The 111451-nt window shown below is 71.4% G+C and carries 113 protein-coding genes (1 of these 113 cut by a window edge); 56 read left to right on the plus strand and 57 right to left on the minus strand.

Translation table 11 applies throughout. The features are described 5' to 3' along the window. The 4 genes from ACWEJ6_RS04870 to ACWEJ6_RS04885 form a co-directional block, all read left to right on the plus strand. Positions 1-702, plus strand: a 702-nt coding sequence (locus ACWEJ6_RS04870) for a protein phosphatase 2C domain-containing protein (protein WP_452421317.1), incomplete at its 5' end; no start/stop codon positions are given. Positions 703-883: 181 nt separating this feature from the next. Continuing rightward, on the plus strand, positions 884-1750 hold the full coding sequence (locus ACWEJ6_RS04875; protein WP_452421319.1) for a terpene synthase family protein: 867 nt from the start codon (positions 884-886) through the stop codon (positions 1748-1750). A gap of 248 nt (positions 1751-1998) precedes the next feature. Continuing rightward, a complete protein-coding gene (locus tag ACWEJ6_RS04880) occupies positions 1999-2592 on the plus strand; it encodes a GTP-binding protein (RefSeq protein ID WP_352326803.1) in 594 nt (197 codons plus the stop codon). A 23-nt stretch (positions 2593-2615) separates the two neighbouring features. Next, positions 2616-3101 carry an Lrp/AsnC family transcriptional regulator gene (locus tag ACWEJ6_RS04885; protein WP_358007428.1) on the plus strand — a complete coding sequence of 162 codons (486 nt, stop codon included), beginning with the start codon at positions 2616-2618 and terminating at the stop codon, positions 3099-3101. Between the two features lie 75 nt (positions 3102-3176). On the opposite strand, the gene ACWEJ6_RS04890 is transcribed toward ACWEJ6_RS04885, so the two are convergent. The 6 genes from ACWEJ6_RS04890 to ACWEJ6_RS04915 all read right to left on the minus strand — a co-directional run bounded on the left by ACWEJ6_RS04890 (position 3177) and on the right by ACWEJ6_RS04915 (position 9834). Next, a complete protein-coding gene (locus ACWEJ6_RS04890) occupies positions 3177-4151 on the minus strand; it encodes an N-acetylglucosamine kinase (RefSeq protein ID WP_452421321.1) in 975 nt (324 codons plus the stop codon). Beyond that, positions 4151-5410 carry a family 4 glycosyl hydrolase gene (locus ACWEJ6_RS04895; protein WP_452421323.1) on the minus strand — a complete coding sequence of 420 codons (1260 nt, stop codon included), beginning with the start codon at positions 5408-5410 and terminating at the stop codon, positions 4151-4153. Before ACWEJ6_RS04895 ends, ACWEJ6_RS04890 begins: the two co-directional genes overlap by 1 nt. After that, positions 5407-6297: a carbohydrate ABC transporter permease gene (locus ACWEJ6_RS04900; protein ID WP_352350803.1), complete on the minus strand. Its 891-nt coding sequence runs from the start codon at positions 6295-6297 to the stop codon at positions 5407-5409. Before ACWEJ6_RS04900 ends, ACWEJ6_RS04895 begins: the two co-directional genes overlap by 4 nt. Continuing rightward, positions 6294-7235: a carbohydrate ABC transporter permease gene (locus tag ACWEJ6_RS04905; protein ID WP_387675424.1), complete on the minus strand. Its 942-nt coding sequence runs from the start codon at positions 7233-7235 to the stop codon at positions 6294-6296. Before ACWEJ6_RS04905 ends, ACWEJ6_RS04900 begins: the two co-directional genes overlap by 4 nt. A 6-nt stretch (positions 7236-7241) precedes the next feature. Next, on the minus strand, positions 7242-8573 hold the full coding sequence (locus tag ACWEJ6_RS04910; protein WP_387675422.1) for an ABC transporter substrate-binding protein: 1332 nt from the start codon (positions 8571-8573) through the stop codon (positions 7242-7244). 64 nt (positions 8574-8637) lie between these two features. Then, positions 8638-9834: an ROK family transcriptional regulator gene (locus ACWEJ6_RS04915; protein ID WP_387675420.1), complete on the minus strand. Its 1197-nt coding sequence runs from the start codon at positions 9832-9834 to the stop codon at positions 8638-8640. A gap of 314 nt (positions 9835-10148) precedes the next feature. On the opposite strand from ACWEJ6_RS04915, the gene ACWEJ6_RS04920 reads away from it, so the two are divergent. From ACWEJ6_RS04920 to ACWEJ6_RS04935, 4 genes are all read left to right on the plus strand, one after another. Next, the gene (locus ACWEJ6_RS04920; protein WP_387675417.1) at positions 10149-12341 is read left to right on the plus strand and encodes a HelD family protein; all 2193 of its coding nucleotides are present in this window, start codon (positions 10149-10151) and stop codon (positions 12339-12341) included. Positions 12342-12860: 519 nt separating this feature from the next. After that, positions 12861-14534, plus strand: coding sequence for an apolipoprotein N-acyltransferase (gene lnt / locus ACWEJ6_RS04925; protein WP_452421326.1), 1674 nt, complete (start codon positions 12861-12863; stop codon positions 14532-14534). Beyond that, positions 14531-15277 carry a polyprenol monophosphomannose synthase gene (locus tag ACWEJ6_RS04930; RefSeq protein WP_358286574.1) on the plus strand — a complete coding sequence of 249 codons (747 nt, stop codon included), beginning with the start codon at positions 14531-14533 and terminating at the stop codon, positions 15275-15277. Before lnt ends, ACWEJ6_RS04930 begins: the two co-directional genes overlap by 4 nt. Before the next feature lie 97 nt (positions 15278-15374). After that, positions 15375-15872, plus strand: coding sequence for an FxsA family protein (locus ACWEJ6_RS04935; RefSeq protein WP_364337293.1), 498 nt, complete (start codon positions 15375-15377; stop codon positions 15870-15872). A 5-nt stretch (positions 15873-15877) separates the two neighbouring features. Here ACWEJ6_RS04935 and ACWEJ6_RS04940 read toward each other — a convergent pair whose 3' ends face one another. The 9 genes from ACWEJ6_RS04940 to ACWEJ6_RS04980 all read right to left on the minus strand — a co-directional run bounded on the left by ACWEJ6_RS04940 (position 15878) and on the right by ACWEJ6_RS04980 (position 25065). Then, positions 15878-16891 carry a DUF2804 domain-containing protein gene (locus ACWEJ6_RS04940; RefSeq protein WP_387675411.1) on the minus strand — a complete coding sequence of 338 codons (1014 nt, stop codon included), beginning with the start codon at positions 16889-16891 and terminating at the stop codon, positions 15878-15880. An 11-nt stretch (positions 16892-16902) separates the two neighbouring features. After that, entirely contained in the window at positions 16903-18306 is a 1404-nt protein-coding gene (locus ACWEJ6_RS04945; RefSeq protein WP_452421329.1) for an NAD-dependent succinate-semialdehyde dehydrogenase, read from the minus strand. Beyond that, entirely contained in the window at positions 18299-18964 is a 666-nt protein-coding gene (locus ACWEJ6_RS04950; RefSeq protein WP_352350783.1) for a GntR family transcriptional regulator, read from the minus strand. The genes ACWEJ6_RS04945 and ACWEJ6_RS04950 overlap by 8 nt, the downstream gene beginning before the upstream one ends. Positions 18965-18978: 14 nt before the next feature. Continuing rightward, positions 18979-20139 (minus strand): mandelate racemase/muconate lactonizing enzyme family protein, encoded by a 1161-nt coding sequence (locus tag ACWEJ6_RS04955; RefSeq protein ID WP_387675406.1) that lies wholly within the window; start codon positions 20137-20139, stop codon positions 18979-18981. Positions 20140-20146: 7 nt separating this feature from the next. Continuing rightward, positions 20147-20965: a carbohydrate ABC transporter permease gene (locus ACWEJ6_RS04960; protein WP_352324937.1), complete on the minus strand. Its 819-nt coding sequence runs from the start codon at positions 20963-20965 to the stop codon at positions 20147-20149. After that, the gene (locus tag ACWEJ6_RS04965) at positions 20959-21843 is read right to left on the minus strand and encodes a carbohydrate ABC transporter permease (RefSeq protein ID WP_452421332.1); all 885 of its coding nucleotides are present in this window, start codon (positions 21841-21843) and stop codon (positions 20959-20961) included. Before ACWEJ6_RS04965 ends, ACWEJ6_RS04960 begins: the two co-directional genes overlap by 7 nt. Continuing rightward, entirely contained in the window at positions 21840-23198 is a 1359-nt protein-coding gene (locus ACWEJ6_RS04970; RefSeq protein WP_387675400.1) for an ABC transporter substrate-binding protein, read from the minus strand. Before ACWEJ6_RS04970 ends, ACWEJ6_RS04965 begins: the two co-directional genes overlap by 4 nt. Before the next feature lie 30 nt (positions 23199-23228). Further along, positions 23229-24353 carry a zinc-binding dehydrogenase gene (locus tag ACWEJ6_RS04975; protein WP_387675397.1) on the minus strand — a complete coding sequence of 375 codons (1125 nt, stop codon included), beginning with the start codon at positions 24351-24353 and terminating at the stop codon, positions 23229-23231. A 76-nt stretch (positions 24354-24429) separates the two neighbouring features. Next, a complete protein-coding gene (locus ACWEJ6_RS04980) occupies positions 24430-25065 on the minus strand; it encodes a TetR/AcrR family transcriptional regulator (RefSeq protein ID WP_387675587.1) in 636 nt (211 codons plus the stop codon). 74 nt (positions 25066-25139) lie between these two features. Between ACWEJ6_RS04980 and ACWEJ6_RS04985 the strand changes: the two genes are divergently transcribed. Genes ACWEJ6_RS04985 through ACWEJ6_RS05000 form a run of 4 tightly spaced genes read left to right on the plus strand, consistent with a single transcriptional unit; the run spans position 25140 to position 30699 of the window. Next, positions 25140-26390, plus strand: a complete 1251-nt coding sequence (locus tag ACWEJ6_RS04985) for an MFS transporter (RefSeq protein ID WP_387675395.1) — start codon at positions 25140-25142, stop codon at positions 26388-26390. 16 nt (positions 26391-26406) lie between these two features. Next, entirely contained in the window at positions 26407-28026 is a 1620-nt protein-coding gene (locus ACWEJ6_RS04990) for an alpha-amylase family glycosyl hydrolase (protein ID WP_452421336.1), read from the plus strand. Next, positions 28023-29729, plus strand: coding sequence for a glycoside hydrolase family 2 protein (locus ACWEJ6_RS04995; protein WP_452421338.1), 1707 nt, complete (start codon positions 28023-28025; stop codon positions 29727-29729). Before ACWEJ6_RS04990 ends, ACWEJ6_RS04995 begins: the two co-directional genes overlap by 4 nt. Next, positions 29716-30699 (plus strand): DUF2804 domain-containing protein, encoded by a 984-nt coding sequence (locus ACWEJ6_RS05000; RefSeq protein WP_387675386.1) that lies wholly within the window; start codon positions 29716-29718, stop codon positions 30697-30699. The genes ACWEJ6_RS04995 and ACWEJ6_RS05000 overlap by 14 nt, the downstream gene beginning before the upstream one ends. 60 nt (positions 30700-30759) lie before the next feature. Here the strand turns inward: ACWEJ6_RS05000 and ACWEJ6_RS05005 are convergent, their stop codons facing one another. From ACWEJ6_RS05005 to ACWEJ6_RS05015, 3 genes are all read right to left on the minus strand, one after another. Next, the gene (locus tag ACWEJ6_RS05005; protein WP_043625492.1) at positions 30760-31104 is read right to left on the minus strand and encodes an RNA polymerase-binding protein RbpA; all 345 of its coding nucleotides are present in this window, start codon (positions 31102-31104) and stop codon (positions 30760-30762) included. Positions 31105-31257: 153 nt separating this feature from the next. Then, the gene (locus tag ACWEJ6_RS05010; protein WP_452421341.1) at positions 31258-31872 is read right to left on the minus strand and encodes a hypothetical protein; all 615 of its coding nucleotides are present in this window, start codon (positions 31870-31872) and stop codon (positions 31258-31260) included. A gap of 113 nt (positions 31873-31985) precedes the next feature. After that, positions 31986-32480, minus strand: coding sequence for a hypothetical protein (locus tag ACWEJ6_RS05015; RefSeq protein ID WP_452421343.1), 495 nt, complete (start codon positions 32478-32480; stop codon positions 31986-31988). 33 nt (positions 32481-32513) lie between these two features. On the opposite strand from ACWEJ6_RS05015, the gene ACWEJ6_RS05020 reads away from it, so the two are divergent. Together ACWEJ6_RS05020 and ACWEJ6_RS05025 are read left to right on the plus strand one after the other, a co-directional pair. Further along, positions 32514-32993, plus strand: a complete 480-nt coding sequence (locus ACWEJ6_RS05020; protein ID WP_352350760.1) for a winged helix-turn-helix transcriptional regulator — start codon at positions 32514-32516, stop codon at positions 32991-32993. A gap of 113 nt (positions 32994-33106) precedes the next feature. Then, positions 33107-33559: a hypothetical protein gene (locus tag ACWEJ6_RS05025; protein WP_452421345.1), complete on the plus strand. Its 453-nt coding sequence runs from the start codon at positions 33107-33109 to the stop codon at positions 33557-33559. Between the two features lie 3 nt (positions 33560-33562). On the opposite strand, the gene ACWEJ6_RS05030 is transcribed toward ACWEJ6_RS05025, so the two are convergent. The 7 genes from ACWEJ6_RS05030 to ACWEJ6_RS05060 all read right to left on the minus strand — a co-directional run bounded on the left by ACWEJ6_RS05030 (position 33563) and on the right by ACWEJ6_RS05060 (position 39991). Then, positions 33563-34996: an MFS transporter gene (locus ACWEJ6_RS05030; RefSeq protein ID WP_452421347.1), complete on the minus strand. Its 1434-nt coding sequence runs from the start codon at positions 34994-34996 to the stop codon at positions 33563-33565. Positions 34997-35143: 147 nt separating this feature from the next. Beyond that, the gene (locus ACWEJ6_RS05035) at positions 35144-35944 is read right to left on the minus strand and encodes a glycerophosphodiester phosphodiesterase (RefSeq protein WP_364337262.1); all 801 of its coding nucleotides are present in this window, start codon (positions 35942-35944) and stop codon (positions 35144-35146) included. A 34-nt stretch (positions 35945-35978) separates the two neighbouring features. Continuing rightward, positions 35979-36518, minus strand: coding sequence for a TrmH family RNA methyltransferase (locus ACWEJ6_RS05040; RefSeq protein ID WP_452421349.1), 540 nt, complete (start codon positions 36516-36518; stop codon positions 35979-35981). After that, positions 36515-37105 (minus strand): class I SAM-dependent methyltransferase, encoded by a 591-nt coding sequence (locus ACWEJ6_RS05045; protein WP_352350751.1) that lies wholly within the window; start codon positions 37103-37105, stop codon positions 36515-36517. The genes ACWEJ6_RS05040 and ACWEJ6_RS05045 overlap by 4 nt, the downstream gene beginning before the upstream one ends. A gap of 11 nt (positions 37106-37116) precedes the next feature. After that, entirely contained in the window at positions 37117-38064 is a 948-nt protein-coding gene (locus tag ACWEJ6_RS05050) for a VWA domain-containing protein (RefSeq protein ID WP_387675369.1), read from the minus strand. Beyond that, positions 38061-38993, minus strand: coding sequence for a DUF58 domain-containing protein (locus ACWEJ6_RS05055; protein ID WP_352350747.1), 933 nt, complete (start codon positions 38991-38993; stop codon positions 38061-38063). The genes ACWEJ6_RS05050 and ACWEJ6_RS05055 overlap by 4 nt, the downstream gene beginning before the upstream one ends. Next, the gene (locus ACWEJ6_RS05060; RefSeq protein WP_364337256.1) at positions 38990-39991 is read right to left on the minus strand and encodes an AAA family ATPase; all 1002 of its coding nucleotides are present in this window, start codon (positions 39989-39991) and stop codon (positions 38990-38992) included. Before ACWEJ6_RS05060 ends, ACWEJ6_RS05055 begins: the two co-directional genes overlap by 4 nt. 55 nt (positions 39992-40046) lie before the next feature. On the opposite strand from ACWEJ6_RS05060, the gene ACWEJ6_RS05065 reads away from it, so the two are divergent. Both ACWEJ6_RS05065 and ACWEJ6_RS05070 read left to right on the plus strand, forming a co-directional pair. Continuing rightward, positions 40047-40808, plus strand: coding sequence for a hypothetical protein (locus ACWEJ6_RS05065; protein ID WP_358286614.1), 762 nt, complete (start codon positions 40047-40049; stop codon positions 40806-40808). A gap of 43 nt (positions 40809-40851) precedes the next feature. After that, entirely contained in the window at positions 40852-41724 is an 873-nt protein-coding gene (locus ACWEJ6_RS05070) for a DUF2268 domain-containing protein (RefSeq protein WP_452421352.1), read from the plus strand. Here the strand turns inward: ACWEJ6_RS05070 and ACWEJ6_RS05075 are convergent. Then, positions 41694-42332, minus strand: a complete 639-nt coding sequence (locus ACWEJ6_RS05075) for a response regulator (RefSeq protein ID WP_452421354.1) — start codon at positions 42330-42332, stop codon at positions 41694-41696. The two genes, ACWEJ6_RS05070 and ACWEJ6_RS05075, sit on opposite strands and share 31 nt — an antisense overlap. 157 nt (positions 42333-42489) lie before the next feature. Next, the gene (locus ACWEJ6_RS05080; protein WP_452421356.1) at positions 42490-43797 is read right to left on the minus strand and encodes a sensor histidine kinase; all 1308 of its coding nucleotides are present in this window, start codon (positions 43795-43797) and stop codon (positions 42490-42492) included. Positions 43798-43941: 144 nt separating this feature from the next. Here ACWEJ6_RS05080 and ACWEJ6_RS05085 point away from each other — a divergent pair, with 144 nt between their 5' ends. Then, a complete protein-coding gene (locus ACWEJ6_RS05085; protein WP_352328091.1) occupies positions 43942-44505 on the plus strand; it encodes a ClpP family protease in 564 nt (187 codons plus the stop codon). A gap of 2 nt (positions 44506-44507) precedes the next feature. Then, entirely contained in the window at positions 44508-45125 is a 618-nt protein-coding gene (locus tag ACWEJ6_RS05090; protein WP_452421358.1) for an ATP-dependent Clp protease proteolytic subunit, read from the plus strand. Between the two features lie 373 nt (positions 45126-45498). Here the strand turns inward: ACWEJ6_RS05090 and ACWEJ6_RS05095 are convergent, their stop codons facing one another. Together ACWEJ6_RS05095 and ACWEJ6_RS05100 are read right to left on the minus strand one after the other, a co-directional pair. Beyond that, positions 45499-45765: a DUF3817 domain-containing protein gene (locus ACWEJ6_RS05095; protein WP_387675354.1), complete on the minus strand. Its 267-nt coding sequence runs from the start codon at positions 45763-45765 to the stop codon at positions 45499-45501. 2 nt (positions 45766-45767) lie between these two features. Continuing rightward, on the minus strand, positions 45768-46247 hold the full coding sequence (locus ACWEJ6_RS05100) for a hypothetical protein (protein ID WP_452421361.1): 480 nt from the start codon (positions 46245-46247) through the stop codon (positions 45768-45770). A 222-nt stretch (positions 46248-46469) separates the two neighbouring features. Here ACWEJ6_RS05100 and ACWEJ6_RS05105 point away from each other — a divergent pair, with 222 nt between their 5' ends. Beyond that, a complete protein-coding gene (locus ACWEJ6_RS05105) occupies positions 46470-46646 on the plus strand; it encodes a hypothetical protein (RefSeq protein ID WP_452421362.1) in 177 nt (58 codons plus the stop codon). 53 nt (positions 46647-46699) lie between these two features. Here the strand turns inward: ACWEJ6_RS05105 and ACWEJ6_RS05110 are convergent, their stop codons facing one another. Continuing rightward, positions 46700-47128, minus strand: a complete 429-nt coding sequence (locus tag ACWEJ6_RS05110; protein ID WP_452421364.1) for a MarR family winged helix-turn-helix transcriptional regulator — start codon at positions 47126-47128, stop codon at positions 46700-46702. Between the two features lie 41 nt (positions 47129-47169). Continuing rightward, positions 47170-47757: a TetR/AcrR family transcriptional regulator gene (locus ACWEJ6_RS05115; protein ID WP_452421366.1), complete on the minus strand. Its 588-nt coding sequence runs from the start codon at positions 47755-47757 to the stop codon at positions 47170-47172. 80 nt (positions 47758-47837) lie between these two features. On the opposite strand from ACWEJ6_RS05115, the gene ACWEJ6_RS05120 reads away from it, so the two are divergent. Both ACWEJ6_RS05120 and ACWEJ6_RS05125 read left to right on the plus strand, forming a co-directional pair. Continuing rightward, positions 47838-48875 (plus strand): FAD-dependent monooxygenase, encoded by a 1038-nt coding sequence (locus ACWEJ6_RS05120; RefSeq protein ID WP_452421368.1) that lies wholly within the window; start codon positions 47838-47840, stop codon positions 48873-48875. 148 nt (positions 48876-49023) lie between these two features. Then, a complete protein-coding gene (locus tag ACWEJ6_RS05125) occupies positions 49024-49785 on the plus strand; it encodes a sulfite exporter TauE/SafE family protein (protein ID WP_452421370.1) in 762 nt (253 codons plus the stop codon). Between the two features lie 32 nt (positions 49786-49817). On the opposite strand, the gene ACWEJ6_RS05130 is transcribed toward ACWEJ6_RS05125, so the two are convergent. Both ACWEJ6_RS05130 and ACWEJ6_RS05135 read right to left on the minus strand, forming a co-directional pair. Beyond that, complete coding sequence (locus ACWEJ6_RS05130) at positions 49818-50939, minus strand: MFS transporter (RefSeq protein WP_452421372.1); 1122 nt, start codon at positions 50937-50939, stop codon at positions 49818-49820. Beyond that, entirely contained in the window at positions 50936-51688 is a 753-nt protein-coding gene (locus ACWEJ6_RS05135) for a DeoR/GlpR family DNA-binding transcription regulator (RefSeq protein ID WP_387675335.1), read from the minus strand. The genes ACWEJ6_RS05130 and ACWEJ6_RS05135 overlap by 4 nt, the downstream gene beginning before the upstream one ends. Before the next feature lie 44 nt (positions 51689-51732). Between ACWEJ6_RS05135 and ACWEJ6_RS05140 the strand changes: the two genes are divergently transcribed. From ACWEJ6_RS05140 to ACWEJ6_RS05150, 3 genes are all read left to right on the plus strand, one after another. Next, on the plus strand, positions 51733-52704 hold the full coding sequence (locus tag ACWEJ6_RS05140) for a helix-turn-helix transcriptional regulator (protein ID WP_387675333.1): 972 nt from the start codon (positions 51733-51735) through the stop codon (positions 52702-52704). Positions 52705-52783: 79 nt separating this feature from the next. After that, positions 52784-53392 carry a LysE family translocator gene (locus ACWEJ6_RS05145; protein WP_452421375.1) on the plus strand — a complete coding sequence of 203 codons (609 nt, stop codon included), beginning with the start codon at positions 52784-52786 and terminating at the stop codon, positions 53390-53392. Between the two features lie 39 nt (positions 53393-53431). Further along, positions 53432-53644 carry a hypothetical protein gene (locus ACWEJ6_RS05150; RefSeq protein WP_352328267.1) on the plus strand — a complete coding sequence of 71 codons (213 nt, stop codon included), beginning with the start codon at positions 53432-53434 and terminating at the stop codon, positions 53642-53644. A gap of 13 nt (positions 53645-53657) precedes the next feature. Here ACWEJ6_RS05150 and ACWEJ6_RS05155 read toward each other — a convergent pair whose 3' ends face one another. Beyond that, positions 53658-54083, minus strand: a complete 426-nt coding sequence (locus ACWEJ6_RS05155) for an SRPBCC domain-containing protein (RefSeq protein ID WP_387675327.1) — start codon at positions 54081-54083, stop codon at positions 53658-53660. Continuing rightward, positions 54080-54415 (minus strand): ArsR/SmtB family transcription factor, encoded by a 336-nt coding sequence (locus tag ACWEJ6_RS05160; protein ID WP_452421981.1) that lies wholly within the window; start codon positions 54413-54415, stop codon positions 54080-54082. Before ACWEJ6_RS05160 ends, ACWEJ6_RS05155 begins: the two co-directional genes overlap by 4 nt. Before the next feature lie 65 nt (positions 54416-54480). Here ACWEJ6_RS05160 and ACWEJ6_RS05165 point away from each other — a divergent pair, with 65 nt between their 5' ends. Together ACWEJ6_RS05165 and ACWEJ6_RS05170 are read left to right on the plus strand one after the other, a co-directional pair. Then, complete coding sequence (locus tag ACWEJ6_RS05165) at positions 54481-54822, plus strand: VOC family protein (protein WP_452421377.1); 342 nt, start codon at positions 54481-54483, stop codon at positions 54820-54822. A gap of 36 nt (positions 54823-54858) precedes the next feature. Further along, a complete protein-coding gene (locus ACWEJ6_RS05170) occupies positions 54859-55437 on the plus strand; it encodes a CGNR zinc finger domain-containing protein (protein ID WP_452421379.1) in 579 nt (192 codons plus the stop codon). A 40-nt stretch (positions 55438-55477) separates the two neighbouring features. Here ACWEJ6_RS05170 and ACWEJ6_RS05175 read toward each other — a convergent pair whose 3' ends face one another. Next, positions 55478-56239, minus strand: a complete 762-nt coding sequence (locus tag ACWEJ6_RS05175; RefSeq protein ID WP_452421381.1) for an SDR family NAD(P)-dependent oxidoreductase — start codon at positions 56237-56239, stop codon at positions 55478-55480. Positions 56240-56378: 139 nt separating this feature from the next. Between ACWEJ6_RS05175 and ACWEJ6_RS05180 the strand changes: the two genes are divergently transcribed. Next, positions 56379-58676 carry a HelD family protein gene (locus tag ACWEJ6_RS05180; RefSeq protein ID WP_452421383.1) on the plus strand — a complete coding sequence of 766 codons (2298 nt, stop codon included), beginning with the start codon at positions 56379-56381 and terminating at the stop codon, positions 58674-58676. Positions 58677-58748: 72 nt separating this feature from the next. Here ACWEJ6_RS05180 and ACWEJ6_RS05185 read toward each other — a convergent pair whose 3' ends face one another. Further along, positions 58749-59201: a MarR family winged helix-turn-helix transcriptional regulator gene (locus tag ACWEJ6_RS05185; RefSeq protein WP_452421385.1), complete on the minus strand. Its 453-nt coding sequence runs from the start codon at positions 59199-59201 to the stop codon at positions 58749-58751. Between the two features lie 97 nt (positions 59202-59298). Between ACWEJ6_RS05185 and ACWEJ6_RS05190 the strand changes: the two genes are divergently transcribed. Continuing rightward, positions 59299-62544 carry an efflux RND transporter permease subunit gene (locus tag ACWEJ6_RS05190; RefSeq protein WP_452421387.1) on the plus strand — a complete coding sequence of 1082 codons (3246 nt, stop codon included), beginning with the start codon at positions 59299-59301 and terminating at the stop codon, positions 62542-62544. Between the two features lie 113 nt (positions 62545-62657). Here the strand turns inward: ACWEJ6_RS05190 and ACWEJ6_RS05195 are convergent, their stop codons facing one another. Then, entirely contained in the window at positions 62658-63113 is a 456-nt protein-coding gene (locus tag ACWEJ6_RS05195; RefSeq protein ID WP_452421389.1) for a hypothetical protein, read from the minus strand. Positions 63114-63485: 372 nt separating this feature from the next. Here ACWEJ6_RS05195 and ACWEJ6_RS05200 point away from each other — a divergent pair, with 372 nt between their 5' ends. From ACWEJ6_RS05200 to ACWEJ6_RS05210, 3 genes are all read left to right on the plus strand, one after another. After that, positions 63486-65009: a DNRLRE domain-containing protein gene (locus tag ACWEJ6_RS05200; protein ID WP_452421391.1), complete on the plus strand. Its 1524-nt coding sequence runs from the start codon at positions 63486-63488 to the stop codon at positions 65007-65009. After that, positions 64951-69249, plus strand: coding sequence for a LamG-like jellyroll fold domain-containing protein (locus ACWEJ6_RS05205; protein ID WP_452421393.1), 4299 nt, complete (start codon positions 64951-64953; stop codon positions 69247-69249). The genes ACWEJ6_RS05200 and ACWEJ6_RS05205 overlap by 59 nt, the downstream gene beginning before the upstream one ends. Before the next feature lie 371 nt (positions 69250-69620). Further along, positions 69621-69995 carry a hypothetical protein gene (locus ACWEJ6_RS05210; RefSeq protein WP_452421395.1) on the plus strand — a complete coding sequence of 125 codons (375 nt, stop codon included), beginning with the start codon at positions 69621-69623 and terminating at the stop codon, positions 69993-69995. 132 nt (positions 69996-70127) lie between these two features. On the opposite strand, the gene ACWEJ6_RS05215 is transcribed toward ACWEJ6_RS05210, so the two are convergent. Beyond that, complete coding sequence (locus tag ACWEJ6_RS05215; protein WP_352350685.1) at positions 70128-70322, minus strand: CsbD family protein; 195 nt, start codon at positions 70320-70322, stop codon at positions 70128-70130. 194 nt (positions 70323-70516) lie between these two features. On the opposite strand from ACWEJ6_RS05215, the gene purB reads away from it, so the two are divergent. Both purB and ACWEJ6_RS05225 read left to right on the plus strand, forming a co-directional pair. Continuing rightward, the gene (purB, locus tag ACWEJ6_RS05220; RefSeq protein ID WP_387675298.1) at positions 70517-71947 is read left to right on the plus strand and encodes an adenylosuccinate lyase; all 1431 of its coding nucleotides are present in this window, start codon (positions 70517-70519) and stop codon (positions 71945-71947) included. Continuing rightward, on the plus strand, positions 71944-72720 hold the full coding sequence (locus ACWEJ6_RS05225) for a GNAT family N-acetyltransferase (RefSeq protein ID WP_452421397.1): 777 nt from the start codon (positions 71944-71946) through the stop codon (positions 72718-72720). The genes purB and ACWEJ6_RS05225 overlap by 4 nt, the downstream gene beginning before the upstream one ends. Before the next feature lie 23 nt (positions 72721-72743). Here the strand turns inward: ACWEJ6_RS05225 and ACWEJ6_RS05230 are convergent, their stop codons facing one another. Beyond that, on the minus strand, positions 72744-73340 hold the full coding sequence (locus ACWEJ6_RS05230; protein WP_452421399.1) for a dihydrofolate reductase family protein: 597 nt from the start codon (positions 73338-73340) through the stop codon (positions 72744-72746). 114 nt (positions 73341-73454) lie between these two features. Here ACWEJ6_RS05230 and ACWEJ6_RS05235 point away from each other — a divergent pair, with 114 nt between their 5' ends. Further along, on the plus strand, positions 73455-74483 hold the full coding sequence (locus tag ACWEJ6_RS05235; RefSeq protein WP_452421401.1) for a DUF4037 domain-containing protein: 1029 nt from the start codon (positions 73455-73457) through the stop codon (positions 74481-74483). A 69-nt stretch (positions 74484-74552) separates the two neighbouring features. Here ACWEJ6_RS05235 and ACWEJ6_RS05240 read toward each other — a convergent pair whose 3' ends face one another. Beyond that, positions 74553-75308: a MerR family transcriptional regulator gene (locus tag ACWEJ6_RS05240; RefSeq protein WP_452421403.1), complete on the minus strand. Its 756-nt coding sequence runs from the start codon at positions 75306-75308 to the stop codon at positions 74553-74555. A 29-nt stretch (positions 75309-75337) separates the two neighbouring features. Between ACWEJ6_RS05240 and ACWEJ6_RS05245 the strand changes: the two genes are divergently transcribed. The 8 genes from ACWEJ6_RS05245 to ACWEJ6_RS05280 all read left to right on the plus strand — a co-directional run bounded on the left by ACWEJ6_RS05245 (position 75338) and on the right by ACWEJ6_RS05280 (position 85070). Continuing rightward, positions 75338-76141 carry a MerR family transcriptional regulator gene (locus ACWEJ6_RS05245; RefSeq protein ID WP_387675284.1) on the plus strand — a complete coding sequence of 268 codons (804 nt, stop codon included), beginning with the start codon at positions 75338-75340 and terminating at the stop codon, positions 76139-76141. A 94-nt stretch (positions 76142-76235) separates the two neighbouring features. Further along, entirely contained in the window at positions 76236-77690 is a 1455-nt protein-coding gene (locus ACWEJ6_RS05250; RefSeq protein WP_452421406.1) for an alpha/beta hydrolase, read from the plus strand. An 84-nt stretch (positions 77691-77774) separates the two neighbouring features. Continuing rightward, complete coding sequence (locus ACWEJ6_RS05255; protein WP_452421408.1) at positions 77775-78476, plus strand: response regulator transcription factor; 702 nt, start codon at positions 77775-77777, stop codon at positions 78474-78476. Then, complete coding sequence (locus tag ACWEJ6_RS05260; RefSeq protein WP_452421410.1) at positions 78473-79936, plus strand: sensor histidine kinase; 1464 nt, start codon at positions 78473-78475, stop codon at positions 79934-79936. The genes ACWEJ6_RS05255 and ACWEJ6_RS05260 overlap by 4 nt, the downstream gene beginning before the upstream one ends. 91 nt (positions 79937-80027) lie before the next feature. Beyond that, positions 80028-80909, plus strand: a complete 882-nt coding sequence (locus ACWEJ6_RS05265) for a VTC domain-containing protein (RefSeq protein ID WP_452421412.1) — start codon at positions 80028-80030, stop codon at positions 80907-80909. Beyond that, positions 80906-81592, plus strand: a complete 687-nt coding sequence (locus ACWEJ6_RS05270) for a DUF4956 domain-containing protein (RefSeq protein ID WP_452421414.1) — start codon at positions 80906-80908, stop codon at positions 81590-81592. The genes ACWEJ6_RS05265 and ACWEJ6_RS05270 overlap by 4 nt, the downstream gene beginning before the upstream one ends. A gap of 9 nt (positions 81593-81601) precedes the next feature. Continuing rightward, positions 81602-83203, plus strand: a complete 1602-nt coding sequence (locus ACWEJ6_RS05275; RefSeq protein WP_452421415.1) for a CotH kinase family protein — start codon at positions 81602-81604, stop codon at positions 83201-83203. A 376-nt stretch (positions 83204-83579) separates the two neighbouring features. Next, a complete protein-coding gene (locus tag ACWEJ6_RS05280; RefSeq protein WP_452421417.1) occupies positions 83580-85070 on the plus strand; it encodes an alpha/beta fold hydrolase in 1491 nt (496 codons plus the stop codon). A 91-nt stretch (positions 85071-85161) separates the two neighbouring features. Here ACWEJ6_RS05280 and ACWEJ6_RS05285 read toward each other — a convergent pair whose 3' ends face one another. Then, positions 85162-87408 carry an ATP-binding cassette domain-containing protein gene (locus ACWEJ6_RS05285; protein ID WP_452421419.1) on the minus strand — a complete coding sequence of 749 codons (2247 nt, stop codon included), beginning with the start codon at positions 87406-87408 and terminating at the stop codon, positions 85162-85164. Between the two features lie 57 nt (positions 87409-87465). Between ACWEJ6_RS05285 and ACWEJ6_RS05290 the strand changes: the two genes are divergently transcribed. Continuing rightward, positions 87466-88407, plus strand: coding sequence for an alpha/beta fold hydrolase (locus ACWEJ6_RS05290; RefSeq protein WP_452421421.1), 942 nt, complete (start codon positions 87466-87468; stop codon positions 88405-88407). On the opposite strand, the gene ACWEJ6_RS05295 is transcribed toward ACWEJ6_RS05290, so the two are convergent. Both ACWEJ6_RS05295 and ACWEJ6_RS05300 read right to left on the minus strand, forming a co-directional pair. Further along, positions 88374-89036, minus strand: coding sequence for a response regulator (locus ACWEJ6_RS05295; protein ID WP_397156709.1), 663 nt, complete (start codon positions 89034-89036; stop codon positions 88374-88376). The two genes, ACWEJ6_RS05290 and ACWEJ6_RS05295, sit on opposite strands and share 34 nt — an antisense overlap. 122 nt (positions 89037-89158) lie before the next feature. Beyond that, on the minus strand, positions 89159-90346 hold the full coding sequence (locus tag ACWEJ6_RS05300) for a sensor histidine kinase (RefSeq protein WP_452421424.1): 1188 nt from the start codon (positions 90344-90346) through the stop codon (positions 89159-89161). Between ACWEJ6_RS05300 and ACWEJ6_RS05305 the strand changes: the two genes are divergently transcribed. The 3 genes from ACWEJ6_RS05305 to ACWEJ6_RS05315 all read left to right on the plus strand — a co-directional run bounded on the left by ACWEJ6_RS05305 (position 90330) and on the right by ACWEJ6_RS05315 (position 92414). Continuing rightward, positions 90330-90662, plus strand: coding sequence for a hypothetical protein (locus tag ACWEJ6_RS05305; RefSeq protein WP_452421426.1), 333 nt, complete (start codon positions 90330-90332; stop codon positions 90660-90662). The two genes, ACWEJ6_RS05300 and ACWEJ6_RS05305, sit on opposite strands and share 17 nt — an antisense overlap. A 167-nt stretch (positions 90663-90829) precedes the next feature. Continuing rightward, the gene (locus ACWEJ6_RS05310; protein WP_452421428.1) at positions 90830-92083 is read left to right on the plus strand and encodes an alpha/beta hydrolase family protein; all 1254 of its coding nucleotides are present in this window, start codon (positions 90830-90832) and stop codon (positions 92081-92083) included. A 79-nt stretch (positions 92084-92162) separates the two neighbouring features. Next, entirely contained in the window at positions 92163-92414 is a 252-nt protein-coding gene (locus tag ACWEJ6_RS05315) for a helix-turn-helix domain-containing protein (RefSeq protein WP_358286695.1), read from the plus strand. A gap of 30 nt (positions 92415-92444) precedes the next feature. Here the strand turns inward: ACWEJ6_RS05315 and ACWEJ6_RS05320 are convergent, their stop codons facing one another. From ACWEJ6_RS05320 to ACWEJ6_RS05335, 4 genes are all read right to left on the minus strand, one after another. Further along, entirely contained in the window at positions 92445-93386 is a 942-nt protein-coding gene (locus ACWEJ6_RS05320) for a dienelactone hydrolase family protein (protein WP_452421430.1), read from the minus strand. Positions 93387-93479: 93 nt separating this feature from the next. Beyond that, the gene (locus tag ACWEJ6_RS05325) at positions 93480-94508 is read right to left on the minus strand and encodes a tyrosine-type recombinase/integrase (protein WP_397156717.1); all 1029 of its coding nucleotides are present in this window, start codon (positions 94506-94508) and stop codon (positions 93480-93482) included. 112 nt (positions 94509-94620) lie between these two features. Then, entirely contained in the window at positions 94621-96150 is a 1530-nt protein-coding gene (locus ACWEJ6_RS05330; RefSeq protein WP_352326032.1) for a helix-turn-helix domain-containing protein, read from the minus strand. Between the two features lie 16 nt (positions 96151-96166). Continuing rightward, positions 96167-97891 (minus strand): enoyl-CoA hydratase-related protein, encoded by a 1725-nt coding sequence (locus tag ACWEJ6_RS05335; protein ID WP_452421433.1) that lies wholly within the window; start codon positions 97889-97891, stop codon positions 96167-96169. Between the two features lie 298 nt (positions 97892-98189). Here ACWEJ6_RS05335 and ACWEJ6_RS05340 point away from each other — a divergent pair, with 298 nt between their 5' ends. Together ACWEJ6_RS05340 and ACWEJ6_RS05345 are read left to right on the plus strand one after the other, a co-directional pair. Beyond that, positions 98190-98564, plus strand: a complete 375-nt coding sequence (locus tag ACWEJ6_RS05340; protein WP_452421435.1) for a nuclear transport factor 2 family protein — start codon at positions 98190-98192, stop codon at positions 98562-98564. Between the two features lie 575 nt (positions 98565-99139). Then, positions 99140-99472 carry a hypothetical protein gene (locus ACWEJ6_RS05345; protein ID WP_452421437.1) on the plus strand — a complete coding sequence of 111 codons (333 nt, stop codon included), beginning with the start codon at positions 99140-99142 and terminating at the stop codon, positions 99470-99472. A gap of 45 nt (positions 99473-99517) precedes the next feature. On the opposite strand, the gene ACWEJ6_RS05350 is transcribed toward ACWEJ6_RS05345, so the two are convergent. Beyond that, positions 99518-100120, minus strand: a complete 603-nt coding sequence (locus tag ACWEJ6_RS05350; protein ID WP_452421439.1) for an SGNH/GDSL hydrolase family protein — start codon at positions 100118-100120, stop codon at positions 99518-99520. A gap of 427 nt (positions 100121-100547) precedes the next feature. On the opposite strand from ACWEJ6_RS05350, the gene ACWEJ6_RS05355 reads away from it, so the two are divergent. Next, positions 100548-100838, plus strand: coding sequence for a hypothetical protein (locus ACWEJ6_RS05355; RefSeq protein ID WP_364335639.1), 291 nt, complete (start codon positions 100548-100550; stop codon positions 100836-100838). 387 nt (positions 100839-101225) lie between these two features. Next, entirely contained in the window at positions 101226-101486 is a 261-nt protein-coding gene (locus ACWEJ6_RS05360; RefSeq protein ID WP_452421983.1) for an STAS domain-containing protein, read from the plus strand. Here ACWEJ6_RS05360 and ACWEJ6_RS05365 read toward each other — a convergent pair. Genes ACWEJ6_RS05365 through ACWEJ6_RS05375 form a run of 3 tightly spaced genes read right to left on the minus strand, consistent with a single transcriptional unit; the run spans position 101474 to position 102700 of the window. After that, positions 101474-101773, minus strand: coding sequence for a DUF952 domain-containing protein (locus ACWEJ6_RS05365; protein ID WP_452421441.1), 300 nt, complete (start codon positions 101771-101773; stop codon positions 101474-101476). The two genes, ACWEJ6_RS05360 and ACWEJ6_RS05365, sit on opposite strands and share 13 nt — an antisense overlap. Continuing rightward, positions 101770-102324 carry a GNAT family N-acetyltransferase gene (locus ACWEJ6_RS05370; protein ID WP_387675221.1) on the minus strand — a complete coding sequence of 185 codons (555 nt, stop codon included), beginning with the start codon at positions 102322-102324 and terminating at the stop codon, positions 101770-101772. The genes ACWEJ6_RS05365 and ACWEJ6_RS05370 overlap by 4 nt, the downstream gene beginning before the upstream one ends. Before the next feature lie 52 nt (positions 102325-102376). Next, positions 102377-102700, minus strand: coding sequence for a DMT family transporter (locus ACWEJ6_RS05375; RefSeq protein WP_358286711.1), 324 nt, complete (start codon positions 102698-102700; stop codon positions 102377-102379). A gap of 72 nt (positions 102701-102772) precedes the next feature. Here ACWEJ6_RS05375 and ACWEJ6_RS05380 point away from each other — a divergent pair, with 72 nt between their 5' ends. Beyond that, positions 102773-103726, plus strand: coding sequence for a radical SAM protein (locus ACWEJ6_RS05380; RefSeq protein WP_387675217.1), 954 nt, complete (start codon positions 102773-102775; stop codon positions 103724-103726). Positions 103727-103735: 9 nt separating this feature from the next. On the opposite strand, the gene ACWEJ6_RS05385 is transcribed toward ACWEJ6_RS05380, so the two are convergent. Together ACWEJ6_RS05385 and ACWEJ6_RS05390 are read right to left on the minus strand one after the other, a co-directional pair. Continuing rightward, on the minus strand, positions 103736-104233 hold the full coding sequence (locus ACWEJ6_RS05385) for a GNAT family N-acetyltransferase (protein WP_452421444.1): 498 nt from the start codon (positions 104231-104233) through the stop codon (positions 103736-103738). An 89-nt stretch (positions 104234-104322) separates the two neighbouring features. After that, on the minus strand, positions 104323-105789 hold the full coding sequence (locus ACWEJ6_RS05390; RefSeq protein ID WP_452421446.1) for an MFS transporter: 1467 nt from the start codon (positions 105787-105789) through the stop codon (positions 104323-104325). 65 nt (positions 105790-105854) lie between these two features. Between ACWEJ6_RS05390 and ACWEJ6_RS05395 the strand changes: the two genes are divergently transcribed. The 3 genes from ACWEJ6_RS05395 (at position 105855) to ACWEJ6_RS05405 (ending at position 108604) form a co-directional block, all read left to right on the plus strand. Then, positions 105855-106829 carry a helix-turn-helix transcriptional regulator gene (locus ACWEJ6_RS05395; protein WP_452421449.1) on the plus strand — a complete coding sequence of 325 codons (975 nt, stop codon included), beginning with the start codon at positions 105855-105857 and terminating at the stop codon, positions 106827-106829. 290 nt (positions 106830-107119) lie between these two features. Next, a complete protein-coding gene (locus tag ACWEJ6_RS05400; RefSeq protein WP_452421451.1) occupies positions 107120-107362 on the plus strand; it encodes a hypothetical protein in 243 nt (80 codons plus the stop codon). Positions 107363-108211: 849 nt separating this feature from the next. Continuing rightward, positions 108212-108604: a hypothetical protein gene (locus ACWEJ6_RS05405; RefSeq protein ID WP_452421453.1), complete on the plus strand. Its 393-nt coding sequence runs from the start codon at positions 108212-108214 to the stop codon at positions 108602-108604. Here the strand turns inward: ACWEJ6_RS05405 and ACWEJ6_RS05410 are convergent. Beyond that, entirely contained in the window at positions 108588-109157 is a 570-nt protein-coding gene (locus tag ACWEJ6_RS05410) for a hypothetical protein (protein WP_452421455.1), read from the minus strand. The two genes, ACWEJ6_RS05405 and ACWEJ6_RS05410, sit on opposite strands and share 17 nt — an antisense overlap. A 39-nt stretch (positions 109158-109196) precedes the next feature. Continuing rightward, a complete protein-coding gene (locus tag ACWEJ6_RS05415) occupies positions 109197-109541 on the minus strand; it encodes a hypothetical protein (protein ID WP_452421457.1) in 345 nt (114 codons plus the stop codon). A gap of 38 nt (positions 109542-109579) precedes the next feature. Here ACWEJ6_RS05415 and ACWEJ6_RS05420 point away from each other — a divergent pair, with 38 nt between their 5' ends. Further along, a complete protein-coding gene (locus ACWEJ6_RS05420) occupies positions 109580-110008 on the plus strand; it encodes a hypothetical protein (RefSeq protein WP_452421459.1) in 429 nt (142 codons plus the stop codon). A 191-nt stretch (positions 110009-110199) separates the two neighbouring features. Here the strand turns inward: ACWEJ6_RS05420 and ACWEJ6_RS05425 are convergent, their stop codons facing one another. Then, the gene (locus ACWEJ6_RS05425) at positions 110200-110646 is read right to left on the minus strand and encodes a tyrosine-type recombinase/integrase (RefSeq protein WP_452421461.1); all 447 of its coding nucleotides are present in this window, start codon (positions 110644-110646) and stop codon (positions 110200-110202) included. A gap of 292 nt (positions 110647-110938) precedes the next feature. On the opposite strand from ACWEJ6_RS05425, the gene ACWEJ6_RS05430 reads away from it, so the two are divergent. Beyond that, positions 110939-111451 carry the 5' portion of a hypothetical protein gene (locus tag ACWEJ6_RS05430; RefSeq protein WP_452421463.1) on the plus strand. It continues 12 nt past the right edge of the window, so only the first 513 of its 525 coding nucleotides appear in the window; its start codon is at positions 110939-110941; its stop codon lies off the right edge, out of view.

The following is a 111451-nucleotide window of genomic DNA, read 5'->3' on the forward strand; positions in this document are numbered from 1 at the left end:
CTAATCAGCGGGCCGCAGGCGTCGCATTCGGGAAAGGCCCGTGACGCTTGCGTACCAACCGTCACGGCGGTTGGATCGAGGCGGCAGCTGGTCGGGCGGCTCGGCGGGGCGCTGGCCGCCGGGCTGGCCGCCGACGGGCGCTCGCCGCTGGCCGACATCCTGGCCGAGGCCATCTCCGTCACCATGGGCGCCCATGCGGGCACGTGCGACCTGGGCGACCCCGACTCGCCGTCCACGACCGTGGCCATGATGCGCCTGGGCGGGGGAGTGGTGGAGTACCTCGTGCTGGGGGACTCCCCGGTGGTGCTCGCGCGGGCCGACGGCGGGGCCGAGGTCATCGGCGACGACCGGGTGGAGCGGCTGCCGGGCGGGCGGCCGTACTCGGCGGAGCTGGTGCGGCGCATGCGCAACGCCGAGGGCGGGTTCTGGGTGGCCTCCACCCGGCCCGAGGCCGCCGGTCAGGCGGTCAGCGGGGTCGCGGAGGCGTCCGGGCTGCTGGGGGCCGGGCTGTTCACCGACGGGGTGACCCGGCTGGTGGAGTGGTACGGCTGGAGCTGGGAGTCCGTGCTGGCCGAGCTGGCCGGCGGGGGGCCGGGGGCGGTGATCTCGGCCGTACGGGGGCTGGAGGTCGAACGCGGGGCGGTGCGCGGCAAACCCCACGACGACGCCACCGCCCTCTGGGCCGCCTTCCCTTCCCCCTGACTTCGCCCCGCTCCCACGTGACGCCGCCTTCCGTCTGACGCTGCCCCTTCGCCGGTTCGCGGGGGTGGGAATGGCTTGATGGGGGTATGTGATCATGAAAAAATTCTTCGGCAGGTGCATTCGTCCGGCCGGCTGTTGGGGGGCGTCGCCATGAGCTGTGTACCGTGCGGGCGGCCCTAGGGTGCCCGGCGAGGAGCTGGAGGAGGCGTACCGGCTCGGCCGCACCTGCGCCCTGGCCGCCGAGTGCGGCAGGGACCTGCGGCGTTGCGCCCAGCTGTACGACGGCCTATTCCCCGGCACCGCCTTCGACACCGAGTTCTACCAGGCCCTGACGCTCGGCACCGCCTTCAGCGCCCCCTGGGCGGGCGCGGGCGGGCTGAAGGCGGTCAACCGCAGCGCCCTGTGGGTGCTGGCCGTCGGCCGTCTGGTCGACCACACCACCACCACCCGCGAGCAGGTCGACCGGCTGACGCGCGAGTGCGTGGAGGTCGCCGGCGGCGCGGTGCCGCGGTCGCCGGTCACCCGCTTCCTGGCCGACCTGCGTGACGAGCTGGCCACCGTCGAGGGGTTCGGGCCGGCGCAGCGGCTCTGGCACGATCAGCTCGCCCGGACGCTGGCCGGCATGGCCAGGGCCTGGGTGTGGCGGGACTCCAGCGCCGTGCCCACCCTGGAGCGCTACCTCGACAACGCCGACAGCCGCGGCTCCTGCTTCGTGGACCTGTCCCACTGGATCTACACCGGCGACGGCTGGACCAGGGGCCACCTGGACGAGCTGCGGACGGTCAGCCGCCAGGTGCAGCGATACCTGCACCTGCTCGGCGACGTCGCCTCCTACCGCAGGGACCTGAGCTGGGGCGACCTGAACGTGCTGGGGCTCGGGGTCACCGGCGGCGAGGTCACCACGGCGATGGCCGGCCTGGCACGCGAGGCGACCGGCCTGATCGAGGCGTTGCGCGGCTGCAGTCCGCGGACGGCCGCCTACCTAGGCCGACGGATCGGCTTCAACGCCGGCTTCACCGGCATTTCGGACCTGGGCCCAGCAACCTAACGATCTCGTCGAATAAGCTGACAAGCCTCTTGACCGCCCGTCGCCCGCCAGGCGATTTATAGGACTACCGACGATAAATCGTGACATTTGGTTCGTTGTAAAAGTTTATGTCTTGAGTGGAAAATGTGGCGTTGCTAGGGTGGCTCGATGCCAGGCACGGTGTACGGCCTTCACCACGCGCCTTGACAGATTTCACTGACCAGGCGCGAAGGCCACGACGTGCGCGGGACCTGTACGGGCGGTGCTGGATGGAATTCGGTCGCGTCGACCGTTGGCGGCTGCCGACCGCGATCAAGATCTTGATCGCCGGCGGATTCGGCGCGGGCAAGACCACCATGGTCGGCGCCGTCTCCGAGACCCGCCCGCTGCGCACGGAAGAGGCGCTCACCCACGTCGGCACGCACGTCGACGACCTGTCGGGCGTCGAGCGCAAGCTCACCACCACCGTCGCGATGGACTTCGGCCGCATCACCATCCGCGACGACTACATGCTCTACCTGTTCGGCACCCCGGGGCAGGAACGTTTCTGGTTCGTGTGGGACGAGCTGGCCATGGGCGCGCTGGGAGCCGTGGTGCTGGCCGACACCCGCCGCCTGGCCGACTGCTTCCCGGCCGTCGACTACTTCGAGAAGCGCGAGCAGCCGTTCATCATCGCGCTCAACTGCTTCGAGGGCACCCGGCCGTTCACCGTCGGCGAGGTGCGCTCGGCCATCGGGCTGGAACCCGACGTGCCCATCGTGCTGTGCGACGCCCGCAGGCGCGACTCCGGCCGCCAGGTGCTCATCACCCTGGTCGAGCACGCGATGAACCGAGGGGTCGCTCCCGTCGGGACCATGTCGTGACCATCACCGGCTACCTTTGACCGATGGAGGAGATCGACCGCCGGATCGTCACGCTGCTCGCCCACGACGGCCGCATGAGTTTCACCGACCTGGCCAGGGAGACCGGGCTCTCCGTCTCCGCGGTCCACCAGCGCGTACGCCGCCTGGAGAAGCGCGGCGTCGTCCGCGGCTACGCCGCCGTCATCGACCACGACGCGATCGGGCTGCCGCTGACCGCGTTCGTGTCGATCAAGCCCATCGACCCCGCCGCGCCCGACGACGCCCCCGTGCGGCTGGCCCATCTGAGCGCCATCGAGGCCTGCCACAGCGTCGCCGGGGACGAGAGCTACATCCTCAAGGTGCGCGTGGCCTCGCCGGTGGCGCTGGAGGACCTGCTGCAGCAGATCCGCGCCTCGGCCAACGTCTCCACCCGCACCACCGTGGTGCTGAGCACGCCCTACGAGCACCGCGCCCCCGTCGTCGCCCCCGACGTCACGCCCGCCGAGCCCGACCAGAACGCCTCCGCCTGAAGCCCACCGGGCGCCGCCCCCTCGCAGGACCGGCGCCCGTACCCGGCAAGCCGGACACGCACCTCGGCGGCCGGGTCAGCGGGTGACCGGGAGCGCGAAGTGGGAGCGCAGCCGGGCCAGCGCGCTCTCCGGAGCGCCCAGGTGCTCCAGCCCCAGCAGCGCCGCCCCCGCCACCGGCGGCAGGTCGGCCACCACGAGCTCGGCCCGCGGCGCCCTGGCCGCGAACGCCGCCTCCAGCAGCGGCGTCAGCAGCGGGTCCCGGGCCGTCAGCATGCCGCCGCCGAGCACCACCTCGACCGGCGTCCCCAGCAGGCCGAGCCGCCGCAGGCACACCTCGGCCATCACGGTCACCTCCTCGGCCTGCCGCTGGACCAGCGACCGGGCGACCGCGTCCCCGGCCGCCGCGACGGCCAGCACGCCGGGGGCCAGCTCGTGCAGCCGGCCTTCGTCCACGCGCCCGAAGTGCAGGTCGAGCACCAGCTCCTCGACGGTGGCCGTGCCGAAGTGGGCCGTGACCAGCTCCGCCAGGGCCGTCGGCGCGCCGCGGCCGTCCTCGGCGCGCACGGCGTGCCACAGCGCCTCCTCGGCCACGCCCTGGCCGCCGCCCCAGTCGCCGCTGATCCGGCCGAGCGAGGGGAAGCGGGCGACCTGCCCGCCGGGTGAGACGCCGACCGCGTTGATGCCCGCGCCGCACACCACCGCGACCCCCCACGGGGCCGACGTGCCGGCCCGCAGCAGCGCGAAGGTGTCGTTGCGGACCACCACGTCGCCGAACCCGCGGGCGGCGAACTCGGCGGCCAGCGCCTCCTCCTCCACCGGGAAGTCGGCCCCGGCCAGGCAGGCCGACACGTGGTGGAACGCCTGGGCCGGCAGGCCGGTGCGGGCCGCCGCCTCGGCCACCACGTCCACGGCCGCCGCCACGCCCGCGCTCTGCGGCTCGAAGGGACCCGCCCGGCCGGTCGCGACCACCTCGCCGTCGTCCGCGACCACCGCGACGTCGGTCTTGCTGTTGCCGCCGTCGACGGCCAGGAGCAGCCGGGGGCCCGCCACTAGCCCACCGTCCAGGGCAGGTGCTCGCGGTTGGCCGCCAGCAGCAGGCCGGTCAGCTCCTCGGCGACGTCGTCCTGGCCGATCAGCGGGTGCGCCAGCAGGGCGTCGCGCACCCGGTCCGCGCCGCCCCGGCGGGCGGCGTCCAGGGCCAGGGTCTCGTACGCCGACACGTGCGCGATCAGCCCCGCGTACAGCGGCTCGACGGGCGGCACCGGCAGCGGCGCGGCGCCGGCGGCGGTGATGGCCGCGGGCACCTCGATGACGGCGTCGTCGTCCAGGAAGGGCAGGGTGCCCTGGTTGCGCACGTTGACGACCTGGGCGTCGCCCCGGTCGCCGAGCAGCGAGGCGATCAGCGCCACCGCCGACTCGGAGTAGAACGCGCCGCCCCGCCGGTCCAGCAGCTCCGGCTTGGTCACCACCGACGGGTCGCCGTACATCTCCAGCAGCCGCGCCTCCATCTCGGCCACCTCGGCGGCCCGGGACGGCTTGTCGCGCTGCTCGCGCACCACCGCGTCGTGGGCGTAGAAGTAACGCAGGTAGTACGACGGGATGACGCCGAGCCGCCGGATCAGCTCCACCCGCAGCCCGAGGGCTTCGGCGATCTCCTCGCCGGCCCGGTCGATGATGTCGGGCAGCACGTCCCGGCCGTCGAGATGGACCGAACGCTCCCAGCTCAGGTGGTTCAGCCCGACGTGCCCCAGCGAGATGCGGCCGGGGTCGACGCCCAGCCCGGCGGCGAAGCGGCGCTGGAAGCCGATCGCGACGTTGCACAGCCCGATGGCCCGGTGGCCGGCGTCGAGCAGCGCCCTGGTGACGATGCCGACCGGGTTGGTGAAGTCGATGATCCAGGCGTCCGGGGCCTGCCGGCGTACGGTCTCGGCCAGCTCCAGCACGACCGGGACCGTGCGCAGCGCCTTGGCCAGGCCGCCCGCGCCGGTCGTCTCCTGGCCCACGCAGCCGCACTCCAGCGGCAGCGTCTCGTCGACGTTCCTGGCCGCCTGCCCGCCCACCCGGAGCTGGAACAGCACGACCTGGGCCCCCGCGACCCCCTCGGCCAGCGAGGAGGTGGCCAGCACGCGCGCCGGATGCCCGGCGTGCGCCAGCATGCGCCGCGACATCCCCGACACCGGCTCAAGACGGGACGGATCCGGATCGATGAGGGCGATCTCCGTCACGGGCAGCTCGTCACGCAGCCGCGCGAACCCGTCGACCAGCTCCGGCGTGTACGTCGAGCCGCCCCCGACCACGGCGAGTTTCAACCCTTCACTCCTGTCAAGGTCACGCCCTCGATGAAGACTTTCTGGGCGAGGAAGAACACGATGATCACCGGGGCGGTCACCAGCAGGGTGGCGGCCATGGTGAGGTTCCACTGGACGCTGTGGAACGCCTTGAACGTGGCCAGGCCGAGCGAGAGCGTCCAGCCCTCCTGCTCGACGCCGGCGTACAGCAGCGGGCCGTAGTAGTCGTTCCAGCAGTAGAAGAACTGGAACAGGGCGACGGCGGCGACCGCCGGACGGGCCATCGGCAGGATGACCCGCACCAGCGTCCTGAAGTCCGAGCAGCCGTCCACCTTCGCCGCGTCGATGTACTCGCGCGGGATGGTGATCAGGAACTGGCGGAGCAGGAAGATCGAGAACGCGTCGCCGAACAACATCGGCAGGATCAGCGGCCACAGGCTGTCGGTCAGCCCCAGCCGGGCCCACACCAGGTAGATCGGCACCGCGATGACCTGCGGCGGCAGCATCATGGCGGTGATCACCAGCAGGAACGCCGCCCGGCGTCCCCGGAAGCGGAAGCGGGCCAGCGCGTAGGCCACCGGGATCGAGGAGGCCAGCGTGAAGACCGTGCCGAGGCCGGCGTACAGCAGCGTGTTGATCCCCCAGCGCAGCAGCTTCGACTTCTCGAACACCACCACGAAGTTGTCGAAGTTCCACGTGCGCGGCCACAGGTCGCCGGTCAGCGCCTGCTCGTCGGTCATCAGCGCGGTCAGCGTCAGGAACACCACCGGCGCCAGGAACATCAGGGCCAGCACGATCGCCGTCGCGTGCGTGGCGATCCACATCAGCGTGCGCCGCCGCCGCGCCCTGACCCCCTGCCGCCGCGCGGGGGCCGCGGGCGGGGCGGGGGCGGTCATGGTCGCGCTCATATCGCCTCCTCGGCCCGGCGGAACTGCCGCAGCAGGATCAACGTGAAGATCATCGACGTGGCGAACAGCAGCAGCGCCAGCACGCACGCGTAGCCCATCGTCCAGTCGCGGAAGCCCGACTGGAAGAGCCACTGAGGCAGCGTCAGCAGCGACTCGTCCGGGTAGCCGGGGGTGAAGGTGGAGCCGGGGGAGTCGGTCGCGCCCGAGGCCACCCGGGAGGCGATCATCGCCTGGGTGAAGTACTGCAGGGCGTAGATGACGTTGGTGACCAGGGCGAACATCAGCACCGGCGCGATCGTCGGCAGCGTCACGCTGCGGAACTGCCGCCAGGCACCGGCGCCGTCGATGGCGGCGGCCTCGTACAGGTGCCGGGGGACGTCCAGCAGCGCCGCCATGAAGATCACGGCGAGCTGGCCGCAGCTCCACAGCGACAGCAGCGTCAGGCTCGGCTTGGACCAGGCCGGGTCGCCGAACCAGTCGGGCCCGTGGATGCCGAACAGGGCCAGGAACTTGTTCCACGGCCCGGTGGCCGGGTTCATCAGGAAGACGAAGGTGATCGTCCCGGCCGCCAGCGGGACCAGCGACGGCAGGTAGAAGATCGTCCGCAGCACGCCGACGCCGGCCTTGAGCCGGACCACGAGCTGCGCCAGGGCCAGGGAGAACAGCACCGTGGCCGGCACCATGATCGCCACCAGCCACAGCGTGTTCTTGGCCGACATCGCGACCCGCGGGTCGTGCAGCAGGTAGGCGTAGTTGTCCAGCCCGATGAACTCCGGCGTGCTGGTCATGTCGTAGCGGTAGAAGGAGAAGTACACCGTGGACAGCAGCGGATAGACGAAGAAGATCGACACTCCGGCGATCCACGGCGACAACCACAGCAGGGCGCGCAGGCCCTCGCCGCGCCGCCTCGGCGGCGCGGCGTGGGGGGAGGAGGCCATCGCCGATCAGCCCCCGGACAGCTTCAGCTTGTCGTCGATCTGCTTGTCCACGCCCTTGAGCCCGGCGTCGAGGTCGGTGACCGCGCCCTTCTCCCACTTGACGACGAAGGTCGCCAGCGCCTCCTGGTTGAACACGCTGTTGACGCTCGGCGGCAGCGTCGAGGTCTTGGGATGGGAGAAGACGTCGAGGAAGGTGGCGAAGTTCGCGTCCTTGGCCAGGTCGGGCGATTCCATCGCGGCCTTGGTTGTGGGCACGTTGCGCAGGGCGTTGGAGAGCGTCACCAGCGAGCTGGTGTCGGTGGTCAGGTACTTGACCAGCTCCCAGGCCTGCTGCGGGTTCTTGGCGCCCTTGGGGACGCCGATGACGGTGCCGGCGGTGAAGCCGCTGCCGTACAGGTCGGGCTTGTCGTCGGCGACCGGCAGGGGAGCGGTGGCGTAGTCGAGCTTCTTGGCGTCGTTGGCGATCATGGCGTTGCGCCATTCGCCGTCCAGCACCATCGCGATCTTGCCCTTGTAGAACGGGTGGTCGGCGCTCCACTCGTCGCCCAGGCTCTTGCGGAACTTCTCCAGCTTGTCGTAGCCGTACCAGTCGATGAGGTCCTTCTGCCAGCGCAGCAGGGCCTTCCACGCCGGGTCGGTGCCGATGGCCGAGGTGCCGTCGGCGTTGTACCAGGTGGCGCCGACCATGGGGGCCAGGTGGCTGGGGCTGTTCTCGTAGTACTGCGTGCTGGGGACGAACCCGGCCACCTTGATGTCGCCGTTCGCGTCCCGCACGGTCAGCTTCTTGGCCAGCTCGGCCAGCTCGGTCAGCGTCTTGGGCGGCTGGTTGCCCTTCATCAGGGCCTTGTTGTAGTAGAGGCCGTACGCGTCGGCCAGCAGCGGCAGCGTGCACTGCCGGCCGCCGAAGCCGGTGTAGGTACGCGCCACCTCGGGCAGCACCGACAGGTCGATGCCGTCCTGCTTGATGACCGGGGTGAGGTCCTGGAACGATCCCGACCTGCACCACTGGGCGACGTTGTCCGTCGTGAACGAGGCCGCCACGTCCGGCGCGTTGCCGCCCCGGATGGCCTGCGTGATCTGGTCGTCCTGGACGCCCTTGGTGGCCTTGACGGTGATCTGCGGGAACTTGGCGTGGAACCCGGCGATGGCCTGCTCGAACGCCTTGACCTCGGCGTCGGTGGAGAATCCGTGCCAGAGCTGGATGGTGGCCGCCGGGAGGGCCGCGGAGGCCGAGCCCGAGGGTCTTGGCTGGGAGCCGAGCGAGGGCCCGGCCTCCCTGCCGGCGGTGCAGGCGGCGAGCGCGAGGATCGCGACGGCCGCCAGGGGGACGAAGCGCACGGGGGGTGCCTCCTACCGCTGGGGGATCATGAAGGGAGGGTGGAACGGGATGGAGAAAGAGGCTCTAGGAAGGGACGGTCGAGCTGAAGACCTCGTCGCGCACGGTGTCCAGGGCCAGGTCGAGCGCGCCGGCCAGCACCGGGTTGCCCTCCACGTGCGACAGCCGCACGACGGGGCGGGGGATGGTGAGGGCGTGCAGCTCGTGCTCGACCAGCTCGCGCAGCGGCTCGCCGCCCGACAGCACGACGCCGCCGGTCAGCACGATCAGGCCGGGGTCGATGACGGAGGTGATGGCCGCCAGGCCCACCGCCAGGCGGGCGGCGATGTCGCGCAGCCCCGCCCTGGCGTCGTCGGCCTTCTGCCCAGAGCCCTCCGACACGCGTACCGCCTTGGCGATGGCCTGGCGGAAGTCGGTGCCGTGCACGCCGTAGGAGCGCAGCAGCCGCAGCACGGCCGGGCCGCCGGTGAGCGCCTGGTAGCCGTGGTTGGCGTAGCGGCCGGCCTCGCGGGCCGTCGGCGCGCCCGGGGTCGGCATGTACCCGACCTCGCCCGCGCCGCCGGTCGCGCCCCTGTGCATGCGCCCGCCGAGCACGATGGCCGAGCCGATGCCCTCGTCGGCCCACAGCAGCACGAAGTCGGAGTGCCCGCGCGCCGCGCCGTGCGCCTGCTCGGCCAGGGCGACGAGGTTGACGTTGTTCTCCACGTCCACGGCCGTGCCGAGACCCGCGCTGAGGGTGGGCACGAGGTCGTCGATCTGCCAGCCGGGCACGTCCTTGGCGGCGGCGTAGCCGAGCCGGCCGGTGGCCGGGTCGATCGCCGCCTGCACGCCGATCACGACCCGGCGCAGCTTGTCCGGCGGGTTCGCGCCGGCCAGCGCCGCGCCCAGCCGGTCGACCAGCTCGCCGCCCGGCCGCCGGGGCGTGGGCAGCGTGTACGAGCCCACGACCGTGCCGGTGATGTCGGCGACGCGGGCCTCGATGCGGTCGGGGGTGACGTCGAGGGCGCCCACGTGGGCCGCCGCCGGGTTGATCCGGTAGACCTCGGCGGTACGGCCCGGCAGGCCCTCCCTGATGCCGTCCAGGATCACCAGCCCGGCGTCCTGAAGGCGCGACAGCAGCTGGGAGGCGGTGGGCTTGGACAGGCCCGTCAGAGCGCCCAGCTCCGGGCGGGTCAGCGACCCGCGCTCAAGGAGCGCCCGCAGGGCCGCGCGGTCGTTGATCGCGCGCAGCAGGCTGGGCGTTCCCGGAACCGGACCGCTCATCAGGAGGACTCCTTCGACGAAGTTAGGAAACTTTCCTAACTCGTGAACATAGGGAGTTCTCCCATACTGGTCAAGAGGGCGAAACCAAGCCGTGACCCGGAAGGGGGAAGGGAAGATGGGAGTGCCTCGACAGGCGTGCTAATGTCATCGTTTGTCGCAACAACAAGCAGAATGGCCCGGAGTGTCCCATTAACCACAATAATGGTCAGGCGGCAACTCGTCAAACGGAGCTCGCCAAGGAGCAGTCCTACGTCACCGGTCTGTACGACCGCCTCGACGAGCTGCGCGAGCGCACCCAGCGCCGGCTCAAGGAGGTGCTGGCCACGGGCGCCGTCGGCACGATGCAGAACAGATCCGAGCGCGACTCCTTCGCCGACATGTACGCCGGGCGGCTGGCCCGGCTCTGGGCGGTGGAGCGCGGCCTGGTTTTCGGCCGGCTCGACCACGTCGAGGAGGGCCGGCTCTACATCGGCAAGCTCGGCCTCACCGACGACGAGCAACGACGCCTGCTCATCGACTGGCGCGCGCCCGTCGCGCAGCCGTTCTACCGCGCCACCCCCGCCGCGCCCATGGGCGTGACCAGGCGCCGCCACCTGCAGACCAGGGAGCGCAGCGTCGTCGGCGTCGACGACGACCTGCTCGACCTCGACGCGCTCACCGAGGACGACCGCGCCACCCTCAACGGCGAGGCCGCGCTGCTGGCCGCCCTCGACGAGCGCCGCACCGGCCGGATGCGCGACATCGTCGCCACCATCCAGGCCGAGCAGGACCGCGTCATCCGCAGCGACCTCAACGGCGTCCTGGTCGTGCAGGGCGGCCCCGGCACGGGCAAGACCGTCGTGGCCCTGCACCGGGCCGCCTACCTGCTCTACACCCACCGGGAGCGCCTGGAGCGCCGGGGCGTGCTCATCCTCGGCCCCAACCTCACCTTCCTGCGCTACATCGAGCAGGTCCTGCCCTCGCTCGGCGAGACCGACGTGCTGCTGTCCACCGTGGGCGAGCTGTACCCGGGCGTGACCGCCACCCGGCGCGACCGTCCGGAGGTGGCCGCGGTCAAGGGCGACGCGCGGATGGCCCAGGTGATCGAGCGCGCGGTGCGCGAGCGGCAGAAGGTGCCGCGCAAGCCCATCGAGCTGACGATGGGCCGGCTGACGCTCACCGTCGACCGCGCCATGCTCGACGCGGCCAAGAACAAGGCCGTGCGCTCGCGCCGCCCGCACAACCAGGCGCGCGCCGTGTTCGTCAGGTCGCTGCTGAACGCGCTGGCCCGGCAGCAGGCCCGCAAGATCGGCAAGGGGCTCATCGACGACGACGAGCTGGCCGACCTGCGCGAGGAGCTGCGGACCGAGCCGGTGGTCAAGGCGGCGCTCAACCGGCTGTGGCCGTACCTGACGCCCCAGCGGCTGCTGCTCGGCCTGTACGGGTCGCCCGAGCGGCTCGACGCGGCGGGGGGCGTCCTCAGCCCCGCGGAGAGGGCGCTGCTGCGCCGCGACTCGGCCGAGTGGACCGACTCCGACGTGCCGCTGCTGGACGAGGCCGCCGAGCTGCTGGGCGACATCGACGAGCACGTGCTGCGCGCCTCGGCGATGCAGGCCGAGGAGGAGCTGGCCGCGGCCCGCCAGGCCGAGGAGCACCAGCGCGAGGCCGAGCTGGCCTACGCGCGCGAGGTGCTGGAGCTGACCGGCCTGTCCGACGTCATGGAGGCCGAGCGGCTGGCCGAGCGCCAGCGCGGCGACGGCCCCTACCTCACCACCGCCGAACGCGCCGCCGCCGACCGCACCTGGGCCTACGGGCACGTGATCGTGGACGAGGCGCAGGAGCTGTCGCCGATGGCCTGGCGGGCGGTCATGCGGCGCTGCCCGACGCGGTCGATGACGATCGTCGGCGACATCGCCCAGACCGGCTCGGCGGCGGGCGCGCGCTCGTGGGCGCAGGTGCTGGACCCGTACGTGGCCGGGCGCTGGCGTCAGGAGCGGCTGACGGTCAACTATCGCACGCCCGTGGAGCTCATGGAGGTGGCCGCGCGGGTGCTGGCCACCATCGACCCGGCCCTGGAGGCGCCGACGTCCGTGCGCGAGCTCGGCGCGCGGCCCTGGTCGGCGCCGCTGCCCGCGCTGCCCGAGCTGGCCAGGTCCGAGGTCGGGGAGGGCGGCAAGGTCGCCGTGGTGGTGCCCGACGCGCTGCTGGACACGCTCGGCGCGCGGCTGGTCGCGGCCGTGGAGGGCGCCGCGGTGGTCACGCCCGGCGCCGGACGGGCCGCCGGGGCCGCCGCCCTCGACGCGCCCCTCGCGGTGATGGGCGTGGCCGACGCCAAGGGCCTGGAGTTCGACTCGGTGATCGTGGCCGAGCCGGACCTCATCGCCGCCCAGTCGCCACGCGGGCCGAGCGACCTGTATGTTGCTCTGACGCGTGCCACGCAACGGCTGGGCGTCGTCCACGAAGGGCCGTTGTCGCAGGCGCTGTCGGGCCTGCCGGGCAGGTCCCCGACGTCGGCAAATGGGCTTTGACCCGCTTTACGACGGCAGGCCGAACATGTCCCACCTGCGGAAACTTGATGTTCCCGCTGATCGGGACACGGTTGACATCTGAGGTGGAGTCGGTAGTTTGCTGCGCAGTCCAGCACGGGACTTGGCCGGTTGGCCGTCTCTGACATCGCCGGATCCTGCGTCCGTGACGGAGCGTGACTTCGTCCACACAGCCAGGTGCAGGGCCGTCGGTCCGTCGAGTCGGGGCACCCCAACCGGTTGGGGGGTTGGACCCGGGACGGGTCCGGGAGCCCAGTAGACAACGGAATTCCGCGCTCGCCGCCGACGAGACGGGTCCGGTCCGAAGGGTTTCCGGGCCCTCTTCCCGCTCTCGTGCGCAGGATCGCGGATCGCGCCGGGTGATCCCGTCCCAACGGGATCACCCAGCCGGCCGCCTGTGAGCGGTCGTTTTCGATCTCCGCGTGCGCCGCTGGCTTGAGCGCGGTCCCGGGGCGGTAGCGTTTTCGCAAGCAGGCGTGCGATTTTGCGAGGAGACCCGGCGTGGTTCAGGACAAGACGAGCGTTCCGCCCGTCCCCGGGCGCGAACCGGCTCCCGAGGCGGACGCCACCGCCGCCGAGACCGCCTCCTCTGCGGGTGAGAGCGATCGCGCCAAGGGCGAGGGCCGGTGGGTGCTCGTCGCGCGGGTCGCGGCCATGGTCGCCGGCGGGCTGCTGCTCTACACCGCCTTCCCGCCGCTCGACTGGTGGCTGTGCGCGCCGGTCGGCATCGGGCTGATCGTCGCCGGCCTCTACCGCGCCCGTCCCCGGCGCGCCGCGTGGCTGGGTTATCTGGGCGCCGCCGTGTTCCTGTTCCCGGCCCTGGCCTGGGTGCGCACGATCGGTGACGACGTCTGGGTCATGCTGGTGGCCACCGAGAGCGTGTTCTACGCCGTCATGGCCGCCCTGGCGGCCCTGGTGTTCCGGCTGCGGCTGTGGCCGCTGTGGTTCGGCGCGCTGTGGGTGATGATGGAGTGGGCCCGCGGCCTGGTGCCCGTCGGCGGCTTCCCGTGGGCGCGGGTGGCCTTCAGCCAGGGCGAGTCGCTGTTCACCTCCTACGCCGCGCTGGGCGGCGCGCCGCTGGTGTCCTTCGCCGTCACGCTGTGCGGCGCCCTGCTGGCCCACGCCGTCCTGGTGCGGCCCACTGCGGACAAAGCCGCGGGCAAAGCCGCGGACGAGGCCGTGAACAGAGCGGTGCGCAGGGTCGTCCCGGTGGCCGCGGCGCTGGCCGTGCCGCTGCTCACGCTGGCCATCCCGAGGCCGGGCGACGAGGGGCGCTCGATCAACGTCGGCATCGTGCAGGGCAACGTCCCGGGGCGGGGCATGCACCCGCTCGGCGACGAGCCGGCCGTCGTCCTGCGCAACCACGCCGAGGAGACCAAACGCCTGGCCGACGCCGTGCGCGCCGGGGCCCTGCCCAAGCCCGACATCGTCGTCCTGCCCGAGAACTCCACCGACATCGACCCCTACACCAGCGCCTTCGCCCGCCAGGTCATCGACGAGTCGGTCAAGTACGTCGGCGTCCCCACCCTGGTCGGCGCCGTCGTGGCCATCGGCGACGAGCACCGCGCCACGCGCAGCCTGGTGTGGGACCCGGTGAGCGGTCCCGGCGCCTACTACGACAAGCAGCACCTGGTGCCGTTCGGGGAGTACACGCCGTTCAAGGAGATCGTGCTGGCCCTGTGGGAGCGGGCCAACCTGGTCGGCCGCCAGTCGGTCGCGGGCACCGAGCCGGGCGACCTGAAGCTCGGCCCGGTCACCATCGGCGCGGTCAACTGCTACGAGGTGGCCTACGACGACACCGTGCGCGGCACCGTGCGCGCCGGCGGCACCCCGCTGGTGGTGCAGACCAACAACGCCAGCTACGCGCTGTCCAACCTGCCCCCGCAGCAGCTCGCGATGTCCAAGCTGCGGGCCGTCGAGCACAACAGGGCCGTCGTCACGGCCGCCACGACCGGGATCTCCGCATATGTCACGCCTGACGGTAAGGTCTCCTGGCAGACCCGTGAACTTGTCCCTGACATGAACGTGGTCAAGGTGCCCGTACGCACCCAGGAAACGATCGCCACAAAGGTGGGCGAGCTTCCTGAATGGGCATTGATGTTGATGGGAGCGGTGGCTGTGGGAGTCGCCGCACGGCGCGGCAGGCGAGGCGACCGAATGGGGAACGGCTCATGATGGAGACTGTCGGCCGGGTGCTCGTCGTCGTCCCGACCTACAACGAGCGCGACAACCTGCCCGCGATCGTCGAGCGGGTGCGCGCCGCCGTGCCGGACGCCCACGTGCTGGTGGCCGACGACAACAGCCCCGACGGCACCGGCGAGGTCGCCGACGCCCTGGCCGAGGCCGACGAGCACGTCCACGTGCTGCACCGGCCGGGCAAGCAGGGGCTCGGCGCGGCCTACATCGCCGGGTTCCGCTGGGGCCTGGGCGAGGGCTACGACGTGCTGGTCGAGATGGACGCCGACGGCTCCCACCAGCCCGAGGAGCTGCCCAAGCTGCTGCAGGCGCTGGCCGACGGCGCCGACCTGGCGATCGGCTCCCGCTACGTGCCCGGCGGCAAGGTGGTCAACTGGCCCCACCGGCGCGAGCTGCTGTCCAAGGGCGCCAACATCTACACCCGGGTGATGCTCGGCCTGCCGGTGCGCGACGCCACCGCCGGTTTCCGCGCCTACCGGGCCGCCACGCTGGAGAAGGTGGGCCTGGCCGGGGTCGAGTCGCAGGGCTACTGCTTCCAGGTCGACCTCACGCTCCGCACGTCCCGGCACGGGCTGCGGGTGGTGGAGGTGCCGATCACGTTCGTCGAGCGCACGGTCGGCAAGAGCAAGATGAACGGCAAGGTCATGTCCGAGGCGCTGTGGCGCATCGGCATGTGGGGCGTCACCGGCCTGCCGCGCCGCCTGCGCCGCACCCGCGGCTGACCGGCGGCTGACGGGCCCCCGAGGATCCGCGCCCAGGAACGCGCGCGGCCCGCCGGACGTTGTTCCTGATGTACGTGTGCGCGGAATCGAGGAAACGATGCGGCTGCTGCTGTTGCTGGCCCTGCTGGGCGTCCCGGTGCTGGAGGTCTGGCTGCTGATCCAGGTCGGATCGATGATCGGCGGATGGCCGACAGTCGGCCTGCTCGTCGCGGGCAGCCTGCTGGGCGCCTGGCTGGTGCGCCGTGAGGGCCGCCGGGTCTGGCGGCGTCTGCAGGCGGCGCTGTCGGAGGGCCGGGTGCCCGACCGGGAGCTGGCCGACGGTGGCCTGGTGCTGGCCGGCGGCGCCCTGCTGATGATCCCGGGCTTCTTCACCGACGTCGTCGGCTTCGTCTTCGTGCTGCCCTTCACCCGGCCGCTGATGCGGCGGCTGGCGTCGTCGTTCTTCGACCGGCGGGTCAAGCGGGTGGCGGCGGCCTCGCCGTACGCGAACATGTTCCCGTCGGCGCCCGGCGTGGACCGGGCCCCGCAGGGCGGCAAGGTCGTGCACGGCGAGGTCATCCGCGGCGAGGTCATCCACGACGACCGCGACGCCTGACGGCGCTACCAGCGCCGGTAGACCTCCTCGGCCCAGCCGTACAGGCCGTCGATCGTGACGCGCTCGCCGTCGTCGGCGACGACCGTGCCGCGGTAGTGGCCGAACGCCTGGGCCTCCTGGCTGCGCATGTAGAACGCGCGCCGCACGTCGGCCTCGCGCACGTGCTCGGGGACGAACTCCAGGTCCACGCGCTCGCCCTCGATGCGCCAGGGCGCCCGCCAGTCGGTGGTGTCGTACCGCCAGACCAGCTCCTCGCTGATCTTGTGCAGGCGGCCGTCGAGGATCAGGCCGTTCTCCACGCTGCCGGTGCCGTCGGTCCACTTGCCGCCGATCTGCAGGGCGACGTCGCGGCCGCCGGGACGTCCGGCGGCGGCGCCCCAGTTCCAGCGGATGTCGCCGGGCCAGCGCCCGCGTCCGAGGTCGAGCGTGGCCAGGGCGTCGGCGGGGTCGAACTCGTAGGTCAGGCCGCCCACGCGCACGGTGCCCTCGGCGGGCCGGCCGACGTCCTTGACCGTGTACTGGAAGCGGCGCGGGCCCCAGGGCACCACGACCGACAGGCTCTCGCGGCCCGGCACCCGGCGCACCAGCACGTCGGCGGCGATCTCGGCGGACTTCAGCCGCAGCCGGGTGCCGTCGGCGGTCTCGTCGACGCTGATGCGGACCGGGCCGGCGCCGATGCGCACGCTGCCCTCGCCGCCGCGCTCGGAGAAGGCCACGCCCCTGGCCGGGACGAGCAGGCCCCGGCTGGAGACCTGCTCGCCGGTGCGCCGGTCGAGGAAGAACGCCGACTCGCCGGCCAGGTAGTCGAGGCTGCTGGCGCTGAAGGCGAACACGTGGCCGGGGCTGGTGACGCACCAGTAGTCCCAGCGCATGGTGCGGCCCCAGCCGCGGATGTTGGCGCGGTGCAGCGGGGTGCGGCTCCAGCCGACCGCGGCCGGGTTGAGCCGGCCGTCGGGCAGGCACAGGTCGACCCGGCGGGTGATCTCGCGCTCGGCGACCGCGCGCGGGCTCGTCTTCATCGTGCTCTCCGTCATCGTCCCAGCCCCACGCTGAGGTACTTGTACTCCAGGTAGTCGGCCACCCCGTGGTGGCCGCCCTCGCGCCCGTAGCCGCTGCTCTTGATCCCGCCGAACGGCGCCTGCGGCGGCGCCAGCGGGCCGCCGTTCACGGTGACCATGCCGAACTGCAGCTCCTCGGCCACGCGCAGGGTCCTGGTCAGGTCGTTGGTCCACACGTAGGCGGTCAGCCCGTACGGGGTGGCGTTGGCGCGTTCGACGACCTTGTCGCAGTCGTCGAACTCCAGCACCGGCGCGACCGGCCCGAACGTCTCCGCACGGCAGACGAGCATGTCCTCGCTAACCCCGCCCAGCACGGTCGCCGGGTAGTACGTGCCCGCCCCCTCCGGACGCCGCCCGCCGGTCAGGACGGCCGCCCCCTTCGCGACGGCGTCCTCGACGTGCCTGCTCACCTTGGCCACGGCCGCCTCGTCGATGAGCGGGCCCAGCTCGGCCGCCCGCGCCTGGCGCACCAGCTCGTCGGTGAAGGCGGCGGCCAGCGAGGAGTGGACGAAGATCCGGTTGGGCGAGGTGCAGGCCTGCCCGGCGTTGAGGAACTTGCTGCGGGCCACCGCGCGGGCGGCGGCGACCGGGTCGGCGTCGGGGAAGACCAGCACGGGCGCGTGCCCGCCCAGCTCGACGCTGAGCCGCTTGACGTCGTGGGCGCTCTGCCTGATCAGCTCGCGGCCGACCTCGGTGGAGCCGGTGAAGGACACCTTGCGCACCCGCGGGTCGGTCATCACCGCCTGGCCGAACCCGGCCGGCCGGGACGTGGTGACCAGGTTGAACACGCCCGGCGGCAGCCCGGCCGCGACGAACGCCTCGGCCACCGCGATCGCCGACAGCGGGGTCTGCTCGGCCGGTTTGAGCACGACCGTGCAGCCCGCGGCCAGCGCCGGGCCGAGCTTGCGGGTGATCATCGAGACCGGGAAGTTCCACGGCGTGATGCCCGCGACCACGCCGACCGGCTCGGGCAGCAGCCAGATGCGGTTGCCCTCGTGCGCGCCGGGCACGGTCTCGCCGTACAGGCGGCGGGTCTCCTCGGCGGCCCACAGCAGGTGGTCGGCCCCCGAGAGCACCTCGCCGGTCGCCTCGGCGAGCGGCTTGCCCTGCTCGGCCGTCATGATCGCGGCGATCCGGTCGGCCCGCGCGGTCAGCTCGCCGGCGGCGGCCCGCATGAGGCCGGCGCGCTCGTGGGCGGGCATGGCCCGCCAGCCGGGCAGCGCCGCCGCGGCCGCGTCGACCGCCTGCGTGGCCAGCTCGGGGCCGCAGTCGGCGACCTGCGCCAGCGGCTCGCCGGTGGCGGGGGAGCGGACGGTGAAGGTCTGGTCGGCCTCCTGCCATGCGGCTCCGATGAGAGCCTTGCGGGTGTCAGCCATGTGTCTCCTGGATTCCTTCGATGAGGGCCTTCATGGCGGCCATCTCGTGCGCGTGCTGCAGCCTGCCCGCCAGCGGGATGTCGCCCTCGACCAGGGCGTTCCTGATGGCGATGTGCTCGGCGTGCGACTTGGGCAGCCGCCAGGGCACCAGGCGGAAGCCGCGCTGGGCGGTCTCCGTGCGGGCCCACAGGCTCTGCAGCATGCGGTGGGTGAGCTTGCTGTGCTCGGTGTCGCACAGCAGGGAGTGGAAGCGCCGGTTGAGGCGGGCGAAGGCGGCGACGTCCTCGCGGGCGACGGCGGTCTCGCACTCGGCGAGCACCGCGTCGACCTCGGCCAGCCGCGCGCCCTCCAGCGGCACGCCGCCCAGCTCCAGCGCCAGCGCGGTGAGCGCGGCCCGGACGCTGTAGAGCTCGCGCACGTTGGCCACCGTGAGCTCGGCGACCACGGCGCCGACGTGCGGGCGCTCGACCAGCCAGTCCTCGGAGCAGAGCTGTTTGATCGCCTCGCGCACGGGCGTCTCGCTGATGCCCACGGCCTCGGCCACCACCCTGGTGGTGATCTTGGTGCCGGGAGGCGCCGCGCCGCTCATGATCAGATGTTTGATGTGCTCCGCCGCAAGGTCCGCCTTGGTGCGGAAGGGGGAACGCGATTCGGCCATGGTTGAGGAGCCCTTCAGACCCGCTGGACGGTGAGCGGCTCGATCGCCGCGTGGTCCAGCTCTACACCGATTCCGGGCCCCGTCGGAACGGCGACGAGACCGCGGGAGTCGGGCAGCAGCGGTTCGGTCAGCATGGCGTGGAACACCTCCGGGACGATCACCGGCGGATCGTAGGGGTACTCCAGCCAGTCGCAGTTCGGCAGCGAGGCGCAAAGTTGCAGGTTGCCCGCCACGCCGAGCCCGGTGGCCCAGGCGTGCGGGATGACCTTGCGCTGCCGGGCGGCGGCCATGGCGCCGAAGTCGCGCAGCGCGCCGATCTCCTCGCTCTCGTTCGCGTCGGGCTGAAAGATGTCGAAGCAACCATCCTCCAGCATGCGCACGAGCTGGCCGATGCCCCGGTTGTGCTCGCAGCCCGCGATCGGGATCGGCGAGGCCGCGGTCAGCTCGCACAGGGCGCGGTAGTCGTGCCGGGGCAGCGGCTCCTCCAGCCACGCCACACCGAGCCCGGCCAGTTCCCTTGCGGTGCTGAGGGCGCGGTCGAAGTCCCAGATCAGGCGGGTGCCGTCGGGGGCGTAGCGCCAGCGGGCGGCCGCCTGGTTGGCGTCCACCATGATCGCCACGTCGGGGCCGACCGCCTCGCGGACGGCGGCGACCTGCCGCACGTCCTCGGCGATCGTGGCGGCGTGCACGCGCAGCTTGATCCCCTGGAAGCCCCGTTCGACGGCGGCCAGGGCGTCCTCGGCCCGCTGGGCCGGGTCGCGGAGCTCGCCGAAGCTCGCGTACGCGCGGACAGCTCCCGAGTGCCCGCCCCAGAGCTTGTACAGCGGCTGCCCGCAGGCCTTGCCGACGGCGTCCCACACGGCGACGCCGACGACCCACGGCCGGGGGAAGACGTACTCGGCCACGTACCGCAGCCGGTTGGCGACGTGCGTGGTGTCGAAGGCGTCCAGGCCGACCAGCTGCGGGCGGATCCAGCCGCGGATCGCCTCCAGCAGCATCGGCCCGGTGCCGTGGCCCATGTCGCCGCCGGACACCCCGACGATGCCCTCGTCGGTCTCGACCTCGACGATGACCGCCGACATCGCCCGGTGCGCGCCCTCCGGGGCCCACGACGGCACGAACGGCCGGGGATAGGGCAGCTCGATGACCCGCGCGCGGACGTCTGTGATCCTCATCGGCTCCTCACCCCTTGGTCGCGCCGTCCGCGAGACCCTTGATCAGGTACTTCTGCACCAGCAGCGCGAAGACCACCACGGGCAGCACGGTCAGCACGCCGACCGCGGCCAGCGGCCCCCACATCCCGCCCTTCTCGGTGTCGGCCGCGATCCCGGCGATGGCGACGGGGATGGTGACCGCCCGGTCGTTGGTGAGGATCAGCGCGAACAGCAGCTCCTCCCAGGCCAGGATGATGCAGAAGATCAACGTGGAGACCAGGCCGGTCAGGCTCGTCGGCACGATGATCCGGAAGAACGCCCCGAACCGCGAGCAGCCGTCGATCATCGCCGCCTCCTCCAGCTCCTTGGGCAGGCCGCGGAAGAAGGCCCGCATCAGCCACACCACGTACGGCACCAGGAAGGTCACGTACGCCAGGATCACGGTGATGTACTGGTCGGTCAGCCCGAGCTTCCTGGCCACCAGGAACAGCGGCACCACCAGCGCGATCGGCGGCACCGCGCGCGAGGCCAGGATCAGCCCGCCCACCACGCCCGCGCCGCGCATCCGCAGCCGCGACAGCGCGTACCCGGCCATCGAGCCGGCGACCATGGAGATGGCCGAGGCGCCGGCCGCCACGATGACCGTGTTGACCATGCGGGGCAGGATGCGCGCCTGCTGGAAGTAGCTGACGTAGTTGTCGAGGGTGAACTCGCTCAGCCATCGCGGCGGCACCGTGAAGATGTCCCTGGGCAGCTTGAACGAGATCGAGACCATGTAGAGCACGGGGAACAGGAAGGCCAGCGTCACCAGGACGGCCCCGGTGACGGCCGCGTACCGTCTCACCATCGGTTCTCCAGACGCCGGGTCACGCGGAACAGGACAAAGGTGATCAACATCGTCAGGACCAGGACGATCGTCGCCATCGAGGAGGCCGAGCCGAACTCCAGGCTCCGGAACCCCTTCTCGTAGATGTAGAGGTTGATGACGTTGGTCGAGTTGCCCGGCCCGCCCCTGGTGGCGGCCAGCGCGATGTCGAACATCTTGACCGCGCCCAGCCAGCGCACCACGAACGCGGCGGCCATCACCGGCACCAGCAGCGGCAACGTGATGCGCCGCAGGATCGCCCAGCGGCCGGCGCCGTCGGAGCGGGCGGCCTCGTACACGTCGCCGGGCAGCGCCATGATCCCGGCCGAGGCGATGAGCACCACGAACGGCGTCCAGCGCCAGGTGTCGATGACGATCAGGCTGACCATGGCCAGCGTCGGGTCGCCGATCCACTCGACGGGCCCGACGCCGACCAGGCCGAGGGCGTAGTTGACGACGCCCCACAGCGGGTCGAGCAACATCCGCCACACGCCGCCGGCGACCACGGGGGCCACCACCATCGGGATGAGGAACAGGGCGCGCAGCACGCCCCGGCCCCGCCAGGCGACGTTGAGCAGGAACGCGATGGCGAACCCGAGCACCATCTGCAACGGCAGCGCGATCACCAGGTAGACGCCGGTGACCCGGAGCGAGTCCAGGAAGCCCGGATCGCGCAGCACGGCCTCGTAGTGCCGCCAGCCGACCCATCCGGACGGCTGGAAGGAGGCCAGGTCGAAGTCGGACACGCTCACCCAGGCCGTGTAGAGGATCGGGTAGAGCAGCATGCCCGCCAGCAGCAGCAGGGCGGGGGCCAGGAAGAGCCAGGCCGTGCCTGGCTCTCCCAGTCGGGCACGCCTCACTGGTTGTAGCCCTTGGCCGTCAGCAGGTCGCCGATCTCCTTGGCGGCCTGGTCGATCGCCTGCTGCGCGGTGGCCTGCCCGGACATGGCCCGGCTGGTCTGCAGCGCCAGGATCTGCTGCACGGCGTCGGACTCGGGCAGCCTGGGCCGCCACATCTCACCCTTGGAGACGACCTCGTAGCCGTCCTTGAGCGCCTTGTAGACCGGGCCCGCCCACTCGGCCGGCGGCGTGCCGTCGAGGCTGGAGTTGCGGGCGGGGAAGGTGCCGAACGCCTTGCCGGTGAACTGCTCGCCCTCCTTGGAGGTCACCCACTGCAGCCAGGTCCAGGCGGCGGCCGGGTGCGTGGACTTCTTGGAGATGCCCGCCGTCCAGATGCCGCGGTGGGCGCCCGGCGAGGTCGATCCGGCGGGCAGGGTGGTGAGGCCCACCTGCTCGGGGGTCAGGGTGGTGGTCTCCTTGTCCACGGCGGTGCCCTTGTAGACGCTGCCCCACATGAACATGGTGGCCGTCTTGCCCTGCCGGAAGGCCTCCAGCGGCTCGTTGAACTGGTACGTGCTGGCCCCGGGCGGCGCGTACTTGAGCAGGTCGACCTGCGTCTGCAGGGCCTTGACGCCCGCCGGGCCGCCGAAGGCGACCTTCGTGCCGTCCAGGATCTTGCCGCCGTCGGAGTTGAGCACGGTCTGCCACACGGTGGGGGTCAACGGATCCTTGGTGAAGTACGTGCCCACGGCCCAGGAGTCGGTCCTGCCGTCGCCGTCGGTGTCCTGGACGAGCTTGGGGGCGTCCTTGAAGTACTGCTCCCAGGTCGTCTGGGCGGTCGGCTCGGCCACGCCGGCCTTCTTGTACAGCGACTTGTTGTAGAACATCAGCAGCAAATTGGAGCGCACGGGCACGGCGTACTGCTTGCCCTCCCACTCCCCGGCGGCCAGCGGCGAGGGGTTGAAGTCGGCCCAGTCGTAGCCGGGGTCGTTCCACTTGGCCAGCTCGGGGCCCTTGAGGTCGTACAGGGCACCGGTCTTGGCGAGCTGCGGCAGCCAGGGGTCGTCGGCGAGCACCACGTCGTAGGTGGCGGTGGTGCCGGTCAGCTCCAGCATCGTCTTGGGCAGCTGGTCGTTGTAGGGGATGCCGTCGACGGTGACCTTGATGTTCGGGTACTTCTTGGCGAACTCCGGCACGAGCTTGTCCTGCCACTGCTTGGCGAACGCGTCGTTGGCGATCACGCGGATCGACACCGGGGCCTGCGCCGTGCCGAGGCCGCCGCCGTCGGCCGCGACCTCCTGCGACGACGAGCCGCAGGCGGCGACGCTGAGCGCGAGCACGGCCGCGGCCGTGACGAGCCGGGTGTTGTTCAACACGGGTGTCCTCCCGGAGGGGAATGGGGGATTTCAGGCGGAGGGGTCGACGGCGAGCTTGACGACGTCCCGGCCGTCCAGGGGGTGGCCCGAGCCCAGGGCTTCGAGCGCCTCGCGGACCCGGCCGAGCGGCACGCGGTGGCTGACCACGCGCTCGAAGGGGCTGCCGCCGCGTTCCAGGATCGTCAGCGCCTGGTGGTAGCGGCGCTGCATGTCGGGGCCGGCGCCGTAGACGCCGGCGATCGTGAGGTCCCGCTTCAGCAGGTCGCTGTAGGGGTTGAAGGGGACGGCGCCGCGGTCGGTGAAGTTGCCCAGCTCGGCCAGCACGCCGCCGTCGGCGACCAGGCCGAGCGCCTCGGTGAACGCCTCGGGGGAGCCCGCGGTGCCGATGACGGCGTCGGCGCCGGCGCGTCCCAGCGCGTCGAACACCGCCCGGCGGCGCCCGGCGGGCCCCTCACCGAGATCGACGACGGTGTCCGCGCCGAGCAGCGCGGCCAGTTCCAGGCGGGCGCCCGGCGCGCCGACGGCGACCACCCTGGCCGCCCCGGCGGCGCGGGCGGCGACCACGGCCATCAGGCCGATCGCGCCGACCCCCTGGACCACGACGGTGGAGCCGATCCGGATCGCGGAACGTTCCACACCGTGCAGGGCCACCGACAGCGGCTCCTGCAGCACGGCGACCTCGGCGGGCAGCTCGGTCCGGTAGAACACCGTTCCCGCGTTCGAGGCGTACAGGTGGGTGGCGAAGCCGCCGGTCAGGTACGGCGGCCGGTCGGCGGGGGAGGCGAACCCGTAGGACGGCCGCCGGTCGGGGCAGCTGCCCGGCCTGCGGCGCACCTGGCATTCGAAGCACCGGCCGCAGCTCAGCGACGGGAAGACGCCCACCCGGTCGCCGACGGCCACCGGCCGTCCCGCGTGGTCGGTCGCGACGCCGTCGCCGAGCGCGGCCAGCCGGCCGACGATCTCGTGCCCGAGCAGCGCGGGGAAGCGCACGCTGGCCAGCCGGCCCCGGTAGATGTGGGCGTCCGTGCCGCACATGCCGCACAGCTCGACCTCCAGGACGAACTCTCCCGGACCGGGCTGCGGCAGGCCGTACTCGCGCACCTCCACCGCTCCCGCGACGTCGGTGACGATCGCCGCGCGTGCCGTCGCGTCCATGCACCGCCTCCTGCATTCTGCTTTCTATAGAATGTGGAAGACGGTAGTTCGTCCGGTTTTGAACGGTCAATCCTTGTTACCGGAATGTTTCTGAGGCCACGTCCACGAAGTAGGCCCGCAGCAGCCTGCGTCCTTGCTCGATCATGGCCGGATCGCCCTGCGGCGTCGCGGAGAACGTCAGGTGCAACACCGCCGCCGTGCACTGGATCGCCAGCCGCATCACCCGGTACGGATCCGGCAGCGCCGGCAGCCCCGCCTCCTCCAGCGCGAAGTGGTAGAGCCGCTCGGCCAGCACGTCCCCGCTCTCCCGCACCCGCCCGGCGGGCAGGAACGACGGGCCGCCCGGCCGGGTGTCGGCGAAGTCGACCACGGTGAAGCCCGGCACGCTCCTGCGCATCTCCACCGTCTCGGCCAGCACCAGCTCCGCCGCCCGCGGCCAGGTCAGCGGCGGCTCCTCGGCCACCCTGGCCCGCAGCCGGGCCAGCAGCACCTCCAGGTTGCGCAGCGCCAGCTCGCGCAGCATGCCCGGCTTGCCGTCGAAGAACTGGTAGATCGTGCCGGAGGGCACACCGGCGCTCCTGGCGACGTCGGAGATCGTCAGGGCGTCCAGGCCGACCTCGTCCAGCAGACGGGCGCAGGCGTCGAGGATGCGTTCGACCCTGTCGATGCTGCGCCGCTGGACCGGTCGGCGCCGGATGCCGGGGTTCTCCACGAACAAGTCTTAACATAACGACCTGTCATGTTCTAACGTGACATCCTCTCACGTTCCCCCCAGGGAGGACCTGCATGGCCGAACCGCGCCTCGCGCCTGACAGACGGGTGTCCGCGGGCTGGATGTCCCTGCTGGCGCTGGCCCAGATGGGGGTCATCATGGCGATGACCGTCGGAAACCAGATCCTGCTCCCCTCCCACGTGGCGCGCATCGATCCGCAGCACAAGGAGGCGTCGCTGGCGGTGGTCTTCGCCGTCGCCGCCGTCTGCACGATCGTGGCCAACCCGCTGTTCGGAGCCCTGTCCGACCGCACCCGCGCCCGGATGGGCCGGCGCCGCCCCTGGATCGCGGGCGGCGCGCTGGTCTGCGCCGCGTCCCTGGTCTTCCTGTCCCGTCAGGACTCCCTGGCCGGGCTGGTCGTCGGCTGGGCGGTCGCCCAGCTCGCCTTCACCGCCGCCCTCGCCACCGCCATCGCCACCGTGCCCGACCAGGTGCCGATCAGCCAGCGCGGCAAGGCCTCGGCGCTGGCGGGCGTGGGCCAGCTCGCCGGGCCGCTGCTGGGCGGCGTCGTGGTCACCGTCGTGGCGACCGGCTCGCAGGCCGGGTTCGTCGCGATGGCCGTCCTGGTGCTGCTGCTGGTGCTGCCGTTCAGCCTGTTCACCAAGGAGCCCGCGAGCGCGCCGGCCGACCTGCCGCCGTTCGGGCCGCGCTCGCTGCTGCGCAGCTTCAAGGTGAGCCCGCGCAGGCACCCCGACTTCGCCTGGGCCTGGCTGAGCCGCTTCCTGATCACCCTCACCCTCGCCATGGCCATCGGCTACCTGCAGTACTACCTGCGCGACGGCGTCGGCTACGAGGCGCTCTTCCCCGGCTCCACCGTCGAGCAGGGCGTCGTGGTGCTGGTCGCGGTCTTCACGCTGAGCAGCGTCGCGCCCACCCTGGTCGCGGGCTGGTTGTCGGACCGGTTCGGCAACCGCCGCACGGCCGTCTTCGTCGGCGGGCTCACGATGGCCGCCTCCGGGCTCGTGCTGACCTTCCTGACCAGCTGGCCCGCCGCGATCGCCGCCAGCGTCCTGCTCGGCGCGGGTTACGGCATGTTTGCCGCCGTGGACCAGGCCATGGTCACCCAGCTCCTGCCCGCCGACGCCGACCGCGGCAAGGACCTGGGGATCGTCAGCCTGGCCAACTCCGCCTCCGGCACGTTCGGGCCGGTCATCGCCGCGCCCCTGGTCACCTCCGCGGGCGGCTACCCGCTCATGTACGCCGTCGCGGCGGCCTTCGCCGCGCTCGGCGCCTGCCTCATCTGGAGAATCCGCAGTGTCCGATAAAGCGTCCGTCAACACAGTGTCCGACGGTCTGGCAGCCTTCGACGGCGACGCCTGGTGGCGCGAGGCCGTCGTCTACCAGATCTACCCCCGCAGCTTCGCCGACGCCGACGGCGACGGCCAGGGCGACCTGCCCGGCGCGCTGGCCCGCCTGGACCACCTGGCCGACCTGGGCGTGGACGCCGTCTGGCTTAGCCCGTTCTACCCCTCGCCGCTGGCCGACGGCGGCTACGACGTCGCCGACTACACCGACGTGGACCCCCGCTACGGCACGCTGGCCGACTTCGACGCCTACGTGGCCGCGGCCACCGCCCGGGACATCAAGGTCATCGTCGACATCGTGCCCAACCACTGCTCCGCCGCCCACCCGCGCTTCCAGCAGGCCCTGGCGGCCGGCCCCGGCAGCCCCGAGCGCGACTGGTTCGTCTTCCGCGACGAGCCCAACAACTGGCAGTCCATGTTCGGCGGCCCCGCCTGGACCCAGGCCCCCGACGGCCAGTGGTACCTGCACCTGTTCGACTCCGCCCAGCCCGACTGGAACTGGCGGCACCCCGGCGTCACCGCCATGTTCGAGGACGTGCTGCGGTTCTGGCTGGACCGCGGCGTGTCCGGGTTCCGCATCGACGTCGCCGCCATGCTGTTCAAGGAGGACGGCCTGCCCGACGTCGTCCCCGGCAGCCAGGGCGCGCCGCTGGCGCCCGGACGGTCCGCGGTGCCGTACGAGCACCAGCCCGAGCTGCTGGAGCTGTACCGGTCCTGGCGCAAGATCCTGGCCGCCTATCCCGGGCCGCGCGGCACGGTGGCCGAGATCTGGTTCGCCGACCCCGCCCAGGCCCGGCCCTACCTCACCGGCGACGGCCTGGCCCAGCTGTTCAACTTCCGCCTGATGCCCCTGCCGTGGTCGGCCGGGGAGTTCCGCGCGGTGATCGAGGAGTCCCACCGGCTGGCCCGCGAGACGGGCGGCTCGATCCCCTGGGTGCTGGGCAACCACGACGTGCCGCGGATGGCGACCAGGTTCGGCATCGACCAGGACCTCGTCCGCGCCCCCACCGCCGACGTGCTGCTCGGCAAGGTCGCCGTGGACCGCGAGCTCGGCCTCAGGCGCGCCCGCGCCGCCACGCTGCTGCTGCTCGCCCTGCCCGGCGCCGCCTACCTCTACCAGGGCGACGAGCTGGGCCTGCCCGAATACCTCGACATGCCGGCGCAGGCGCGGCAGGACCCCATGTTCGAGCGCACCGGCCGCGCCTTCATCGGCAGGGACGGCTGCCGCGTGCCGCTGCCCTGGTCGGGCACGTCCGCGCCGTACGGGTTCGGGCCGGGCGGCACCTGGCTGCCCCAGCCGGCCGACTGGGCGCACCTCACCGTCGCCGCCCAGCGCGACGACCCCGGCTCCACCCTCAACCTCCACCGCGCCGCCATCGCCCTGCGCCGCGAGCATCCCGCGCTCGGCGACGGCGACCTGACCTGGCTCGACGCGCCGCCCGGCGTGCTGGCCCTCAGCCGCGAGCCCGGCTTCACCCTCATGGTCAACTTCGGCCCGGACACGGTGCCGCTGCCCCCGCACCACGACGTCCTGCTGGCCAGCGGCCCCCTGGACGGCGCCACCCTGCCCGCCGACACGGCGGTGTGGCTCTCGTGACCGGCGACCCGACCCCGCTGCCGGAGTACCCCCGGCCCCAGCTCGTCCGCGACAGCTACGTCAACCTCAACGGCCGCTGGCGGTACGCGATCAACGACGGCTCGCGGCCCGCGTCGTACGACGGCGACATCCTCGTGCCGTACTCGCCGGAGGCGCCGCTGTCCGGCGTCGGCCGGCAGCTGCTGCCGGGGGAGACCCTGTGGTACCGCCGCACGTTCGACCCGCCCGCCGGGCCTGGGGGCGGGCGGGTGCTCCTGCACTTCGGCGCCGTCGACCAGACCTGCCGGGTGTGGGTCAACGACGTCGAGGTGGGCGGCCACAGCGGCGGCTACCTGCCGTTCTCCTTCGACGTCACCGACGCGCTGACCGAGGGCGTCAACACCCTCGACGTGGCCGTCCAGGACGACAGCGACACCGGCCGGCAGTCGCGCGGCAAGCAGCGGCTGCGCCGCGGCGGCATCTGGTACACCGCCCAGTCGGGCATCTGGCAGACCGTCTGGGCCGAGCGCGTGCCGGATCGGCACGTGGAACGGCTCACGCTGACGCCGGTGCTCGCCGAGGAGTGCGTCGAGGTGACCGTGCACGCCGCGGGCGGCGAGGCCGAGGTCGAGATCCTGGCCGGCGGCCGGGTGGCGGCCCGCGCCACCGTCCCCGCCGGGCGGCCGGTGCGCGTCCCGCTGCCCGGCGCGCGCCCGTGGAGCCCCGAGGACCCCTTCCTGTACGACGTGCGCGTCTCGCTCGGCGAGGACCGTGTCCGCGGCTACGTCGGCATGCGTTCCTTCTCCGTCGGCCCCGACGCCGACGGCGTGCCCCGGCTGCTGCTGAACGGTCGGCCGTACTTCCACGCCGGCATCCTCGACCAGGGTTACTGGCCCGACGGCCTCTACACGCCGCCCTCGGACGAGGCCATGGTCGACGACATCGTCATGATGAAACAGCTCGGCTTCACCATGCTGCGCAAGCACATCAAGATTGAGCCGCTGCGCTGGTACCACCACTGCGACCGGCTCGGCATGCTCGTCTGGCAGGACCTGGTCAACGGCGGCGAGACCTACCGGCCGCTGGTCGTCACCACCCCCGCGCTGCTGCCGCTGCGCCTGGACGACCGCCGCCACCACCGCTTCGGACGGGCCGACGCCGCCGGGCGGGCCGCGTTCGAGGCCGAGCTGCGCGAGACCGTCGAGCACCTGCGCAACGTGGTCGGCCTGGCGGTCTGGGTGCCGTTCAACGAGGGCTGGGGCCAGTTCGACGCCGCGCGGATCGCCGGGGAGCTGGCCCGCCTGGACCCCACCCGCACGATCGACCACGCCAGCGGCTGGCACGACCAGGGCGCGGGCGACCTGCTCAGCCTGCACGTCTACTTCCGCCGCTTCCGCCCGCCCCGCCCGGACGGCCGCGTCCTGGCCCTGACCGAGTACGGTGGCTACAGCCTGGCCGTCGAGGGCCACACCTGGGGCGAGAAGGAGTTCGGCTACCGGCGTTACCGCACCGCCGACGAGCTGGGCGCGGCGTTCGTCCGACTGCACGAGGAGCAGATCGTCCCGGCCATCCGCCAGGGCCTGAGCGCCACCGTCTACACCCAGCTCTCCGACGTCGAGGACGAGCTGAACGGCCTGCTCACCTACGACCGGGCCGAGCTGAAGCTGCCCGCCGACCTCATCCGCTCCGTCACGAGGAGGCTCGCCTTCCATGACCACCCATGAACGGGAGCTCACCGCCCCCGCCGACCTGTGCCTGCCCGGCGGGCGGCTGAACCCGGCCGCCGTCGGCTGGACCCGCAGGCCGCTGCACCGGGCCGACCTGCGCGGCTGGGGACGGCGCAAGCGCTGGGAGTACTGGGGCGTCGTCACCCCCTCCCACATCATCGGCCTGGTGGCCTCCTCGCTCGACTACGCCGGGGTGCACGGCGTCTACGTGCTCGACCGGGCCACCGGCGCGGAGTTCGCCAAGGACGTCGTCGTGCCGCTGGCCCGCGGCGCCTCCTTCCCCGACCGCAGCGGCGCCGGGACGGTGTCCGTGCGCGGCGGCGGGCTGGCGATCGACATCCGGCAGGACCCGGCCGCCACCGTCATCCGCGCCACCGCCCCCGGCGTGCGGATCGACCTGGAGGTGCCGCTGCCGGAGGGCCACGAGTCGCTCGGCGTCGTGGTCCCCTGGGGCCCGAACCGGTTCCAGTACACGGTCAAGGACGTCGGCCGCCCGGCACGCGGACGCCTGCGCCTCGGCCCGGACGAGTTCGCGATCGACCCCGCCGACTCCTTCGCGGTGCTCGACCACGGCCGGGGGAAGTGGCCGTACGCGGTCACCTGGAACTGGGCGGCGGGCAGCGGGCCCGGCCGGTCCGTCCAGCTCGGCGGCAAGTGGACCGACGGCACCGGCGTCACCGAGAACGCCCTGTTCACCGGCGGCCGGCTGCACAAGATCGGCGACGAGCTGGAGTGGACCTACGACCGCGGCGACTGGCTGCGCCCCTGGCGGATCACCGGCCCGCGGGTCGAGGTGGAGTTCCGGCCGTTCCACGAGAAGGTGGCCCGCACCCAGCTGGGCGTGGTGGCCAGCGAGACCCACCAGTGCTTCGGCCACTTCTCCGGCCGCGTCCAGGACGACGACGGCGCGTGGGTGGACCTCGACGGCCTCACCGGCTGGGCCGAGGAGGCGCGTCAGCGCTGGTAGCGCGGGCGGGCACAGCAAAACCCCCGGGCGTCGCCCGGGGGTTTTCACCGTGAGAAGTGGTCAGGCGCTCTTGCGGCGCTGGGCGCGCAAGACCGCGAGCCTCTCGTTGAGCACCTCTTCCAAATCCTCGATGGACCGCCGCTCCAGCAGCATGTCCCAATGAGTCCGTGGGGGCTTGGTCTTCTTCGACTCCGGCTGCTCACCGTCGACCCGCACCGCGGTCGCGCCGCACATGCGGCACTCCCAGGTCGCGGGGATCTCGGCCTCGGCGGCAAGCGGAACCTCGAAGCGATGGCCCTTAGGACAGGTGTAGGACACCTCCTGGCGTGGGGCCAGATCCGTGTTACGGTCGTTCTCGTAGCTGGTTGCCCCGAGCCGGGTGCCACGAAGCGCGCGCTCGCCCATGTCTAAATGCCTCCTACAGGGCCCCCATACGTGGGGGGTCTGTCTCCCACGGTGTCTAACGCTTGGTACCGTGATGGGATTCCCACCCGCGGGGTGATCCAATCGCGCTTGGGGCCTCGGGTATTCGAGCCCGCTCCCAGCGGTCCCTTGTCCTCAGGCCGCGGCGGTCGTCCGCGGGGCTCTGAGCAGGCTCGCCGCCAGCCACAACCCGCCGATCATGATGAGCGCCCCGTGCGCGATCCGCACCGGGTACGGGCCGAAGAACTGCGGGATGAACAGCGCCAGACCCAGCGCGAGCGCCGTCCCGGCCCCCTTGGGCAGGATCCCCGAACGCCACACGGCCACGGCCGCCATCACCGTTCCGGCGCCCAGCAGTGCCAGCCCGGCGGCGAACAGGGTGACCGCGAGCGGGTCGAAGCGGAACAGCTCGGCCAGCTCCATCAGCGCGGGCGCGCCGTCGCGCAGGGAACGTTGCGCGATCACGTGCAGGCCGAAGTCCTCGGCCCCGTAGTAGGGGAGTGTCAGGCCGGCTCCGGCCCAGGTCACCGCGGCCGCGCGCAGCGACAGGCGGTCGCCGAGCACCTGGTGCAGCCCGAGCGTGCCCAGCCCGAGCAGCACGAAGCCGAGCATCGCGGCCAGATGGCCGGTGACCCACGCGGTCGAGGCCATGGCGACGGCGTCGTCGCCGGACGGCCGCACCACCGGGTAGACGAACAGCAGCACGCCGCCGAGGGCGAAGGCGGCGGAGGTGAGGCGGGGGGAGGTCATGGATAACTCCTGGCTGAGGGCGTTGCTCTGTTGTGAGAGCAATGCTCTCGTGACAGGTGTTCCCGTGTCAAGAGCACTGCTCTCTGTTCAGAGCGATGGCCGCAGCGCGGAGGTCAGGCCAGCAGCGGCACCAGGGTCCGGTCGCCGAACCTCGTCATCGCGGCCAGCGGCGCGGAGGCCGCCCCCACCAGCAGCGGAAGGCCCGGTTTGCCCTTGTCCCTGGCGATGCGCGGGCCCAGGGCGGCCATCAGCGCGGTCAGTCCCGGCAGTGGCCTGATCCACATGGTGATCTCCCGGACCAGGCCGTCGTCGTCCATTTCGAGCTGGGCCACCTCGTTCAGCGGCTGGCGGCCCACCCGGGCGGTCGCCGTGAGCATGCGGATGCGGCCGTCGCCGATGTCGCTCTGGTAGCGCAGGTCCGACAGCACGTCGAAGACCGCTTCGAACAGCGCTCCCACCTGTGTCAGGCCCTCGAACCTGGCCCGGTAGCTCAGCGGGGAGTGGAACACCACGCCGTCGGCGAGGGTGGCCTTGAGCGCCTGGGCGTCGTGCGCCTCGCCGGCCCGCCGGTATGCGCCGGCGGGTGAGTCCTGAATGTGAACTGTCATGGGTTCACATTATCAACCCACTATCATGGGTGCATGAACAGGTTCGGTGAGATGCACTGCTCCATCGCCCAGGCCGTCGGCGTCATCGGCGAGCCGTGGACTCCCCTGATCCTGCGCGACCTGTTCCTCGGCCTGCGCAGGTTCGACGACCTCGCCGAGGACCTGGGCATCTCGCGCAACCTGCTGGCCCGCCGGCTCGACCATCTCGTCGCCACCGGGGTCGTGGAGAAACGGCCCTACCAGGAGCGTCCGGTGCGCCACGAGTACCTGCTGACCGAGGCCGGGCGTGACGTCGTGCCCGCCCTGCTGACGCTCATGGCCTGGGGCGACCGGTGGTCCACCCCGCCCGGCGGGCCGCCCGCGCTGCTCGTCCACTCCTGCGGGCGGGAGTTCACGCCCGTCGTCACCTGCCCCCACTGCGGCGGCGAGGCCACGGCCGAGACCGTGCTGCCGATGCCCGGTCCCGGAGCCGCCCGGGGACCGGGCACCATGGTCCTGGCCGCCGATCTGTGACCTTCCGTGTTTGACGCGCGACCCTTCGTGAGAGGACTCTCATGGCCCGCTCACGGCCGCCCCACGGCGGCCCCGCAGGCTGAGGGGACCGCGACGTCGATCAGGAGGCGTAGATGGATCTCATGCCACGCTGGCCCGCGGCGGCCGCCGCGCTCGCGCTCGTCCTCGCCGGGGGAGGGATGCTGCTTCCGGCCCAGGCGGCGGCCGGGCCACCCCCGGCGCTCGTCCAGGCCGTCCATGACGACGACAGCGGTGACGACGGTGACGGCGGTGACGACGACCGCGCCGCCCCCCGGTCCGGGCGGCGCGAACCGGCCAGGAAACAGGCCCACGCCCCGCGCCGGGACGACGACGTCGAGGCCATCCCCGGCCTGGAGGCCCGCGACTCCCGGCCCCCCGAGCCCGTCACCCGCCCGGCCGAGGCCCCCGGGCGGGCCGAGATCCGGCTGGAGAGCGGCACCATGACCGGCGGCGGGCACGTCGGCCCGCTGGTGCTGCTGGCCATCCTGGGCACCGGCGCCCTGGTGGGCGCCTCGTACTGGCTCTCGCGCAGGTACGGCCCCTGACGGTCAGATCCGCGACGGGACCTCGTTGCCGGCCGCCCTGATGGCCTTGGGCAGGTTCGTCAGGGCGAGCAGCACGAAGCCCACCACGAAGAATATGATCATGGACACGATGGCGATCCGGTAGCTGTTGGTGACCTGCAGCGCGATCGTCACGGTCAGCGACCCGATGAACGCCGACCCCTTGTCGCTGATCTGCAGCAGGCTGAAGTACTCCGCCTCCCGCCCCTTCGGGATCACCTGCGAGAACAACGACCGCGACAACGCCTGCGTGCCGCCCAGCACGATCGCGATGGCGAAGGCCATCAGGTAGAACTGCAGCGCCTGCCCCTCGCCGACGAACATCGCCACCACCACGATCCCGGTCCACAACACCAGGCTGGCCAGCACCGTGCGCTTGGTGCCGAAGCCGCGCGCCAGCCACCCCAGCAGCAGCGCCCCGAAGAACGCCACGAACTGCACCATCAGGATCGCCGTGATCTGGACGGTCTTGTCCAGCTTGAGCGCCTCGGAGGCGAAGGCCGCGCTGTTGCCGATGACCGTCTGCACGCCGTCGTTGTAGACCAGGTAGGCCACCAGGAACAGCAGCGTCAGCGGGTACCGCCGCAGCTCGGCCAGCGTACGGCCGAGCTGGCGGAAGCTCCCGCGCACCGAGCGCAGCGCCGTGGTCTCGTGCGCCGCCACGGGACGGTTGCGCAGCCGCAGCAGCGGGATGACCGTGAACGTCGCCCACCACAGGCCGGCCGACATCATGCTGATGCGCACCGCCATGCCCTCGCTCAGCCCCAGGCTGTCGTGCTGCAGGAACAGCGCCAGGTTGAGCAGGAGCAGCAGCCCGCCGCCGAGGTAGCCGATCGCCCAGCCGCGCGAGGAGACCCCGTCGCGCTCCTCGGGGGTGGAGATCTGCGGCAGGAAGGAGTCGTAGACCACCACGGAGGAACCGTAGGCCAGGTTGGCCAGCACGAACAGCACGCCGCCCAGCAGGTAGCGGTCGCCCTCGACGAAGTACAGGCCCATGGTGGCCAGCGCGCCGACGTAGGCGAACCCGCCGAGCAGCTCCCGCTTGCGGCCGGTGTGGTCGGCCAGCGCGCCCACGATGGGCAGGAACACGATCTGCAGGAACACCGCCACCGTCAGCGTCAGCCCGAAGAAGGCCGCGGGCCTGATGTCGGCGCCGAGCACGTCGACGTACCCCAGGCCGGGGTGGCGCAGGACCAGCGCGTCGAACTGGGACGCGCACGTCTCGGGCGCGAGGCCGGGGAAGTCCTTGGCACAGGCCGCGGTCCTGGCGACCGGGATCAGGTACGGGCCCAGGAAGACCGAGATGATCGTGGTGTAGAACGCCGAGTTGGCCCAGTCGTAGAAGTACCAGCCGCGTTGCTCGCGGCGGCGCGCCGCGGGGGAGTCGTCGAGGGCCGCGGGGGGTGCGGTGGAGGCCATGGTGTCGTGTCGCTCCTCTGCGGCCACGGGGTGGGGTCATGCCTGACGAAGTGCCCATCTTCGCAGGTCGTGGGTCACGTCCACGTGTCGTGCCCATGACCTTACAGTGATCACCTCAGGAGAGGAAGGTGGCCGCCGCCGGGCGGGTCAGGCCGCCATGCCGCGCGGGTGCCACAGGCCTCGCCGTTCGAGGACGTCGCGCAGGCCGGTGACGTTGTCGGTCATGATGCCGTCCACGCCGAGGTCGAGCAGGTGCTCCATGCGGACGGTGTCGTTGATCGTCCACACATGCACCTGCATGCCGATGGCGTGGGCCGTGCGGACCAGGCGGCGGGTGGTGACGCGCAGGCCGCGGAAGCCGACCGGCACCTGCGCGCACGGAATCCCGGCCCGCGACAGGCGGGCCAGCAGCCGGCCGTAGCCGGAGGTGGTGGCGGCGGCCCGCAGCGCGGCCACACCGCGTGGGCCGAGCGCCGAGCACACCTCGCGGCCCATGGCGGCCCTGGCCATGACCAGGCGCTCGTCGGAGAAGGACGTCAGGCAGACGCGGTCGTAGGCGTTGGTGCGGCGGACCACCTCGGCCAGCGGCGCGATGGCCGCCGCCTCCTTGACGTCGATGTTGAAGCGCACCTGCGGCCACGTGCCGAGCAGGTCCTCCAGCAGCGGGATCTCGTGCACGCCGGCGATGCGGGCCTGCCGGACCTCCCGGTAGGGCAGCTCGGAGATGCGGCCCCGCCGGTCGGTCACCCGGTCGAGGGTGTGGTCGTGGAAGGCCAGCAGCACGCCGTCGGCGGTGGCGTGCGCGTCGGTCTCCAGGTAGTCGTAGCCGAGCGCGACCGCGCGTTCGAAGGCCGCCAGGGAGTTCTCGGCGCCCTCCAGCGCGCCGCCGCGGTGGGCGAAGGCCAGCGGCCCCGGATGGTCGAGAAAGGCGAAACGACGGCTGAGCACGACCCGGTGTCCCTTCCGATGGTGGACGGTTCGGTCACGTTTCGGGAAGATTCTCCCACTCCTGGCGGCGCGCCTCGGCCAGCGCGATGGCCGCGGCCACCGACACGTTGAACGAGCCGACCCGCCCGACCTGCGGGATGTAGCAGACGCCGTCGACGGCCTCCAGCAGGGCGGGGGAGCAGCCGTGGTCCTCGCTGCCGACCACCAGGCACACGTCGCGGGCGAGGTCGGCGCGGTGCAGCGGCACGGCCTCGCCGGTCAGCTCGATGGCCAGCACGGCGTAGCCGTCGTCCTTGGCGGCCTTGACCGCCTCGGTGGCCGGGACCGGCTCGTGCCAGGTGACCAGGCGCTCGGTGCCGAGCGCCGTCTTGCCCGCCTTGGGGTTGGTGGGCGGCGTGGCGTTGCCCGCCAGCCAGATCTGGTCGACGCCGAACGCCGCGGCGCTGCGGAAGATCGAGCCGACGTTGAACGGGCCCGTCACCGACTCCAGGATCAGCGCGAGCCGGTTGTCGGTGTTCCTGCGCCAGGTGCGGTTGAGCCGCTTGACGTCGGTGGGGCGCAGCTGCCTTCTCATCGGGCCACCTTCAATATGCGGTAGGCGGCTCGGGAGGCCTCGCGGGAGGCCTGCCAGCCCTGCTCGCCGAGCCAGCGCTGCAGGGAGTCCGAGCCGAGGTGTTTCTGGACGACCAGGTAGGCGACGCCGTCGGGCGTCAGCCGGGTGAGCCACCTGGTGAGCATCTCGTGCAGAGCCGGCTTGCCAATCCGGATGGCGGGATTGGACCAGATGGCCCGAAATTTCACGTCATCCGGCACTTCATCAACATGAACGGGTCTTACTTTGTAAAGGCCGGCGGCCTGGGCGTTCCGTCCGGTCAGCTCCAGGCTGCGCCGGTTCACGTCGACGGCCCACACCGTCGCCCCGGGCGCCCGCGAGGCCATCGTCAGCGCGATGGGCCCGTAGCCGCAGCCCAGGTCGAGCAGGTCGCCCTCCTGCGGCGGCGGCGGGACCGACTCCAGCAGCGCGCGCGTGCCGACGTCGACCCGGTCGGGTGAGAACACGCCCCGGTCGGTCTCCAGCCGCAGGTGCAGGTCGGGCAGGACCAGATCGACCGAGCCCGGCCTGCTCGCGGTCTCGGGACGTTCGGAGAAGTAGTGGGCCACGTGGGAAAACGTTACGGGATGCGGGTGCCGAACAAGACCGCGGCGCCGGCCACCAGCAGCCCGAGCACGATCGCGGCCACGATGAACCACTGGGTGATCTCCTGGCTGACCAGCTTGAACCCCAGGGAGGTGCCGATCTGCTCGTAGACGTCGCGCAGTTCGCTGCCGGACTCGGCGGCGTAGGCCCGGCCGCTGGTGCCGTCGGAGAGCGACTGCAGGGTCTGCTTGTTGACCGGGACGTTCACCGGCCTGCCGTCGATGTCGACGGTGCCCTCCTGGGTGCCGTACGCGATGGTGGAGACCGGGACGTGGGCCTGCTGGGCGGCCTCGATGGCCTCGGTCACCGACCGGCCCGAGGTGTTGTCGCCGTCGGACAGCAGCACGATCGCGGCGGGCGGCGGGTCGGTGGCGGCCTGCTGGTCGAAGGAGCGCACCGAGTCGAGCGAGTTGAAGACGGCCTCGCCGATCGCGGTGCCGGGCCGGGTGGTCAGGTTGCCGATGGCGGTGACGACGGCCTGGTGGTCGGTGGTGGGGGAGATGACGACGTTGGCCGAGCGGGCGAAGGAGACCACGCCCACGTTGAAGCGGTCAGGCAGCTCCCTGGCGAACGCCTGGGCGGCGGCCTTGGCGGCGCTGATGCGGTTGGGCTGGACGTCGCCGGCGTCCATGGACAGGGAGACGTCGAGGGCGATCATGATGGTGGCGCGGTCGCGGGGGACGCGTACCTGGTCGGCGGGTTTGGCGGCGCCCACCACCAGGAACGACATCATGACCAGGAACAGCGCCGGAGGCACGTGCCGGCGCCAGCCCGGCCCGGCGGGGGCGACGAGGTTGAGCAGCGCCAGGTTGGTGAAGCGCACGGTGTAGCGGCGGCGGGCGAACTGCGCCACGACGTATCCGGCCACCAGCAGCGCCACCAGCACGAACAGCCACAACCAGCCGGGCGCGAGAAACGTCATACGGGTCTCCGGTGGGCGAGGTGGCTCATGCGGCGCTGGCGCAGGACGAACTGCGCCACGTCGAACACCCAGTCCCGGTCGGTCCGCAGCACCAGGTGGGCGATCCCGGCGCGGCGCAGGGCGAGCCGGGTGCCCTCACGCTGGAGGGCGGCGGCCTCCGCATATGCTTGCCGGACTTTGGGAGAAAGGTGCACTTCACGTACGTTCCCGGTCTCGGGATCGGTGAACGCCACCCGGCCGACGTCCGGCAGCTCCAGCTCGCGCGGGTCGATGACCTCCACGGCCAGCACCTGGTGGCGGGCGGCCAGCCGCCTGATCGGGCGTTCCCAGGGGCGCTCGGCGTCGGGGTCGAGCTCGGGGCGGTCGTCGAGGAAGTCGGAGACGATCAGCCGCAGGCCCCTGCGGCGGCGGGTGGCCGCCAGCACGTCGATGCCCTCGGCCAGGTCGGGGGCGTCGGGCACGGCCCGGCCGCGCGGGGCGTCCATGAGGGAGTTGAGCAGCCCGTACAGGGCCGGGCGGCCGGTACGGGCGGGCATGCGGTGGATGTACTCCTCGTGCAGCACCAGCGCGCCGAACCGGTCGCCCATGCGGCTGGACAGGAAGCCGATCGCGCCGACGGCGGCCACGACCAGGTCGCGCTTGTCGGTGTCGGCGGTGCCGAAGTCCATGCTGGCCGACAGGTCGGCCAGGGCCCAGGTCTCCAGCTCGCGGTCGGCGATCAGGTCGCGGACGTGGGGGACGGTCGTGCGGGCGGTGACGGCCCAGTCCATGCGGCGCACGTCGTCCTCGCCGGGCACGTACAGGCGGCTGTCGCCGGTCTCGCTGCCGGTGCCGGGCAGCAGCCCCTGGTGGGCGCCGTGCAGCAGGCCGTCGAGCCGCCGCGTGACGGTCAGCTCCAGCCGTCGCAGCGCCTGCTCGGCGGTGTTCAACGGTTCTGGTTCCAGACGACCAGGGGCGGCGGCACGGCGTGCAGGATCTGCTTGACGACCTGCTCGGGATCGACGCCGTCGGCCAGGGCGTCGAAGGTCAGCATGAGCCGGTGGGACATGACGTCGACGGCCACGTCGCGTACGTCGTCGGGCAGCAGGTAGTCGCGGCCGCGCAGCAGGGCCAGCGCGCGCCCGGCCGAGACCAGGCCGAGGGTGGCGCGGGGGCTGACGCCGATCTCGATCGTCTCGGCCAGGTCGCCCAGCCCGTAGTCGGCGGGCGCGCGGGTGGACATGACCAGGCGCACCACGTAGTCGGCCACGAGCTGGTGCACCGAGACCTGCTCGGCGGCCTGCTGCAGGGCCAGCAGCCGGGCCGGGTCGAGCACGCGGTCGGGCACGGGCGGCGTGACGCTCATGCGGTGGAGGATCTCCAGCTCCTCGTGCGCGCTGGGGTGCGGCACCCGCACGCGGAACAGGAAACGGTCGCGCTGCACCTCGGGCAGCGGGTAGACGCCCTCGGACTCGATCGGGTTCTGGGTGGCCAGCACGATGAACGGCCTGGGCAGCGGATGCGTGACGCCGGCCAGCGTGACCTGGCGCTCGGCCATCACCTCCAGCAGCGCGGACTGCACCTTGGCGGGGGCGCGGTTGATCTCGTCGGCCAGCAGGAAGTTGACGAACACCGGACCCAGCTCGACGTCGAACTTCTCGTTGGAGGGGTGGAAGACGCGGGTGCCGACGATGTCGCTCGGCACGAGGTCGGGGGTGAACTGGATCCGGGCGAACGTGCCGCCCACGACGGTGGCCAGGGTGGAGGCGGCGAGGGTCTTGGCGACTCCCGGCACACCTTCGAGCAGGCAGTGACCGCGGGCCAGCAGGGCCACGACCAGCCGCTCGACCATGTGCTCCTGTCCCACGATGACACGCCGGACCTCGTCGAGACTTCGACGCAGCACCGCCGCGTCGTTTCCGCCTGGCAACTCTTCGGCGACGCTCATGACGCCATTCCACCAAACGCGCCGCGAACGTGCACGACGCCACGTCTGTGCTTTCATGGCAAACGTGGCAAGTCCCCTGCAGTACGGTGATCCGCCCCAGCTGGGGCGCTACGTCGTGCAGGCCCGCCTGCACACGGCTCCGGCCGGGTTCGTCTACCTGGGACAGGGACCCGACGGGCGCGCGGTGTCGCTGGCCGTGCTCACCCGGGGCGCCGCCCTCGACGCGGCGGCGCGCGACCGGTTCCTGACCGCGATCAAGGAGGCGCCGGGGCGGTCCGGCGGGCGCGGGTGGCTGGGGCTCGGCCGGGCGCGCGCCTCGGTGCTCGACGGGACGCCCGAGGTGCTCGACGTGCACGACGGGCCGGCGCCGTGGGTGGCGGTGCCGTACGCGCCGGGGCAGCCGGGGGCCGAACGGTTCCTGGACCCGGTCATGGTGGGCGGGACGTTCATCGGGCAGGCGCACGGGCCGGACTTCGTGCCGTACTGGCTGACCGACCGCGCGCCCGCGCTGCCGGGGCCGCTGGCGCGGCGGCTGCCGCTGACCGAGACGCGGCGGCGGGTGCTGCTGGCCGCGCTGGCCCTGGCGCTGCTGCTGGTGCTGGTCACGACGATCCTGCTGTTGCTGCTGTTCGGCAGGCGCGACAGCGAGCCGATGCCCCGGCAGCTCCCGCCGACGGTGTTCGTGCCCACGCCGCCGCCCACGCCCGCCACGCCGGTGCCGGAGCCCTCGCCGTCGCAGTCGCCGTCGCCGACGCGCACCGGTCCCGGCACGCCGGGGCAGTCGCCGGGCGACGAACTGGGCGAGTCGCCGCTTTAATGCGTTTGAGCCTCACGTTACGTGAGGCTTTAGCGTCCGCCGCATGGAGTTCATCGTTCACGACACGCTCACGGCCATGGCGGACCTGCTCGCCCGGCCGCTCGCCGACCGGCCCGAGGCGCTGCGGGAGATGCTGGCGCCGATCCGGCCGGCGATCCCGATGCCCGGCGACATCGTCGACATCCACCACCAGGGCGGCGGCTTCCGCGTCGACGCCGAGGACGCCCGTTACCTGCCCGCCGTCCGGGCCATGATCGAAGCCGACGTGCTCGGCCAGGTGCGCAGGGAGCTGGAGCGCGCCTCCCACGCGCTGAAGGAGGCCAGGCAGGCCCCCTCGCTGCAGGTGATGTTCGTGCTCGGCGACCCCGACAACGAGCACCTGATGAAGATCAGCGGCGGCTACTACGGGATGGGCGGCTCGCCCGGCTGGCTGTACCTGCTGGGCTGGCCGTCGGAGGAGGTCGTCGGCCGGATCGCGCACTGCGCGGTGCACGAGTTCCACCACAACGTGCGCTACACCAACGTCGAGTGGGACCCGCGGAAGGTCACCGTGGGCGAGCATGTGGTGGCCGAGGGGCTGGCCGAGGCGTTCGTCCGGGAGCTGTCCGGCCCGGAGGCCATGGGGCCCTGGTCGCGGATGGTGACCGGGGAGGAGCTGGAACGCGCCCACGGGCTGATCATGGACGCGTTCGACCTGGAGGGCATGGGGAACACCCCGGCGTACGTGCTGGGCGACAGCGCCATGCGGCGCTTCGGCCAGGAGCCCCGCGGCATCCCCGATATGGCGGGTTACGCGGTGGGGCTGCGGCTGGTGGACCGCGCCCTGGCCGCGAAGGGCCTGAGCGCCGCCGAGGCCACCCTGCTGCCGGCCGCGCAGCTGCTCGATCAGCCGGGGGAGACGAACCCGGACTCGTAGGCGGCGATCACGGCCTGGGTGCGGTCGCGCGCGCCCAGCTTGGCCAGGACGTTGCCGACGTGCGTCTTGACGGTCTCCTGGCTGACGACCAGCTCGGCGGCGATCTCGGTGTTGGACATGCCCCTGGTCATCAGCCGCAGCACGTCGCCCTCGCGGCCGGTGAGCCGGTCGATGCCCGGCACGTGGGCGCGCGGGCGGCGGCCGGCCAGGGTGCGGATCGCGGCCGGGAACAGCAGCGACTCCCCGGCCGCCACCAGCCTGATCGCCTGGAGCAGGTCGTCCGGTCTGGTGCGTTTGAGCAGGAAGCCGCTCGCTCCGGCGCGCAGGGCGTCGTAGACGTGGTCGTCGTTCTCGAACGTGGTCACGACCAGGACCTTGGGCGGGTCGTCGAGCGCCACGAGGCGGCGGGTGGCCTGGATGCCGTCCATGGCGGGCATGCGGACGTCCATCAGCACGACGTCGGGGCGCTCGCGGCGGACGACCGGCAGGACCGCGGCGCCGTCCCCGGCCTCGCCGACCACGCGCAGGCTGGGCTCGGCGTCGATGATGACGCGCAGCCCGGCGCGGATGAGGTCCTCGTCGTCGGCGATCACGACCTTGAGTGTCATGCCCCTGACCGTAGCGGCACCTGGGTGGGGAGGGTTCGGGGGTGTCCTGGGCTGACGGCGGCGGGGGCCTGTCCTGGGAGCGAGCTGTCTGGAGGGGATCAGCGGGGGCCTGTCTCGGGAGGGAGCTGCCCGGAGGGGGCGGCCGCGGTGTGGGGGGTCATGGGGTCGGGCGCAGGGGGAGGCGGACCGCGACCGTCCAGCCGTCCTCGTCGGGGCCGGCGCGCAGGTCGCCGCGGAGCAGGCGTACGCGTTCGCGCATGCCGTCCACGCCCCGGCCGCCGCCCCGCCTGCGCCTTCCGCCGTGTCTTCCGCCGGCGTTGCTGACCTCCAGCCGCAGGTCGTCGCCCTGGACGGCGGCGGCCAGCCGGACCATGCCGCCGCCGTGCCGGATCGCGTTGGTCAGCGCCTCCTGCAGGATGCGGTACGCCTCCCTGGAGACGACGGCGGGCACGCCGGACAGGTCGCCCACGTCCTGCCGCACCTCGGCGCCGGAGCCGGCCACCAGCGCCGCGAGGTCGGCCAACGTCGCCTGCGGCGCCCGCCGCCCGTCCTCGCCGCTCTCCCGGTGGCCCTCGCGGCGCCCCTCCCGCCTGTCCTCGCCTGCATCGTCGCGCCCGTCCGCGTGCCCGTCCGCGTGTGTGTCCGCGCGTGTGTCCGCGCGTGCGTCCTCGCGCAGGACGCCGAGCACGTGGTCGAGGTCCTCCAGTGCGGCGCGGGCGGACTGCTCGATGGCCGCCAGTGCGGTTCTGGCGGTGGCCGGGTCGCGGTCGAGGACGCGTCCGGCCGCGGCGGCCTGCAGGGTGACGACGCTGAGCGCGTGTCCGACCGAGTCGTGCAGCTCGCGAGCCAGCCGGTTGCGTTCGGCCAGCGTACGGGCATGATCTTCGGCGGCGGCCAGCCGCTCGGCGGGGGTGGGGCCGAGCAGCGGGGGAGCCAGGGCGGCCAGCAGCGCGCCCGCGCCCGCCGCGCCCGCCACCAGCAGCGCCAGCGCCCCCACGCCCGCCGCCGCCCACAGCACGGACGGCCACCCCGGCTCGGCCGTGAGGCCCAGCACCGGCATCGGCTCCCCGATGAACGGCAGCGCCATCGTGAACATCGTGAACGGCACCACCGCCAGCGTGAACCCGCTCACCACGCCGCCCACCGCCAGATGCAGCGTGAACCACGCGGCGGTGCGCCGCCGCTCCTGCCACGACCGGCGGGCCTGCCGCGGCGGGGTCTCCACGCGGGCCCCGAGCAGCCCCTGGGCGGCGTTCACCTCCAGCGCGCGCACCGGCAGGAACAGCCCGGTCACCGCCACCACCGGCAGCACCGCGACGAACACCCCGACCTGGATCGGCATCAGCAGGTCGGGCGACACGCCGCGCCACAACCCGGCGACCAGCACCCCGGCCATCATGTACGGCATCAGCAGCGCCCCGCCCAGGATGAGGCACGCCCAACGGCGGGGGAGGTTCCTTCTCACATCCGGGATTGTATGTCGATACTTTTTCGCGCTGGGAGTAATGCGCCTTGAGTGAAATGCGCCCCCAGCGAAAATAGGCCGGAATTCACCGTCGCCGGGTCTAGCGTTTTTCGCAGAATTAGTTTCGGCAGAAAGGCGACGTCAATGACGGAGACCCAGCGCGCGGCCTGGCCTGACCAGCTCAGTCAGCGCCTGCTGAAGGAACGCATCGTGGTGCTCGGCCAGGAGGTCGACGACGAGATTTGCAACCGGCTCTGCGGTGAGCTGCTTTTGCTGGCAGCCGAAGACCCCAATCGGGACATAACGCTCTACATCAATTCGCCGGGCGGCTCCGTGACGGCCGGCATGGCGCTCTACGACATGATGCAGTTCGTCCCGTGCGACGTGGCGACGGTGGCGATGGGCTTCGCCGCCTCCATGGGCCAGCTGCTGCTGACCGCCGGGGCGCCGGGCAAGCGTTACGCCCTGCCCAACGCCCGCATCGTCATGCACCAGCCGCTGGGCGGCATCGGCGGCTCGGCCAGCGACATCCAGATCCAGGCCGACAACATGCTCTACACCAAGCGCAGGATGGCCGAGATCATCGCCCACCACACCGGCCAGCCGCTCGAGCGCATCCAGGCCGACTCCGACCGCGACCGGTGGTTCACCGCCCAGGAGGCGCTGGAGTACGGGTTCGTGGACCACATCGCCGAAGGGATGAACTGACCATGAGCGGTCGCTACGTGCTGCCCTCGTTCACCGAGCGCACCTCCTACGGGGTGCGGGAGATGAACCCGTACAACAAGCTGTTCGAGGACCGGGTGGTGTTCATCGGCGCCCCGATCGACGACACGGTGGCCAACGACGTCATGGCCCAGCTCCTCACGCTGGAGTCGCTCGATCCCGACCAGGACATCAACATGTACATCAACTCGCCGGGCGGGTCGTTCACGGCGATGACGGCCATCTACGACACGATGCAGTTCGTCCGGCCGGAGATCCACACGGTCTGCATCGGGGAGGCGTCCTCGGCGGCGGCCGTCCTGCTCGCGGCGGGCACGCCGGGCAAGCGGGCGGCCCTGCCGCACGCACGCGTCCTGCTCCACCAGCCGGCCACGGAGGGCGGCCGGGGGCAGTCGAGCGACCTGGAGATCCACGCCCGGGAGATCGTGCGGATGCGTGACCAGCAGGAGGAGATCCTGGCCCGGCACACCGGGCGCGGGGTGCTGGAGATCAGGAAGGACATCGAGCGCGACCGCATCTTCACCGCCGAGCAGGCGCGCAGCTATCGGCTGATCGACGACATCTACGCCTCCAGGAAACGCACCCTGGCCACCGCCCACTGACCTACCGCCCGGGCCTGGTGCGAGCCCGCTGGTCCCTCTGGGACCCGGCAGCCCTTGGGGCTGGTCTGCCTGGAGCTGGCCTGCGGGCTCGTGTGGGCTGGTCTGTCCGGGGCTGGCCTGCCCGCTGGTGTCCTCGGGGCCCTGCGGGAGGTCTGCCTGGGCTCGTGCGGGCTGGCCTGTCGCTGGTCTCCCCGGGTCTCTGCGGGCTGGGTTGCCTGTGCCTCGTGCCCGCTGGTTAGCCTGTGCCTCCTGCGGGCTGGTCTGCCCGGGACCTTCGGGTCGCCCGGCCGTGGATCTGCCTGGACCGCGGTATCGGCGTCCTGTTTGGGGCCTGGCCTGCTGGCCTGCTTGGGGCCCTGGCCGGGCCCCGGGATCATCCCTCCCGGCCGTCCGGTACGGCGCGCAGGCGTCGCAGGGCCAGCAGTCCGCCGACGCCGGGGACGAACGCGCTCCAGCGCGCCCCGGGCGTGCTTTGCGCCCTGGGTGTCATGGCCACCGTGGCGATGACGATGAGGTAGGCCATGCCGTGCAGCGGGCCGGCGTAGGTCGTGATCGCCTTGGCGTGCACGGTGAGCAGGTTGGTCAGCAGAACCGCCAGCGTGACGGCCTCGGCGGCGGCGGCGATGCGCAGGGTCAGCACGCTCAGGCTCCCGTCTGCTCGCCCGGACGGACGATCATGAGCACGACGACGGCTGCCCACAGCAGGTTGTAGATGCCGGTGAGCATCGTCAGCGTACGGAGTCGGCGGCCGTCGTCGGGGGCGTCGAGCGCCTGGCGCTGGCGGGGGTGGATCTGGGTGGCCAGCAGGGCGCCCGCGACGGCGGTGAGGATCATCGCCACGATGATCCAGGTCTGCCCCATCCGTCCCTGCACACTGGCCAGCACGATCCCGGCCAACGGGACGATCAACCCGAACGCGGCGTAACCGCCGGTGATGCGGTGCAGCACAGCGGCTACGGCGGCACTGCGCTCCGCGCCGACGGCCTTGCCGGAGCCGGCGGTGGTGATGGGCGTCGTGGATGCGACGGGGGCGTAACGGGGGAACAAGCTCGACGCGACCGCCGAACCGCCGACGAACACGATCCCCGCCAGCACGTGGATGGACAACAGGACATGATTCATGGATCGCCTCCAACCTTCAGGGTGACTGAAGCCTAGCGAAACCTTCAGCCACCCTGAAAGCCGCCCTGTCATTCGGGACTGCGGCGCCCCCGTGCCCGTGCCCGTGCCCGTGCCTTCGCCCGTGCCCGTGCCCGTGCCCGTGCCTTCGCCCGTGCCCGTGCCGTCGCCTGCTAGGCCATTGCGGCCCATCTGCGCGGCTTGCATGCCGGCTTCCACCACCAAATGGCCGACCACGTCACCCGCGACCAGCAGGCCGGCTGCATCCCCGCCATCCTTGACCCGTCCCGATACGGCGCTGGCCCTGCCGAGGGGCTGGCCGCCTGCGTGCTCACTGGCGTCACCTCCGCGACCGCCGCCCGCGAGCAGGTGCTGGCGGCCGTCGCGGGGCTCGACCGCTGAAGCGGCGACGGAGGACGGGCAGGGGTGGAGGCGGGGCGGTGGGGGGCGAGAGGTCAGGGGGTGGGGAAGGCGGTACGGATCGCTTCGCCCACCTGTTGCTGGATCGGGTCGGCGTCGGGGCCGAAGAGGCGTTCGTCGACCTTGGTGATGGCCTGGGCGGCCTCCCGCAGGAGGCGGTGCCCCTCGGGGGTGAGCTCGATGGTCGAGGCCGACCCCGCCCGCGCCGTACGGTCGCGTACCAGCCCCGCCTGGACGAGCCCCTTGACCGCCGCGTGCACGCTCTGCACCGAGATGCCCGACATGCGGGCCAGGTCGCTGAAGGACGCGCCGGGCACCCCGGCGATGTGTCCCAGTAGTCCCAGGCGGCTGATCGTCAGCTCAAGCGGCGCCAGCTCGGCGGAGAGCTCCGTCTCGACCCGCCGCGCCAGCGTGAGCACCACGATGGAGGTGCTCGACACGGGCGGTCCGTTCTCGATCGTCACCGGTCCAGTCTCGCCTACCCGGCCGTGGCGGCGCCCGCCGGTCACCCGTGCGGCGGGTAGACGGTGTGCAGGAGGTCGCGCAGGAAGGCGTCGAGGTCGTCGAGGCCGTAGTCGGCCAGCGTCTCGGCCGGTTGGGTGAGCAGGTAGGTCAGCGCCGTGTTGAGGCACATCGTGACCGTCGCGGCGGTACGCCGGGTCGCCGGCAGGCCGGCCGCCTCGTGGGCGCGCAGGTGCAGGGCCAGGTCGGCGCGGGTGAGCTCGGCCAGGGTCGCGCGCAGGTCCGGTCTGCGCGCGGCCTCGGCGTGCAGTTCGAGGTAGGCCAGGACCCGCGACCTGTTGGCCGTGACCGCGTGGTCGACCAGGCGGCGCAGGAACGCGGCCAGCCCGTCGCGCCCTCGGATCTTCTCGGCCGGAGCCGCTTGGAGGTCGGCCCAGTAGCGCTCGACGCAACGTTCGGCGGCGGCCCGCAGGAGGGCGTCGCGGGTGGCGAAGTAGTTCTTGGCCGTGCCCTCCGGCAGGCCGGCCGCGCGGTCGATCGCCCGGTGGGTCAGGCCCCTGCCGCCCTCCTGGGCCAGCACCTCGATCGCGGCGTCGCGCAGCTGGTCGCGCCGGTTCCGGTTCTCCGCCATGGCCTCCATCCTCGCAGTTGCCTTGACCACCACAACAGTGGTACCACAGTTGTGGTGAACGGGAACAGGGAGGTGTCGCCATGAAGGGGTCCGCGGTGATCGTCGGCGCCGGGATCGGCGGTCTTGCGACGGCCGTCGGCCTGCGGAGGGCCGGCTGGGAGGTGACCGTGCTCGAACGCTGGCCCGAGATCCGTCCGGAGGGCACGGCCCTGGGCATGCGTCCGGCCGCCCAGTCCGCCCTCGACCGGCTCGGGCTGGGGGCGGAGCTGCGGCGCCGTACGGTGCCCTACCGTTCGGCGCAGATCCTGACGCCGGACGGCCGCCGGCTGGCCGACCTCCCCCTTGAGCGCATCGAACGCAAGGAGGGCAGGCCCGTGCTGATGCTGTCCAGGGTGTCGCTGATGGAGATGCTGCTCGATGCCGCCGGCGCGGCGACCGTCCGGACCGCCGCGGACATCACCGACCCCGCGGCCCTGCGCAGCCGGTACGACCTGGTCGTGGGGGCCGACGGGCTGCGCAGCACGGTCCGCCGGGCGTTCTTCGACACCACGGCCCGGCCGCGCTACACCGGCATCGTGGCCTGGCGGGGCGTCGCCGCGTTCGAGCCGCCCGTCCATGGCGAGACGTGGGGGGCCGGTCAGGTGTTCGGCGTCACGCCGCAGGAGCCCGGCGTGACCAACTGGTACGCCGCCGTCGCCACCCCCGAGGGGCACCGCGAATCCCTGGACGCGCTGCGCGCCCGCTTCGCCGGCTGGCACACCGCCGTCACCCGCGTCCTGGCCGAGGCCGACGAGAAGAACGTGCTCCGCCACGAGATCCACGACCTGCGGCCGCGCCTGCGCTCGTTCGCCGGCGGCAACGCGGTCCTGGTGGGGGACGCGGCGCACGCCATGACGCCCTCGCTCGGCCAGGGCGCCTGCCAGGCCCTCCTGGACGCCGACACCCTCACCACCTGCCTGCGGGAGGCCGGGGATGTGGCGTCCGCGCTGCGTCGCTACGACGCCTCGCGCAGGAGGCCCGCGCAACGCGTGGTCACCATGTCGCGCCTCATGACCCGCCTGGCCGGGCACCACCTGCAGGGCCCCCGCAACCTCCTGCTCCGCCTCCTCGCCGCCTGACCGCACGACTGGAGCACGCGAGGGGCGGGGGTGGGGGCACCGGGGGGACGGCGCGGGGGTGGGGGCCGGGGTGAGGGGTGGCCTGCGGTGGGTGGTTGGAGGGGGGCTGTAGTCTTCTGGGCGTTTCCTGGGGGAGTGGGGGAGCGGCGTGCCGCTGGAGCAGGTTGTGGTGTTGCTGGCGGCCGCGGCAGGCGCCGGATGGGTCGACGCCGTCGTGGGCGGCGGCGGGCTGGTGCAGCTGCCGGCGTTGCTGATGACCGGCATGCCGCCCGTCCAGGCCATGGCGACCAACAAGTTCTCCTCGGTGTTCGGCACGGCCTCGGCCGCCATGGCGTACGCGCGCTCCACCAAGATCGACCGTCAGGTGGCGTTACCGGGCGCGGCGCTGGCCGTGGTGAGCGCCGGACTGGGCGCGTGGGCGGCGGCGGCGATCTCGGCCGACGTGTTGCGCCCGGTCGTGATGGTGGTGCTGCTCGGCGTGGCGGCGTTCGTCACGTTGCGCCCTTCGATGGGCGCCCTGCCGCAGCCGCACCTGCGGACCGACGGCCGGGTGGTGGCGGCGGTGGCCGCGGCGGGCGTGGGCATCGCCTTCTACGACGGCATCATGGGGCCGGGCACCGGCACGTTCCTCATCATCGCCTTCACCACCATCCTCGGCCTGGACTTCGTCGCCGCCTCCGCCTCGGCGAAGATCATCAACGTGGGCACCAACCTCGGGGCGCTGGCGGTGTTCGGGCTGCAGGGCCACGTGCAGTGGGCGCTCGGGCTCGGCATGGCGCTGTGCAACGTGGCCGGCGCCCAGCTCGGCGCCAGGATGGCGATCAGGCGCGGCACGGCGTTCGTCCGGGTCGTGCTGTTGTGCGTGGTGGTGGCGATGGTGATCAGGCTCGGCTGGCAGCAGTTCGGCTGATCCCCGGCACGCCGCCGCCCGCGATCGGACGCCTAAGACCGCAGGGCGGGGGCCGTCAGGGCGACGAAGGCCGCCATCAGCGCCGGTACGGCCAGCGCCCGCGGCAACCCGGCGAGCTGGGCCACCGCCCCGATGATCACCGGCCCCGACAGGAACCCCAGGTACCCCACGGACGCCACCCGCGCCAGCGCCCGCCCGGCGAAGGCCGGATCCCGATGCCCGGCGGCCGAGAACACCTGCGGCACGATGCATGACAACCCCGCCCCGAAGCAGCCGAACCCCACCACCCCGGCCACCGGCCCCCCGCCGAGCAGCGCCAGCCCGAGCCCCGCCGCCGCCAGCAGCCCGCAGCACCGCACCAGCGCCACCGGCCCGAACCGGGCGGCCAGCCGGTCGCCCGCCAGCCGCCCCGCGGTCATCGCGATCGAGAACGCGGCGTACCCGGCGGCGGCGAACCCCGCCGAGGAGGCCAGGTTCTCGCGCAGGTAGACCGAGCTCCAGTCGGCCGCCGCCCCCTCGCCCACCAGGCAGCAGAAGGCCAGCACGCCGAGGAACAGGATGCCCTTGGGCCGTCCGGACCCCGAGCCGCCGGCCGGCAGGGGAGCGGGCGTCGAGCGCAGCGCCCACCGCCGGGCCCACACCGCCAGCACGGCGATCACCGCCCCCACGCACCCGAACGTCACCGACGGCGGCAGCCCGGCCTGCGCGAACAGCCCGCCCGTGGTGGCCCCGGCGAACCCGCCGACGCTGTAGACGGCGTGGAAGGACGACATCACCGGCCGCCGGCAGGCGCGTTCCACCTCGACGGCGTTGGCGTTCATGGACACGTCCAGGACGCCGTGGACGATCCCGAAGACCAGCAGCGCGGCGGCCAGCGCGCCCAGGTTCGGGGTGAAGGCGGGCGGCACCAGCACCACGCCCTGCGACAGGGCCGCCGGGATCATGACGCGGCTGCTGCCGTACCGGTCCACCAGGCGGCCGACGGTCGTCATGCCCGCGACGGCGCCCGCGGCGATGGCCAGCAGCGCCAGGCTGAGCCGTCCCGCGTCGAGCCCGAGGGCCTCCTTGATGGCGGGGATGCGGGCCGTCCAGGTGCCGATGGCCAGGCCGGCCAGGAAGAACAGCAGGTGGACGGCCGTCCGTTCGCGTCTCACCCGGCCTCCTTGACGTCCACCCCTGCCGCGAGGAGCGCGTCACGCTGCTCGGGCGGCACGCCCTCGTCGGTCACCACGACGTCCAGGCGGGAGATCGGGCAGACCGCGCCGAAGGCCGTACGGGAGAACTTGCCCGAGTCGCAGGCCACGATCACCCGCCGGGCGGCGGCGATGGCCGCCCGTTTGACCGCGACCTCGGGCAGGTCGTGCGCGGTCAGGCCGTGCTCGGCCGACAGGCCGCAGCAACCGATCACCGCGGTGTCGAAGCGCAGCGCCGCGATCGAGCTCTCGGCGAGCGGGCCGGTGACGTTCAGCTCGCCCTTGCGGACCTCGCCGCCGGGCAGCACCAGGCGCACCCGCGGCGCGGCGGCCAGCAGCGAGACGGCCTGCAACGCCAGCGGCAGCACGGTCAGCCGCCGCCCGGCCAGGGCGCGGGCCACCTCCAGCACGGTGGTGCCCCCGTCCAGGACGACCGCCTCCCCGTCGGCGATCAGCGCCGCGACCTGGACGCCGATGCGCCGCTTGGCCTCCACCGCCTCCCGCTCGCGCACCCCGAACGGCGGCTCCTCGCCGCGCAGCAGCAGGGACAGCGCCCCGCCCCTGACCCGGCGGACCACGCCCTGCTGGGCCAGCTCGTCCAGGTCGCGCCGGATGGTCATCTCCGACACGCCGTGCCGCTCGGCGAGCTCGGTCACCGAGACGCTGTCCTGGGCGCGCAGGGCGTTCATGATGGCGGTCAAACGTTCCATCTGTTCATACAAACACCGAAAATGTGCGCAATACAATGACGGATATGCGTGCCAGCCGCCTGCTCTCCCTCCTCCTGCTGTTGCAGACGCGGGGCCGGATGACCGCGCCCGAGCTGGCCGCCGAGCTGGAGGTGTCGATCCGCACGGTCTACCGGGACGTCGAGGCCCTGTCGGCGGCCGGCGTCCCGGTCTACGCCGACCGCGGGCCGGCGGGCGGCTACCAGCTCCTGGACGGCTACCGCACCCGCCTGACCGGGCTGACGGCCGAGGAGGCGTCCTCGCTGTTCCTGGCCGGGCTGCCGGGACCGGCCGCCGAGCTGGGGCTGGCCGACGTCGCGGCGACCGCGGAGCTGAAACTGCTGGCCGCGCTGCCGCCCGAGCCGCGCTCGCACGCCTCGCGCATGCGCGAGCGTTTCCTGCTGGACGTGCCCGGCTGGTACCGCTCGGCCGACGACGTGCCGCACCTGAGCGACGTGGCCGAAGCGGTGTGGGACCAGCGGCCGCTGCACATGACCTACCGCCGATGGGGGCAGCGGGAGGTCGACCGGGTGATCCACCCGTACGGGCTGGTGCTCAAGGGCGGCTCCTGGTACCTGGTCGCCGCCCCGCCCGAGGGCTCTCCGCGCACCTACCGGGTCTCGCGCATCCTCACCGTCGAGCAGCTCCCGGGCCGGTTCCGCAGGCCGGAGGGGTTCGAGCTGGCGGCGTTCTGGCGGGCGTACGCCAAGGAGTTCCGCGAGCGCATGTACACCGCCGAGGCCGTCATCAGGCTGGCGCCCGGCCGGGAGGACCTGCTGGCGTACACGATGGGGTCCGACGTGGTCGCCGCGGCGCTGGCCGCGGCGGGCGAGCCCGACCCCGAGGGCTGGCGCACGCTCACCGTGCCGGTCGAGTCGCTCACCCACGCGCGCTGGCTGCTGCTGCGCATGGGCGCCGACGTCGAGGTGCTGGAGCCGGCCGAGCTGCGGGCGCTGATGGCCGAGGCGGTGGCCGGCCTCGGCAAGCTGTACCTCTAGATCAACGTGCCCTGATAAATCGCGAGAACCCAGGATAAATCGCGAGAAACAGGCCGCTTTCTCTGTCAGCATGCCCAGCATGTACCTTCTGGCTTTCGTCGGCGCGTGCTTCCTGGTGGCCATGGTTCCCGGCGTGAGCACCGCCGTCATCCTGCGTCAGACGCTCCGCTCCCGCGGCTCCGGCCTGGCCGCCGCGCTCGGCAACGAGACCGGCATCCTGCTGTGGGGGCTGGCCGCCGCGTTCGGGCTGTCGGCGCTGCTGGTGGCCTCGCAGGTCGCCTACGACGTCATGCGCGTCACGGGCGCGGTCGTGCTGGTGGTGATGGGCGCGCAGGCGCTGTGGAACGCGCGCCGGGGCACCCCGCCGGTGGAGGCCGAGGCGGTGGCCGGGCTGCGCGGGTCCTACCTGTCGGGGCTCGGCACGTGCCTGGCCAATCCCAAGGCCGCGGTGTTCGCGATGTCCTTCCTGCCGCCGTTCGTGCCGGTCGGGCAGAACGTGCCGCTGACGCTGGTGACCCTCGCCGTCGTCTGGGTGCTGGTGGACACCGTCTGGTACGGCCTGCTCATCTGGACCGTCGCCAGGGCCAAGGACTTCCTCGGCCGCCCTGCCGTCAGGCGCCGCCTGGAGCAGATCTCCGGCGTCGTGCTCATCGGCCTCGGCGTCCGCCTGGTCCTGGACGCGCGATGACCCGCTGAGCGGCGGGAGATCGTGGACTACCGTTAGGGCATGACCAACGACCTGGCGTCCCTGATGAGGCAGGCGCAGGACGACGATCCGCTGCTGGCCCTGCACGCCACCACCGCGCTGCGGCGCGAGATCGAGCGCCTGGAGGCCGTCCAGGTGCGCCGGGCCAGGGTGGCGGGCCTGCCCTGGGCGCAGATCGCCGACGCGATCGGCGTCAGCAAGCAGGCCGTGCACAAGAAGTACGGCCGCCGCTGATCACGCCCGCGTATCACGCCCGGGTCCATCGGGCGGCGAACCAGCCCAGCACGATGTTCCAGGAGTAGCCGCGGCGGATGCGACCGGCCACGTCCGGCGGCAAGGTGTCCAGGCCGCGGTGTTCGAGCAGCACCCGCGTGCCGTCCTCGACCGCGGTGAAGGCCACCTCGATCTCCATCCGGCCGCCCGGGTTGAGCAGGTCGGCCCAGACCAGGCGGCGGGGCGGCTCCCAGTGCACGATCCGGCCCAGGTCGGCGTGGCCGCCGTCGTCCCACAGCTCGCGCAGGTAGCCGTCCTGGAAGCGGATGGCCACCGCGCGGGCGGGGTCGACCCAGCTGTGGCGGCCGCGCACGTACCACTGGTCGATCTCGTCGGTGAACATCCGGAACGCGGTCGCCGGATCGACCGGCACGACGACCGCCGCCCGCACGGCGTTCACCGCCCGCGCTCCACGTGGTCCTTGAACGAGCCGAGCTGCTCGGCCCAGAACGCCTGCACCTGGTCCAGCCACGCCTGCAGCGCCGCGAACGGCTCCTGGCGCAGGGTGTAGAGCCGCAGCCGGGCGTCGTCGCCGCCCGCCTCCGCCCGCACCAGGCCGCCGGCCCGCAACACGCGCAGGTGCCTGCTGAGCGCGGGGGCGCTCATCCGCACCGCCTGGGCCAGCTCGCCGGCCGGGCGCGGGCCCTCGCGCAGCAGGTCGATCACCTTGCGCCGGGTGGGGTCGGCGAGGGCGGCCAGCGTGGCGTCCAGATTGTTAACGTCGTTGTTAATCTTTGCCTGCTTCCGTTATGGTGTTGATGCTTAACGATAACGGCAATTGTTGCGGGGAGACGTGCATGAGTGTCCAGCTGGGTTACTACACCCTGTCGGTCGAGGACCTGGAACGGGCGGCGGGCTTCTACGGGCCGCTGTTCGGCTGGGAGTTCAGGCGCGAGCACGAGCGCTACCTGCACGTCACCAACACCGACGTGCCGATGGGCCTGCGCGCCGGCGGCCGGTCCGCGCAGCCCAACCTCTACTACCACGTCGAGGACATCGACGCCGCCGTCGAGCGGGTGCGCGAGCTCGGCGGCACGACGGGCGAGGTGTACGAGAGCAAGTCCGGCCGCGGCTGCTCCTGCACCGACGACCAGGGCACCGAGATCAGCCTGTGGCAGCCCGCCCCCGGCTTCGAGTGACCCTCGCCGACCTCACTGTCTAGGTAGGCTTCGCCAGTGACGACAGACGTGTGGCGCATCACCGGCCAGTCCCAGATAGACAGTTATGTCGGTAGGTGGGTGGATCTGGCCGTGCTGCTGGTCAACGAACTGGCCGTCACCCAGGTGCGTGGTCGTCCCGCCGGGCCGCCGGCCGACCGGCGCGCCGCCCTCGACGCCGCCTTCGTCCAGCATGGATGGACCCCCAGCAGGGCGCTGACCGGCGCCGACGCCGACCGGCTGGCCGGGGTGGCCGAGGAGCTGCGGCCCGCCTTCACCGCGAGCCCCGCCGCGCCGGCCGCGCTGAACCGGGCCCTGCTGCGGCACGGCGCGGTGCCCAACCTGCACGGCGACCCGCCGGTCCTGGCCTTCCACGGGCCCGCCGCCGGCCTGGTGGACGCGTGGGCGGCCGACACGGCCACCGCGCTGGCCATGGTGATCGGCGTCGGCCAGGGGGTGCGGCTGCGCACGTGCGAGGCGGCGGCGTGCGAGCTGGTCTTCTTCGACGCCACCCGCAACGCCTCGCGCCGGTTCTGCGGCCTGTCGTGCCAGAACCGCGCCAAGGCCAGCGCCTACCGCGCCCGCCGGCGCATCTGATCTACAACGTAAAGGCGCGGGGCCGGGGCAACCGCAGCCGTCAGTGCACGGAGAAGCCGCCGTCGACGAAGAGCAGCTGGCCGGTGACGAACGCCGAGGCGTCCCCCGCCAGGAACACCGCCGCGCCCGCGAAGTCGGCGGGCACGCCGTTGCGGCCGGTCATGTGCCGGGCGGCCAGCTCCTCGACGCGGCCGGGGACGGCCTGGGCGGGCTCGGTCAGCGGGGTGAGCACGAATCCGGGGATGATCGTGTTGACGCAGACGCCGTGGGCCGACCACGCCTCGGCCTGCGAGCGGGTGAGACCGGCGACGGCGGCCTTGGCCGCGCCGTACACGCCGCTGTCGCCGAAGGCGCTGATGGACTGCTGGGAGCCGACGTTGATGATGCGGCCCCGGCCGCGGGCCGCCATGCGGGGGCCGAAGTGCTGGCCGAGCAGGTAGGGGGCGGTCAGGTGCACGGCGATGGTCTGCTCGTAGTCGCCGGGGGTGAGCTCGGCCATGGGCTTGCGGATGTTGTTGCCGGCGGCGTTGACCAGGATGTCGATCTCTCCGGCGGCGGCGCACAGGCGGGCCAGGTCGTCCCGGTCGTGCAGGTCGGCGCTGACGGCGGAGGTGGTGACGCCGTGGGCGCGCAGCCGCTCGGCGGCCCGGTCGAGCTCGGCGGGCCTGCGGGCGGCGAGGACGACCTCGGCTCCGGCCCGGCCGATCGCCTCGGCCATGGCCAGGCCGATGCCGGAGCTGCCGCCGGTGACGAGCGCGCGGCGGCCGTGCAGGGAGAACAGGTCGCGTAGATAGTCCGACACGACCGCTCAAGCTAGCACCAGCCGCGGGAACGCGGACGGGCGGCGTCGGTTGCCGGAACGGCGAAGGAGGGCTAGGCTCGTGAGCTCGACAATACGAGAAGCGGCTCCACAGAGCTCCCGTAAAGGAGTATAGCAGGGAATGGCTAATCGTCAAGATGGTCTCGCGGAAGCCCTTGACAGCGAGCAGCGTACGGTCCGGTGGCTGTACGCCAGGCTCGACGCGGCCAGGGAGCGGGCGCAGGCGACGCTGCGCCAGGTGTACGCCGGCGGCGGCGCGCTGGGCACCCGGCAGGCGCGGTTCGAGCGCGAGGTGACCGCCTCCGAGCAGGCGCGGCGGCTGGCCCAGCTCAACGCGGTCGAGCGCGGCCTGTGCTTCGGCCGGATCGACGACTCCGGCGGCGTCAGCACGTACGTCGGCCGGATCGGGCTGCGCGACGAGGACCACGAGTCGGTGCTGATCGACTGGCGGGCCCCGGCCGCGCGCCCGTTCTACGTGGCCACCGCCACCGACCCGGGCGGCCTGGTGCGGCGCCGCCATCTGCACCTGAAGGACCGCACGGTGGTCGGCATCGACGACGAGGTGTTCGACCTGGACGGCATGTCCGACGGCGACCGGCGCACGCTGGTGGGCGAGGCGGCGCTGCTGGCGGCGTTGCGGCGCGGCCGTACTGGCCGGATGGGCGACGTGGTGGCCACGATCCAGATCGAGCAGGACCGGGTGATCAGGGCGGGCCTGCAGGGGGCGCTGGTGGTGCAGGGCGGGCCGGGCACCGGCAAGACCGTCGCGGCGCTGCACCGGGCCGCCTACCTGCTCTACACCCACCGCGACACGCTGGAGCGGCGCGGGGTGCTGGTGGTGGGTCCCAACCCGATGTTCCTGCGCTACATCGGGCAGGTGCTGCCGGCGCTGGGGGAGACGCAGGTGGTGATGGCCACGGTGGGCGAGCTGTTCCCGGGGGTGCGGGCGGTGGCGGCCGATCCGCCGGCGGCCGCGGTGGTCAAGGGCGACCTGCGGATGGCCGAGGTGGTGGCCGCGGCGGTGGCCGACCGTCAGCGGGTGCCCGCGGGCGATCTGGAGGTGGAGCTCGACGGGCTGCGGCTGCGTGTGCCGCACGCGGTGTGCGTGCGGCTGCGCGATCGGGCGCGGGCGGTGCGCCTGCCGCACAACATGGCCCGCAAGCTGTACGTCACCGAGCTGCTGAAGGAGCTGGCCAGGGCGGAGGCGCGGGCGCTGGAGGAGTCGCTGCACCTGGAGGAGCTGGCGGTCGACGACCCGGAGCTGGCCGAGCCGCTGGACCTGGAGGGCGACCTGGACGAGACGGACATCGCGCTGGCGGCCGAGCGGCTGTGGGGGGAGGAGCCGGTGCGGCGCGCGGTGGCCGAGCTGTGGCCGGAGCTGACGCCGCAGGAGCTGGTCGCCGATCTGCTGTCCGCGCCGGACACGTTGTGGTCGGTGTGCCCGCCGGGCCTGGACTGGACGCCGCTGGTGCGGCCCCGCGAGTCGCCGTGGACGGTCGGCGACGTGCCGCTGCTGGACGAGGCGGCCGAGCTGCTGGGCCACGACGACTCGGCCGACCGGGTGGCGGCGCGGCGGGCGGGGGAGGAGTGGGCCGGGCAGGAGCTGTACGCGCGCGAGGTGCTGGAGACCACCGGCCTGCTGGAGGAGGGCGTCTTCGACCGGGCCGACGTGCTGGCCGAGCGGCAGGCCGACGACGGCGCGGGGCTGACGACGGCCGAGCGGGCGGCGGCCGACCGCACGTGGGCGTACGGGCACGTGATCGTGGACGAGGCGCAGGAGTTGTCGCCGATGGCCTGGCGGACGGTGGTGCGGCGGGTCCCGGCGCGGTCGCTGACCGTGGTGGGCGACCTGGCCCAGACGGGGTCGGCGGCGGGGGCGCGCTCGTGGGCGCAGGTGCTCGATCCGTACCTGGAGGGGCGCTGGCGGGAGGAGCGGCTGCTGGTCAACTACCGCACGCCGGTGGAGATCATGCGGGTGGCGGCCGACGTGCTGGCGGCGGTGGCGCCGGGGCAGGAGCCGCCGGAGTCGGTGCGGGACGGCGGCGACGAGCCGCGCGCGGTGCGGGCGGCGGTGGCCGAGCTGCCGGCGCTGGTGGCGGCGGAGCGGGCCGAGCTGGGCGCGCGGGGCGAGGGCGGCCGGTTGGGGGTCATCACCCCCGACGGGCTGCACGCACGGGTGGCGGCCCTGTTCCCGGGGTCGGCGGACCTGGACGCGCCGGTGGTGGTGCTGACGGTGACGCAGGCCAAGGGCCTGGAGTTCGACGGGGTGGTGGTGGTCGATCCGGCGGGGATCCTGGAGCAGTCGCCGATGGGCGGCCACGACCTGTACGTGGCGGTGACGCGGGCGACGCGGCGGCTGACGGTGGCCCATGAGGGCGAGCTGCCGTCGATGTTGTCCCGCTTGAGATCTACAATGTAAAGCCGCTGGGCTGGTGACGATCACCCGTAATTCATCGAAAAAGCGGCAACGATCGGGAGCGCCCCCGGCGGGTCATTCGTTGTAGAGCTTGTCCGCGACTTCGCGGATGCGGCGGGTGGCGTGGTCGAGGGCGCGCAGGGTCTCGGTGTCGAGGTGGGACATGATGCGCTTGTAGTGTCTGAGGCCCGCGTCGTTGATCTCGGCGATCAGGGTGGCGCCGGCGGGGGTGAGCTCGACCCGGCGCACCCGGCGGTCGTTGGGGTCTTCGTGCCGGCTGACCAGGCCCTGGGCGACCAGGCGGTCGACGATGCCGGTGACGGTGGCGAGGCTGACGCCGAGGGTGTGGGCGAGGTCCTGGCCCGAGGCCGAGCCGTGCGTCGACAGCTGCATGACGACGCGGAGCTGCCGGATGGTGAGGTTGGAGCTGAACAGGGGGGACTGTTGCTGGGTGAACAGTCTTCCCAGGTCGCGCTGTGTCTCGGTGATCCGGCGGATCAGGTCTTCGCGGTCGTCGCTCACGCTCACCTCTCGCTTCCTGAGAAGGTTATCAGGAAAGCTGGATCAGGCTAAATATTCGTATAAGGCAAAGTGTTAGTCTGGGGCGAACTTTGGAGGGGAGCCTATGACCGCTTTCGCCCGGTTGAGTCTGGTCAACCGCAGTCTTGTGATCTTGGTGGCGGTCGTGATCACCGCGTTCGGCGCGTTCACGATTCCGCAGTTGAAGCAGCAGCTCCTGCCGTCGTTGGCGTTCCCGGGCGCGTTCGTCATCGCGCCCTTCCCCGGCGCCTCGCCGGAGATCGTCGAAGACCAGGTGACGAAGCCGATCGAGGACTCCTTCCAGGGGATCCCCGGCATGGAGCAGATGACCTCCACGTCGAAGGAGGGCATGGCCCAGATCCAGGTGGCCTTCGAGTACGGCACCGACATCGAGGCCTCGCTGAACAAGATGCAGCAGGCCGTCGCCAGGATCACGCTCCCGCAGGGCGTCGATCCGCAGGTGGTGGCGGGCAACACCGACGACATCCCGGTGCTGGTGCTGGCGGTGGGCGACGGCGGCGACGAGCGGGCGATGGCCGACAAGCTGCGCCGGATCATGGTGCCGGAGTTGCAGAGCGTGGAGGGGGTGCGCGAGGCGACGGTCACCGGCACTCGTGACGAGGTCGTCACGATCGAGCCGGACGTCAAGAAGATGGCGCTGGCCGGGGTGTCGGCGGCGCAGATCCCCGAGGTGCTCAAGGCGAACGGCACGCCGATCCCGGCCGGGTCGCTGACCGCCGACGGCAGGTCGCTGACCGTGCAGGTGGGGTCGCGGGTCGACTCGCTGGAGAAGCTGAAGAACCTGTACCTGACCCCCGCGCAGCCCGCCCAGCAGCAGGCCCAGTCCCCGACCCAGTCCCCGGCCCAGACGCCGGGGCAGGCGCAGGGCCGTCCGCAGGCCGGGCAGCCGGCCCAGACGGGCCGGGCGGCGCTGCCGCAGCAGGTGGCGCGGCCCAAGCCGCTCAAGCCGGTCAAGCTCGGTGACGTGGCCGAGATCAGGCGCGGCCTGGCCGACGCCTCGACGATCACCCGTACCGACGGCAAGACGAGCCTCGGCGTGTCGGTGACGATGACGCCCGACGGCAACGCGGTGACGATCTCCCACGAGATCCGCGAGAAGCTGCCGGAGCTGACGCGGTCGCTGGGCGACTCCTCCGACACGCAGGTGTCGGTGGTGTTCGACCAGGCGCCGTACGTGGAGGAGTCGATCGAGAACCTGACCACCGAGGGCCTGCTGGGGCTGGCGTTCGCGGTGCTGGTCATCCTGGTGTTCCTGCTGTCGGTGCGTTCGACGCTGGTGACGGCGGTGTCGATCCCGCTGTCGGTGGTGATCGCGCTGCTGGCGCTGTGGGCGGGTGACTACTCGCTCAACATGCTGACGCTGGGCGCGCTGACGATCGCGGTGGGCCGGGTGGTCGACGACTCGATCGTGGTGCTGGAGAACATCAAGCGCCATCTGGGTTACGGCGAGGCCAAGCTGCAGGCGATCCTGACCGCGGTGCGGGAGGTGTCGGGGGCGGTGACGGCCTCGACGCTGACGACGGTGGCGGTGTTCGCGCCGATCGCGATCGTGGGCGGCATGGTCGGGGAGTTGTTCCGGCCGTTCGCGGTGACGGTGGCGGTGGCGTTGCTGGCCTCGCTGGTGGTGTCGCTGACGGTGGTGCCGGTGCTGGCGTACTGGTTCCTCAAGGCGCCGTCGTTGTCGCCGGAGCAGGCGCGGGCCCAGCGTGAGGAGGCCGAGGCCAAGGAGCTGCGCAGCCCGTTGCAGCGGGCGTACCTGCCGGTGCTGCGGTTCGCCACGCGGTTCAAGCTGGTGACGGTGCTGATCGGGGTGGCGGTGTTCGTCGGGACGATGGGCCTGGCGGGCGGTCTGCGGACGAACTTCCTGGACTCCTCCGGGCAGAACACGATCTCGCTGACGCAGAAGATGCCGGTGGGCACCGATCTGGCCACGACGGACAAGGCGGCCAAGAAGGTCGAGGGCGTGCTGTCGGGGCTGGCCGGTGTGGAGACGTACCAGGTCAACGTGGGTGGCGGCAACGCCATGCAGGGCGGCGTGGGCGGTGGCGCGGACCGGGCGTCGTTCTCGGTGACGGTCAAGGACGGCGCCGAGCCGGCGACGGTGGAGCGGCAGCTCCGCGAGAAGATCACCGGTCTGTCCGGGGTCGGTGAGGTGACGGTCGGCGGCGCCGGCGGGGGCGGGTTCTCCTCCGACACGGTGAGCGTGATCGTGCAGGCGCCCGACGCCGAGTCGCTGCGCACGGCGACCGAGGCGGTCAAGGGCGCGATGGGCCAGGTGAAGGGTCTGCGTGACCTGTCGTCGAACCTGGAGGCCAGCGCGCCGCGCATCGAGGTCGCGGTGGACCGGGAGAAGGCGGCGGCCAAGGGGCTGTCGGAGGGGCAGGTCGGTCAGGCGGTGGCGCAGGCGTTCCGCGGCGCGCCGCTGGGCCAGATCACCCTGGACGGCCGCAGCAGCGACCTGGTGCTGCGCGGCGGTGACGCGCCCGAGGACGTCAAGGCGATCGAGGACCTGAAGCTGCCGACGGCGGCGGGGCTGGTGAAGTTGTCGTCGGTGGCCAAGGTGGAGCAGGTGGCCGGTCCGACGCAGGTGACCAGGATCGACGGTGAGCGTTCTGCGACGGTGTCGGGCAAGGTGGAGGCGTCGGACCTGGGCACGGTCACCCAGGAGCTGACGACGACGATGAAGTCGGTGGCGCTGGGCGCCGGCGCCCGGTACAAGATCGGCGGCGCCTCGGCCGACCAGGCGGACGCGTTCTCCGACCTGGGCATGGCGATGCTGGCGGCGATCGCGATCGTGTTCATGATCATGGTGGCGACGTTCCGGAGCTTCGTCCAGCCGCTGATCCTGCTGGTGTCGATCCCGTTCGCGGCGACCGGCGCGGTGGGTCTGCTGGTGGCGACCGACACGGCGATGGGCGTGCCGGCGTTGATCGGCATGCTGATGCTGATCGGCATCGTGGTGACGAACGCGATCGTGCTGATCGACCTGATCAACCAGTACCGGGATCAGGGGCTGGGCGTGGTCGAGGCGGTGATCGAGGGCGGCCGGCGCAGGTTGCGGCCGATCCTGATGACGGCGGTGGCCACGATCTGCGCGCTGACGCCGATGGCGCTGGGGGTGACCGGTTCGGGCGGGTTCATCTCGCAGCCGCTGGCGATCGTGGTGATCGGCGGCCTGGTGTCCTCGACGCTTCTGACGCTGGTGCTGGTTCCGACGTTGTACACGGTGGTGGAGCGGGTGAAGGAGCGGATGGGGCGCAAGCCGTCCGCGCCCAAGCACGAGGCCAAGGTCCTCACGCCGACGTCGTGAGCGGAGCACCCCGGCGCCGACCTCATGCGGCGCCGGGGCCGGGTGGGGTCGTGGATGCCCGGTGCGAGGTTTCTCACCTCGCGCCGGGCATCCGGCCGTTCGGGGTGGGGCCGTCAGACGTCGGTGAAGGAGGCGCTCTGGTCGAACAGGGTGCGGAAGGGGGAGAGGCTCTCGAAGATGACCGCGCGGGTGGTGACCTGCGCGCCGCCGACCGCCCATTGTGAGGCGATGACGTAGTGGGCGTTGACGGCGATGTTGGCGCAGCCGGTGAGGTCGAGGTATCCCATCGGCTGGCCGGATGAGGTGGCGTGGCCTTCGCCTCTGCAGCCGTTGCCGGTCTGTCCCTTGGCGATGACGTACATGTCGGAGATCAGGTCGAGCCCGTTCTTGCTGGCGCAGAGCCGGATGGTCCAGCCGTTCTGCGACCTGTCGGCGCAGCCGCCGGCGGCGTGCGCGGGGGTCGTGGCGCCGGCCACGAGACAGGCGCTCATCAGGAGCGTGCTGAGCACTGCTGCCGCCCGGCGGAGGAGATTGCGGCGGTCGCGGTGTGTTCCGTCGGCATGGGGCATGCGCCGTTCCTTTCGTTGCGGGAATTCGGTGTTTCTGGCGCGGGGGCCAGGTGCTTCATATGTAATTTGTGTGGTCTGCGGGCGGCAACGTGTTCATTTGGTCCACAGCGGGCTGGGCTGTGGTGGTTATGGGGGACGCGGGCACCACAGTGCGCCGTGGCGGGCCGGTTTTGCAGGCGTGATCGCCTTGCCACTCCGCGTGTTGTGAGAATGGCAATTACCAGTAATTCGGCCAGGTATATCGTGCCGGAGAAGGCGGCCGTTACAGATTTTATGTTTACCTTATTGTGATCCCTGATCTTGTTGCCTGGCGATCTTGACCGTAGGTAAATCTTGTTTGCTAATCCAACTCGGCACAGATTGTGAGTGTTAGTGAACAAGTTAGTCAGCGCGGCAACGGTGAGCGGGAAGCCGCCCAGGCGCCTCGCCGTCGCCGCGACGCTCATGGTGGCGGCGTCGCTGCTGGTGGCCAGCGCCACGATGGCGTCGGCCGATCCCGAACCGGCTCCGACCGCGACCCCCGCTCCTCCGTCGATGACGACCTTCCCCGAGCCGGAGGATCCGGACGCGCCGCTGCGGGCGGCGGTGGCCCAGGCGCGCAAGACCGGGCAGCCGGTGCCGGTGGAGGCGGCCTTCACCGAGTCCGCCCGCGTGTGGGCCTATCCCGACGGGCACCTGACCACCCACGCCTACGACGGGCCGGTGCAGCTCAAACAGGCCGATGGCGGCTGGGGCCGGATCGACACGAGCCTGGTGGAGCGGGACGGCGTGCTGAAGCCGAAGCTGGCCAAGGCCGACGTGAGCTTCTCGCTGGGGGGCGACGGCCCCTTCGCCTCGCTGGCACGTGACGGGAAGCGGCGGGTCGCCCTGTCCTGGGGCGCGCCGCTGCCACGCCCGGAGATCACCGGCGACAAGGCCCGGTACGCCGATGCCGCCGGGCCGGGCGCCGATCTCGTGGCCACGGCCCTGCCCACCGGGTTCCGGCACGACGTCGTCCTGCGCGAGCGGCCCACGAAGCCGGTGGAGTTCCGGCTTCCGGTGGAGACCGACGGCTTGACGCTCTCGATGTCGAAGGGGGGCGGGCTGGCGCTGAAGAACAGCAAGGGCAAGACCGCCCTGTCGGCTCCGGCACCCCGGATGTGGGACGCCGCCGCGGCCGACGCCGCCGACGGCCGGCCGGGCCGCGAGGCCAAGGTCAGGACGAGCGTGGAGACCAAGGACGGCCGGACCGTCCTGGTGCTGAAGCCGGACCCGGCCTGGCTGGCCGACCCGGCCACCCGGTACCCGGTGACCGTTGATCCCACCACCACTCTGGGCGTCACCCAAGAGGTGGGGATCATGTCGCCCAACTCCCAGATCGCGCCGGGCAGGGTGGGCCGCCAGAACTACCGGTACTGCACCGGGACGTGGCCCAACCAGACGTGCGCCGACAGGCCGGAGACGCTGCGGGCGCTGATGGCCTTCGACACCACGTCGATCGCCAACCGGAACGTGCTCAAGGCCACCATGCAGCTGACCCTGCGGGCCAACGCCAGCTCCTGCCTGGTCAACTACCAGTCGATCTTCGCGCACCGGATCACCGAAGCCTGGGTGGCCGACGACACGTTCTGGAGCAGGCAGCCCGCCACCACCCCCGACGGGCGCTCCTCGATCAATCCGTGCATCCAGCCGCAGACCGCCGGGGCGGTGTGGAGCTGGGATCTGACCGCGATGGCTCAGGCCTGGGCCGGCGGCGCCCCCAACCACGGGCTGATGCTGCAACTGGGCACCGAGACCACCCCTGCCTCCAACGCCAGCGAGAACTTCGACTTCTGGCCTCAGGGCCTACAACCAGAACGTGCCCAGGCTGAGCGTGGACTGGGTGCTGCCGCCGGAGATCCCCACGGTCGCCGCTGAGTCGATCGACTCTCTGAGCGGCAACGACGCCATCGCCCGCTCCACGGCGGTCAAGGTCACCTACAAGTCCAGCGTGCCCGAGGCGACCCCGCTCGACTACACCGTCAGCGTCAACGACTCCACCATGGCGCCGCCGCCCGCGCAGCTCCCCACCGGCGAGGCCGCCTACTGGAAGCTGGACGAGACGTCCGGAGCCGGCGCGGCCGACGCCTCCGGCCACAACCTGAACGCCACCCTGAGCGGCAACTACAGCCGCGTCCCGGGGCAGGTGGGCCAGGCTCTCAAGCTGTCCGGCGGAACCGGCGCCACCGCCGGGCCGGTGCTCAACACCGATCAGAGCTACACGGTGACGGCCTGGGTCAAGCTGGAGGACAGCGCCGACGACCAGGTGGTCTTCTCCCAGCAGGGCGTCAACCAGCCCGCTTTCACCCTGGCCTACGCCCGCTCCACGGTTCCCGAGGTCGATCAGCGGTGGGTGCTCGCCATGGTCACCCAGGACATCCCCGACCGGATCTACGAACAGTGGGCGGTCTCCAAGAACATCGCCCGGGTCGGCCGATGGAGCCATGTGGCCGTCCAGTACGACCAGACCGCTCACAAGATCCGCCTGTTCGTCGACGGCGAGCTGGCCGACGAACGCGATCACACCGCGAACTGGAACGCCCGCGGCGCCTTCCAGTTCGGCAAGGGGCAGATCGCCGGCAGTCACACGCCCTTCACCGGCGCGATCGACGACGTCCACGCCTACCAGCGGGTCCTGTCGCCGTCAGACCTGCGCACGATGGTCACCGCTCCGGGCACCACGACGAACAACGGCGTGCCGGCCGGCCAGACGCCGGAGAGGATCTTCTCGCTGGACAATCCGGCCAGCTTCAAGTTCGTGGTCAAGGCGTGCCGGACCGGCGTGACGCCGCCGTCGTGCAACGAGAGCCCGGCCTACCGCATCACCTCCGACGCGGCGACGCTGCCCACCGACACCGAGACCGGCATGGCCGACCCTGTCCAGCCGATCCTGTCCGGCATGGTCAACCGCCCCTCCGGCGGGCCGGTGACCGCCAAGTACTACCTGTACGACAACGCCGGAACCCCGGTCGGATCGGCTCCGCTCGGAACCCGGAACGTCAGCGGCGGCGAACGCGCCTCCTTCCAGATCCCGGCCAACACGGTCCAGCCCGGCACCACCTACAAGTGGCAGATGGTGGCCTGCGCCGTCGGCCAGGGCGGCACCACGACGCCGAACCCCACACCGACACCGACACCGACCCCCACGCCGCCTCCCCAGGGACTCGTGGCGGCCTACGGCATGAACGAGGGCACCGGGACGAGCGTCGGCGACATCTCGGGCAGGAACAACGCCGGCTCCGCCCAGAACGCCACCTGGACCACCGGCAAGTTCGGCCAGGCGCTGTCCTTCAACGGCACGTCCAGCAAGGTGTCCGTCCCGCACAACGCCTCGCTCGTGCTGCCGCAGGGCATGACCATGTCCGCGTGGATCAACCCGACCAGCCTGAGCGGCTGGCGCAGCGTCGCCTTCAAGGACTACACGGGCGGCGTCGGCTACGGCCTGTACGCCTCCAACGGCACGGCCCCCAGCAGCTGGCTGCGTTCCGGCGGCGTCCACCAGCAGGTCGACGGCACGGCGGCGCTCCCCACCGGCACCTGGTCCCACCTGGCGGTCACCCACGACGGCACCACCGCCCGCCTGTACGTCAACGGGCAACAGGTCGCGCAGAAGGCCGTCGGCGCTCTGGAGGACTCCGGCGGCGCCCTGCAGATCGGCGCCAACACCAACTGGGGCGAGTACTTCGGCGGCGCGATCGACGAACTGCGCATCTACAACCGCGCGCAGACCGCCGCCGAGATCCAGTCGGACATGCAGACCCCGATCGGCGCGCCCCCGACCTCGACGCCCACCCCCACCCCGACGACCACGCCGACCGACCCCACCACGCCGACCACCCCGATGCTTGAGGAGGTCTGCACCTCCAAGACCGCCCCGGTCTCCTTCACCACCCCGGGCACGCCCCCGCCGCCCCCGGTGGAGGACGTGCGGCACCTGACCCTGGGCAAGGACAACTTCGTCATCAAGTCGGCCAAGACCGACCCGGCCGCCTGCGACGGCGCGCCCTGCACGGTGACCGACGACACGGTGATCCGGATCGGCGGCACCGGCATCGACAAGACGGCCGCTGCCATCGGATTCAAGCTGGATGAACTGCCCGACGGGGCCGGCGTGTCCGAGGGCATGCTCAAACTCGGGGCTCCTACCTGCGCAGGAGGGACTTGCCCGGCCGATGCGGTCATCACCGCGACGCCGTTGAAGAGCCCGGTCACCGGAAGCAGCAGAGGGTCAGATCTCCCCGGCGACGCCGATACGACCGGCACCCCTGACTCGCTGCCCTTGTCCGCTCCAGAGGCTGACATCGCGGGGAGTGAGTACCAGTGGCTCCTGCTCACCTCCAACAAGGACGAGGTGATCACCTTCGGCGAGACGACAGCGTCTGAGCAGCCGTCCTTGGCTCTCACCTATCTGCCGGCTGGACCGCCGAGCAAGGTGCTCAACCTCGCCACCCAGGCAGGGGACGGCGGCGCCGTCGCGAGCTGGGGACTGCCCGAGACCAACGGCAGTGTGGCCATGCTCGACGGTTACGACGTCGAGGTGACCGACAACGGTGGCGCCGTCGTCAAGACCCTTGACGTCAAGGATCCGTACGCTGCGATCACCGGTCTGACGAACGGTTCGGTCTACACGGTGAAGGTGCGTGCCAAGACCGCGCTGGGGACCGGTGACTGGGAGAGTGCCTCAGTCACGCCCAAGGCGGTGCCTCCACCTCCCACGGGCAGGGACACGTGTGTCCTGGAACAGGGCAGCAGAGCGGTCGGCGCCCAGGCGGCCGGTGATTCGGGGGCGCAGGAGTACATCGCTCGCGTCAAGTCGTACTACGACGCGCAAGACGCGGTGCTGGAGGGGCGTGCCGCCACCATCTGGGACGCGCCCGGGGTCGTGCCGACCGCTTCGATCACCGCTCAGCTCTCGCTGCTGAACAGCCTTCTCCTGGACCAGCGCGCGGAAGCGCAGGCGCTGGGTGAATCGCGTGCGAGTTCTGCCGTGACCCTCGGCAACGCGGTCGTAGCGGCCGGGGACAACGGTACGGTCCGCGTTTCCGTCGAGACGAAGCGAACCTGGCAGACCCAGACGGCCGGCGGCGCGAGCCGGTCGGCGGCAACCCGCTCGATTGGGTCCGGCGCATCTGGCCAGGTCGAGCCGAGCGAGTTCACCATCTCGGTGTTCGTCTTCGACAGATGTGGCGGCCTGACCATCATCGAGCAGCCTCTCGAATGCTTCGAGGACTCCTCGGATCACATGGACCCCGGCGCCTGCCCCGGCTCCATTCCCGGCTCCCTTTCCCGGGGGCTCAGCACGCAGTCCGCATGCTCGAACGACCCCAACGACCCCTACTCGGATCCCGATGCGGACATCAAGAAACTGGTCGGGCAGTGCTTCTTCAACAAGGGCGCGCCCCACGGATGCTGGAACGCCGAGAAGCCGGGATTCAAAGTATCGGAGACATTGATAGCGAACGAATACACCGGCACCAGCAAGAAGCGCAAGGGGTGGGGTGTCACCGTAGATGCCCACTCATACTGGTTCGGGAACTACAGCGTTGAGCACGGGCCCACCAGAGACGTCTGGGATTTCGCCCACGACAACAACTTCCCCGCCTCCGATCGCGGAACGTTCGTCAACTACGTCCGAGTATGGCCGATGGAGAAGAAGGCGAACACCGCGGAAGCCAAGTACATCAGGAACAACCTCGTCCTCAAGAGCATGGGCGAAGCGTGCTTCATGAACACCAAGTACGACAACGAGTTCGGCACCGCCATCGAAGTCGACGGCGAGCTTGCGCCGAGCGGGGGTGTGACGACCACCCACACCAGCTCCAGGGAGGTCACCTGCAAGTCGTACGAGGCCACCGGGCCGACCAAGCCGTCCAGCCCGAACCCGAAGGACGACTTCGAGCTCCAGCCGCTGTGGAACCGGCAGCGACCGAAGTCGGAATGCTTCAACACTCTGCTGAAGTACTGCTCCATCGACGCGTACCGGCACGGCTTCAAGGCGGAAGTGACATTCTGCTATCACGTCAAGGCGCGTCAGGCGCGATGCATACCGTGGCAGTCGAACCAGTACTACAGCTGGTGGCTGAACTACTATAAGGGAACTCGATATGGCAGCACCTGACAGTCGGTGATCGACTCCGGGTCATGCTGACGTGGGGCCTCCGGCTGAACGCGGAGGCCCCACATCTTTTTCGGCCGAGCCCGGCCCCGCCGGTCATGGTGAGGAATGCTCATCTCCACCGTGGAAACAACGACAAGCCGCGCGGCCGTGAGCGGACAAAGAGAAGGGGAGAAAAGTAAAGCGTGCTTTCGGCGTCAGGCTCGGCGGCGTAATGAGCGGGCGGCCGGATGTTTCGGGCGGAGAAATGCGTTCGAGGCCGGAAAATAAATTCCGGGCGGATGCCTTGACGGTTGCCGGTAATGGCGGGTCACGATGGAGGGGCCAGAGGAAGATGTCCTGTGGGAGGAAACGTGTTCAAGGAAGCATGCGCTGTGAGCGCCCTTGTCGCTGCCGCCCTCGCCCCTTCGATGGCCTCGCAGGCACTGGGGGAGAAAGTCCACGCCACCACCGCCACGCCCGCCACGTCGGCCGCGCTTGCCGACTGTGCCGCGGGCGGCGCCGCCGGTAACGCGCCCAAGTGCAAATACCTGGAGGAAGGCAACAAGCGGTGCTACTACTGCCGCGACAAGAAGGGCAGCGGGTACAAGAAGCAGTACTGCGAGCAGAAGACCAAGCAGCCGGAGCAGTCGACCGAGCGCGAGTGCAAGACCACCAAGGAGCCGATCACGGGGAGCCCGGACCGTACGTGCAAGACCTGCACGGACGCCAAGACCGGCAAGGTCCTGTCCCGGGAGTGCAACAGCTAGCCGACGCGGGGCCCGCGCTTCCGGCGACGGTCCGGCCGGCCCGGTAGCGGGGGCCGGTGACCGGGAAGCGGGGGAGGCGGTGCGGTGCGAGGTCGGGACGACCCGCCGCGCCGCCCCCCAAGGCCGCGGCGGTCACTTCTTGAAGGCGTCCTTGACCTTCTTGCCGGCGTCCTTGACCTTCTCGCCCGCCTGCTTCAGTCCGCCTTCGGTCTGGTCGGCGCGGCCTTCGGCCTGGAGGCTCTCGTTGTCGGTGGCGTCGCCGATGTTCTCCTTGGCGCGTCCCTTGAGCTCCTGGGCCTTGTTGCGGATCTTGTCGTCGGTGCTCATGTTCATGCCTTTCTGGTCGGGTCCTCGCGACTTCCTGTACTTACCGGCCAGGGCGGGCGGAAACATGGCCCGCGTCCGGCCGGGCGCGTGACGGCGCTGGTCAGCGCCCCTGCGTGAGGGCGGACGCGGCCGCCGGGAAGCCGGCGCGGGCTGGATGCGGTGGGGGTGACGGGGTGTGAATAGACTTGTCCAACGTGACTTCCAAGCCGCGCATCCCGAACGTCCTGGCCGCCCGCTACGCCTCACCCGGGCTGGCCCGCCTGTGGTCTCCCGAGTACAAGATCATCGCTGAGCGGCGGTTGTGGCTGGCGGTGCTGCGGGCGCAGGCCGAGCTCGGGGTGGCGGTGCCCGAGGGCGCGGTCGCCGACTACGAGAAGGTGGTCGAGCAGGTCGACCTGGACTCGATCGCGGCGCGCGAGCGCGTCACCCGCCACGACGTCAAGGCGCGCATCGAGGAGTTCAACGCGCTGGCCGGACACGAGCAGGTGCACAAGGGCATGACCTCGCGCGACCTGACCGAGAACGTCGAGCAGCTGCAGATCCGCGACAGCCTGCTGCTGGTCCGCGACCGCGTCGTGGCGCTGCTGGCCCGCCTGGCCTCCCTGGCCGAGGAGCACACCGCCACCGTCATGGCCGGGCGGTCGCACAACGTGGCGGCGCAGGCGACGACGCTGGGCAAGCGGTTCGCCTCGGCCGCCGACGAGCTGCTGGCCGGCTACCACCGGCTGGAGGAGCTGATCGGCCGCTACCCGCTGCGCGGCGTCAAGGGCCCGGTCGGCACCTCCCAGGACATGCTCGACCTGCTGGGCGGCCGGCAGGACAGGCTGGCCGAGCTGGAGGAGAAGGTCACCGCCCACCTGGGGTTCTCCCGGCGGCTGACCAGCGTCGGGCAGGTCTACCCGCGGTCCCTGGACTTCGAGGTGGTCTCGGCGCTGGTGCAGCTGGCGGCCGCGCCGTCCTCGCTGGCCAAGACGATCCGGCTGATGGCCGGGCACGAGCTGGTCACCGAGGGGTTCAAGGAGGGGCAGGTCGGCTCCTCGGCGATGCCGCACAAGATGAACACCCGCTCCTGCGAACGCGTCAACGGCCTGACCGTGGTGCTGCGCGGCTACGCCTCGATGGTGGGCGAGCTGGCCGGCGACCAGTGGAACGAGGGCGACGTGTCCTGCTCGGTGGTGCGCCGGGTCGCGCTGCCGGACGCGTTCTTCGCCTTCGACGGGCTGGTGGAGACGATGCTGACGGTGCTGGAGGAGTTCGGCGCGTTCCCGGCGGTGATCTCGGCCGAGCTGGGCCGCTACCTGCCGTTCCTGGGCACGACGAAGATGCTGATGGCCGCCGTGCGCGCCGGCATGGGCCGCGAGCAGGCCCACGAGCTGATCAAGGAGCACGCGGTGGCGGCGGCGCTGGCGATGCGGTCGCGGGGCGCGTCCAACGAGCTGCTGGACCTGCTGGGCGGCGACGAGCGTTTCCCGCTGGACCGCGCCGAGCTGGAGGCGCTGCTGGCCGACCGGGTCTCCTTCACCGGCGCGGCCGCCGCGCAGGTGGCCGAGGTGGTGCGGCAGGTGGGGCAGGTCGTGGCCGAGCACCCGCAGGCCGCCGCGTACCGGCCGGGCGAGATCTTGTGATCCACCGGCTCGGCGACCCGGGCGCGCTGCGGGCCGCGTGCGGCGACGACGACCTGGTCGTGTGGACGGCCCAGGACCTGCGCGGCCGGGCCCGCGCCTGGGCGTCACGGCAGGCGGTGGTGGCCGCCGCCCCGGGCATCGCCCGGCACGACCGGCTGGCGGTGTGGGGCGACCCGGACGACGCGGCCGAGCTGGTCCGGCACGCGCTGGCCGAGCTGGGGCCCACCTACCGGCCGCTGGGCGAGCGGGAGCTGATGCGGCGGGTCGCGGCGAGGCTGGAGGGCGTGCGGGAGAGCGGCGCGTTCTCCTGGATGAGCCTGCAGGGGCCGCCGGCCGGCGCGTCGCCCCTGCACGCCGCACCACCGGGCGGCGCGGCTGCCGGCCCGCCGCCGGTGGTCGGCTGGCTGGACGGCGACGCCGAGCAGGAGATCGCGGCGCTGCTGGCCGGGGACGCGCCCTCGTCGTACGCGGTGCCGGGCGCGGCCGGGGTGCGGCGCTGGGCGGGTGTGCGGGTGGGGCGCGAGCTGGCGGCGGTGGCGGCCGACGCGTGGTCGGCGCCGTCGGTGGGTTTGCTGGCCGGGGTCGCCACGGCCGCCCGCTTCCGCGGGCGGGGGCTGGCCGAGCGGGTGTGCGGCTGGATGTCGTCCCAGCTCGTGGCCACGCACGGCCGCGCGGCCCTGATGGTGGACGACGTCAACGCCGCGGCGATCAAGGTGTACGAGCGGATCGGCTACCGCCGACGCCTGGTGCTGGCCTGCCACGTCGCCGGCTGAACCCCCCGCTCGAAGGCGGCGGGTCAGGTGATGGCGCGGTAGGTCAGGTGGGTGGCCAGGGGGGAGAAGTGCGTCTCGACCGGCTCCCACTGGCGGGGGCGCACCTGGGCGAACAGGCGGGTGCCCGCGCCGAGCAGCAGCGGCGCCAGGTGCAGGCGCAGCTCGTCGAGCAGCCCTTCGTCGGTGGCCTGGCCGATCAGGTCGGCGCCGCCCATGAAGACGATGTCGCCGTCCCCGGCCACGGTGCGGGCGTGCTCGACGGCCGCGGCGGGGCCGTCGGTGACGAAGGTGAACAGTTCGGGCCGGCGTACCGCTGAGGGCGGGACGTGGGTGACGACGAACACGGGCGTGGCCTGCGCCTGCTCGCGGGCCGAGCCGTAGCCGAGCGGGTCGCCCCACCCGTAGGGGCCGTCGACCACGTCGAAGGTGCGCCGTCCCATGATGACGGCGCCGGTGGCGCGGACCGCGCCGCCCAGGACGCGCGCGTCGACGTCGGTGGGCCGGCGGGCCCAGGCGTGCAGCAGTTCGCCGCCGGTGCCGAGGCCGTGTTCGAGGCCGGGGTCGGGGCCGGTGACGTAGCCGTCCAGCGATACGGAGATGTCGGCGACGACCTTGCTCAACGGGTCCCTCCCCCTGGCGTGTCCGGTCGGTCACCACGCTGTCATCGGCGCTGGGAAAACCGGGTGAGGTTCGGGCGGTGCTCGTGCAGAGTTGACGGCGTGATGTCCAACTTTGTGCCTGGTATTGAGCTTTCTCGTGCCTTCTACGGCGAAGTCGTCGCGCCGCTGCTTCCCGGCGTGCGGCACAGCGCCGCGCTGATCGGCCCGGGGTCTGAGGTGCTCGCGTTCGACACGGCCCGCTCGGCCGACCACGACTGGGGGCCGCGGGTCCTGCTGTTCGTGCCCCCCGGTCAGGTGGAGCCGGTACGGGAGCGGGTGACGGCGGGGCTGCCCGACCGGTTCGGGGGTTTTGACACCGTGTTCGAGTACCACGGGGTGCGGCAGCCGGGGGTCGTGGTCGCCGAGCTGGGGGAGTGGCTGGTCGGGCGGCTCGGGTTCGATCCGCGTGCGGGCGTGTCCCTGCTGGACTGGTTGTCCGTGCCGTGGCAGACGCTGGCCGAGGTGACGGGCGGTGAGGTCTTCTGCGACGGGTTGCCGGGTGTGGGGCTGGAGGCGGCCCGGCAGGCGTTGCGCTGGTATCCGCAGGACGTGTGGCGGTACGTGCTGGCCTGCCAATGGCAGCGCATCGGCCAGGAGGAGCCGTTCCCGGGGCGGTGCGCGGAGGTGGGGGACGAGCTGGGGTCGGCCGTGGTGGGGGCGCGGCTGGCGCGGGAGGTGATGCGGCTGGCGTTGCTGCTGCGGCGCCGCTACCCGCCGTACCCCAAGTGGCTGGGCAGCGCGCTGACCCGGCTGCCGGGCTCGGCCGAGCTGGGCGAGGCGCTGGGGGCGGCGATGGCGGCGCGGTCGTGGCGCGAGCGGGAGGAGGGCCTGACGGCGGCGTACGGACGGCTGGCGGCGCTGCAGAACCGCATGGCGCTGACCGAGCGGCTGGAGGAGGGAGTGCGGGGGTTCCACGACCGGCCGTTCCAGGTGATCGGCGGGGAGCGGTTCGCGCGGGCGCTGATGGCGTCGGTGACGGATCCGGTGGTCAGGGGGCTGCCGGTGGCGGGGTGCGTGGACCAGTTGTCGGACACGGTGGAGCTGTTGACCTCGCCCCGCCGGGCGCGCGCGCTGACGGCGGCCGCGCTGGACCTCCCGGCTTAGAAATCTACATTGTAAAGGTGCTGGGTTTGGACAAAATCCATATTTCCCAGCCGAAACCCAGCAGCCAGGTCAGAGGCGGCGGGCGTTGGCGTGGATGGCCTGGCGGTAGTACGCGGCCAGGCCGGGGGCGCGGTCGTCGTAGGTGGCGGTGAAGCGGGGGTCGGTGGCGTACAGGTCGCCGAGGCCGCGGTGGAGTTCGGGCGTGCAGTCGTAGAACCAGCGGGTGATGTGGGCGCGGTGGCGTTCTGCGATGTCCATGACGTCGGGGTGGTCGGGGGCGAGCCCGCGGGCGTGGGCGGCGCGCATGTCGTCGTCGATGGCGGTGGCTTCGGCGGTGAGCTGGAGCCAGTCGGTCTTGGTGTAGGCGGCGGCGCGGCGGTGGCTTTCGGTGTAGGCGTCGGTGTGGCCCCAGCGGCGTTGGACTTCGGCGTGGTGGTCTTCGGGGGTGAAGTGGCCGAAGACGTCGAAGCGTTCTTCGGGGGTGAGGGGGAGGTGGTGGGTGTGGGCTTGGATGGCGCGTTCGACGTTGGTGATGACCTGGTGGAGGCGTTGGGCTTTGCGGGTGAGGAGTTGGTGTTGGCGGTGGAGGTGGGTGAGGTGGTCGGTGTGGGGGTGGTCGAGGATGTCGGTGATCTGTTCGAGGGGGAAGCCGAGTTCGCGGTAGAGGAGGATTTGCTGGAGGCGGAGGAGGTCGTCGTCGGTGTAGCGGCGGTAGCCGGCGGTGGTGCGTTGGCTGGGGGTGAGGAGGGCGATTTCGTCGTAGTGGTGGAGGGTTCGTACGGTGATGCCGGCCAGTTTGGCGACTTGGCCGATGGACAGGGTCATGGGTCTGACGTTACGTGAGGGTGGGTGTGGTGGTGGATGAGGAGTTGCTGCCGATTGGGCAGTTTGCGCGGCTTGGTCGGTTGAGTGTGAAGCAGTTGCGGCATTACGACGAGTTGGGGTTGTTGCGTCCGGCGTATGTGGATGAGGTGACGGGTTACCGGTATTACCGGGCCGATCAGGCGCGGGAGGCGTTGTCGATCGGGTTGTTGCGGTCGTTGGATGTGCCGTTGGCGGTGGTGGGGCGGGTGTTGTCGGGGGAGGTGGGGGCTTTGGAGTCGGTTCGGGTGTCGTTGGAGGTGGAGTTGGCGCGTCGGCGGCGGACGCTGGCGTCGTTGGAGCGGGTGCTGGCTGTGGGGTTGCCGGCGGCTGAGGTGGATGTGGTGCGGCAGGGCGGGGAGCGGGCGGCGTTCGTGGGTGAGCGGGCGGCGGGGTTGGAGGATGTGGGGCGGGCTACGTCCGCGGCGGTGGCGCGGTTGGTGGCGGGGGTGCCGGAGGGGTTCGGGCCGGTGCGGTTGGTGGGGTTGTTTCCGGTTGATGTGGGTGAGGTGGTGGACGTCCGGGTGGCGTTGTTGCTGGACGAGGAGAGGGAGGTCGGTCAGGGTTTCGAGGTGGGGGTGTTGCCGGGTGGGGTGTTCGCGCGGGCGACTCATGTGGGGCCTTATGACCAGATCGCGTTGACGGTGCATGCTGTGCTGGCGTGGTGTGCTGAGCGGCGGCTGGTGGTGAGGGGTGCGGTGCGGGAGGTGTATGTGTCGGATCCGGGGTGTACGCCTCCTGGGGAGTTGGTGACGGACGTGCTGGTTCCGGTGGTGGGTGATTTGTCGGTTTCGTGAGGAGGTCACGGGCGGCCGGTGACGAGGTCTCTGGTTCGGCGATCGACGGCCCGGCAGAGTCGTGGACGTCCCCACCGGAACCGAAAGGCCCCTGATGAAATCCCTTGCCCTGTTGTCCGCGTCCGCCCTGACGGCCACCCTTCTGGCGGCTCCGGCGCACGCCGCCGTCACCTCGTGGAGCTCCTGCCGGCCGGGCGAGGGCGTCGATCCCCGCCAGGAGTGCACGACGATCGAGGTGCCGATGGACTACTCCGCCGCCGGCGGCCCGTCGGTCACGCTGGCGGTGTCGAGGATCAGGACGGCCCGTCCCGACGTGCGCCGTGGCGTGTTGCTGATCATCCCGGGCGGTCCGGGCAGCCCGGGGCTGAACCGGCCCAGCACCTTGGTGAAGAAGCTGCCCAAGGACGTGCTCGACCGCTTCGACGTCGTCGGGTTCGACCCGCGTGGCGTCGGGAAGAGTTCGCCGGTCTCCTGCGGGCTCGCGCCCGCCGACCTGTCGCTGACGCGCATGAAGCCCTACCCCGACGCCGACGGCGGGATCGCCGGGAACGCGGCGTGGTCGCGCCGGATCGCCGAGGCGTGCGCCCGTAACGGCGGGCCGCTGATCCGGCACATCAGTACCCGCAACCACGCCAGGGACATCGACCGGATCCGGGTGGCGCTCGGCGAGGACAAGATCTCCTACTGGGGCGTCTCGTACGGCACCTACGCGGGCGCCGTGCACGCCACGATGTTCCCCGGCACCACCGATCGGGTGATCCTCGACAGCAATGACGACCCCGATCCGCACAAGGTGGCGCGTCAGTGGCTGGCCAACTACGCCGTCGGGGTGCGGGACGCCTTCCCCGACTTCGGCGCGTGGGCGGCCGCGCGTGACGGCGACTACGGCCTGGGCGCCGACGTGGCCGCGGTGCGCCGGACGTTCCTGGAGCTGGCCGCGCGGCTGGACCGCGAGCCGCTCGCCTGGCCGGGGTCCGAGCCGGAGCAGCGGCTGACCGGCAACCTGCTGCGGGAGACCCTGCTCAACGCGCTGTACTCGCGGGCGAATTACCCGATGCTGGCCGGGCTGTTGAAGGCCGCGCTGAGCGGCGCCGAGCTGCCCGCGCCGAACCAGCCGCCGCAGGCCGCGCTGCAGAACACCGCCGCGCACGCCGGTGCCACGATGTGCAACGACGTCGAGTGGCCGAGCTCGCTCGCCCGGCACGAGCAGCAGGTGCGGCGCAGCCGGGCCGCCTACCCGTTGACGGCGGGCATGCCGGTGAATCTGGGGCCGTGTGCGTACTGGCCGTTCCGGCCTGCCGAGCGGGCCACGCGGATCGGTTCGCGGGGTCCGGCCAACGTCCTGCTGATCCAGAATCTGCGGGATCCGGCCACGCCCTACAGCGGGGCGCTGAAGATGCGTGCGGCGCTCGGGCAGCGGGCCCGGATGGTCGCGGTGGACTCCGGTGGTCACGGGGTGTATCTGGCCAACGGCAACGCCTGCGGTGACCGTGCCGTCACCGAGTTCCTGGTGACGGGCCGTCTGCCCGAGCGTGACCTGAGCTGCTGATGCACGGCTCTGCGGTCGGGCGCCGCCGAGCGGCGCCGCGGACGCTCACACGTTTTTCTCACCTTGTGCAGGTAGAACGATGTGGTGAGCGAACAATCCGCCGCGAAAGTGCTGGTGGTCGACGACGAGCCGAACATCCGCGAGCTGCTGTCGGAGGCCCTGGAGCTGAACGGCTTCGCCGTGCGGACGGTCTCGGACGGCCGCCGGGCGCTGGAGGAGGTGGCCCGGGAGCGGCCGGACATCATCGTGCTGGACGTGATGATGCCCGGCCTGGACGGGTTCACGGTGGCGCGCAGGCTTGGCGAGGCCGGTGACAGCCCTCTGGTGCTCTTCCTGACCGCCAAGGACGCGGTGCCCGACCGGATCGCGGGGCTGACCGCCGGCGGCGACGACTACGTGACCAAGCCCTTCAGCTTGGAGGAGGTCGTGCTGCGGTTGCGGGCGATCCTGCGCAGGACGCGCCCGCCGGAGGAGCAGGCCGACGACGGCGTCCTGCGGTACGCGGACCTGGAGCTGGACGAACAGGCCCATACCGTGCGCCGGGCCGGGCGGCAGATCCACCTGTCGCCGACGGAGTTCAGCCTGCTCAGGTATCTGATGATCAACGCGGGTCGGGTGGTCAGCAAGGCGCAGATCCTCGACCGCGTGTGGGACTTCGACTTCGACGGCGAGAGCAGGATCGTCGAGTCCTACATCAGCTACCTGCGGCGGAAGATCGACGCCGGTGGCCCGCCTCTGATCCACACGCTGCGCGGCGTGGGTTACCGGCTGCAGAGCACGTCGTGAGGGTGGCCCGCCGTCCGTGGCCGCTGCGGCTGCGGCTGCTGGTGGCTCTGCTCGGCCTGGCGGCGGCGGGGCTGGCCGTCTTCGCGGTCGCCGGCACCGTGATGCTGGAGCAGTCGCTGCTGTCGCGCGTGGACGCGCAGCTGGCCGAGTTCTCCGCGACCACCTCCGCCCGCCGGCCGCCGATCGGGCCTGCGCCGCCGCCCGGGAGCGTCCAGTTGCCGACCCAGTTCCGGATCGCCGTCTACGACCGTGCCGGGCGATTGGCCCGGCTGATCCCGGCGGACGCGACGGGCGGCCCGCAGGTCCCGGCCGAGGTGGTCAGGTCGGTGCCGTACCGGCCGTTCACCGTGCAGGACCGGAGCGGGCGGGAGGACTGGCGGGTGCTGCTCAGGCAGTTGCCGAACGGCGAGCGCGTCGCCTTGTCGATGTCGCTGGAGGCCAACCGGGCCACCGTGCGGCAGTTGCTGGTCATCGAGGCCGGCGCGGGAGCGCTGGTGCTCGTGCTGCTGGGCGCCGTGGCCTGGGCGGTGGTGCGGCTGGGCCTGCGCCCGCTCACGCGCGTCGAACGCACGGCGCGGGCGATCTCCGCCGGCGATCTGGACCGGAGGGTCGCCGATGCCGATCCGCGCACCGAGATCGGGCGGCTCGGCCAGACGCTCAACACGATGCTGGAGCGGCTGTCGGCCGCTCTGCGCGCCCGCCGGGAGTCGGAACAGCGGCTGCGCCGTTTCGTCGCCGACGCCTCCCATGAGCTGCGCACCCCGCTCACCTCCATCCGGGGCTTCGCCGAGCTCTACCATCACGGCCAGGGCCCGCGGGACGCGGTGGCCGAGCGGCTGCTGCGCAGGATCGAGGCGGAGGCCGAACGCATGGGCGTCCTGGTGGAGGACATGCTGCTGCTGGCCCGGCTGGACCAGGAGCCCGCCTTGGCGCCCACCGTCGTGGATTTGCACGTGCTGGCCGGGGACGTCGTCCATGCCGCTCAGGCGCGCGACCGCGAGCGGCCGATCCGGCTGGTCGTCTCCGCCGAGCCGGTGTTCGTGCTGGGTGACGAACATCGGCTGCACCAGGTCATCGCCAACCTGGTCGGCAACGCGATGCGGCACACGGCTGCGGAGGCGGAGATCCGGGTGGAGGTGGCCCCTCGCGCCGTGGCCGGGGTTCCCGCGGCCGGGGTGGTGCACGCCGGCGATGGGCCCGCTCCGCATGTCAGGGCAGCGCTGGTCGAGGTGCGCGACGAAGGGCAGGGCATCGAGGCCGGTCATCTGCCGCACGTGTTCGACCGCTTCTACCGGGCCGATCCCGGCCGTTCCCGTGACAGTGGTGGAACGGGGCTGGGCCTGGCCATCGCCGCGGCGCTCGTGCAGGCGCACGACGGCCGGATCGAGGTGGCCAGCGTTCCGGGGCGCGGCACCGCCTTCCGTGTGCTGCTGCCTCTTGAGCAGCGTCACGGCGGCTGAACGTCCCGGCCGTTCATCCTCTCGTCGGGCGCGGTTCACACATTGCTCCCAGCTTCGTGCGGTCAGATGTGTGCCGACGAAGGGAGGGACATTGCTGAAAAGGTTCCGCATACCAGCCGTTTCCGCAGCTGAGCAGGCCGGTCAGCCGCCGTCGGAGGCGGTCGGTGACCAGGGCCACCGGCTGCGGGCCCCCAGCAAGCTGCACGCCTTCAACCGCTACGAGATCAAGTACCTCGTGGACGCCTGGGAGGCGGTCGCGCTGCGGGAGGAGATCGAGCAGCGGCTCGATCGCGACCAGCACAGCGGCGAGGCGGGCTACGGCGTCTGGAGCGTCTACTACGACACCCGGCAGTTGCGCTTCTACTGGGAGAAGATCGAAGGGCTGAAGTTCCGCAGGAAGCTGCGGGTGCGCCACTACGGCGACCGCTTCTGTGTGGACGGCGCCACGCCGGTGTTCGTCGAGATCAAGCAGCGGGTCAACCGGGTCACCCAGAAGCGGCGGGTGTCTCTTGCGTACGCCGACGCGCTGCGCCTGTGCGACGGGCGGCAGATGGTCGGGCACGACCCGTCCCAGCGGGCCTTCCTGGAGGAGGTGCTCGACCTGGTGCTGCGCCTGGACCTGCGGCCCGTCGCGATGACCGGCTACCAGCGGCACGCCTACCTCGGCCGCGACGCCGACGTGGGCCTGCGGGTGACGTTCGACCGGCGTATCCGCGGCCGTGACCGGGACTTCCACCTCGGCGCCGACGCCGGGAACCGGTTCATCGTCCCGGCCGGCAAGTCGATCGTGGAGGTCAAGGCCGACGAGCGCGTGCCGTACTGGCTGACCGATCTGACCGCCAAGCGGAACCTGCAGGTGGTGCGGGTCTCCAAGTACTGCCAGAGCGTCGAGGCCCACGGGCTGGCGCCGCGTTCGATCTTCCACGTTCCCGACCACGATCTCGTCCCCTCGACCGTTCTTCCGGAGGCATGACCCCGATGGACTTCTCCTTCCAGGACCTGTCCGGCACGTTCAGCGTGGCCGACATCGCCGTCGCGATGGCCCTGTCGTTCGTGCTCAGCGCCATGATCGGCTGGGTGTACCGGGCCACGCACCGCAACGTGTCCTACAGCCAGTCCTATGTCCAGACGCTGGTCGTCCTGGGCATGCTGATCTCGTTGATCATGCTGGTCGTCGGGTCCAACATCGCCCGTGCCTTCGCCCTGGTCGGCGCCCTGTCGGTGGTGCGGTTCCGCAACGCCATCAAGGAGACCCGCGACGTCGGGTTCATCTTCCTGGTGATGGGCGTCGGCATGGCCGTCGGCACCCGCTTCTACCTGCTGGGCGTCGTCGCCGCCGTCGCCATCTCGCTGATCGTCGTGGTCATGCACCGGTTCGACTGGTTCCAGCTGGACGTGCGGCGTCAGGTCGTGAAGGTCCAGGTCCCTTCGGAGGAGGACCTGGCCGCCTCGATCCAGGACGTGCTCGTCCGGCACACCGACGAGTTCGAGCTGGTCAGCATGGAGTCGATCAGGGCGGGCGCGCTCACCGAGCTCATGTACACCGTCAAGATCAAGAAGGGTAGTGAGCCGGGCGACCTGATCTCCGCCCTGCGCGAGCGCAACCACGGCCAGTCGGTCACCGTCCTGACCGGGTACGACCAGAGCGACCTGTAGGCCCGGCACATGGCACAGACCAAGCGGCTCAAGCACCGTGTCCCCGTCAGGCTCCGGCAGAACTGGAGGCTCGTCGCGCTGTGCGCGGCGTTCCTGGCCGCCTGCTGGGGCGTCTTCGGCAGCGGCACGATCCGTCCGTACGTCACCACCGCCCAGGCCGCCGAGGCCAGGGCCGTCACCACGAATCTGACCGGCACCAAGGACCTGTTCGACGCCTCCACCGCGCACGAGGTGAAGCTCACCTTCACCGACGAGGCCTACCAGGACATGCTGAGCGAGTACTTCAAGGACGGCGAGAAGAAGTACCTCGAAGCCGACCTGACGATCGACGGCACCCGCGTCCCGAGCGTCGGCGTCCGTCTCAAGGGCAACTCCACGCTGGGGCAGCTGACCTGGAAGGGGCAGCCCAAGCGGCGAGCCGTGCCCGGCGGCTTCCGGCCGCCCGGCAACGGGCAACCCCAGAACGGGCAACCCCGGAACGGGCGGCCGCAGGGCGAGGGCGGGCCTTTCGGCGGCGGCATGCCCGGCGCCACCCTGAAGGCCGAGGAGCCGGAGAAGCTGCCCTGGCTGATCAGCTTCGACGAGTTCGTGGCGGGCCGCCGCTACCAGGGGCGCACCCAGGTCGCCGTACGGCCGGCCGCGATGGGCTCGACGACGATGCTGAACGAAGCGCTCGGCATCGCGCTGGTCGGCGCCTCCGGCGAGCCGACCCAGCGCTCGGCCTACAGTTCCTTCACCGTCAACGGCCGCGCGTCCGCTCCGCGCCTGGTGGTGGAGTACCTGGACGAGGGCTACGCGGCGGAACTCGGCGACGGTGTGCTGTACAAGTCTCTGGCCACCGGCTCCTTCACCTACAAGGGCGAGGACCAGACCGAGTACACCGGTGACTTCAAGCAGATCAACAAGGTCGGCGGCAAGGACCTGCAGCCGGTCATCGACCTGGTCAGGTGGACGGGCGAAGCCTCCGACGCCGAGTTCGCCGAGGGCCTGGCCGACCGCCTGGACGTGACCTCGTTCGCCCGCTACCTGGCCCTGCAGCACATCATGGTCAACTTCGACGACATGAGCGGCCCCGGCAAGAACTACTACCTGTGGTACGACACGGCCACCAGGAAGTTCAAGGTCATCACCTGGGACCTCAACCTCGCCTTCAACGGCGACGCCAAGAGCGGCGTGCACGACACGATCGGGATGGGCGGCTTCGGCCCTGGACGTCCCCAGCAGAACCAGCAGCAGGGCCAGACACAGACCCAGACACAGGGCCAGCCGGTGCAACCCCGGCAGGGGCAGCCGCCTCAGGGCCTCACCCCGCCCGGCGGCGGGCAGGGGCGTCCCGGCGGCGGCATGATGGGCATGAGCCACCCCCTGAAGGAGAAGTTCCTCAAGAACGCCACCTTCAAGAAGATGTACGAGGAGCAGTACCGCGCCCTGTACACCAAGCTGCTGGGCAGCGGCGCCGCCTCCGGCCTGCTCGACGACCTCGTCGCCGCCTACAAGCTGAACGACGGCGCCGACACCGCCAAGGTCGAGGCGGAGGCGAAGACCCTGCGCACGTTCCTGCGGACCCGGACCGAGACCCTGCGCTCGGACAGGGCGATCACCGGCGCCTGACCCGCACGCGGCGAACGGAATCTGGCGTTGTCCACGTCCCGGGGCCCCTGACGCGAGGGGGCCACCGGACCGGGAGACCCCGTTGACGCCGGATTCCGTTCCAGCGCTCGCCGGCCCCCGCTCGGCGGCGGGTTTCCGGCTGTGCTGGCTCTGCCACCCCGCACCCGCATTTGTCCAGATTCTGACGTATTGTCCACCGGCGCGGCCTTCGCCTGTTAGATTCCGAGTCGTGATCAAGGAGAGGCACGGCAGCGGCCCCGCAACAGACCGCTGAGGCAGGACGGGGGACGCTCCGCGGCCAGGCCAGGGGGCCCGATACGCGCCGTGCGAGCAGCCCCGCCCGCCGATCGACGTGCCGATCGACGATAGGAGCAATGTGCTGAGAAGAACATCCCTGCTCGCCACGGCCCTCATGGCGATGGCGACGCTGTTAGCCGTCCCCATGGCGGGGACGGCCGGCGCGGCGGTGACCCGGCAGGACGTCACGGATGCCGTCGGCAAGCGCGGCATCACCTGGGGGCCGTGCGAGGAAGAACCCACCGTCGAGTGCGGCACGCTGGCCGTGCCCATCGACTGGTCCGAGCCCGACGGGCCGACCGTCGACCTGGCCCTGGCCCGCCGCAAGGCCACCGCCCCGTCGGCGCGGATCGGCTCCCTGCTGACCAACCCCGGCGGGCCCGGCAACTCCGGCGTGAACGACATCCTGCGCCCCTCCGGCTTCAGTCAGGACATCCAGCGGCGCTTCGACATCGTCGGCTACGACCCCCGCGGCGTCGCCCGCAGCCGCTCGGTGACCTGCTCGGCCTCGGTGTACAACCAGATGCCCTACCCGGTCATGACCAGCCAGGCCGACTACCTGACGTGGGTCGCCTTCGACAAGAAGCTGCGCGCCGACTGCCGCAAGCTCACCGGCCCCCTGTACGACCACCTCGACTCGGTCAACGTGGCCCGCGACATGGACGCCATCCGCGCCGCGCTGGGTGAGGACAAGCTGACCTCCTACGGCGTCTCCTACGGCACGCTGGCCCAGCAGATGTACGCCGAGCTGTTCCCGGGCCGGATCCGCGCCATGGTGCTGGACAGCAACATGGACCACAGCCTGGACGTCAAGGCGTTCCAGGTGAGCGAGGCGGCCACCGTCCAGGACAGCTTCGAGGAGTTCATCGCCTGGTGCGCGCGCGACAGCGACTGCGTCCTGCGCGGCCGCGACATCCGGGCGTTGTGGAAGGGGCTGCTGGCCAAGGCGGGCCGCGGTCAGCTGTTGTGGCCGGGCGACGGCCGGCCGGTGAGCGCGCACAACCTGCAGTGGCTGGGCGTGGTGCTCAACGAGGCGCCCGCCTGGCGGCTGGAGGCCAAGGTGCTGCTCGCGCTGGCGGGCGGCCCGGTGCCCGAGGACATGCCCGGCCCTCCCGGCAACTGGCCGGTGAACGGCCAGTACGCCGAACTGCCCACCGCGATCTTGTGCCAGGACTGGAACCTGTCGCTGCGGGGCTACGCCGAGTACGCCGAGGTGATGCGCGCCTCCAACGCGGTGGCCCCCGACATGCGCTACAACCCGATGCCGATGGGCGACATGCCGATCTGCCAGGGCCATCCGGTCAACAACCCCCAGCACCCGCTGCGGTACAAGGGCAGCACGCCGCTGCTGGTGGCCACCTCCAGGCACGACCCCGACACGCCGTACGCGTGGTCGGCCAACGTGGCCCGTCAGCTGGGCCCCAAGGCCACCCTGCTCACCTACGACGGCTGGGGCCACGGCGTCTACGGCATGACCACCTGCACCACGGCCGCCATGGACAGCTACCTGATCTCGGCGTCCGTACCCGCCAAGGGCATCGGCTGCCCGGCGGAGGAACCCCAGGGCTGACCCCAGGGCTGACACTGGGGCTGACACTGGGCTGACCACGGGCTGATCGTGCCGCCCCCGGCACGATCAGCCCCACCCCTCCCGCGGCCGGTCAGGCAAGCGCGGCCGCCAGATGCTCGGCGGTACGGGACCCCGAAGCGGTCAGCAGGTCGGCGGGGGTGCCCTGGAACATCAGGCGGCCGCCGTGTTTGCCGCCGCCCGGCCCCAGATCGATGACCCAGTCGGCCCGTTTGACCATCTGCATGTGGTGTTCGACCACGATGACCGTGTTGCCGGCGTCGACGATGCGGTCGAGCAGGTCGATCAGGGTGTCGACGTCCGACAGGTGCAGGCCGGTGGTGGGCTCGTCCAGAACGTAGACCGCGCCCGTCTTGGTGAGCTCGCCGGCCAGTTTCATCCGCTGGCGTTCGCCGCCCGACAGCGTGGAGGTGGGCTGGCCGAGGGTGAGATAGCCCAGGCCGACGTCGACCAGCGTGGTGACGCGGTCGCGGATGGCCGGTTCGGTGAAGAACGCGGCGGCCTGCTCGGCGGTCAGGGCCAGGACGTCGACGATGGTGTGCCCGCGCAGCCGGTGCCGCAGGGCCTCGGGGTTGTAGCGGCTGCCGCCGCACATCTCGCACACGGCGGTGACCGGGTCCATGAACGCCAGGTCGGTGTGGATGACGCCGCGGCCCTCGCAGGCGGGGCAGGCGCCGGTGGAGTTGTAGCTGAACAGGCCCGGCTGGGTGCCGCTGGCGCGGGCGAACAGACGGCGGACCGGCTCCAGGACACCGATGAAGGACGCCGGGCTGGAGCGGGCCGAGACGTTCACGGCCCCCTGATCGACGATGACCGCGCCGGGATGCTGGGCGGTGAACACCTCGCCGATGAGAGTCGACTTGCCGGACCCCGCGACTCCGGTGACGCAGGTCAGCACACCGGTCGGCACGTCGAGGGTGAGATGGTCGAGGTTGTGCAGGGCGGCGTCGGTGATGGTCAGGTGCCCGGTCGGGCGGCGCACGGCGCTCTTGAGCGGGGTGCGGGCCCGCAGGTGACGGCCGGTCAGGGTGCCGGAGCGCGCCAGCCCTTCGACGGAGCCCTCGTAGACGACGGTGCCACCGTGCAGACCGGCTCCCGGCCCGAGATCGATGACGTGGTCGGCGACGGCGATCACGTCCGGGTCGTGCTCGACCACCAGGACGGTGTTGCCCTTGTCACGCAGGGCCCGCAACAGCGTGTTGAGCCGGCCGACGTCGGCCGGGTGGAGGCCGGCGCTGGGCTCGTCGAACACGTACGTCATGCCGGTGAGGCTGGAGCCGAGATGGCGGACGGTCTTCAGACGCTGGCTCTCGCCGCCGGACAAGGTGGTGGTCTCGCGGTCGAGGGTGAGGTAGCCCAGGCCGATCTGGTCGATGCGGCGCAACGCGGCGGCCGCGGTGTCGGCGACGGGGTTGCCGAGCCCGGTCAGGACGCCGATGAGGTCGGTGATCTCCATGGCGGCGTGGTCGGCGATGTTGTGGGGGCCGATCATGGTGGCCAGGGCCGCCTGGTTGAGACGCGCGCCCCGGCACTGGGGGCAGGTGCCCTCGGTGACGAAGGCCAGGACCGCCTCGCGGGTCTTGTCACTCAGCCCCGACAGGTCGCGTTTGAGGTAGAGGCGGGTGAAACGGTCGGCGACGCCTTCGTAGTCGACCTTGTTGAGGGTGCCGTTCTTGCCGCGGACCTCGACGGTGAAGCCGCCGCCGTGCAGCAGCAGGTGGCGCTCCTCCTCCGTGTAGTCGGCGACGGGCTTGGCCGGATCGAAGGTGCCGGAACGGGCGTAGATCTGCCACTGCCACGTGCCGACCCCGAACAGCGGGAAGCGGATGGCGCCGTCGTCGAGGGACCGGCCCGGGTCGAGCAGCGCGTCCAGGTCGAGGCGGACGGCCCGGCCGAGGCCGTCGCAGCCGGGACACATGCCGTGGGGGTCGTTGAAGGAGTAGGCGTAGGAATAGCCGGCGCTGGGCGTGCCGTAGCGGGAGAACAGCACGCGCAGGATCGGCAGGATGTCGGTCATGGTGCCGACGGTGGAACGCGAGCTGCCGCCGACCGGCTTCTGGTCGACGACGATGGAAGCGCCGAGGTTGTCGATGGCCTCGGCCTCGGGTTTCTCGTGCTTGGGCAGCCGGTTGCGGACGAACCAGGAGTAGGTTTCGTTGAGCTGGCGCTGGGACTCCACGGCGACGGTGTCGAAGACCACCGACGACTTGCCGGAGCCGGACACGCCGGTGAAGACGACGAGCCGGTTCTTGGGGATGCGCAGGGACAGGTTCTTGAGGTTGTTCACGCGCGCGCCGGTGATGACGATGCTGTCGTCCATACGGTCACGGTAGCGACGGGCGCCGACAGTTTCCGTCCCTGCCGGGAAGGGGCGGAAGTGGGCGAGGAAGTGGGCGCGAAAGTGGGCGAGGAGACGGCGTCCGGGGTCGGGCCGGCCGGGCTGGACATCGTGTACGAGCGGCTGGGCGACCGGGCCGCGCCGCCCGTGCTGCTGATCATGGGGGCGGGCGGGCAACTGATCAACTGGCCCGACGGGTTGTGCGCCGAGCTGGCCGGGCACGGCCTGCAGCTGATCCGGTTCGACGGCCGTGACTGCGGGCGCTCCACCCACTTCGACGACGCCGGCGAGCCGGACTTCGCCGCGGCGCTGGCCGGTGACCTGTCCTCGCTGGCCTACACGCTGGACGATCTGGTCGCCGACACCGTGGGGCTGCTGGACGTCCTGGGCCTGGACAGCGTCCACCTGGTGGGCGCGTCGCTGGGCGGCATGATCGCCCAGGCGGTCGCCGTCGCCCACCCCGGGCGGGTCAGGTCGCTCACCTCGATCATGTCCACGCACGGCGACCGCATGACACCCCCGCCGGCGCGCCCCGGCACCGCGCGCGGCGTCCCGGGGCCGCCGCCGACCACCCGCGAGCTGTACGTGGCGCGCATGGTGGCCGGCGCGAGCGCCCACGGCGTGGCCGCCGACCTGGAGGCGGTACGGGCCGTGGCCGAGCGGGCCTGGGACCGCGGCTGGTCGCTGGCCGGCATGCTGCGGCAGGCCGCCTCGGTGATCGGGTCGGGCGACCGGCGGGAAGGATTGTCTCGGCTGGAGGTGCCGGCGCTGGTGATCCACGGCGCGGCCGACGCCGCCGCCGACCCCGCCGGCGGGCGGGCCACGGCGCAGGCGATCCCGGGCGCGGAGTTCTGGCTGGTCGAGGGGATGGGACACGGGTTCCCGCCGGGGGTGTGGCGGCAGGTCAGCGCCCGGATCGCCGCGCTGGTCCACCGGGCGGAGAGGGGTCATGAGGAGGGGCGGATCAGGCCGCTCTCGTAGGCGAACACCACGACCTGGGCGCGGTGACGCAGCCCGAGTTTGAGCAGCACGCGGCTCAGATGCGTCTTGACGGTCGCCTCGGCCAGGTGCAGGGCGGCGGCGACCTCGGCGTTGGACAGGCCGCGCGCCACCTGGACGAGCACGTCGTGCTCGCGGGCGGTCAGCAGGTCCAGCAGCCGGTGCTGTTCGCGGGGGCCGGGGGTGAGCTGGGGGGCGAACCTGTCCAGCAGGCGGCGGGTGACGCGCGGCGACAGGACGGCCTCGCCCGCGGCGACGTTGCGGATCGCGCTGAGCAGGTCGGCGGGCGGGGTGTTCTTGGGCAGGAACCCGGCGGCGCCGGCCTTGAGCCCGGCGAAGGCGTACTCGTCGAGGTCGAAGGTGGTCAGGATGAGCACCTTCGAGGCGGGACAGTCGCGGACGATCCGGCGGGTGGCCTCGATGCCGTCCAGGCCGGGCATGCGGACGTCCATGAGCACGACGTCGGGGCGCAGCCGGCGGGCCTGCAGGGCGGCCTGTTCGCCGTCGGCGGCCTCGCCGGCGACGTGCAGGTCGGGTTCGGCGTCCAGCACCATGCGGAAGGCCATCCGCAGCAGCGCCTCGTCGTCGGCGATCAGCAGCCGGATGGTCATGGCGCGTCCGGGCCGGTCAGGTCGATGCTCATGGCGCGCCCGGGCCGGTCAGGTCGATGCTCATGGCGCGCCCGGGCCGCTCGCGTGGGGGCCGGTCAGGCGGAGGGCGGTCAGGTCGAGGTTCATCGCGTGTCCGGGCCGCTCGTGTCCGGGCCGGTCAGGTCGAGGGCGGCCGCGACCCGCCAGCCGCCGCCGGGGGCCGGGCCGGCGTGCAGGGTGCCGTCGTAGGCGGCGACGCGTTCGCGCATCCCGGCCAGCCCCCGCCCGGCGGGCCGCAGGGGCCCCGGACGGCCGCCGTCGTCGGTGATCTCGATGTCGGCCCGCCGACGGGTCAGGCGCACCCGGACGTGCGCGCGGGCGCCTGGGGCGTGCCGCAGCGTGTTCGTCAGCGCCTCCTGAGCCAGCCGGTAGAGGGTGAGCTGCGCGGCGGCCGGGACGTCGGCGGGGTCGCCGTCGACCCGCAGCCGGGTCGGCAGGCCGGCGGCGCGCATCCGGTCGGCCAGCGGGCCGAGGTCGGCGATACCGGGCGCCGGGTGCAGCGGAGCGATGCCCGGCTCCTGCTCCTGGCCGATGCCCTGGCCGATGCCTCGGTCAACGCCTCGGTCAACGTCCTGACCGGTGGATCCGGCGGCGGCTCGATCGGGGGCTCGGTCGGCGTCGTGGTCGGCGTCGTGGTCGGTGCTGAGGGAGCGGCGCATGTCGCGCAGCGCCTGGCGGCCGGTGTCGGCGATCTGCGCCATCGCGGCCACCGCCTGACCGGGCGCACGGTCGTGGACGTAGGCGGCGCTGTCGGCCAGCGCCACCATGACCGACAGGTTGTGGGTGACGATGTCGTGCATGTCGCGCGTCATCCGGGCACGCTCCTCGGCGACCGCCAGACGTGCCCGCTGATCGCGGTCGCGTTCCAGGGAGGCGACGTAGGCCCGCCGGGTCCGCGTCCACAGCCCGGCTGCCAGGGCGGCGGCCGACATCGCGCTCAGCGCCGCCACCGTCAACGGCATCCGGCCAGGCGGCGCCCACCGGGCCGCGGCCGCCACCACCCCGGCCTCCAGCACGAACGCGGCGGCCAGCGTCGCCCGCCACGGGCGGCGGGCCGCCACCGTGTAGAGCGCGACCAGCAGCGCCGCGTCGGCCGGAAGCTGCACGTCGATAGCCCACTGCAGGGCGGCCGCGCCGCCGATCACGCACAGCACCAGCAGCGGGGCGCGCCGCCGCCATGCCAGCGGCGCCACCAGAGCCACCTGCAGGGCCAGCACCGCAGGGCCGCCCTCGGCCACCCGGCCCGGCCCCAGCGTGACCACGAAGATCACAGCAGCCAGCAACGCGTCGGCAGCCACAGGCGGCACCGAACCGATCACCGAACGGATCGCCGAACGGATGACGGAGCCGATTGCCGAGCCGCTCACTGGGCGGACCGTCGAACCCATCACCGAGCCGATCACCGAACGGACCACCGAACGAACCATCGAACGGACCACTGGGCGGACCATTGGGCGGACCGCCGAGTCGATCGTTGAGTCGATCGTTGAGTCGACCGTCGAGCGGGGCGGCGCGGTCGGGCGGGGCGGCGCGGTCGGGCGGGGCGGCGCGGTCGGGCGGGCGGCCGGAGTCATGCGCCCACCCTAAAGGCCGCGCCCCGGCGCCCCCCATCCTCCGCAAGGAGGAACATCTCGGCCCCTCATCCGAAAGTCGTACCCGCAGGTCAGCCCGTGGCCGCTGGCCCGCTCGCGAGCCCGCCTGCCAGCCTCGGACCACACCCCCCGCCTTCCGTCCCGTTCGAGGAGAACACCGGCATGCCCGTGAAGACGTACGCGGCCCCTCTGGCCGTCGCCGCCCTGACCCTCACGCCCGTCACGGTCCCCCTGCACGCGCACCAGGCACAGCAGGCGCGGCAGGCGGTCACGGTCGCCCTGCCCGCGCCCGGCGGCCCCCACCCGGTGGGAACCGTCGCCCTGCGCCTGGTCGACCGCTCCCGCCGCGACCCCCTGGTGCGGTCGAAGCCGTACCGCGAGCTGATGGTCAGCCTGTGGTACCCGGCCAAGGGCGGCACGCAGCCGCTCGCCCCCCACATGGCGCCCCTGGCCGCCGCCGACTGGGACCGCCGCTCCGCGCCGCCCATGGGCATCGCCAAGGGCGCCGTCGACTGGGCCGCCACCCGCACCGCCGCCCGTACCGGCGCGCCGGTCGAGCGCGGCGCGGGCCGGCTGCCCGTCGTGCTGTTCGGCTCCGGCGACGGCGGGCCGCGCACACTGGGCACCACGCTCGTGCAGGACCTGGCCTCGCGCGGCTACCTGGTCGTCACCGTGGACCACACCTACGAGGCCGACCAGGTGGAGTTCCCCGGCGGGCGGGTCGTGCGCGCGCTGCCGCTGCCGGCCAAGCTCACCCCGCGCGTCATCGCGGCGCTGCTGGAGCGGCACGCGCGGGCGCGGCTGGCCGACATGCGGTTCGTGCTGGACCAGGTCACGGCCCTGGGGCAGGGACGGACCATCGGCGGCGGGGAGATGCCCGCCGGGTTGCGCGGCGCGCCCGACCTGACGCGGGTGGGGGCGCTGGGGCAGTCCCTGGGCGGGTCGGTGGCGGCCCAGCTCGTCCACGACGACCCGCGGGTGGACGCCGGGGTCAACCTCGACGGCGGCTACGTCGGCCCGGTCGCCGCCACCGGCGTGGCCAGGCCGTTCCTGCAGCTGGCGGCCCAGACGCACACACGGGACAGCGAGCCGAGCTGGAAGTCGTTCTGGCGGGCCTCGACCGGGTGGAAGCGGGAGCTGCGGTTCAAGGGCGCCGCGCACGGCTCGTTCACCGACCTGCAGGCGCTGCTGCCGCAGATCGCCGCGGCGCTGCCCAAGGCGGGGGAGGGGAAGCAGGACGGGAAGCAGAGCGGGGTGCCGGTCGCCGACTTCGTCGGCACGATCGATCCGCAACGGTCGGTGGCGGCCCAGCGCGCCTACGTCGGGGCGTTCTTCGACCTGCACCTGCTGGGCAAGCCCACCCGCCTGTTCCAGGAGCCCGACAGCCGTTTCCCCGAGGTGTCCCGCATCCCCTGACCCTGAGGCCGGATCGGAGGTCCGCCCGAGGGCGATAACAATACCGGTATAAGTATCCCGCGGGTGTAGGGTGGGCGGCATGGTGCGATCCCCGCTGACCCCCGAGGAGCGGCTGCGCGGCGAGCAGCTCGGCCACATGCTGCGCCAGGCCCGAGGCGAGCGCAGCATCGTCGAGGTCGCCGCCGCGGCCGGCATGTCCGCCGAGACCCTCCGCAAGATCGAGACGGGGCGCATCGCCACGCCGGCGTTCTTCACCATCGCCTCACTGGCCGACGTCCTGGGCATCTCCCTCGACCGCCTGGCCGTCCGCGCCACCCCCGCCCGCACCTGACCCGCCCGCACCTGACCGTCCGGGCCGGGGTCATTCCGTACGGGAGCGGCGTACCTCGTCCAGCACGTCCTCGATGCGCCGCCAGGCGTCCTGAGCCGCGGCCGGGTGGAAGGTGTCACGCTCGTCGGCGGCGAACCCGTGGCTCGCCCCCGGATACACCACCGTCTCCAGCCGCTCGGCGATCGCCCGCTGCTGGGCGCCGTCGATGATCGGGTCGTCGGCGCCGAGCAGCACCACCAGCCGCCCCGGCGCCCGCGCGGCCCGCTCCAGCGTCGGCTCCGGCCGGCTCAGCGGCAGCTCGGTGCCCGTCAGCCAGCCCGGGTACAGCGCTATCGCCGCCGCCAGCCCCAGCTCACCGGCCACCGAGCACACCACGTGCCCGCCCAGGCTGAACCCGACCGCCGCGGCGGGCCGGGCGCCCACGCGCCGCAGGTGCTCAGAGGCGGCACGCGCGTCATCCAGCACCTGCTCCGGGCGCAGCAGCCAGGCCAGCTCCAGCCCTCGTTCCCGGCCGGCCGCATCGACCGGCAACTCCACCACCCGCCCCACCGGGCCACCCGTCACCGCATCCACGGCAACCGTCACCCCGCCACCCGCTTCGCCATCGTCCCGCACGAGCCCCGCCGAAGAGCCCGCAGGGGAGGACGCTGACAAATCCCCTGAGGGGCCCGCCGATGTCCCCGTTGACGGGTCTGTTGACGGGCCCGCCGGGTCTACCCCCGCCAGAGCCGCCGAAGGAGCCCCCGAAGGCGCAGGGGAGGGCCGCAGCTCGTGCCGGTGGTTGAAGTCGGGCACGACGGCCGCATGCCCCAACCCCGCCAGCCGGTCGGCCATCCGCCGCGCGTACCCGCTCACCCCGAAGATCTCACCGGCGACCAGCACGCCCACCGGCCGCCGCACCCCCACGGGCAGGGCCGTGTAGGCCGCCATACCCGCGATGTCCACCCATCCGGTGGTGATCTGTCCGTTCACGCGGCCGAGCTAACCAGCCCCCGCCCGCCCCCGGCCAATCACCAACCCGATGGCCGCCATCACGACCCCGATCGCCCCCCCGGGGCCGAGGCCCTATCGCGACGGCTTGTCACGCAACAGCGGATGCGACCGCATCGCCACCTCCAGCTCCCCGGGCAGCTCGTCACGGTAGCGCCCCAGCGTCGACAGGTCGCTGTGCCCCAGCACCCGCCGCACCGCGTCCATGTCGACCGCGTCGGCCAGCAGATGCGTGGCCGTGGTGTGCCGCAGCCCGTGCGGCGTCACCGAACGCCGCTGATCGGGATCGACGTGCCGCTGCACCCGGTCGATCACCGCCTGCACGTCGCCCCGCGCCAGCCGCCGCCCCCGCCACGACAGCAGCAGCGCCTTGCCGTCGTCGGCGCCGGCCACCTGGCCCCGCCCCCGCGCCAGGTAGGCCTGCAACACCTCGGCCACGTCGTCGGGCAGCGGCACGTCACGCGTACGGCCGCCCTTGCCGAAGATCCGCCAGTAGCGCACCCCGTCGTTGGTGTAGAAGTCCTCCACGTTGGCGCGCACCAGCTCCGACACCCGCGGCCCCACCGTCGACAGCAGCAGCACGATCACCGCGTCACGCAACTGCATGCGCTGGTCGCGTCGCTTGCCCTCCTGCTCGGGCGCCTCCCGCAACTGCCGCGCCGCGCCGATCAGCCCTTGGGCCTGCTCCCGCGTCAGCGCCCGCCGCTCCGGACGCAGCCCGCCCCGCTGCTTGGCCGTCACCGTCGCCGCCGTCATCGGGTTGATCTGCACCCACCCGGCCAGGGTGGCGTGCTTGAACAACGCCGAGATCGACCGCCGGAACCGGGCCTGCGAGGACGGCGACTGCCCCGCCCCCGACCCGCCCGCCTGCCGCGCGTCGGGCTTGCGCGCGAACGCCAGCAAGATCGCATCGACGTCCTCGCCGGTCAGGTCGTCGAGCACCACGTCGGCGCCGGCCAACGCCACCAGCGTGGCCACGTCACGCGCGTAGACCTCGGCCGTGGCCGGGGACAACGCGCCCGTCGACGTCTTGGCCACCACCAGCTCCACGTAGCGGTCAGCCGCCTGTCCCACCGTCAACCTGTCGAGCTCCGCGGGCCGCACCGGCTCCCCTCCTCACATCTCGGCGACGCACCGAACGCACCTGCCCGCGGACGACGCCGCGCGCAGGGATGCAGCTTGCAGAGGAGACGGTAGCGGCCGCCACCGACGAAAATCAGATGTCGCGGAAGGTCTCGATGCGCGCGCCCAGCGCGTTCAGCCGCTCGGCCAGGTCCTCGTAGCCGCGGTTGATCACGTACACGTTGCGCAGCACCGACGTGCCCTCGGCCGCCATCATGGCCAGCAGCACCACCACCGCCGGGCGCAGCGCCGGCGGGCACATCATCTCGGCGCTGCGCCACCGCGTGGGCCCCTCCACCAGCACCCGGTGCGGGTCCAGCAGCTTGACCGAGGCGCCCAGCCGGGTCAGCTCGGTCAGGTAGATCGCCCGGTTGTCGTAGACCCAGTCGTGGATCAGCGTCGAGCCCTGCGCCGCGGCCGCGATCGCGGCGAAGAACGGCACGTTGTCGATGTTCAGCCCCGGGAACGGCATCGGGTGGATCTTGTCGATGGGGGAGACCAGCTTGGAGGGCCGCACCGTCAGGTCCACCAGCCGGGTACGCCCGTTGGCCGCCCAGTACTCGCCCGTGCGGTCGCAGTCGAGCCCCATCTCCTCCAACACCGCCAGCTCGATCTCCAGGAACTCCACCGGCACCCGGCAGATCGTCAGCTCCGAACTGGTCACCACCGCGGCCGCCAGCAGGCTCATCGCCTCGACCGGGTCCTCGGAGGGGGAGTAGTCGACGTCACGTTCGATGGAGGCCAGCCCGTGCACCGTCAGCGTCGTGGTGCCGATGCCCTCCACCCGCACGCCGAGCTGCTCCAGGAAGAAGCACAGGTCCTGCACCATGTAGTTGGAGGAGGCGTTGCGGATCACCGTCACCCCCGGATGCCGGGCCGCGGCCAGCAGCGCGTTCTCCGTCACCGTGTCGCCGCGCTCGGTCAGCACGATCGGCCGCGCCGGGGCCGCGCCGCCGTCCACCTTGGCGTGGTAGAAACCGCCCGTCGCGGTGATGTCCAGCCCGAAGTGCTTCAGCGCCGACATGTGCGGCTGGACGGTACGCGTGCCCAGGTCGCAGCCGCCCGCGTACGGGATCTGGAATTCCCCCGTACGGTGCATCAACGGCCCCAGGAACATGATCACGCTGCGGGTACGGCGGGCCGCCTCGGTGTCCATCGCCTCCAGCTCCAGCCGGGCCGGCGGCACGATCTCCAGGTCGCTGCCCTCGTTGATCCACCGCGCCCGCACCCCGATCGAGGCCAGCACCTCCAGGATCCGGTAGACCTCCTCGATCCGCGCCACCTTGCGCAAGATCGTGCGGCCGTTGTTCAGCAGCGACGCGCACAACAACGCCACACAGGCGTTCTTGGACGTCTTGACGTCGATGCTGCCCGACAGCCGGCGCCCGCCCACCACCCGCAGATGCATCGGACCGGCATACCCCAGGGACACGATCTCGCTGTCGAGCGCCTCCCCGATCCGGGCGATCATCTCAAGACTGATGTTCTGGTTGCCGCGCTCGATCCGGTTGACCGCGCTCTGACTCGTCGCCAGCGCATCGGCCAGCTGAAGCTGCGTCCAACCGCGATGCTGACGCGCATCCCGGATGAGCCGGCCGATCCGCACAAGGTAATCATCTGCCACAACACACGACCATATCTCACATATGAGATGCCGCCGCGACCCCGGGTCCCGACGCGCCGGACAGCTCCCGATGACCCGCCAGATGCGGGGGAGTGGCCTGCGCCCGCGCCTTGCCCACGAACGCCCGGCGCGCCTCCCGGAACCCGTTGCGGTCGTCGAACATGTCCCGGCTCATCTCCGCCAGCTCCTCGGCCCGGTAGGCGTCCAGCGGCTTGCGCCGCTCGTCGGCCTCCCGCGCCTGCCGCCGCGCCGCCAGCAACGCCTCGTAGGAGGAGTCCTGGGCCAGCCGGTGCGCGAAGTCCACCACCCGCCGCTCGAACTCCTGCCGCGACCCGCCCGCCACCCGATCGGCCAGCCCCAGCTCCACCGCCTCGGCGGCCCCCACCGGCAACGCCCGCCCGGTCAGCTCCGCCGCCGCCTGCGCCCCCACCCGCCGCGGCAGCACGTACGTCCAGAACTCACTGCCGAACAACCCCATCGTCCGGTAATGCGGATTGAGCACCACCGGCTCCCGCACGATCACCCGGTCGGCGCCCAGCCCCATCATCACCCCGCCCGCCCCCGCGTTCCCCGCGATCGACGTCACCACGAGCTGCGACGTGCAGGCCACGATCTCCCGGCACACCGCGTTGATCGCGTTGATGTTCATCCACGCCTCCAGCTCCGGATGACGCGCCGCCTCGATCACGTTCAGGTGGATGCCGTTGGAGAACACCTCGCCACCGCGCACCACCAGCACCCGCGTGTCCTGCGCCGCCGCGTACCGCAACGCCGCCGCCAGCCGCCGGCACTGGTCGGTGGACATCGCGCCGTTGTAGAAGTCGAAGCTCACCACCCCGACCTCCTCGCCGCGCTCGTAGGTGATCTCGCTGTAGCCGGCCCGCTCACTCACACCCGCCAGCCGCTCACCCAGCACCATCGTCGCCGGCAGCTTCACGCCACTCACCTGAGAGCCCGCCTCCGCGCCCGCCTCCAGGCGCAGGTGGCCCACCCACACGGTCCCCTGACCGGTGTGCACCAGCACCGCACCCTCACGCCGGGCCGCCACCGCCCCCGGCGCCCCGGCCAGATCGGGACCCCGGTGCACGTCGAACACCCGCACCGGCAACTCGCACAACCGGGCCCGGCCGCCCGGCGCCCCGTCAGCCGCCCGCACCAGCCGCACGATCTCCTCGGCCGGCTGCTCCCAGGAGAACTCCCGGTCGGCGTGCCGCATCGGCCGCCGCAGCCGCCCCGTCACCTCGGGGGAGCGGTAGTCCAACGGCGCCGGCGCGAACAACGGGTCAGCCGCCTTGCCCGCGACCTCGGCCACCAGCTCCACCGCCGCGTCGGCCACCGGCCCGTTGTACAGCGCCGACTTGCGCGGCGGCTCCGACGGCATCGGGAACGTCCGCCACCCCCAGATGGGGCCGGCGTCCATCTCCTCCACCGCCTGCAGCGCCGTCACCCCCCACTCGCGCTCGCCTTCGGCGATCGCCCAGTCCAGCGAGGACGGCCCCCGGTCCCCGGGCGGCCCCGGATGGATGATCACCGTACGGTGCCCGCGCCACAACGCCTCCGGCACCCGCTCCTTCAGGAACGGGCAGATGACCAGGTCCGGCTTGACCAGCTCGGCCGCCTCCACCATGACCCGCTCGGAGATCGCCAGCTCGACGCTCACATCATGGCCGGCCCGCCGCAGCTCCAGCCAGGCACGCTGGGTCAGGCCGTTGAACGAGGAACACAGGAGCAGGATGCGCAACGCGGAACTTCCTTCACGAGACGTCAAGGGCAGCGGGCAGGGGAGAGGCGTCAACCGATCGCGAGCGGACGAACACCACCAGTACCGGCATTAACGGCAGTCCCATAAGGCCCGGGCATCTCTAGATGTTGACACGAATCTTCCACCGATGCTGACAAATCACCACAGACAGCCGGGCTGAGCAGCCAAATTGCCCTGATATGCCCGAAAAAATCCTGGCGGGGGAGACACCTCAACCCCGACCAGCACCCCCACCCGAAACCCACCGCAAGGGACAACCCACCCCACAATGGATCACATGGACACCCGCGCCGCCGCCCAGCACTTCGCCGACACCTGGCAACACGGCTGGACCCACCACGACACCACCGCCATCATCGCCCTCTACAGCGACGACGCCACCCACACCAGCATGCCCTTCCGCCCACCCCACCACGGAAAAGCCGCCATCGCCGACTACATCCGGCAATCCTTCACCGGCGAAAGCGACCCCCACGTCACCTTCACCGCCCCCATCGTCGACGGCGACCAGGCCGCCATCGAATACCGGGTCCACGCCCTCGACAACGGCCACCCCATCACCCTCGCGGGCTGCGTCTTCGCCCGCTTCAACCCCGACGGCCTGGCCATACAGACCCGCGACTACTGGCACACCACCCCAGGCCACCGATAAGCAGACAAATCAGCGCCGCCCCATCGGCACCGGCGCCACCACCCCCGGCACCGGCAACGGACGCGCCACCTGCCGCGTCTCCTCAACCTCCGCCACCTCCGCACGCCGCTCGGCGTGCCCACCCCCGCAATACCCGTTCGTCAGGATCAACCGCCCCCGCAGCGGGGTGTACGCCTCCCTGTCGGAAGCAGGCAGAACCCCCTGACACACCGGACATAAAACCGACTGGTTCCCCACGTGCTGCTCCTCTCGCTGAGCGAATAGCAGGAGCTCTACCCTAAAACCACCGAACATGACAAAGACAGTGAATCAACACGCCGTCAAAGCCCCCGTCAGTCCCCACGAGGGCCCCGCCACACCACCCCACCGCCCACAAAACCCCAGATCACACCCCCATTCCCAATTCACCCGCCAAGATCACAATGAAGGCGGAAACACCCGAAAAAACTTCCCACCAACCCCACAAGCAACCCAAGGGAACCACCGATGACGAGCCAGCCCTTGCTCAACCGCATCAACCAGGAACAACCGCGCACCTAGCCCACGTCTCCGTGCTCGTGGGCTACTCTCCGCCCATGGCCAAGTTCCTCGCCGTCCTCAACGGCGCCGCCGACAACGCCGACAAGGCCGAACTCACCGAGCAGCAGCAGAACGAGTTCATGCACGCATGGGCGGCATGGGCCCAGAAGAACGAGCACGCCCTGATCGACCCCGGAGCGCCCCTCTTCCGCAAGAAACTGGTGACGACCCACGGCATCGAGGACTTCACCGACGCCAAGACCGGATACGCGATCGTGGAGGCCCACACCCACGAAGACGCGGCACAGCTCTTCAGCGACCACCCTCACATCGCCCTGATGTCCGGCAACTCGATCGAAGTCCTCGAATGCCCACCCATCCCGTCCTGACAAACGCCCAACCGCCACGCGCGGGCCCCACCACCCCGGCGCCCCTCACGGGATGAACAAAGACCCACTCACCCCCACCGGCTCCCACAGGCCGAGCACCCGCAGCAGATTCCTCGCCAACGCCCGATGCCCGTACTCATTGGGATGACACCCGGACCCCATCCAATGCTCGCCACCGTCCCAGGCCGCATGATGATCCACCAGCACATCCGCCTCCAGTGAACGCACCACCTCGGCATAAGCCGGCAGATCCGCCCAGCCGGACTCCGGCGCCCGATTCGGCGTCTGAAGCACCACCCTCGCCCCCGCCTCCCGCACCCGGGAAACCACAGCGGCATAGTCACGGGCAAAAGCCGCAAGACCCGCCGGCCCCGCCACACAGTCGTTCAGCCCGAACATCAGCACCACCACATCAGGCCGATGACGCAACACCGCGTTCTCCACATCGAGCTGAGAGACCTTCTGACCACTCACCCCGGTGTTGATCACCACATCGGACGGCCGGTTCAGCTCGAACCGCACCCGCTCGGCGAACAACTGCGTGTAGTCACGCCACCCGAACGTGTGCAACGCCCCCTGAGTCACGCTGTCACCCGTGAACAACCACACCGTGCTCATCCCGATCACCACACCCCAGACGACGACCATGCCGCACGAAAGGCTAGACGATCATCGCCCCCACCACCCTGCACGGGGGAGTAGCGCTACGAACCAACGCTGGGACAACCACCAAAAGGTAGCGCCGCCGACACAACCGCCCATCGGCCTCATCCGCAAAGGGGGAGGCCGAACCGCGCCGCCAAGCCTCAGGCGCCAGAAGCGGGTCGCCCATCCGCCCCGTACGCACAGACCCCCCGGCGGGAAGCACGACAGCGATCGCACCCGAGTTCGATCACACAGCTGCCGAACGCAGCCGACCGCCACCGCGACGGCACACCCACCCGCGACCGGAAGCGCGGAGGAGGCCCTCGATCAGCTCTACTTGACATAATGTTCATTATCGAGCAACCAGCCAACGCCACGACGCAGCAAAAACATCCCGCATGAACAGTCACCCGCCGGGCAGATTTCCACCATGCCCAGCCTGACGTCCAGCCAGTTCCTCGCCGCCCCGCCGGCTCTGGCCGCCTCGACGGCCGGCCTCGTCGCACTCACCGCGGTCATCGTCGCCGCCGTCATCTGGCTGATCATTCTGGCCGTACGGTTCACCAAAAGCCCCCGCAATCGCCCCAACCCCAGCGTCGACCTGGTGGACCAGGCCCGGGAGCTGAAGGCCCTCGGTCAGATCCAGGAAGCCGTCTTTTTGGTGCGCGGCGAGACCGGCATGAGCCAGCGTGCCGCCTCCCGCTTCGTGAACCGCCTCTAGCCGGACAAACTGCTCATACCGTACAGAACGTGGATTCTGTGTGGTTTGGGTAATCCGTCCGCAAAAGGGCTGCTCGTGGGGCTCTGGAGATCCCCGCGATTACGCACGGCGGTCGGACGGCTGCTCTATGCTGTCGGGGTGCGGGTGTGTGAATAGGGGGCGTGAAACCCCTCCGGCCTCGGCGAGGCCGCCTTGGTCCAGGGGGGTCGGCGGTCCCGGCGTACGTCACCGGCCGCACGGTCCACGGTCCACTCCCCCCTTCCGACACCGGGCATGTGTGAGCCCGGGAATGGCGGCTTTGTCGTGAATACCCCGGACCCCCTCGGGTGTGCGTCCCTCCCCCATCTGCTCTATGTCGATCACCAGTTGCGCATCACGTGCTGCCCGATGCCGGGTCCGTCGATCATCCGGTTGGTGGGCGAGGTGGACGCGACGAATCAGGTGGCGCTGGCCGAGACGTTGGGCCGGGCGCGGCGGATCGACGAGTCGCTGGTGGTGGATGTGAGCGGGCTGGATTTTCTGGGGGTGGAGGGGGCGCGGTTGCTGGTGGTGTCGTGCCGGGCGGGGCGTACGCAGTTGGTGGGGACGCCGCCGCATGTGTTGCGGTTGTTGCGGGCGATGGGGTGGACGGGTGGTCAGGGGGTGTAGGGGTGGGTGGCGGTGACGGCGGTGACGGGGAGGGGGCCGTAGAGGTGGGGGTAGCCGTTCTCGGTGCGGATGTCGAGGCCGGTGGGGTCGATGTCGAGGACGAGGAGGGGTTGGGTGACGGCGGTGTAGTAGGTGTCGTGGACGGTGCGGAGTTGGGTGTGGTCGTGGCTGAGGTGGATGAAGCCGATGTCGTCGAGGGTGTGGCCGAGGGTGGAGATGCGGTACTCCCCTGCTTGCTGGGCGTGTTGCCAGTCGGTTTGCAGGGCGAGGTGGTGGAGGACGGTCATGGGGTCCATTCGGTTTCGAGGATGGCGTAGATGGTTTCGCTGGTCCATTCGCCTTTGACGATTTCATTGTCGATGAGGGTGGCTTCGTGGCGCATGCCGAGTTTTTCCAGGACGCGGGCTGAGGCTTTGTTGCGGGCGTCGAGGCGGCCGGTGATGCGGTGGAGGCCGAGTTGGGTGAAGCCGAGGTGGATGAGGGGGCGGGTGGCTTCGGGGGCGTAGCCGTGGCCGTGGTGGTCGGGGTGCAGGACGTAGCCGATTTCGCCTTGGCGGTGTTGTGTGCTGGTCCAGATGAGCAGGGCGTTGCCGATGAGTTGGCCGGTGGTGCGCAGGGTGATGGCGAGGTCGAGGGCGTCGCCTTCGTCGTGGAGGGTGTGGCGGGTGATTTTTTTGTCGAGGGAGGTGCGGGTGGTTTGGCGGTCGCGGGGTTCCCAGTAGAGGTAGCGGGTGACGTCGGGGCGGGATTCGTAGGCGTGGAGGGCGTCGAGGTCGTCGGGGGTGAAGGGGCGTAGGCGGAGGCGGGGGGTGGTGAGGGGGTATTCGGGTGTGAGCACGGGGGCAGTGTAGGGAGGGGGTGGGGGGTGTTCAATGCGTTTTTGGTGGGGTTCAGTGGCTGCCGGCGAGGTTGAGGACGATGACGCCGCCGATGATGAGGAGGATGCCGCTGATCTTGAGGGGGGTGAGGGTTTCGCCCATGAGGGTGGCGCCGATGAGGGCGATGGCGGCGGTGCCGGCGCCGGACCAGATGGCGTAGGCGGTGCCCATGTCGAGTTGGAGTTTGAGGGCGCGGGCGAGCAGGACGAAGGAGGTGATGTAGCCGGTGGCGACGGCGATGGTCCAGCCGATGTGGGTGAGGCCGTTGCTGAGTTTGAGTGCGGTGGTGGCGAGGACTTCGGAGGCGATGGCGAGGGCGAGCAGGATCCAGGCCATGGGGTTCCTTCGGGGTGTGGGTGTTGCGGGTTCGGCTTGAAAAGGTAGTCGAATGCGTGTTCCACTGGTTGGGTGGGTTGGGATGCGCTGGCGCTTGTCGAGGCGGTCGATGAGCGGCCGCTGATCGAGCGGCGCGCGGTGGTGCGTGACGGTTTTTATGAGACGCAGGCCCGTACGGTGATCGAGCGGGTGCCTGGGAGTGCGGGCATCGTCGAGCGGTGGGCGGTTTCGCCTTATCGGGGTTGTGCGCATGCGTGTTTGGGGTGTGGGGCGCGGGCGGGTCATCGCAGGCTGGGGTTGGATGCGGGGGCTGATTTCGATGCTCGGATCGTGGTCCGGGCGAATGTGGTGGAGCGGTTGCGGTCGGAGTTGGGGCGGTGGGAGGGCGAGCCGCTGGCGGTGGGGGTGGCGGGCGATGGTTATCAGCCTGCTGAGGAGAGGTATCGGTTGATGCCGGGGGTGGTGGCGGCGCTGGGGGCGGCGGGGGTGCCGTTCACGGTGTATACGCGTAGTGCGTTGGTGTTGCGGGATGCGGAGGTGCTGGCGCGGGCGGGTGCGCGGGTGGCGGTGTCGATCGCGTTCGTGGACGAGCGGATCAGGCGTGCGGTGGAGCCGGGTGCGGTGGGGGCGCAGGCGCGGTTGGAGTTGGTGTCGGCGCTGGTGGAGGCGGGGGTGGAGTGCCGGGTGTTGATGGCTCCGGTGTTGCCGTTGCTGAGTGATGCGGCTGATCAGTTGACGGCGACGGTGCGGCGGATCGCGGGTGCGGGGGCGGTGGCGGTGGAGCCGGTGGTGTTGCGGTTGCCGCCGGGGACGCGGCAGTGGTATTTGCGGTGGTTGGCTGGGGCGCATCCGCATCTGGTGGAGCGTTATGAGGAGCTCTACGATCGGGCGGGATTCCCCTCCCCCGGCTATGAGCAGCGGATCACGGGGCAGATCGCGCAGTTGTGCCGGGTTTATGGGATGCGGTGCGGTGCGCCCGAGCCGGTGGGTCGGGGGCCGTCGGCGGCTCAGTTGTCGCTGGTGTGATCGCCGGGGTCAGGGGCGTTGGCGGAGGATCATGCCGGGCCACTCCCCTACGGTGAAGGGCTGGTCGCGGGTGAATCCGCAGCTTTCGTAGTAGGAGACGAGGCGTTCGTCGTCGCCGGCGTAGCAGTCGACGCGGACGAGTCCGAGGCCGCGGTCGCGGGCTTCTTGCAGGGCCCATTGCAGGAGGTGTCGTCCGACGGATCGTCCTGCGTGGCGTTGGTCGATGACGAGGACCTGGACGTAGAGCTCGGGTTCGGTGGCGGGGGTGACGTAGGGCATGGCGTCGCCGACGACGATGCAGCCGGCTGGTTGGTCGTCGATCTCGGCGATGCGCATGCCGCCGCCTGCGAGCCAGTCGGCGGCTTGCTGGGTGCGGCGGGGGTCGCCGGTGAAGGGGCGGGTGCCCCATTGGCCGGTGCGGTTCTGGCTGACGAGCCATTGCACGGCGCTGTCGAACATGGTCAGGAGGACGGCGTCGTCGCCGGGGCGGCCTTCTCTGATCTTCACCGGTGACACTGTAAGGGGTGGTGGGTGGGTTGGGTGCTGACGGGGGTCGGGTTGGTGGTGTGGTCCCGCTCCCCCGTCTGGGGTCGTGTCTATGGGGCGTTCGTGGTTGTGGTTTTCGGGAGTGCGAGCATCACGAGTGCGGTGATGAGGTAGAGCGCGGTGGAGGCGATCAGGACGATGCTGAGCGCGTGACTGTAGGCGGGCGGCGCCGGTGGTGTGGTGGCTGGTGGGGTGGCGGTGGTGAAGAAGATGGTGCCGAGGACGGCGATGCCAGCCGCGCCGCCGATCTGGTTGACGGTGGACAGGACGCCGCTCGCGGCGCCTGCGTTGCGTCCGGGGACGCCTGCCAGGACGACGTTGACGAGGATGGGTGCGGCGAGGCCGAGTCCGAGGCCGCCGGCGAGCAGTGCGAGGGCGAGGGGCCAGTAGCCGGGCTGGTTGCCGTCTTTGACGATGGACCACAGGGTGAGCTGGGATGCGGCGATGGTGAGTGAGCCGGTGATGAGGAGCGTTCTGCCTGCTTTGGTGGCGAGGGCGACGCCGAGGCCGGAGGTGATGATCGAGCCGAGTGCGTACGGGAGGATCACCAGGCCGGTCTGCCATGCGGTTCGGCCGGTCGCGTTCTGGAGGTAGACCGACAGGGTGAGGAAGGACGGTGCGATGCCGCCGAAGAAGAGCGTGGAGGCGGTCAGGCCGACGGTGAAGGCGCGGGTTCTGAGCAGGGCGGGGTCGAGGACGGGTTCGTCGCCGCGTCGGGTGAGGCGGCGTTCGTGGGCGAGGAAGATCGTGAGCAGGAGGGTTCCGGCTGCGAGGAGGGCGTAGCTGGTCCAGGTCCATCCCCAGGTCTGGGTCTGGATGATCGGCAGGAGCAGGAGGAGGATGCCGGTGGCGGCCAGGAGTGCGCCGGTGAGGTCCAGTCGGGCGGTGGCGGTGGAGCGGGACTCCGGCAGGGCTTTGGCGCCGACGGTGAGGGCGAGGATGGAGAGGGGCACGTTGATCCAGAAGATGGTGCGCCAGCCCAGTCCGAGCAGGTCGGCGTCGACGAGCAGGCCGCCCAGCAGTGGTCCGGCGACCGCGGCGAGGCCCTGGACTGCTCCGTAGGCGCCGAAGGCCTTGGCGTGTTCCCCCGGGGGGAAGGTGGCCCGGATGATGCCGAACACCTGCGGGACCATGATTCCTGCGGTCAGTCCTTGCCCGGCTCGCATGGCGATGAGCATGCCGGGGTCGGTTGCCAGGGCGCACAGTGCCGAGGTGGTCATGAAGCCGGTCAGTCCGATGGTGAACAGGCGCTTGCGGCCGTGCTGGTCTCCGAGGCGTCCGCCGGTGATGAGGCCCGTGCCCAGGGTGAGGGTGTAGGCGGCGATCGTCCATTGGATCTGGGTGTCGTCGGCGGCCAGGTCGTGGGCGATGGCGGGGGCTGCGACGGTGACGATGGTCGCGTCGAGAAGGTCCATGAAGGATCCGAGGAGGACCACCAGCAGCGCGGTGGTCGCGCGGGTGCCGGTGTCGCGTGTGGGGGGCGCTTCGGTGGTTCGGGGGCTGGGTGTGTCGGTCATGGCGGCCACTTTTGTCGGCATGGTTGCCATCGAGTGGCCGCTTTGGGTGGGAGGATCGGGCAATCATGGCTGCCACGTCCGCGCGTACGCTCAAGCTGCTGTCGATCTTCGGGATCGGTGCGACTCTGACGGCCGGCGAGCTCGCCGGCCGGGTCGGGGCGTCGGTGAGGACCGTGCGTCGCGACATCGAGACGTTGCGGGATCTCGGGTACGAGATCGAGGCCGTTCGCGGTGCGGGTGGAGGGTATCGGCTCGGTCGTGGCGCCCGTTTGCCGCCGGTGGTCTTCGACGAGGATCAGGCGGTGGCCACGGCGGTCGCGCTGCAGACGGTGCCGGCGGTCCTGTCCGGTATCCGGGAGAACGCGGCGCGTGCTCTGGCGACGCTGCACCAGGCGATGCCGGTGCGCGGCCGTCTGCAGGCCGAGGCGTTCACCGTGTCCTCGGCGCGTAACTACTGGGAGTTCCCCGCGCCGCCGATCGAGGCCGGGGTCGTCGCGGCCGTGGGCGGTGCGGTCAACCGGCGGCATCTCGTGCGGGTGGACTACACCGGCGGCGGCGAGCCTGTCACGCTCACGTTGGAGCCGCATGAACTGGTGGTGTGGGCCGCGCGCTGGTATCTGGTCGCCTTCGACCGGGACGCCGGCCGGTGGCGCGCGATGCGGGTGGACCGTTGCGCGCCGCACCCGCCCACGCACGTCCCTTTCGAGCGGCGTGACGTCCCGCACGGTGATCCTGTCGTCTTCGTGATGACGGCGCACGACCGTGGGGACGCCGCCGCTGAATGGCCGTGCCGCGGTTCGGCCGTTCTGGCTCTGCCCGCTGCCACGGTTGCCCGGTTCGCCCCTGGCGGGTCGACGGTGGAGTACGTCTGCGAGGGCACGTGCCGGCTCACGCTCGGCGCGTGGTCATGGCCGGGGCTGGCGGGGCTGCTGCTCACGTTCGACGCCGATCTCGCGCACATCGAACCGGCCGAGCTCAGGCAGGCTTTGTGCTCGCTGGGCGCCCGGATCGGCAGGGGGCTCGACTCCGCGGCGCGGTGAACCCTGCTGTCGTGAGGCGCCTCTCCCCTGGTCAAGAGCCATGAGCTCCTCCCTGCCATCGGCTGCGTCCGCGTCTCGCCGATGCTGGGCAAGGCTGTGCGGAGGCGCCCACTCCGAGGAGGGCGGATGCTGGGAGTTGTTCGGCACGTGGTTGATTCGGCGGGAAGAAGGGGGCCCAGTTCGCTGGGGACGGCACATCTGTAGGCTCTTGAGCGGCGAAGCGCGGATATCTGACGCCGCTGTGCTTCTCATCGCGATTTCGTCTTACTCGTGCATCAAGGAGTGCCGTCGTGGCGATCGGCAAGGCAGTGCACGTCGCAGCCGGGTTGTTCCTGACCGGGGTCGGCTCGCTGATGTTGCTGGCGTTCAGTAGCCTGGCCGTCGGCGTGCCCGTCGGGTTCCTGCTGGTTTGCGTGTTTCTTCTGAGCGCGGGGCTGGTGGGGCTGTTCCGAAGTCAGTACAAGGACTTCTTCGCAGGCTGGCTGCTGTGGGCTGCGACATTGACCACGTTCACGGGGGGCGTGCTCTTCTAGGCGTCTTCGGGGCATCGGGAGTCGAGCGGGCAGCTGCGCAGGCCTCCACGACCAGGTCAGATCCCAGGTCGTCTCGTCGATGACACCGGTCGGCGTCGCACCGGCCTTGTCCTGGTAGCTGGCGCACACGGCCTTCGACTCCGGGCCGTAGACGCCGTCACGTCGCCTGACCGGGGCCCCGCTTCACCCGCGCGTACAGCTCCTTCCCTCGGGCGCGAGGCGGAGTAAAGGAACTCGTACAAGCGCCAGGGTGAGCAGACGGCATCTGGTCGGAGACGGGGTGGATGGGGCCGCCCAGGACGAACCCGGCCCGCCGAGCAGGCGGCCGCGACCTGCCGGACCCTCTGCCTGGCGGGCCTGTGCCGGGCGTGGGTGCGCGGTGGCTGGGCGCGCCGCCCGGGGCGGGCCGTCGCGTCTGTCCCCGTACATGCAGCCCCGGAGCTCACTCGCCCTGTCCAGGATCATCGTGCGCAAATATGCACGCCTCCCCCTATTTGCTGCTAAATATCTGAAACGATTGCTTTTTATTTGTCTTTCGAAACTCCTTACCTTCCACAGAAAAACGTGTGTGCTTTATCGCTTCGCCGAAGGGGTACTTTCAAATTTGCAACCATTTAGGGGCAGCTATTGGCCCCATTCGTTCGAATCTGGCATCTACAGGGGAAACACGTGGCTCCATACCAGAGCGGGCGCGCTTCGCACCCACTCGGCATCACACGCGTGCTGGCGTTTGCTCTAGCCGCTACGGCAACCAGCGCACTCACGGCTCTCTCAGTTCCAGCGCCGGCCTTTGCCGGCGTCCACACGACACCGGTCGCCGGCGTTCACGGCCTCGCGGATGCCAAGGTCGTGAAAGCAAAGAACCGCTCCTTCCCCGGCGGGATGGACGACGACAACGCTGTCGCGATCGACTCGGCCTTCCAAGGGGACCCCGAGGACGAGGAGAGGCCGCCGACCAAGTTCGTCGGGGTCGTTCGGGAGGACAAGGTACTGATCAGGGACCCGCGGACGACGCCACGATGGCACGACCTGTCCTCGCGGCTGCCCAGGAACTTCGGCCGCCTGGTCGACATCACTCTGGCTGCGCCCGACGAGGGGACGACCGTGCATGTCACTGTCCTCAACGCGCACTCCCGCATAGCGCAGAGCACGTGCACCGTCTTCCCGCCTCCGGGCACCATGGCGACGCGGCCCTGGCCCGCCAACTGCAGCCCCTTCTTCGACATCACGCCGCCCAACTGAGTCGACAGGGTCTGATCCGCTGACGCCGCTTGCCGTGCCCTGAAACCTTCGGGGCACGGCACTCGCGTTGATCTCGACCGTTTGGCCCATGTCGGGCCACGTGAGTAACTGGCATGTCGCCGTTGAGGCTGATCCGGCCGTGCATCCACCACGGGTCGTCACGTGACCAGTGGTTCTCGCGCGCCCGCCACTGCCAGCCGATCCCCCACTCGCCGACGGACACGTTGATGACGCGTGGCTCGTAGCCCTCGGCGCCGAGGCGGCGCTGTAGCCACGTGCCGAACGCCTCGGGGTGGAGGTAGAGCGCGCCGAGCGGCCACACCCTCAGGTGCCCGGACACGGTGTGCTCGGTCCCGGCCGCGCCGATCGTGAGCTGGGCGGAGAAGACGCCGAACGTCCTGCCGAGGACGAACTCGCCGCCGAGAGTGCCGGTCGGCCGGTCAGACCACGGACCGGGCCCCCACGTTGTCGAGTCGAGAGCCTGCATGGTCTGGGTGAACTCGGGCGTGTACACCTTGCCGCTGTAGGGCTGGCCAACGTCGAAGTGCCGCACGTGGAGGCTGCCTTGCGGGTCGGGGCGGCACCGCACCGATCACAGACCACCCAGCGGGCCGCGTCGGTGCCGGGCGGCGTCGGCCCGTACCTGTCGACCACCGGCTTGTGACCACGGAGCCGGCACCAGAGCATGAGGCGCGGCACCTGGTGCGCCCAGAACCCGCGGTGGACGAGCATGCCGCTGGCGGCCGTCGCGCTTGAGGCAGTCGGTCGAGTGCCACATGATCAGTTCTCCGAGGGGTGAGAGATGGTAGGCGCGGGGCGGCCAGTGCCAGGTGCCGGGCTGGCCGCCCTCGATCCGGCTGGTGACCCAGTAGGTGTCGTTGCCGTCCAGGTGGACCTGGAGGTTGGCGTGGGCGGTGCCGGACGTGCGCACGACCATGGCGGGAAGACGTCGCCGACCATGACGCGGGAGCCGACGTGCGCGACGTGGCCGTCCCGGTCAGCCAGTCCGGGGAGCGCGGGCGTGCAGCCCCGCTGGAACGCCTCGTAGGCGTCTCGGCGGCGGTTGATGTCGTCTGCGTCTTCGTTGGTGAGCTGGTAGTGGACGATGCGGCCGAGGGGCGGCGCGGCGCTCATGCGGAGGGCTCCCGAAGCTCGTGCAAGGTGGAGGGGGTCCCGTGGCACGGCCCAGAAGACGACCTTCCCCTCCGGCTTCGCATCCTCGTCAACCTCGGGCTTGAGCAGTGGCGCTCGATGCACAACTTCGGGCTGATGGATGACTCGGAAATCCGTCGGCTTGTTTCAGGTCTCTTCGCGGGTGAGGCAGGTCGGAGACGCTGGGCGGAGTGCGACGACGGGTACAGGGCCGATCGGCGAAACGTCCGCACCCGCGCTTTTCCCGGATAATGGACGAAGAGCTGGCGAAGGCTACTCGGGTACCAGCAATGCCCATAACTCGTCCACAGACCGCGCCGGGCAAGAGGCACTGGCGTGCCGCTGCGGCAGCAGGAGCTGCCCTCATCGTCGGCGTTGCGATAGGACGGCTCCGATAGCCCGTCAGGCCCACCTCGGCACACGGACGCCGCCCTATCAACCACCTAATGGAACAACGCGTGATCAGCATGTCGGAAGGACGACATGCTGATCACAGTCGTGGGCGACCTCGTGGCCTCTTCGATCGATGCAGCAACGAGGTCGGACGGATCGTCCTCCAGCCGCCGAGCGGCCGCCAGGTAGATGTCCGTGGTCGAGGACTGGGCGTGGTCCAGCGCCTCATGGATCTTCTTCACGCTGACGCCCGCCTCCTGGGCGAGCGTCGCGAAGGTGTGCCGCAGCTTGTGCGGGTGCAGCCGCTCCATCCTGGCCTGACGGTCGGGCCGCCGCCCCGTGGCCGCATCGGCGTTCGGGTGCGGCACCAGCTCGGCGGTCACGGTTCGCCTTCGCCATCGAGGAGCCTGTCCACTGGTTTCCGTCATGCCGGCCTTGCCGAGGAGGTCATCGATGAACACCGCCCGGTAGGGCAGCTCGGCCGCGAGCCAGAGCACCTCGTCGTCGTAGCCGGCCGCCGTCGGTCGTGGACCAGACGCAACGCCGGTTCGCTGGATGCGGCGAAATGGCACCGGCCGGAGCGCCCGGGCAGGCGAGAGACCCCACGAGAGACGCCACCAGCTCGAAACTCGACATGCCAAAGGCGTCGAACGAAACTGAGGCGACGTCACCCCTCACGTCAGCCAAGAAGCTGCGACATTTGGCCATGGACGAATCTCCTCGGCACGCCGTAGCGTAGCCCTGACTATTAACCCTTAGGGGGAAGCAACAGTCACGGGGAGACCAACCATGCCACGCTGCAAAATTGCACGTATCAGCACCACGGCCCTGCTCCTCTCCGCAACCTTAGCGGTCGCAACACCGCCGGCACACGCCGTGCAGGATGCCACATCAGCCGCCTTTACTTATGACCCAAAGTGTCAGTTCCGGGCTGCGAGGAAAGTCGGCAATAACTGGCACATCAGTGAAGGAGGCGGAAATCTCCTCAGGAGCGGGGAAGAGGTCTGCCAGACTGGCGCCGCGAAGCTGATCATGCAATCCGACGGTAACCTCGTGCTTTACAACAACGGCAGAGCGGTTTGGGCGGCCAACACCACCGAAACGTTGACGAAGCCCAGTGGTTATCGGGCCGAGTTCCAAACCGACGGCAACTTCGTGGTCTACGCCTACAATCCCCCTATCGTCAGATGGGCCTCCAACACATGGTCAACGTGCAGCGGCAGCGCGGTTTGTGAACTCGTCATCCAGGCCGACGGCAACGTGGTGATCTACAACATGAGCAACTCGAACAAGGTCGTCTGG

The sequence above is a fragment of the Nonomuraea sp. NPDC004702 genome, assembly GCF_053601695.1.

What these genes read in the sequence shown, in the direction of transcription:
- ACWEJ6_RS04880 (WP_352326803.1), top strand. Translation starts at nt 1,999, where the DNA reads ATGGAATTCGGTCGCGTCGACCGTTGGCGGCTGCCGACCGCGATCAAG.
- ACWEJ6_RS04885 (WP_358007428.1), top strand. Translation starts at nt 2,616, where the DNA reads ATGGAGGAGATCGACCGCCGGATCGTCACGCTGCTCGCCCACGACGGC.
- ACWEJ6_RS04900 (WP_352350803.1), bottom strand. Translation starts at nt 6,297, where the DNA reads ATGAGCGCGACCATGACCGCCCCCGCCCCGCCCGCGGCCCCCGCGCGG.
- ACWEJ6_RS04905 (WP_387675424.1), bottom strand. Translation starts at nt 7,235, where the DNA reads ATGGCCTCCTCCCCCCACGCCGCGCCGCCGAGGCGGCGCGGCGAGGGC.
- ACWEJ6_RS04915 (WP_387675420.1), bottom strand. Translation starts at nt 9,834, where the DNA reads ATGAGCGGTCCGGTTCCGGGAACGCCCAGCCTGCTGCGCGCGATCAAC.
- ACWEJ6_RS04930 (WP_358286574.1), top strand. Translation starts at nt 14,531, where the DNA reads ATGATGGAGACTGTCGGCCGGGTGCTCGTCGTCGTCCCGACCTACAAC.
- ACWEJ6_RS04935 (WP_364337293.1), top strand. Translation starts at nt 15,375, where the DNA reads ATGCGGCTGCTGCTGTTGCTGGCCCTGCTGGGCGTCCCGGTGCTGGAG.
- ACWEJ6_RS04940 (WP_387675411.1), bottom strand. Translation starts at nt 16,891, where the DNA reads ATGAAGACGAGCCCGCGCGCGGTCGCCGAGCGCGAGATCACCCGCCGG.
- ACWEJ6_RS04945 (WP_452421329.1), bottom strand. Translation starts at nt 18,306, where the DNA reads ATGGCTGACACCCGCAAGGCTCTCATCGGAGCCGCATGGCAGGAGGCC.
- ACWEJ6_RS04950 (WP_352350783.1), bottom strand. Translation starts at nt 18,964, where the DNA reads ATGGCCGAATCGCGTTCCCCCTTCCGCACCAAGGCGGACCTTGCGGCG.
- ACWEJ6_RS04955 (WP_387675406.1), bottom strand. Translation starts at nt 20,139, where the DNA reads ATGAGGATCACAGACGTCCGCGCGCGGGTCATCGAGCTGCCCTATCCC.
- ACWEJ6_RS04960 (WP_352324937.1), bottom strand. Translation starts at nt 20,965, where the DNA reads ATGGTGAGACGGTACGCGGCCGTCACCGGGGCCGTCCTGGTGACGCTG.
- ACWEJ6_RS04975 (WP_387675397.1), bottom strand. Translation starts at nt 24,353, where the DNA reads ATGGACGCGACGGCACGCGCGGCGATCGTCACCGACGTCGCGGGAGCG.
- ACWEJ6_RS04985 (WP_387675395.1), top strand. Translation starts at nt 25,140, where the DNA reads ATGGCCGAACCGCGCCTCGCGCCTGACAGACGGGTGTCCGCGGGCTGG.
- ACWEJ6_RS05000 (WP_387675386.1), top strand. Translation starts at nt 29,716, where the DNA reads ATGACCACCCATGAACGGGAGCTCACCGCCCCCGCCGACCTGTGCCTG.
- ACWEJ6_RS05005 (WP_043625492.1), bottom strand. Translation starts at nt 31,104, where the DNA reads ATGGGCGAGCGCGCGCTTCGTGGCACCCGGCTCGGGGCAACCAGCTAC.
- ACWEJ6_RS05010 (WP_452421341.1), bottom strand. Translation starts at nt 31,872, where the DNA reads ATGACCTCCCCCCGCCTCACCTCCGCCGCCTTCGCCCTCGGCGGCGTG.
- ACWEJ6_RS05015 (WP_452421343.1), bottom strand. Translation starts at nt 32,480, where the DNA reads ATGACAGTTCACATTCAGGACTCACCCGCCGGCGCATACCGGCGGGCC.
- ACWEJ6_RS05020 (WP_352350760.1), top strand. Translation starts at nt 32,514, where the DNA reads ATGAACAGGTTCGGTGAGATGCACTGCTCCATCGCCCAGGCCGTCGGC.
- ACWEJ6_RS05025 (WP_452421345.1), top strand. Translation starts at nt 33,107, where the DNA reads ATGGATCTCATGCCACGCTGGCCCGCGGCGGCCGCCGCGCTCGCGCTC.
- ACWEJ6_RS05030 (WP_452421347.1), bottom strand. Translation starts at nt 34,996, where the DNA reads ATGGCCTCCACCGCACCCCCCGCGGCCCTCGACGACTCCCCCGCGGCG.
- ACWEJ6_RS05040 (WP_452421349.1), bottom strand. Translation starts at nt 36,518, where the DNA reads ATGAGAAGGCAGCTGCGCCCCACCGACGTCAAGCGGCTCAACCGCACC.
- ACWEJ6_RS05050 (WP_387675369.1), bottom strand. Translation starts at nt 38,064, where the DNA reads ATGACGTTTCTCGCGCCCGGCTGGTTGTGGCTGTTCGTGCTGGTGGCG.
- ACWEJ6_RS05060 (WP_364337256.1), bottom strand. Translation starts at nt 39,991, where the DNA reads ATGAGCGTCGCCGAAGAGTTGCCAGGCGGAAACGACGCGGCGGTGCTG.
- ACWEJ6_RS05065 (WP_358286614.1), top strand. Translation starts at nt 40,047, where the DNA reads ATGGCAAACGTGGCAAGTCCCCTGCAGTACGGTGATCCGCCCCAGCTG.
- ACWEJ6_RS05070 (WP_452421352.1), top strand. Translation starts at nt 40,852, where the DNA reads ATGGAGTTCATCGTTCACGACACGCTCACGGCCATGGCGGACCTGCTC.
- ACWEJ6_RS05075 (WP_452421354.1), bottom strand. Translation starts at nt 42,332, where the DNA reads ATGACACTCAAGGTCGTGATCGCCGACGACGAGGACCTCATCCGCGCC.
- ACWEJ6_RS05085 (WP_352328091.1), top strand. Translation starts at nt 43,942, where the DNA reads ATGACGGAGACCCAGCGCGCGGCCTGGCCTGACCAGCTCAGTCAGCGC.
- ACWEJ6_RS05090 (WP_452421358.1), top strand. Translation starts at nt 44,508, where the DNA reads ATGAGCGGTCGCTACGTGCTGCCCTCGTTCACCGAGCGCACCTCCTAC.
- ACWEJ6_RS05100 (WP_452421361.1), bottom strand. Translation starts at nt 46,247, where the DNA reads ATGAATCATGTCCTGTTGTCCATCCACGTGCTGGCGGGGATCGTGTTC.
- ACWEJ6_RS05105 (WP_452421362.1), top strand. Translation starts at nt 46,470, where the DNA reads ATGGCCGACCACGTCACCCGCGACCAGCAGGCCGGCTGCATCCCCGCC.
- ACWEJ6_RS05115 (WP_452421366.1), bottom strand. Translation starts at nt 47,757, where the DNA reads ATGGCGGAGAACCGGAACCGGCGCGACCAGCTGCGCGACGCCGCGATC.
- ACWEJ6_RS05120 (WP_452421368.1), top strand. Translation starts at nt 47,838, where the DNA reads ATGAAGGGGTCCGCGGTGATCGTCGGCGCCGGGATCGGCGGTCTTGCG.
- ACWEJ6_RS05135 (WP_387675335.1), bottom strand. Translation starts at nt 51,688, where the DNA reads ATGGAACGTTTGACCGCCATCATGAACGCCCTGCGCGCCCAGGACAGC.
- ACWEJ6_RS05140 (WP_387675333.1), top strand. Translation starts at nt 51,733, where the DNA reads ATGCGTGCCAGCCGCCTGCTCTCCCTCCTCCTGCTGTTGCAGACGCGG.
- ACWEJ6_RS05145 (WP_452421375.1), top strand. Translation starts at nt 52,784, where the DNA reads ATGTACCTTCTGGCTTTCGTCGGCGCGTGCTTCCTGGTGGCCATGGTT.
- ACWEJ6_RS05150 (WP_352328267.1), top strand. Translation starts at nt 53,432, where the DNA reads ATGACCAACGACCTGGCGTCCCTGATGAGGCAGGCGCAGGACGACGAT.
- ACWEJ6_RS05165 (WP_452421377.1), top strand. Translation starts at nt 54,481, where the DNA reads ATGAGTGTCCAGCTGGGTTACTACACCCTGTCGGTCGAGGACCTGGAA.
- ACWEJ6_RS05180 (WP_452421383.1), top strand. Translation starts at nt 56,379, where the DNA reads ATGGCTAATCGTCAAGATGGTCTCGCGGAAGCCCTTGACAGCGAGCAG.
- ACWEJ6_RS05190 (WP_452421387.1), top strand. Translation starts at nt 59,299, where the DNA reads ATGACCGCTTTCGCCCGGTTGAGTCTGGTCAACCGCAGTCTTGTGATC.
- ACWEJ6_RS05195 (WP_452421389.1), bottom strand. Translation starts at nt 63,113, where the DNA reads ATGCCCCATGCCGACGGAACACACCGCGACCGCCGCAATCTCCTCCGC.
- ACWEJ6_RS05215 (WP_352350685.1), bottom strand. Translation starts at nt 70,322, where the DNA reads ATGAGCACCGACGACAAGATCCGCAACAAGGCCCAGGAGCTCAAGGGA.
- ACWEJ6_RS05240 (WP_452421403.1), bottom strand. Translation starts at nt 75,308, where the DNA reads ATGACCCTGTCCATCGGCCAAGTCGCCAAACTGGCCGGCATCACCGTA.
- ACWEJ6_RS05250 (WP_452421406.1), top strand. Translation starts at nt 76,236, where the DNA reads ATGAAATCCCTTGCCCTGTTGTCCGCGTCCGCCCTGACGGCCACCCTT.
- ACWEJ6_RS05270 (WP_452421414.1), top strand. Translation starts at nt 80,906, where the DNA reads ATGACCCCGATGGACTTCTCCTTCCAGGACCTGTCCGGCACGTTCAGC.
- ACWEJ6_RS05275 (WP_452421415.1), top strand. Translation starts at nt 81,602, where the DNA reads ATGGCACAGACCAAGCGGCTCAAGCACCGTGTCCCCGTCAGGCTCCGG.
- ACWEJ6_RS05285 (WP_452421419.1), bottom strand. Translation starts at nt 87,408, where the DNA reads ATGGACGACAGCATCGTCATCACCGGCGCGCGCGTGAACAACCTCAAG.
- ACWEJ6_RS05295 (WP_397156709.1), bottom strand. Translation starts at nt 89,036, where the DNA reads ATGACCATCCGGCTGCTGATCGCCGACGACGAGGCGCTGCTGCGGATG.
- ACWEJ6_RS05310 (WP_452421428.1), top strand. Translation starts at nt 90,830, where the DNA reads ATGCCCGTGAAGACGTACGCGGCCCCTCTGGCCGTCGCCGCCCTGACC.
- ACWEJ6_RS05315 (WP_358286695.1), top strand. Translation starts at nt 92,163, where the DNA reads ATGGTGCGATCCCCGCTGACCCCCGAGGAGCGGCTGCGCGGCGAGCAG.
- ACWEJ6_RS05340 (WP_452421435.1), top strand. Translation starts at nt 98,190, where the DNA reads ATGGACACCCGCGCCGCCGCCCAGCACTTCGCCGACACCTGGCAACAC.
- ACWEJ6_RS05345 (WP_452421437.1), top strand. Translation starts at nt 99,140, where the DNA reads ATGGCCAAGTTCCTCGCCGTCCTCAACGGCGCCGCCGACAACGCCGAC.
- ACWEJ6_RS05350 (WP_452421439.1), bottom strand. Translation starts at nt 100,120, where the DNA reads ATGGTCGTCGTCTGGGGTGTGGTGATCGGGATGAGCACGGTGTGGTTG.
- ACWEJ6_RS05355 (WP_364335639.1), top strand. Translation starts at nt 100,548, where the DNA reads ATGCCCAGCCTGACGTCCAGCCAGTTCCTCGCCGCCCCGCCGGCTCTG.
- ACWEJ6_RS05360 (WP_452421983.1), top strand. Translation starts at nt 101,226, where the DNA reads ATGCCGGGTCCGTCGATCATCCGGTTGGTGGGCGAGGTGGACGCGACG.
- ACWEJ6_RS05365 (WP_452421441.1), bottom strand. Translation starts at nt 101,773, where the DNA reads ATGACCGTCCTCCACCACCTCGCCCTGCAAACCGACTGGCAACACGCC.
- ACWEJ6_RS05375 (WP_358286711.1), bottom strand. Translation starts at nt 102,700, where the DNA reads ATGGCCTGGATCCTGCTCGCCCTCGCCATCGCCTCCGAAGTCCTCGCC.
- ACWEJ6_RS05390 (WP_452421446.1), bottom strand. Translation starts at nt 105,789, where the DNA reads ATGACCGACACACCCAGCCCCCGAACCACCGAAGCGCCCCCCACACGC.
- ACWEJ6_RS05395 (WP_452421449.1), top strand. Translation starts at nt 105,855, where the DNA reads ATGGCTGCCACGTCCGCGCGTACGCTCAAGCTGCTGTCGATCTTCGGG.
- ACWEJ6_RS05415 (WP_452421457.1), bottom strand. Translation starts at nt 109,541, where the DNA reads ATGGTCGTGCGCACGTCCGGCACCGCCCACGCCAACCTCCAGGTCCAC.